Genomic DNA, 115,343 nt, shown 5'->3' with positions numbered 1-115,343 from the left:
TAAGCGCTTCAAAAAGACTGCTTCTGGCGGTTACAAGCGTAAACAGTCGCATCTTCGTCACATTCTGACTAAGAAATCTTCAAAGCGTAAATTACACCTTCGTGCTAAGTCTATGGTTCATAAGAATGACCTAGGCCTAATCGATCGTATGTTACCATTCGCTTAATAGAGGATATCAGAAATGGCAAGAGTTAAACGCGGCGTAGTTGCACGTGCACGTCACAAAAAAGTATTAAAGCAAGCTAAAGGTTACTATGGAGCGCGTTCACGCGTTTACCGCGTAGCTTTCCAAGCGGTAACTAAAGCTGGTCAATATGCTTACCGTGACCGTCGTGCTAAGAAACGTACTTTCCGTCAACTATGGATTGCTCGTATCAACGCAGCTGCACGTCAAAATGGTCTTTCTTACAGCCGTTTCATCAATGGCCTTAAAAAGTCATCGATTGAAATTGATCGTAAGATCCTAGCTGATATCGCAGTATACGACCAAGTAGCTTTCGCAGCACTAGTTGCTAAAGCAAAAGATGGTCTAGCTGCTTAATAAGCAGAACTAGAATTAGTCTTAGGACTAAACCTGGTATTGAAAAGGAGCCTTTGGCTCCTTTTTTAGTTTTATATTCGTTATAAACTCTAACGTTAGCGGTTTTTTATTAAGATTTTATCCAGCATCTTACTGCTCAATATTCGTTTTAAGTATCCCATCAAATAGGTCGGAAACGTGACGTAATATCTTGGCTTTGCAGTCTTAGCACTCAGCGCGTGTTGCAGCACTTTATAAACAGCTTCTGGCCCCAAAGTGAATTTTTGCGGAGCTTCTTCTGAGCTTAATCGGTTAAGCTGTGCCTGATATGCATCGTGATGTACGCTATTTTCGTGATCGATATTCGCTAAAAAGGCGTGTTTCGCGTTTTCTCTAAATTTAGACAAAATTGGACCTGGCTCTATTAGGCTAACTTGAATATTGCTACCTGAGAGCTCCATGCGTAGGGTATCGGTAAGTCCTTCAAGTGCAAATTTGCTCGCGTTATAGGCGCCGCGATATGGCAGTGCGACTAATCCAAGCACGGATGAGTTATGAACAATGCGGCCTGCGCCTTGCTTACGCATTTGCTCAACTGCGAGACAGGTGAGCGTATGCCAGCCAAAAAAATTAACTTCAAATTGTTGCCGTAACACGTCTGTAGGCAAGTCTTCTACCGCACCAGGTTGGCCGTAGGCTCCGTTATTGAATAAGGCGTCTAGCTGACCATTTGCGATTGTCAAAGCTTGGTTAAAGCCATCGTTTATACTTTGCTCACATGCTAAATCTAGCAGAATACATTGAATGTTTGTGCCTTCAAATTTATTCAAGTCTTTTGCATTTCTAACCGAAGCAATAACTTGATATCCTGCTTTTGACAATTGCACAGCGCAGTAATAACCAATCCCGCTAGAACAACCTGTGATTAAAATTGATTTTTGTACGCTCATTTGATCCCTAAAGTTATGGTTATCTGCGATTAACTGCAAATTTTTGTTGAATCACCGCACATTGTAAGCCGATATCTAAAATATTGATATAATTGGCAGATAAAAGCAGAGGAATAGAGAAATATGATGAGTTCCAGCATTATTATGCTTACTGCAATGCTAGGTATGAACGGTCATTTACCACCCTTGATGGAGTGGCAGGGCAAAAGCGAACAACTATTACAACAACAGGGCCCATTAACGACTGATTTTGAACTAAGCGGTGCGATAGATTCTCCTAATTACGCAGATACGATGGCATTTGTTGACCGCCTAGTGGCTGCCAATCCGACCCAATTTAAGCTAGAGACCATTGGGTTTAGCAATAGTAATCGCGCAATTAAGATGATTGTTGCAACGGAGCAGGGCGGTGATAAATCAAATGTTATTAATAATGGCAAGCCAACCATTTTAGTACAAGCTGGTATTCATGCCGGAGAAATTGACGGCAAAGATGCCATGTTTATGTTGTTTCGCGATGTTGCAACAGGTAAGCGCCGTGATATTTTGACGAAAGTGAATTTACTCTTTATCCCTATTCTCAACGTCGATGGGCATGAAAGACGCAGTGAGTTTAACCGTATAAATCAACGCGGCCCGACTGTTATGGGCTTTAGGACCAATGCCAATAACTTAAATCTGAATCGTGATTACACTAAATTGGACACGCCAGGAGTCAAGGCGGTCATGCAGGTAATTAACGAATACAATCCGGATCTGTACATTGATGTTCATGTAACGGATGGCGCAGACTACCAATACGATGTCACTTATGGTTTTAACCCGACTTTTGCAAGTGAGTCACCGGCAATAGCTGAGGTGTTAGAGAATCAGATTTCGCCACAAATTAATGCAGCGCTTGCTGCTCAAGGACATATTCCTGGTCCACTTGTGTTTGTGATGGATAAACGAGACTTTAAAAAAGGGCTGGCTGGATGGGTGGCAACGCCGCGATTTTCAAATGGTTGGGGAGATTTAAAGGGACTGCCGACTATACTGGTAGAAAATCACTCATTAAAACCCTATAAGCAGCGTGTACTGGGCACCTATGTGTTTATGGATGGCGTTATCAGTGGCCTCTCAAGCAATATTCAGGCATTACGAGAAGCGGTTCAAAAAGAGGCCGAATTCACACCTAAACAATTGGTAGTTGAACGCAGCTATGCAAAAGAGCCCGACTACATTCAATTTAAAGGCATCCAATACAAGCAGTTTGAAAGTGCATTGTCTGGTCATTTGGAAGCTAAGTACTTAGGCGAGCCACAAAACTATGAGAAGCTGCCAATTTATTGGCAGAAGGAAGTAAAAACAGCGGTGAATGTACCTGAGCAGTTTTACATTCCACCCGCATACCCTGAAGTGGTCGAAAAATTAAAACTGCATGGAATAACCGTTTCTACATTACCAGATGGAACGGTAGTGGAAAAAGTAAGTCAAGCTACAGTAAAAGACTACAAGTTCGATACTGCTCCTTTTGAAGGGCGCTTTAGAGTGAATGCGACTTTCGACATTAAGGAGCTCTCAGATAAGGTCGATCTCAGTGGGTGGTATAAAGTGGCAACGGCGCAAAAATCTGGAGAGCTGGTGACTCACTTACTACATCCAGAAGCGCCTGACTCATTTTTTGCTTGGGGGGAGTTCAATACTATCTTCCAACGTACAGAATATGTTGAAAATTATGCACTTGAACCTTTTGCACGAAAAATGCTAAAACAAAATCCAGCTATGGCATTAGCCTTTGATAAAAAAATACGTGAAGACAAGCAGTTTGCAAACGATCCAAAAGCGCGGATGGAGTGGCTTTATGCAAGAACGCCGTTTTATGATAAAGCGTATCTTAAATATCCTGTTTTGATGTCGTTTGGAGCAAACTAACCATGCAAGTGTTTACCATTCCAGTTACACCATTTATGCAAAATTGTCGTGTCATTGTGTGTCCAGAAACACAAGCCGCTGTAATTGTAGACCCAGGTGGTGAAGCGGAAAAAATTATTGCGCAGTTGAACACACAAGGGGTAGCGCCAAGCATGATTTTGCTTACCCACGCGCACCTTGATCATGTGGGAGCAAGTACAGTATTAAGTGAGCATTTTAATATCGAGATTATCGGGCCTCATCAGAGCGACCAATTTTGGCTGGAAGCCTTGCCAATGCAATCACAGATGTTTGGTTTTCCTAATCATGAAGCTTTTTTACCATCTAAGTGGTTAAATGATGGGGATAAGGTTAAAGTGGGGAACCTCGCACTCGAAGTCAGACATTGTCCAGGGCATACTCCGGGGCATGTGGTTTTTTATGAACCAAGCTCAAAACAGGTCTTAGTAGGAGATGTGTTGTTTAAAGGCTCTGTTGGTCGTACTGACTTTCCAAAAGGCGATGCAGCCCAACTAAAACAGTCTATACAAGATAAGCTGTTTACTTTGCCTGATGAGGTCGTGGTGCATTCTGGCCATGGTGAAAATACCTCAATTGGCTTCGAAAAGGCGACAAATCCTTTTATGAGTGGCCGATTTGGTTAGATATAGTGGAAGTGGCATAGTAGTGATGTGCATTTTTTAATTTGCTATGCTTCAGGGAATAACAATCAGCATCGGTTAATAGACTGGTGTGCTAATTAAACTAGAATAGATATGTCATTAAACCAAGTAGATCGCCAGATACTGGCATTGTTACAGCAAGACGCAAGTCTTTCTACCGCTGAAATCGCTGATAAAGTAGGGCTATCTCAGTCACCTTGTTGGCGTCGCATCGCTAAATTAGAGCAAGACGGCTACATCAAAGGCAAAGTTGCATTGCTGGATGAGAAGAAACTCGGATTTGATATGTTGGTTTATGCGCATGTTAGGCTTTCAAACCATGGCCGCAACAACCTTGCCGAGTTTGAAAAATTGATCTTAAGTTATGACGAAGTGACAGAGTGCTACTCTATGGCAGGCACCATGGACTTTATGTTGCGTATCATTTCGAAAGGCATTGAAGGTTATGAGCAATTTGTTCGTGATAACTTACTTAATTTAGAGTTCGTCCAAGAAGTACATTCAAATGTTACAATGACTTGCGTTAAGCGCAGCACTTCCTTACCACTTTAATGCAATTTGTTGCCCTGCTTCGTTGGGTAGGGCTTCCCGTCATCTTTTCACCATTGTTCTATACTACAATACAGACCGCTTTATTAAGTTATGTATTGCAAGCGAGTTTGTGATACAGGCTTGTATCTTATTTGTTAAAGGCGCTGCTTTTTGCTAAAATCCGCCGCCTTTGTGTTCATAGTCAATTCACACCAGAGGATATTGATGTTTAATCTTATCAGCAAAGCGCCTAGCTCTGCTAAAAACGATGTACTGTCTGGGCTTACGGTCGCTTTGGCACTTGTGCCTGAGGCTGTGGCTTTCGCTTTTGTTGCACAAGTAGACCCATTAGTCGGTTTATATGCAGCATTTATTGTCGGTCTTGTGACTTCAATCTTTGGTGGTAGGCCGGGTATGATCTCGGGTGCAACAGGGGCTCTTGCCGTGGTAATGGTGAGTCTCGTTATTGATCATGGTGTCGAGTATCTTTTTGCAACTGTATTACTCATGGGGCTCTTACAAATACTCGCAGGTATATTTAAGCTTGGCAAGTTTATACGTATGGTACCGCACCCTGTGATGCTAGGCTTTGTGAATGGTTTAGCCATCGTTATCTTTCTTGCGCAACTTGGTCAGTTCAAAGTACTTAATAGTGAAGGTGAGCTGACTTGGATGCAAGGGGAAACCCTTTATGTGATGGTGGGCTTGGTAGCATTGACTATGGCCATCATTCACTTTCTACCAAAGCTAACAACTGCAGTTCCGTCTAGCCTAGCGGCAATTTTAGTGGTAACTGGTATTGTTATTGGTTTAGATTTAGACGCTCGTAATGTGCTTGATTATCTGAAAGATATGTCAGGTAACGTAGATGCAACGATTGCCGGTGGTTTTCCTGCTTTCCATATTCCAGAAGTTCCTTGGACATTTGAAACATTTAAAATTATCTTCCCATACGCGCTTATCCTAGCGGCGATTGGTTTGATTGAATCTTTATTAACGCTCACGCTAATCGACGAAATCACCGAAACACGTGGTCACAGTAACCGCGAATGTATCGGCCAAGGTGCGGCTAATGTTACTTGTGGTGTGTTTGGTGCGATGGGTGGTTGTGCGATGATTGGGCAATCAATGATCAATATTAATTCTGGTGGCCGTAGCCGTTTGTCAGGTATCACAGCAGCATTATTACTACTTGTATTTATTCTGTTTGCAGCAAGCCTTATTGAGATGATCCCGCTAGCGGCGTTAGTTGGTGTAATGTTTATGGTGGTATTGGGGACTTTTGAATGGTCAAGTTTTAGATTAATTAGAAAGATCCCTAAATCAGATGCATTTGTAATCGTCTTGGTGTCGGGGGTTACAGTGATTACAGATTTGGCCATCGCAGTTTGCGTTGGTGTCATTGTTTCGGCACTGGTATTTGCGTGGGAGCATGCGAAACATATTTACACCAATAATTATATTGATGAGCAAGGCTCAAAAGTGTACGAATTACACGGACCTCTATTTTTTGGGTCGGTGAAAAACTTTGCAGAGCTGTTTGACGTTAATAATGATCCAGACGACATCATTGTAGAATTTAAACATAGTCGTGTTGCCGATCATAGTGCAATTGAAGCAATAGATACGCTAGCTGAACGTTATAAAAAGGCTGGTAAGACGCTTCATCTTCGCCACTTGAGCCAAGACTGTAAAGTACTGCTAAGTAAGGCTAAAGATCTCGTTGAGTTAGACGGCCAAGCAGATCCTACCTATAAAGTGGCATCTGACAAGCTTGCTTAAGAGCGACAGTTTGAATAGATGAAGATAAATTAACTGGTTAATTTATTTCAAAAAAAGGCACTGAGGTGCCTTTTTTATTTGCGGCAGGGCGTGTAAAAACTGAGACCACCAGCAGTGAATAGAGACGACATGCTGAGATATAATCCAGTTAAGATAGAAGAGGTATAATCATTTTGAAGTGGCAATCACTGGTTGATAACAGGCAGAGATTTTTCTGGGTATTACAAATAGCTGGTTGGCTGGGCTACGCGCTAGTTAACTATATTGGCTCAAAAGTCTTTGAAATGCGGGATATTTATGTATTTGTCATCGCTTTAAATGCCTACGCAGGTTGTTTGATGACCGTACCGCTACGATACCTCTATCGTAAAATTTGGAATGCAACACCGTTGGTGCTGATATTCGTTGTGTTTACGGCGTCATATGTAACTGGAACACTATGGGCGGTCGTTCAGAAGTTTAATCATTGGGAAATTTATCGTCACGGGTATCGACCTGATGAATGGTTTTATTACTTACAGCAGGGACTAGACTCTGTCTATATCATACTCTGTTGGAGTGGACTGTATTTTGGTATTAAGTATTACCAGTTGTTACAAAGTGAGCGTCAAAAGGCGTTGAAAGCCAATACTATGGCCCATGAAGCGCAATTGAAAATGTTGCGTTATCAACTGAATCCGCATTTTCTATTCAATACCCTTAATGCAATTTCGACGCTTATATTGGTTGAAGAAAATAAAGATGCGAATCAAATGGTCTCAAGGCTCAGTGATTTCTTGCGCCATACATTAAATACAGATCCGATAAAAAAGGTACCGCTTGAGCAAGAGTTACATGCGTTGAGACTGTACTTAGAAATTGAAAAGGTCCGTTTTGATGAGCGCTTATCTATTGAGCTTGATGTGACAGAAGAGGCTGAACAGGCGTTGGTACCTAGCTTGATCCTACAACCACTCATTGAAAACAGCATTAAATACGCAATTGCCCATATGGAGCATGGCGGCAAAATTGAAATAAAAGCGCAGGTGTTTGCCAATGAACTACTCTTGGAAGTAGGAGACAATGGTCCTGGCGCAGAATTGGAAGATGGGCAACTGAAAAGTGCACAGGGAGTGGGTTTAGCGAATACCAAAGACCGTTTAAAAACCTTGTACGAAAACAACTATTCATTTGTGCTCTCGGATAATGAGCCAACTGGTTTGAAGGTAAACATTCGCGTTCCATATGAAAGGGCGAAGAAGTAATGAGCAAAATTAGAACACTAATCGTAGATGATGAACCGTTAGCGAGAAAAGGGCTAGCGGTAAGGTTAAGAGATTTTTCTGAAATTGAAGTTGTAGAATTGTGTGGCAGTGGTCAACAAGCAATCGATCTATGCAAATCTGAGGACATAGATCTGGTCTTTCTCGATATTCAAATGCCGAACATGAATGGCTTTGAAGTAGCGAGAGCGCTGAGTGAAAGTGTTAAACCATTGCCTGCTATCGTATTTGTAACCGCGTTCGACCAATATGCTGTAAAGGCATTTGAGATCCATGCGCTGGATTACATCTTAAAACCCGTTGATGACAACAGATTAAAACAGGCGGTGGAGAAAGTGCAAAGCTATTTAAAAACACAACAAGACAATGCGCATAAGAAAAAGCTAGCCAGCTTTGTTGCAGGGATCACTGGTAATAACTGTGAAGAAATCCTTAAAAAACTTGCAACAGGAGATACAATTGAAGATAAAAAATTCCCGGAGTCGCTCGCGGTAAAAGAGCAGGGTGAAATCATTCGAGTATCTACATCGTCAATTCAGTGGATTGATGCAGCCGGTGACTACATGTGCTTACACTGTAGCGATGGTCAGACTCATATTTTACGTAAAACAATGAAAGATCTAGAACAAGAGTTAGATCCAACGTTATTTGTGCGCGTACATCGCTCTGCAATTGTTAATACTAAGCAGATCAGTAAACTAGTCACACAAAGCAGTGGCGAGTATTTATTGGTACTTGAGAATGGTCAAGAGCTTAAAGTCAGCCGTAGTTACCGTGACAAAGTAAAGGCCGCACTCGCAAGCTAATAAAAGCGCGAGCTAAAGTGATTTGCGCCGTGTTTAGCCTACGGTGACGTAGTGTATTTTATGTGCTTGTACACTTTAGAGTATTCTAAGGAAAGATGAACTAGGCAGCAAGGCTACCTAGTTCAACGCTTTTACACTGTGACGATTTTCAGCGTGTTACTGGCGCCGATAGTTTCCATCTTATCACCGTGTGTGATGATCACTGTGTCGCCTTTTTCCAATGAGCCAGCAGCAACTAGCGTATCAAGCGCTTCGCGAACAGTTGAATCATCTGAGCATTGCGTCGAGTCAAATCTTACCGGATATACACCACGATAGAGTGATGCCTGCCCAAGTGTTGATTGATGGCGAGACAGTGCGTAAATAGGCAATCCAGAACTGATACGAGACATTAATTTTGCGGTATTACCCGATTCAGTTAGTGCGACAATCGCCTTTACTGAATCTAAATGGTTCGCAGCGTACATTGCCGACAGCGCGATAGTTTCACAGGTATCAGCAAAACGGCTGTCTAAACGATGTTTAGAGATATGGATCTGCGGTTGAGATTCAGCACCTAAACACACACGTGCCATTGCCGCGACCGTTTGCTCAGGATAATCACCAGCAGCGGTTTCTGCTGAAAGCATTACCGCATCTGTGCCATCAAGCACTGCGTTTGCAACATCCATAACTTCAGCACGTGTTGGCATTGGGTTGTCAATCATTGACTCCATCATTTGGGTGGCAGTGATCACAGTACGGTTTAGTGAGCGGGCACGGCTGATAATTTGCTTCTGTTTACCAACAAGAGCGGCATCGCCAATTTCTACACCTAAATCACCACGGGCAACCATCACCGCATCAGAAGCCAATACGATATCGTCAATCGCTTCTACGGTTTCAACCGCTTCTGCACGTTCGATTTTTGCAAGTAACTGTGCATTAGAACCTGCTTTCTCCGCCAACCCTCTAACGTAACGCATGTCGTCACCACTGCGAGGGAACGAAACCGCAATATAATCCACACCAATTTCAGCTGCTGTGATCAAATCTTCTTTGTCTTTGTCAGTAAATGCAGGTGCTGTTAAGCCGCCGCCTAAACGGTTGATCCCTTTATTGTTCGACAATACGCCGCCAACTTTAACACTAGTGTGAACCAAGTGACCTTGTACTTCTTCAACAACAAGCTGAATAAGTCCATCGTTTAATAACAGCAAATCACCTTGTTTTACGTCATTCGGTAATTCTTTATAGTCGATACCCACGGCTTCAACGTGACCTTGGCCAGGCTCCATTTTTGCATCGAGCGTGAATTTTACACCCACTTCTAAGAACACTTTGCCTTCTTTAAATGTTGAAACGCGGATTTTAGGACCTTGCAAATCTGCAAGGATCGCTACATTTACACCTAAGCGTTTAGCAATTTCGCGAACGGCTTCGGCTCTATTTTTGTGATCTTGAGCTACACCGTGTGAAAAGTTTAGTCTGACTACGTTGGTGCCGGCACGAATGATTTTTTCTAAGTTGTTATCTCTATCCGTCGCTGGCCCCAGTGTTGCGACGATTTTTGTGCGTCTAAGCATCAGATTCTCCTGTTAGCTTATCAAGGTAAGCAAAAACTTATGAATGTGTTAAAAGTAAATCAAAATTGCTGTTTTTTTACACATGCCACATTGTAAAATCACGATTTAACTAATTAGAGCATAAAGAATTATGCAAAACCCTTTTTAACACTCGAATTAAGTTATATGATCTATATGTCATCATTATGACACCGGTGTCAGTGGCCGTCAATCTCGAATATTCTACCTTACAGCTTAGGGGGACCATTTGAGATTTATCACAAAATTGGTGAATTCGTGCTGCTGTCACTATATTGCTATACAGTGAATTGTGTTAGCTGTCATATTTTGGGGACCGGTATGATACCAGTGAATTGTGTGTCTCGCTGGTCAATCATGGTCGCTCAGGTATAATGCACATACACGAACGCATAAAGTTTTGATGTTACCGAGGAGGAAACTAAATGCAGGTTGCATTAGTTGGTTTGGGTGTGATGGGTAAAAACCTCGCGCTAAATCTAATTGAGAAGGGGATGACCTTAGTCGCTTATGACAAGAACCCCGAAGTAGGTGCGGAATTATTGAGTTGCGCACAGTCGTTAGGTATGGCGGAGCGCTTACACATAGTGTCTGATCTCGGTGATATGATCAGAAGATTAGAGACTCCTCGCTCGATTTTATTACTCGTTCCAGCAGGTGAACTAGTAGATAAAGTTTGTAGCGATTTGGTTGAAGCTGGAGTTGAGAAAGACGATATCATCGTTGACTGTGGTAACAGTAATTACAAAGATGGTATTGCACGTAAATTGAAATATCAGAATAAATTTGAGTTTGCCACTATGGGGATTTCTGGCGGTGCCGAAGGTGCACGCCATGGTCCTGCAATGATGGCAAGTGGTTCAGAAGGTGGCTGGGAGCGTATCGAGCCTTGGTTCGAAAAAGTTGCTGCGAGCTACAACAACGAATCATGTTTCGCGCGTGTAGGGCAATCGGCCAGCGGTCACTTTGTTAAAATGGTGCACAATGGTATTGAGTATGCGTTGATGCAGCTTATTGCCGAGCTTTATCAATTGCTACGCTTGGGGACCGGTCGCTCTCCTAAAGAAGTTGCTGAGATTTTTGAATCTTGGTCTGAAGGTAAATTAAATAGTTATCTACTTGCAATTTCTAGCCACATTTTAAGTCTAGAAACAGATCAGGGCGAGTCTTTAGTCGACCTTATCGACAATAAGGTAGGAGCTAAGGGCACTGGCCTTTGGACGGCGCAAAACGCACTGGAGCTTGGTATTGCCGTACCTTCGCTTGTGGCTGCGGTACAAGCTCGCCATCTCACCAATACTATTGATACTCCAGCTGCAAAAGAAATGACGTATGCGAATAAATCAACGCAAACAATTGAGGTTGATTTAGACGAGTTAAAAGATGCGTTTTATTTTGCCAGTTTGCTATGCTACCGCCAAGGTCTTGCACTGATTAAGGGCGCGTCTCGTGCACACCAATGGAAAGTAGATCTCAATAAAACGCTACAAACCTGGCGTGCGGGCTGTATTATCCGAGCTGATTACTTAGACGATATTGCTGAAGGTGTTGAATTTATCGATTCACTTGAGAAGCCTGCACTTGCACTACGTAGTGTTACAGGTAAAGCGGTGGCGACTGGTTTGTCTTTCCCAGTGCTTGCTGCGACGCAAACTTATATTGCAACACTGAGCACGCCAAGCAACGGACACTTGGTGCAAGCACAGCGTGATTACTTTGGTGAGCACGGTGTAAAGACACACAGTGGTGAAACTTGTCACCTTACTGATCTTGTCGATATCGAAGCAAAAGTTAGATAATAATCGACGTTCGGAGTAGTTCGAGCTGATTTAAAAGCCGTGGTGAAGATATCACGGCTTTTTTGTTGCGATACTTTTCGCTTTATTGATATCGATTACTATCGAGTTAGCTCGCCGCGCAGATTGTCTTGCATCAAATGGCGGATCGTTTCTAGCTCAAGCTGCTGGCTAAATAAATAGTGTAGCTTTGTTAAGCACGCTTCTAGTGTCATATCGTAGCCACTGATCACACCACAGTTTAATAACGCATTTCCTGTCGCGTAGCCGCCCATATTCACTTTTCCTTGAATACATTGGGTGAGGTTGATAATTACCACTCCGCGATCGCTGATTGCTTTAAGCTCAGTTAAAAAATGCTCGTCTTGTGGCGCGTTACCAACACCAAAGCTCAATAAGATTAATGCTTTCATCTCACCACGCATTAGGTTCTTAAGGATTTCTGTTGAGATCCCAGGATACAAATGCATTACCGCGATAGGTTGAGGTGAAATCTTGGTGACTTGCAAGCTTTGCTCAACGTAAGGGCTTAGCTTCCCTTCGATCAGCTGAATATTGATCCCAGCTTGTGCCAGCGGCGAAAGGTTTGGAGAGGCGAATGCATCGAAGCCATCAGCATGAGCTTTGATTGCTCTATTACCGCGGTAAAGTTTATTGTTGAAAAACAAACTCACTTCGGCGATAGGGTAGTTAGCAGCCAAATACATCGCGTTTAACAGATTCACTTGACCATCAGAGCGCAGTTGTGACAACGGAATTTGAGAGCCGGTCACTATCACAGGTTTAGTTAAGTTCTCAAACATAAAGGATAGCGCAGAGGCAGTATAGGCCATGGTATCTGTGCCATGGAGCACCACAAAACCATCGTAGTCGTGATATTTTGATTGAATGTCATCCGCGATAAGCTGCCAGTGATGCGGTGACATATCTGACGAATCAATTAACGGGCAATATTCATGAATATCAAAAAGCGGCATTTCATCGCGAGTAAACTCAGCGTTATTTTTTACCGTATCTGTTAGATATCCCGCAACCGGAACGTAACCGCGACTGGATTGCTTCATACCAATGGTACCACCGGTATAGGCGATATATATTTTTTTTCTTTTCATAAAAAAGCCCAGAATAAAATCTGGGCTCAGTATAACAATTACAGCACCACAATTGCAGTGCTTAATCGATTTTACTCAGGTGAAACGTTACACACTAAGCAAAGCGTATAGACATGGTTAGGGTCGTTAAGCTGGCCTAACATTTGAGTTTGTAGTGCTATTGTATTGCTAACGCTGTCTAGGGCATTTAATGCAGTTTTTGCGAATATTGATTGCTCAGGTACAAGGGCACTAATGGCACTTTGCACCATAGACGCACCAAATAATTGCTGCATCAGCTTTTCTTGCTCGGTGAGTGTTTGTTCAATAGTGATAACATCATACATCTCTAAATTAGCAAGACTTGCAGCCGCTTCAATGGCATCATTTTTGTTACCTAACTTATCGACTAGGCCAAAATCAAGCGCCTGAGTTGCTAGCCATACTCGTCCTTGCGCAACCTCATTAACCGCTGACTTATCAAGGTTTCGTTCGGTTGCAACCATGGAAATAAATTTATCATAGGCATCTTCAACGCCCATTTGGATTAGATTTTTATAGCCACCATCTATCCCTCTGAATGGAGATTGGCCTTTTAGTTCGGTTGTCGCGACACCATCAGAGTATATTCCTAATGAGTTTGCTGCATTTTCAAAGGTCATTATCATGCCAAATACACCAATAGAACCCGTGATAGTGCTTGGCGATGCCCAAATTTCATTAGCTGATGCCGCAATCCAATAACCGCCGGAAGCTGCAACTGAACCCATTGATGCTATCACGGGTTTTCCTGCGGCCTTTAGTGCAATAACTTCATTACGAATGGTTTCAGAAGCAAACATGCTACCACCGCCAGAGTCAATTCTTAATACAACGGCTTTCACTTTGTCGTTAAGGCGAGCCTTCTTAAGTAGTGCTGCTGTTGAATCGCCACCAATAGCTCCCGCTTTACGCTTGCCATCAGAGATTTGACCTTTAGCAACAACCACAGCGACTTTCTCGGTAAATGGATTTTCTGCAAACTCTTTAGGCGGTAACGTCGATAGATATTGACTGAACGAGACCTGTTTAAAAGATTTTCCCTTTGCATCAAGACCAACTTCATCGATCAGTTTCTGAGCAAATGCTTGATTGGTGGTTAATGCATCGACCCATTGGTTGTCGATAGCATATTTGGCGGAATCGCCTTGTGCAGCTTCCATTTTGTCTGTTAATGCTGCGAAGGTTTCATCAAAATTAGCCACATCAAAACCGCGGTTTTCGGCTACTTCTGTTTTATATTGTGTCCAAAGCGGGGTGATCCATCCAAGATTTGATTCTTTTGCTTCTGGTGACATATCGCTGCGAATATAAGGTTCAACGGCCGACTTGTATGTACCAACGCGGAAAATATGCTGCGTAACTTTAAGCTTATCAAGCGCCTCTTTGAAATACAGCGGGTACATGCCAAAACCGGTGATGTTAACCCCACCGTAAGGATGTAGAGAAATTTCATCGGCTACTGAGGCGAGATAATATTGAGCTTGAGTGTAATAAGCGCCGTGAGCATAGATTTTTTTGCCCGCAGCTTTGAATTGCGCGAGCGCGTCTTTGATATCTCGTAATTTGTCGAGATGGGCGCTATGAAGACGTTGTAAATCAAGATACATCACTGTAATGCGGTCATCTTGAGCTGCTTTATTGATAACATCAATGACATCATCTAACAAAATTTCACTTGGCTCTTCTGAATCGGCGAAAGCATCACTCATGGCCGCCTCAACTGGGTCAACATAGGTCAATTGTTCGACTATGATACCGTTTAGGTTTAAACGTAATACGCTTTTACTTTCGACCTCAACCTGATCCTCACCAGATACAATGCTTATCACTATGGCGATAAGAATGAATAAAAACAGCAGATTTAGAATTAATCGCCTAGAAAAGTTCAGTGTGGCCCAAATGCCCTTAAAAATATTCGCTATCAGTTTCAAAATGATCCCTTATGCTTAACTTCAATACAACTCTATACATTTATCATATATCAGAGCGAGTTTCATGAATAATAGAAAAACGTAACGAAGTATTTTCATGATTGAAATATCGCCAATGCTGCCAAATTCGTTAATTTCTTTCTTCTTAAGACTTGCCAAATAATAAAAAAACGTTAATGTTCACAGGTAAGACCAGTTTTGTGGGGCGGCAAATGTTAGAACAAGAACTACAACTTAAACATACCAGTTTGCGAAATCGCTTGGTAATGGGATCAATGCATACCGGGCTTGAAGAAGGGTGGCACAACCGAAAGCGGCTCGCTGCATTTTATGAAGAACGAGCAAGAGGTGGAGTGGGCCTGATCGTAACTGGTGGTTACAGTCCAAACCTACGTGGTAAGTTGACACCAATTTCTTCTTCTTTTAACTCGTTATACGATGTAATTAAACACAAAGCATACACCGAGGTAGTACATAAACACGGCGGCAAAATTTGTCTACAGTTACTACATGCTGGGCGCTATGCTTATCATCCATTCAACACTGCACCTAGTGCGATCAAAGCACCGATTAATCCATATAAACCAAAAGCAATGAGCTTAAGTGCCATCAAAGGTACGATTAAAGACTTTGCTCACTCAGCTAAGTTGGCCGAAAAAGCAGGCTACGATGGTGTGGAGATCATGGGTTCAGAGGGCTATTTAATCAATGAGTTTATGGCGGGTCATACCAATAAGCGCACTGATGACTATGGTGGTAGCTTAGAAAACAGAATGCGATTGGCAACAGATATTGTAAAAGCGGTTAGAGCGAAAGTGAGCGATAAGTTCATTATCGTTTTTCGCCTGTCGGTCATGGACTTAATCCCAAATGGCTCAACTCCAGAAGAAGTTGTGCTTCAAGCCAAAGCTTTGGTCGCGGCAGGTGTGGATATTCTTAACACCGGTATTGGTTGGCATGAGGCGCGCGTTCCAACAATTGCATCAATGGTGCCTCCTGGTGCCTACCGTGAAGCGTCACATAGGCTAAAACAGGCTGTCGATATACCCGTTGTAGCAGTAAATAGGATTAACACGCCAGATCTTGCTAATGACATTTTAGCCAAAGGTGATGCCGACCTTATTTCTATGGCGCGTCCATTGCTGGCTGATCCTGAATTCTTTAACAAATATCAAGAGCAGCGCTCGGAACAAATCAATATTTGCATCGGCTGTAATCAGGGTTGTTTAGACCACGTATTTAAAGGTAAACGAGCAACATGTTTGGTAAATCCACAAGCCGGATTTGAATTGGATTATCCACTTCAGAGTGCCCAAAGGAAAAAACAAGTACTCGTTGTTGGGGCAGGACCTGCTGGGTTGTCTGTAAGTTACTATCTCGCTAAAAAAGGCCACCAAGTTAAGTTGATTGATAAAGGTAGCGAGCTTGGTGGTCAGTTTAATTTAGCGATGCGAATACCAGGTAAAGAAGATTTCCAACATACGCTTAAATACTATGTCAGCGAAATAAATCGCTTGGGCGTTGAGCTTTGCTTAAATACACCATACGAAGAAACAATGGCAAACGCGTTTGATGATGTGGTATTTGCAACGGGAGTAAGCCCACGTATGTCGAAAATAGAATGCGCAGATGGGAAACGTGTGTTTGCCTATGACGAAGTGATTAAAGGTGAAGTAGAATTAGGTAATAAAATTGCTATTTTAGGTGCCGGTGGTATTGGCTTTGACATGGTAGCGTTTTTAACTGAACAGCGAGAACAAACGATCCCTGATTTTAAATCTCAATGGGGAATAGAATGCGAAGCGCAGCCTTCACAAGAGCAAAGGCCGATTTATATGTTAAAACGCTCTGAAGGACGTTTTGGTAAAGACTTAGGTAAGACCACCGGTTGGATCCACAGAGCCGTTGCAAAACACCACAATGTTCAGCAAATTGCAGAATGCGAATATATCAGCTTTGATAATCAAGGTTTGACCGTAAGAGTTGCGGGTGAAGAGCAACTGTTAGATGTCGATACGGTCATTGCTTGTATTGGACAAGTTTCTAACGATAGCTTGTTCGATAAAGAGGTGCTACCTGAAAATCAGCACGTTATCGGTGGGGCTAAACTGGCGGCAGCGATTGATGCTAAGCGAGCGATTGCAGAAGCCCTTCAGGTAGCAAGAAAGATCTAACGAAATAACCCAACCCAATCTGCGGTCTATACTGATAATTCAAACATCAACTATGGATCGCATATGCTTGCCAACCTACTAAAGCCGTATCGGCAACTACAACATTTATCTCAACATTTTTCTGGTATCGCGCCATTACTCATGCGCCTTATTCTCGCGCCAGTTATGATCATTGCAGGTTACAATAAATTAAATTTGGCTAATCCGGACGCGACATTTTTACAACGCCTCCTCGCCGATCCCGATATTGTCGCATGGTTTGGCAATAGTGAATGGGGCTTAGGTTTACCTTTTCCTGACTTACTTGCCTTTCTTGCCGCTTGGACAGAGTTTTTAGGTGGTTGGTTGATTTTGCTTGGCTTGCTTACGCGTTTAGTGTCTATACCGCTCATGGTGACTATGGTCGTTGCTGCAACGACGGTGCATTTGGAGCATGGCTGGTTTTCGGTAACGCCAACAAACCCAGACACCAGCGCCGCTAAAGTATTAGACTGGCTTGGCTTTGACGAAGCTAAAGTGAGCTTAGAAAATAGCGTAGCAGCGAAGCAACGTTTGGATTCAATTAAAGAGATAGTCGAAGAAAATGGCAGACCAAATTATCTCTATGAAAAAGGCAATATTGTTATTTTAAACAATGGAATTGAATTTGCGGCAACTTACTTTGTATTACTACTTTCACTATTTTTTACCGGTGGTGGACGTTATGTCAGTGCTGACTATTGGTTGAGGCTACTTATTGATAGGAAACAACGCAATTTACTTCCAGAGTAAAACGAAATATTGCAAGGATGCTATCCAGAAATCCGTGATGTCACGTGGTCGAATTTAAGGGAAAATGATAGACTACAAGCCACGTAATACCAATTTGCTTAAGTATTTGGTCTATTTCGAGACACGTATTAAGTCAAATTGGTATAATTCACGGCCATTTTGAAGGCACAACACGGGATGAGTTAATGGACGCCATAGAATTACTCTTAACACGCCAGTCAGATAGCAATCTGTCTTTTCCTGGACCTAATCCAGCTCAGTTAGAAATCATTAAAAAAGCAGCACTAAAAGTGCCAGATCATGGTGGCTTAACACCGTTTAGATTTATTACAGTTGAAGAAAAAGGCCGCGAAAAGCTAGGTGAAATCTATTATCAAGCGGCGGTGAAAGAGCTGCAAGAGCAGCGGGTGATAGATAGAGCGAGAGAGCTACCAGAGCGCGCGCCTATGTTGATCATCGCAGTATCTCCTTATCAAGAACATCCAAAAGTGCCTCGTATTGAGCAAATTCAAAGTGCCGGTTGTAGTGTACTTGCTATGCAGCAAGCCGCTTTTGCACAGGGGTTGTCTGGTGTGTGGCGAACGGGTTACTTTGCCCAGAGTCCAGAAGTGAAAAAGCAACTTGGTCTCGATGAAAAAGATGAGATCGTTGGCTATCTTTATTTAGGTACGCCTACGGTGCAGTGTACAAAGCCAGTAAGGCATAAACCAGAAGATTTCTTTAGCAGTTTATAAGGATACGCAGCCATGGCACTACATGTAATTGATCACCCATTAGTTCAGCATAAACTTGGACTCTTGCGAGAGCAGGGGATATCAACCAAAAACTTTCGCGAAATTGTCTCAGAAGTTGGCAACTTACTCACTTACGAAGCAACAAAAGATTTGACGTTGAGCGATCAGGTCATCTCTGCTTGGGACGGTAACGAATTAACAGTTAAAAGGCTGACAGGCAAAAAGATCACCTTGGTGCCAATTTTAAGAGCCGGTTTGGGAATGCTAGATGGCATACTGCAATTGATCCCAGCAGCTAAAGTAAGTGTTGTGGGTTTACAGCGTAACGAAGAAACACTTGAGCCAGTGCCTTATTTTGAGAAGTTGGTGGGCAATATCGATGCTAGACTCGCTTTGGTTATTGATCCAATGCTGGCAACGGGTGGCTCACTGATTGCTACTATCGACATGCTAAAAAAAGCAGGTTCAAAAGAGATCAGAGCGATTGTGCTGGTAGCTGCGCCTGAGGGAGTAAAGTTAGTGGAAGAAGCGCATCCTGACGTTGAAATATACACGGCAGCATTAGATAGCCACTTAAATGAGAAAGGATATATAGTCCCTGGGCTTGGTGATGCCGGTGACAAAATCTTTGGTACGAGAACCTAGCAGGTTTAGTGATTAACAGATTTTGTTTTTTGATCTAAAACAATGATACAAAAAAATATGGTAGTAAAAACATGCCTTCCGCTCTATTTTTGTTAAAACAACAAAATAATATTAAGGATAGACGATGTATTTGCTACGTATTTTTTTGTGGCTAAGCTGCATTTCTGCTTCAGCAAGCGAGCTCCCCAGCATTGAAAAAATAGAAACATTTGCAACCAACTATCATCTCAATCTCAACATACATACACAAACAAGCAATCTATCTGGCAGCGCAACGATAACGGTTAAAAATCAAGGAACAACACCAACTAGAGTAATCCCATTAAGACTTTATCGCTTGCTTAGTGTTGTCGATATCACTTCGGAAGCGGGTAAGTCCCTCAACTATACACAAGGAGTAGTAAGTAATATAGATGACTCACTATTTCAGTCTAATTATATTAAATTATCGTTATCTGAGGCGCTCCAACCCGATCAACAAACAACTTTTACTGTTAATTATTCTGGCCATATAAAGGGGTATGTAGAAACTGGGATGGCTTATATTAAAGATGACATCACCCCTTTGTTTTCTATTATTCGTATGGACGCATATGCTTATCCGCTCATCACAGTGCCTGATGATAGGGTCAATCGCGCGTCACGCTTTTGGCAGAAGCTGTATAACTACACCGCTAGCATCGAAGTGGATAGCGGCTTAGTAGTAGCAAATGGTGGAATTTTACTAGGCGTAACAGAAACCGATCAAGGACGAAAGGTTTATTCATACAAAAACCAGAAACCCTCATGGAGAATGGACTTCATGGTCGCACCATATACCGTGACAAAAGGGCATGGCTTTAAGCTATTTACGTTACCGGGAAATAAATATGCAACTGACTATATGGAAAAGGCAAAACAAACTATAACATTGTATGAAAGTTGGTTTGGTCAACGTCAAAGCACTGGTGAGTTTAGCTTTATAGAGATCCCAAAGGGGTTTGGTGCTCAAGCTGATGTTACCGCAATTATTCAAGACAGCGAGGGGTTTGTGGAGGTAACTCGTTTGTATCACGAACTGAGTCATCTATGGGACCCACGTTCGAATGAAAGCTACTCACCACGCTGGAATGAAGGTAAGGCTACCTTTTTAGAATATTTAACGGATTCACGGCTGAATAAAAGGGTGTCTTTAAGCTCGCATATGACAAACGTACTAAAACGAGCAAAAAACCAGTTCGTTAAACAGCCTAAATATTTAACGACTGCGTTTGAAGAGTATGGAAAAGCTGGGCTTAATGCCTATTCGGTAGGGGCGCTATTTTTTGCGCTTTTGCATCATGAGCTAGGAGAGGAAAGGTTTAATCATTTACTACGTACTTTTTATGCAGCACATGTTAAAAGCGGAGCATCAACAGGCGACTTTATCCTTGCACTGCGTGATTTGAAAGATCCTAACATTGATTGGATATTATCTCGTTGGGTGAATAGCCATAGGTTCACGCTTGATATTTTAGACGCTACCAACTTTGAGAACTTCATCACGTTGAGTATAAGAAGTAGTAAAATATAAATAATCCAAATAAAAAAGCTACCCACAAGAGGTAGCTTTTTGGCTTCTATAAAAGAAAGGAATCGGTATTAAAAGTAGCCTCTGATACCAAGCTTGATATTACGACCTGGAAGAGGGGCTTGCTCTTTGATAAACGAGCTATGCACAAAGCCTAGCTCATCTGTTAGGTTATCAAGGTTAACATAACCAACCATGTCACTGCCCATAAACTCAAAGTCATAGTTAAACGACATATCCACTAACGTATAGCCCTTAGTTTCACTTTCATAGCTCGCGATGTTGTCTTGCTTGAAGTAATGTGTCACCGTGAAGTTAGCTGTTAGGTTCTCGTAACTGTGTTCGTAATCGAGACCTAGCTTGTTGCTTGGAATACGTGGTAAATATTCGTCGTTATCTAACTTCGCTGTCAGCGAGTCACCAAACACTTTGACGCGTGCAAAGTTGCTTAGTTTGTAATGGGCATCAAACTCAAGGCCGTATAGCTTGGCATCACTGCTTTCAAACTTAAACACCGGAACAGCGCCTTCATGTGCATGATCCGCCACTTCTAAACCGTGCTCTGGACTATAGATATAGTCTGTTAATGCCTGATAGTAGAAGTTTTCGATGTCGTTATAGAAGAAATTAACGGTATAGCCAAAGTTACCTGAGAACTTTCTAAAGCTAATGTCTAGGTTGTTTGATGTTTCTTGTTCGATATCTTGCGGCTCAAAGTGTAAATGATCACCTTCTAGCTCATAACCAAGCCCTAGTTCATAGGTGCTGGTTGCGATATGAATGCCATTTGAAAGCAATTCGGCGGTTAATGGTGCGCGCTCCGAGCGAGACAGCGAAACAGCGACGTTTTGGCCTTCAGCAAAGTCGTACACGCCACCAATAGACAAGCTTAGATTGGTCATTTCCAGGTCATAAGAAATAAACCCATTATCTAAGTTACCACCATGGCCGTGGTCGTGATCATGATCGTGTTCACCTTCATGGTTATGATCTTCTTCGTACGCTTCCAGTTGATTGCCTTTGCTTGATAACTGGTAGTCTTCAATACGAGCACCTAACTCAAGTGTGAAGTCTCCAAAACGACGTTCTTCAAGGATGTAAAGTGCGTGCGTTTTGGTATTGGTCGATGGCGTGAAAGCTTCTGCACCGTTTGCGGCGTAATCGCTGTCGGAGAAATGATAACCAACAGTGCCGTGCCACTCTCCTAAGCGGTGCTCTGCCGTTAAGCGTAACTCAGTTGTATCATTTTCAAATACAGTACCTATGTTTCCATCTTCAATTTCAGCGTGTTCGTAATCGGTGTAGCCGACACGTAGGCCAACAGATTCAAGCCAGTCACTGTGTACTGCATAATTTACAAGCCCTTGCCAACGGTCTTGTTTTACTCGAGCAAATACGGATTCTTCTTCGTGGTCATGCCCTTCCTCTTCATGCTCGTGATCATGGTCATGACCAATATGAGAGTGAGCAGGAATACCATAGTCCGTATCAACACGGCCATAAGAGAAACCAACGGTCAGATGATCGCCAACGTAACTTGTACCTAAGTTAAATTGCTCAGAATCGATAAAGGTATTGTCGACGCGATTGGCGTACTCTGTTTCATGCTCTTCTGCCTCGTGGGCATGATCTTCGCCTTCATGTTCATGCTCGTGTTCTTCATGTTCGTCGTGTGGAAGCGCGAAATTAGGGGTTTCATAATCACCACCTTTACGCTTAACGCCATCGAAATGGAAGTTAAATCCGTCAAAGCCGGATTCTAATAATACCGCAAAGGTATTGGTATTTGAGTTGGTATCATGGCTATAGTCGGCAGCGCCCTGAAGGCTATCGATCACGTCTGTCGGAATACGATTATCAACAACATTAACCACACCACCGATTGCACCTGAGCCGTAAAGTAGGGTTGCAGGACCTCTTAGCACTTCAATTTGCTGCGCAGCCAGCGAGTCATTAGTGTTGGCGTGATCTGGGCCAACGCGCGAGGCATCGCTACTGTCTAACCCGTTTTGCGTGATTTTAACCCGAGGACCATCTAAACCACGGATGATAGGGCTTGAACTCACCGGACCAAAGTAACTAGCATTGATCCCTGGTTGGCCTTTTAGTGTTTCACCCAGTGTTGGTTTGGCACGGTTTTTTAGCTCATCCCCACTTAATACACTGACCGGAGAGGTCATTTCCATACTATTTTTATGTAGGGCAGAAGAGTAAACAACAATGCTCTCAACAGATGTTGGTTTTAGTTCGACTCGAACAAATCCTTGGGCTTCATCTACATCTACACGTTTATCAAGATAATTAGGCTTAGTAACGTGTAATTGAGAATCAGCATCTATTGCAATGGTAAATTGGCCATTCTTATCTGATTTAACTGACTTGCTTTTGCCATGAAGATGGATGGTTACATTACTAAGTGGTTGATTGTTTGCGTCAACAACTTTACCTGTTAGTTGTGCAGCATAAGCTGGCGCTGCACCTATTATTGAAATTAATGCGCTGGCGATAAGAGACTGCTTAAACATATTTTTATTACCACGAGTTAGGTTATGTATTGAACGAGTGAGCTGTTCGACTAATAGAGTGATAATATAACACTACAAATTTTGCGGATCAATAACGTTATACTATAACTTAGTTATTGTTGAAATTAGAATTACAGCTATAGTTAAGAAACAAGCTAAAGTGAGCACAACATAATGAACAAGCCATTTGTTTTCAAGGCAAGGATTAAGGTTGCTGACTTATTTCACCATAGCCACCATGAAGAAGCGTTTACTACCGCCATGTTGTCAAAAGAAAGTAGCGAGCATTTTGCGATGAAACTGCTTGGGATATGCGCACTGTCTTTTGATAAGCCGGCAAAGTGGAGCAAGGCGGAGAAAAAACATTGGCCGGACGTATGGCTAGAAGACGACAACGACCAGGTTGAAGTCGCTTTGTTTATTGGTACCTTAGAGGTCGATGAGATACTCAAGTATGAAAAGCTTTATGCTAAGGTTGTAGTGTTGTGTGCTGACGGTGAGCAATGGTTTGAAGAGCGTCGAGCGCAATTACAGTTTATTGGATCTTTCTCTGTGTTTAGTATTCCCACGGACTTTGTAGCTGAATTGTGTGAAATGCTGACGCGAAGTTTACATTGGGACGTGATTTTTGAAAATGGGGCGATGAGTGTTACTGATAGTGAACACTACATTCGTACTCAAATTACCAAGCTGATTTAACGCACTAGTTAACCTAAACTCGGGATAACGGCTGCTAGAGAACAAGTTGTTATGTCGCGGATTTTGGTTATTTACGGCAACTCTATTTTAATATGGCTTGTGGGTCTGCTACAGCACAATAAAATTTCCCCATCTCTCACAAAAGCAAGCGGCTCGTTCGCGTACTGTGTTTGTCCTTCAATGAGCTTGGCGCGGCAGGCGCCGCAAAAACCCTCGCGGCATTGATAGGGGACTTCAATATTTGCGGCTTCAAGGGTTTCGAGTATCGAAGACGAAGAAGCCACATATTCCAGTGGCTCCTCAATATTCTCAACCTGAATTAGGAAGGATGGCTTTTCAACCATTACAGGTCGAAATCGCCAAAGTCAGAGGCATCAACTTCAGAGTCGATTTGTCCAACAAGGTATGAGCTGATCTCAGCTTCCTGTGGTGCAACTTGAACATTGTCAGAAACAAGCCAAGCATTGATCCACGGAATCGGGTTCGATTTGGTCTCAAATTGCGTTGGTAAACCAACCGCTGACATACGAATATTTGTGATGTACTCAACGTATTGACACAAAATATCTTTGTTTAGTCCAATCATTGAACCGTCTTTAAACAGATACTCAGCCCATTCTTTTTCTTGCTCAGCTGCTTCAACAAACATCTTAATCGCTTCGTCACGGCATTGTGCTGCCACGATAGACATTTCAGGGTCATCTTTGCCTTCTTGCATGATATTCAGCATGTGCTGTGTGCCAGACAAATGAAGCGCTTCATCACGAGCAATTAGCTTGATGATCTTTGCATTACCTTCCATAAGCTCTCGCTCAGCAAAAGCAAACGAGCAGGCAAAACTCACGTAGAAGCGAATAGCTTCTAAGATGTTTACTGACATGATGCAAAGGTACAGAAGCTTTTTCAGTTCAAACAAGTTTATGACGACCGTTGTGCCGTTAATTTCATGCTTGCCTTCACCGTATTGATTATAAAGGCTTACCTTTTCAATCAGTTCGTCATAATACTTGGTCACTGCATCCGCACGTTCAACAATTTTGTCATTGCCCACGATGTCATCAAAGATTAACTCAGGGTTTTGCGTTACATTACGAATAATGTGAGTATAAGAGCGACTGTGAATAGTTTCACTAAATGCCCAAGTTTCGATCCAAGTTTCAAGCTCAGGGATGGAGACGATCGGCAAAAGTGCAACGTTTGGAGAGCGACCTTGCACACTGTCTAGCAATGTTTGATATTTTAGGTTGCTCAAAAAGATATGTCTTTCGTGCTCAGGAAGTGCCTGAAAGTCCAATCTATCCTTACTTACGTCTACTTCTTCTGGACGCCAGAAAAACGATAATTGCTTTTCAATTAGCTTTTCGAAAATAGGGAACTTCTGTTGGTCGTAGCGAGATACATTAACAGTTTGTCCGAAAAACATCGGTTCTTTTAATTGGTCGTTATGATTTCTGCTAAACGTAGAATATGCCATAAATGTGTTACTCAATACCTAAAAAAGCGGGTGATGACCACCCGCATAAAAAGTTATATTTTACAAGCGCCGCCTTCACAACCATCGTCTTCTGCTTCTGGTTTCATCTCATCTTGAGCATCCGAAGCACCGTCGCGGGTGTTATGGTAATAAAGTGTTTTAACACCAAGTTTGTATGCGGTGAGTAAGTCTTTTAGCAATAGCTTCATAGGAACTTTACCTGCTTCAAACTTACTTGGATCATAATTGGTATTTGCAGAGATAGTTTGATCGATGAACTTCTGCATAATACCAACCAGCGCAAGGTAACCATCGTTAGATGGAATATCCCAAAGTAGTTCATAGTTGTTCTTGAGGCGATCGTACTCAGGTACAACTTGCTTCAAGATACCATCTTTACTTGCTTTAACACTGATATGACCACGAGGTGGTTCAATACCGTTTGTCGCGTTTGAAATTTGCGATGATGTTTCAGATGGCATCAAGGCTGACAACGTTGAGTTACGCATACCGTGTTCTTGGATACTTGCTCTTAACGCATCCCAGTCAAGGCGTAATGGCTCTTCACAGACTTTATCAAGGTCACGCTTATAGGTATCTATTGGCATGATACCTTGTGAGTAGGTCGTCTCGTTAAACTTAGGACAAGCGCCGCGTTCTTTTGCCAGTTCATTCGATGCTTTCATCAGATAGTATTGGATCGCTTCAAATGTTCTGTGTGTTAGGCCGTTAGCACTACCGTCTGAGTACTTAACACCATTCTTTGCAAGATAATAAGCAAAGTTAATCACACCGATACCCAGTGTACGGCGTCCCATCGTTGCATTGTACGCAGCAGGAACAGGATAGTCTTGATAGTCTAATAGGTTATCAAGTGCGCGAACCGCAAGCTCTGCTAACTCTTCTAGCTCATCTAAAGACTTGATAGCACCTAAGTTAAACGCTGAAAGCGTACAAAGTGCAATTTCACCTTCAGGGTCATTTACATGGCTTAACGGCTTCGTTGGTAGTGCAATTTCAAGACATAGGTTTGACTGGCGGATCGGTGCAACCTTAGAGTCAAACGGGCTGTGTGTATTACAGTGGTCAACGTTTTGTAGATAAATACGACCGGTGCTCGCACGTTCTTGCGCAAACATTGAGAATAATTCAATCGCCTTAATGCGTTTCTTACGAATAGACTCATCTTGCTCGTACTTAACATACAGTTCTTCGAATTTATCTTGATCTTCAAAGAATGCGTCGTAAAGGCCTGGCACATCTGATGGACTAAAGAGCGTGATATAGTCGTCTTTAATTAGGCGGCTATACATGGTTTTGTTGAACTGCACGCCATAATCTAAATGACGCACGCGGTTTTCTTCAACACCACGGTTATTTTTTAGTACTAATAGGTTTTCAACTTCAAGATGCCAAAGCGGGTAGAATAGGGTCGCTGCACCACCACGCACACCGCCTTGAGAACAGCTTTTAACAGCTGTTTGGAAGTGCTTATAAAACGGAATACATCCTGTGTGGTACGCTTCACCATTTCTGATTGGGCTACCTAGTGCACGAATACGACCTGCGTTAATACCGATACCAGCGCGCTGACTGACGTATTTTACAATCGCAGAAGAAGTTGCGTTGATTGAATCTAGGCTATCAGCACATTCAATCAGTACGCATGAGCTAAACTGACGTGTCGGCGTACGAACACCAGCCATAATTGGCGTTGGTAATGAAATTTTGAATGTTGAAACCGCATCGTAGAATCGCTTAATGTAATCTAGACGTGTTTCTTTCGGGTAGTTTGCAAACAGGCTTGCAGCAACAAGAACATATAAGAACTGCGCACTTTCATAGATCTCACCTGTTACGCGGTTTTGTACAAGGTACTTACCTTCCAACTGCTTAACGGCTGCATAGCTGAAGTTCATATCTCGGCTATGGTCGATGTAGCTGTTTAGCTCATCAAACTCTGCTTTTGTGTAGTCAGTGAGAAGGTGCTGATCATAGCGCTTGTCTTCAACCAGCTTTACCACATGGTCGTGTAAGTGCGGCGGCTCAAAACAGCCATAGGCTTTCTTACGCAAGTGGAAAATAGCCAAACGAGCGGCTAGATACTGATAATCTGGAGACTCTTTTGAGATCAGATCGGCTGCAGCTTTAATAATCGTTTCGTGGATATCACCAGTACGAATACCGTCATAAAACTGGATGTGTGACTTTAATTCAACCTGAGAAACTGAGACGTTATCTAGGCCTTCTGCCGCCCATGTAATGACACGATGGATCTTATCTAGATCTAACGGTTCTTTGCGACCGTTTCTTTTGCATACAGATAGCTGTTGGTTCATGTTATGTGCCTGTATTCCTTAGGAACGCGCTTTAGATATCGCACGAATATAAAATTGTTTAGCAAACCACCACTATATATGGTGCCCTAGTGGCTAGGGATCACAAGATAGTGGGGTTGACGTGAATTTGCAAGAGAACAACTCGGACAGAATTGTGGATAAGTTTGGGATAATTTATTTATGTAAGTATCCACTAACCTATGACAATCCACTTATCTGCCCACAAAGAAAAATCAACAAAAAGATGATGCTTTTCAGCAAAAATAAAAAAAAATTCTAACTGATTTTTTTCTACACAAATTCGTATCTATTATAGCAAAAACACAATATATGGTGTTTTATTTTTTTATCGACACTAAATATGCGATAACGTGTCTAATGGGTTAGTAAGATAGAGATCCGCATGCCAAGACTTAGCTTCGGATTCAGATGGAATGAATCCCCACATTGCTGCTGCACTAATCATTTTTGCGGATTTTGCAGCAATAATGTCTCGCTCAGCATCACCAACATAAATACACTGCTCAGGTGACACCCCCAATTTTGACGCCACTAACAGTAAAGGCTCGGGATGAGGTTTGGCCACCGCCAGTGTATCTCCGCATACTACTGTCTCGATCTTTGCAAGTTCAGGGATCTGTTTTAGTAGCGGAAGCGTTAAAAACTCAGGTTTGTTCGTCATGATCCCAACCTGAATCTCTTTTTCTAAAAGTGCCGCTAATAACTCACCAATTTGCGCAAAGCATTGGGAATGTACTGATAAATTCTCCAGGTAGTAGTCGAGTACACCCTGCCGTAATATTTGAATGTCGTAGTGCTTTAATGACTCACCAAATCCTACTTGCAACATCGCTGCTACGCCGTTTGAAATCGCACTGCTATAAACCTGTTTGCCGACAATAGGCATTTTATTAGCAGCTAAAACGTGGTTTAGTGCGGCTCCTAAGTCATCACTGGTATCCAGCAAGGTGCCGTCTAAATCAAATAGTACCGCCTGGATCATGCCAGCTTCTCAAAGTGTAGAATGTAGTTAACTGAAACGTCTTTAGTTAAGGTAAATGTTTTGCCGATAGGGTTGTAGTTAATCCCTGTCGCCGCCCTAACTTTGAGGTCGTATTTTTCAGCCCAATCAATTAAGGTCGAAGGGCGAATAAATTTATCATGCTCATGCGTGCCTTCAGGAACCATTTTAAGCAGTTTTTCTGCGGCGACGATAGCCAGTAAATACGCTTTTGTAGTTTTGTTTAAGGTAGAAAAAAATACATGACCGCCGGGCTTAACTAGCTGTGCGACTGAACGAATAATGGATTCTGGGTCTGGTACGTGTTCTAGCATTTCCATGCAAGTTACTACATCGAACTCACCTTGGTGCATGGCTGCGAATTCTTCCGCTGGCACTTTTTGATAGTCTACGTTAACGCCGACCTCTAATGCGTGGAGCTTTGCGACGTTAAGCGGCTCTTGCCCCATATCGATACCGGTTGCATTTGCACCCAGCTTAGCCATGCTTTCTGTTAAAATCCCGCCACCACAACCGACATCTAATACTGTTTTTGCGAATAGGCCTTCACACTTATCGTTAATAAAGTCCAACCTCAACGGGTTAATGTCGTGTAATGGTTTAAATTCTCCCTCTCGGTCCCACCAGCGCTCTGCTATTTCTTCAAATTTAGCGATTTCATTAGGGTCTACATTTTGATGTTCGGTCATAAAAAACTTCCTCGTCGAATTGAGCGCATTATAAAGGGGATTAGATAAAAATAGCACCTGTAAAACGGTAAAAAGTGTGTTAGCATACTTGACGAATTTTATAATAAACAAAGCCCCCGCTGATACTCTGAGGCAATTCGGCTATTTTTTGAAGTGCGTTTAATTGGCGCTTCAGCAGAAAAAGCAATTTGCTATTCAGATAGCATCTCAACACAAGTTGTAGTGTGACACAAAAGGGGTGGACACTGAAGGAAAGTGGAGTCAAATGTCTGATCTCGCCAATGAAATCCTGCCAGTCAATATCGAAGATGAATTAAAAAATTCATACCTAGATTATGCAATGAGTGTAATCGTAGGTCGTGCATTACCTGACGTACGTGACGGCCTAAAGCCTGTTCACCGTCGTGTATTGTTCGCGATGAATGAACTTAAAAATGACTGGAACAAACCTTATAAAAAGTCAGCTCGTGTAGTTGGTGACGTAATCGGTAAATATCACCCGCATGGTGATAGCGCGGTTTACGATACTATTGTACGTATGGCTCAGCCTTTCTCTCTACGCTATATGCTCGTAGATGGACAAGGTAACTTTGGTTCTGTCGATGGTGACTCTGCAGCTGCGATGCGTTATACCGAAGTACGTATGGCGAAAGTCGCTCACGAGTTACTTGCTGACCTTGAAAAAGAAACCGTTGATTATGTACCAAACTACGATGGTACAGAGCAAATTCCAGATGTGTTACCAACTAAAGTGCCTAACTTATTGGTGAATGGTTCATCTGGTATTGCGGTTGGTATGGCGACCAATATTCCACCTCACAACTTAACTGAGGTGATCAATGGCTGTTTGGCTGTGATCCAGAATCCAGACATCACCATTGAAGAGTTAATCGACTATATTCCGGGTCCTGATTTCCCGACTGCCGCCATCATTAGCGGTAAAAACGGCATCGAACAAGCCTATAAAACAGGCCGTGGTAAGATCTATATCCGCGCGAAAGCTGAAATCGAAGTCGATGAGAAAACAAACAAAGAAACCATCATCGTTCATGAAATTCCTTACCAAGTTAACAAAGCAAGACTAATCGAAAAAATTGCAGAGCTTGTTAAAGATAAAAAGGTTGAAGGGATCAGTGCACTACGCGACGAGTCGGACAAAGACGGTATGCGTATTGTTATTGAAATCAAACGTGGTGAAGTCGGTGAGGTTGTACTAAACAACCTATATGCTCAAACACAACTACAAACTGTGTTTGGCATCAATATGGTTGCACTAGACAACAACCAGCCTAAGTGTTTCAACCTGAAAGAAATGCTTGATGCGTTTATTATTCACCGTCGTGAAGTTGTAACGCGTCGTACTGTATTTGACCTGCGTAAGGCAAGAGACCGAGCGCACACGCTTGAAGGCCTCGCAATTGCGCTAGCTAACATTGACCCAATCATTGAGCTTATTCGTAAGTCACCAACACCAGCGGAAGCGAAAGCGGCGCTAACTGCGCGAGCTTGGGATCTTGGTAACGTTAAATCAATGCTTGAGCGCACTGGCGAAGAAAATGTTGCGCGTCCAGATTGGTTAGCGGAAGAATTAGGGATCCGTGATGGTCAGTATTATTTGTCTGAGCAACAAGCCCAAGCAATCCTAGACTTAAGACTACACAAATTAACAGGTCTTGAGCACGAGAAAATTCTAGCAGAATACAAAGAACTACTCGATCTTATCGCTGAGCTACTGTACATCCTTTCTACTCCAGAGCGTTTGATGGAAGTGATCCGCGATGAGTTAGTTGAAATCAAAGAAACGTATGGTGATGAGCGTCGCACAGAGATCACTGCTGCTGCGCACGATATCAGTTTAGAAGATTTGATCAACGAAGAAGACGTTGTCGTTACGCTTTCTCATGAAGGCTACGTGAAATATCAACCTCTTAGTGATTACGAAGCTCAGCGTCGTGGTGGTAAAGGGCGATCTGCAACTAAGATGAAAGATGAAGACTTTATCGAACGTCTACTCGTTGCAAATACTCACGATACAATTCTTTGTTTCTCCACTTCTGGCCGCTTGTATTGGTTGAAAGTTTACCAGCTGCCGCTTGCATCACGTGCTGCGCGCGGAAAGCCAATTGTTAACTTGTTACCACTCGAAGCTGATGAGCGTATTACGACAATTTTACCGGTTCGTGAATACGAAGAAGATAAGTTTATCGTCATGGCGACGGCAAGTGGTATCGTTAAGAAAACACCGCTGACTGCATACAGCCGTCAGCGTGCAAGTGGCATTATTGCTATCAACTTGAACGAAGGCGATAGCCTGATCGGTGCTAACATCACCACAGGTGAAAATGACATCATGCTATTTACTGAGCATGGTAAAGTTGTACGCTTTAACGAGAAGCAGCGAGATTCTGAAACAGGTGAAGTGAAGCGCGACCCTGAAACTGGCGAAGAAATGTTGGCTTTACGTCCGATGGGCCGTACAGCAACAGGTGTTCGTGGTATCAAGATGCCAGATGACGTGAAAGTGGTATCACTAATCGTACCACAAGGCGATGGTGCAATCTTGACCGTAACTGAAAATGGTTATGGTAAGCGTACACCGCTTGAAGAGTATCCAGCGAAGAGCCGTGCAACACAAGGTGTTGTATCAATCAAAGTAACTGAAAGAAATGGTTCTGTGGTTGGCGCGGTTCAAGTTGACGACAATGATGAAATCATGTTGATCTCAAACCGTGGTACGCTAGTTAGAACGCGTGTAAACGAAGTTTCTACGGTAGGCCGTAACACCCAAGGTGTTATTCTGATCCGTACGATGGAAGAAGAAAAGGTAGTTGGTCTTCAACGCATCGAAGAAATTGAAGTGGAAGCGTTGCCTGAAGGTGATGTTGCAGAGTTTGAAGGTGAAGCAACACCGGCTGCGGAACCTGACGCAGAGGAATAAAAAACCCTATCCAAAAAAAAGCGACTTCGGTCGCTTTTTTTCTTTCTGTCAATTTTTTCAATCTGTTCCTCTATGACAAGAGCCTGAAGCCTGATAAATTAAGGCTACCAACAATCCGACGTTTTAGTCGGGCAGCCCACTGTTCATCCAAAAAGTCATGAGAATAACGCTATTCTTTGGATGATCTAGATTATTTGGAATGAGGAAAAATATGACGGTTTATAATTTTTGCGCGGGTCCTGCGATGTTACCTGTTGAAGTTATGAAAAAAGCGCAAAAAGAATTTTTAGATTGGCAAAATCTGGGTGTTTCGGTGATGGAAGTGAGCCACCGTTCGGCACCGTATCTCGAAATGGCAAAGCAATGCGAAGCAAGCTTACGTCGTTTGATGAACATCTCTGATGAATTTGAAGTCCTGTTTATGCATGGTGGTGGCCGAGGTCACTTTGCTGCTGTACCGCTAAATCTACATGTAGATGGTGTACCTGGCGTATATATCGAGAACGGGATCTGGTCTACCGGTGCGACGAAAGAAGGTGAAAAATTCACGCAAACGCATACAATTAATATTCGTACTGACGAAAATGGTCAATTCGATATTTTACCTGTCTCCGAGTGGAAGTTACCAGAAAACGCTTCATACATTCACTTTTGTCCAAACGAAACCATCGACGGTATTGAAATATTTGACGTTCCAAAGCATGCAACCGCACCAATTGTAGCGGACATGTCTTCCAATATTTTATCTCGTGAAATTAACGTCGATGACTTTGATTTGATCTATGCTGGTGCACAAAAAAATATCGGTCCTTCGGGTCTCAGTATCGCCATTGTACGTAAGACGTTATTGAAGCGTGAAGGGTTGCCGAGACCTGCTATCCTTGATTACGCCATTGAGGCTGATCAGCAAAGCATGTACAACACACCACCGACATTTGCATGGTATCTTGCGTTTGAGGTATTCAAGTATCTTGAAAGCATTGGTGGTGTTAAAGCCATGGAAGCGCACAATCAAGAAAAAGCAGCCATTTTATACGATTACATCGATGGCTCTGATTTCTATTCAAACAAAGTTGCAAAACATTGTCGCTCATTGATGAACGTACCATTTTGGTTAAATGATGACAGCCTAAATGCCAAATTCTTGGCAGAGGCAGAACAAAGCGGTTTAATTGCACTTGAAGGCCATCGTTTCGTTGGCGGTATGCGAGCTAGTATATACAACGCCATGCCAATTGAAGGGATCAAAGCGTTAGTTGCATTTATGGATAAATTCGCACGGGAGAACAGTTGATGGAACAATTGACTCTCAAGCCTATTACTAAAGTCAGTGGCAGTGTGACGCTACCTGGCTCTAAAAGCTTATCAAATCGTATTTTGTTGCTTGCAGCGTTGTGCGAAGGCACGACAAAAGTGACGAACTTATTGGATAGCGATGACATCCGCCATATGTTAGGTGCGCTATCCCAGTTAGGCGTTGAAGTAACGTTAGAAGACGATAATACGGTGGCACTGGTCAAAGGAAATGGTGGCAACTTTAACACCCCCGTTGAGCCGCTATTTTTAGGCAATGCCGGTACAGCATATCGCCCATTAACTGCAGTGCTTGCAGCTATACCCGGTGATTATGAACTGATTGGTGAGGCACGGATGGAAGAGCGCCCAATTGGCCATCTTGTTGATGCCATGCAAACGCTTGGTGCAGATATTCAATATCTCAAAAACAAAGACTACCCGCCGTTAAAAGTTGCAGGTAAGCAACTTGCTGGTGGTGAAGTTGAGATTGACGGCAGTATCTCAAGCCAATTCTTAACTGCATTATTGATGGCAGCACCGCTTTTTAGTGGCGATACGAATATTGCGATTAAAGGTGAACTGGTTTCAAAGCCTTATATTGATATTACCATTGGCGTGATGGCGCACTTTGGGGTTCATGTCGAAAACCACGATTACAAACATTTTGTGGTGAAAGCAGGCCAGCAGTATCAATCTCCTGGAACACTTATGGTCGAAGGGGATGCCTCGTCAGCTTCTTATTTCATTGCTGCAGCTGCAATTGCAGGTGGTGAAATTGAAATAAAGGGAGTGGGTAAACAAAGTGTGCAAGGTGATATCGGTTTTGCCAAAGTGATGGAACAAGTCGGTGCAAACATTGATTGGCATGATGAGCGTATCGTTGTCCGAAAAGGTGAGTTAAATGGTGTGGATATTGACGCCAATGCTATCCCTGATGCGGCGATGACGCTTGCAACCGTAGCGCTATTTGCAAAAGGTAAAACGGCAATTCGTAATATCTACAATTGGCGTGTGAAAGAAACCGACAGGCTAGCTGCCATGGCGACTGAGCTAAAAAAAGTAGGCGCAGAAGTGGTAGAAGGGCACGACTTTATCGAAGTTACGCCACCGGCTAATTTTAATTTCACGGATGTAGACACATATAATGACCATCGTATCGCGATGTGTTTCTCGATGGTTGCTGTGGGTGGTCAAGCTATCACGATTAACGACCCTAAATGTACGGCAAAAACTTTCCCAACCTATTTTTCAGTGTTAGAAAGCATTAGTCAGTATTAATTTCATCCAAGGTGTTGAAGATCTTCAACACCTTAAAATCTTCTATAAAATAGTCAATCTTAACAAAGTCAAATACACGGGTGTTTGACTGAATTTCTTTCAATTAAAGCCAGTTCGCACCTGGCGTATAGCATTTTGCGTTGCACTAATAATTTGAGATATAACAAAAAATGACAGGTAAATAAGGATATATTCAGCAAATTGACGTATACTATGCGCCGTCAAATTCAGGTGAGCATTTTTAGGAGGTCTAAATGCAGGCAGCTATGCCAGTTATCACCGTAGACGGCCCAAGTGGTTCAGGCAAAGGAACTGTTTGTCGCTTGTTAGCTGAAACATTAAATTGGGAAGTGTTGGATAGCGGTGCGATTTATCGCGTGCTTTCGTTAGCGGCATTACACCACCAAATTGCAACTGATAACGAAGAGGGTTTAGTCCCACTCGCTGCCAATTTGGATGTACAGTTTTCTATCGATAAAGAAACTAAAAAAAGCAAAATTGTACTTGAAGGTGAAGATGTTACTAACACCATTCGCAATGAAGAAGTAGGCGCAGCTGCGTCAAAAATTGCGGCATTGCCACGAGTGAGAGAAGCATTGTTACGACGTCAGCGCGCTTTTAGAACTGAAGTTGGCCTAATTGCTGATGGACGTGATATGGGAACGGTGGTGTTCCCTGATGCTGAACTTAAAATTTATTTGACTGCAAGTGCAGAAGAGCGTGCTCGCAGGCGATTTGTTGAGTTGAATGAGAAAGGCCATGATGTTACACTAAGTGGTCTGTTAGAAGACATTAAAGCTCGCGATGATCGCGATATGAATCGCAAGGTTGCCCCATTAGTTCCTGCTAGCGATGCGATAGTTGTTGATACAACTGAGCATAATGCTGAGCAAGTGTTCAAAGAGGTTATGTCTTTTATTCAAGACGCCATTGTGGCCGGTAAACTTCCAAAAAGCTGTTTACCTAAGTAATTTATAATGACACAGGCAGGAAGCTAGTGTTTATTTAATAACCCCATGCAGCATGGTTGCTAATTGGTAATTTAACTTTATAGAGACGTATTTAGTATGTCAGAAAATTTTGCGCAGTTATTTGAAGAAAGCCTACAGGGTTTTGAAGTTGAGCAAGGCTCAATCGTTAAAGGTACAGTAATCGCTATTGAGAACAATGTTGTTCTTGTTGATGCTGGCCTTAAGTCTGAAAGTGCAATCCCTGCAGAGCAATTCAAAAATGCTGCTGGTGAACTAGAAGTTGCAGTAGGCGACGAAGTAGACGTTGCACTAGATGCAATCGAAGACGGTTTCGGTGAGACTATCCTTTCTCGTGAAAAAGCTAAGCGTCACGAAGCTTGGATCCGTCTTGAGAAAGCTTGTGAAGAGCAAGAGACTGTTACTGGTGTTATCAACGGTAAAGTTAAAGGCGGTTTCACAGTTGAAGTTGATTCAATCCGTGCATTCCTACCTGGTTCACTTGTTGATGTACGTCCAGTTCGCGACACAGCTCACCTTGAAGGTAAAGAGTTAGAGTTCAAAGTAATCAAGCTAGACCAGAAGCGCAACAACGTTGTTGTTTCACGTCGTGCTGTTATCGAGTCTGAGAACTCACAAGAGCGTGAAGAGCTGCTTCAAAACCTTGTTGAAGGCCAAGAAGTTAAGGGTATCGTTAAGAACCTTACTGACTACGGTGCATTCGTAGACTTAGGTGGTGTTGACGGTCTTCTACACATCACTGACATGGCTTGGAAGCGTGTTAAGCACCCTTCAGAGATCGTGAACGTAGGTGACGAAATCAACGTTAAAGTACTTAAGTTCGACAAAGAGAAGACTCGTGTTTCTCTAGGTCTTAAGCAACTTGGCGAAGATCCATGGGCTGCTATCGCTGGTCGTTACCCAGAAGGTGCTAAGCTTACTGGTCGTGTAACTAACCTAACTGACTACGGCTGTTTCGTTGAAATCGAAGAAGGCGTTGAAGGTCTAGTACACGTTTCAGAAATGGATTGGACTAACAAGAACATCCACCCTTCAAAAGTAGTTTCACTAGGTGATACTGTTGAAGTTATGGTTCTTGAAATCGACGAAGAGCGTCGTCGTATTTCTCTAGGTCTTAAGCAGTGTAAAGCTAACCCTTGGCAAGAATTTGCTCGTCTTAACAACAAAGGCGACCAAGTTTCTGGTAAGATCAAGTCTATCACTGACTTCGGTATCTTTATCGGTCTTGACGGCGGTATCGACGGTCTTGTACACCTATCTGACATCTCTTGGAACACTCCAGGTGAAGAAGCTGTACGTGAGTACAAGAAAGGTGACGAAATCACAGCTATCGTTCTACAAGTTGACCCAGAGCGTGAGCGTATCTCTCTAGGCGTTAAGCAAATCGACGCTGATCCATTCACTAACTACCTAGACGCCAACAAAAAAGGTGCTATTGTTAAAGGTAAAGTGACTGAAGTTGATGCTAAAGGCGCAACTGTTGAGCTAATCGAAGGCGTTGAAGGTTACATCCGTGTAGCTGACATCGCGCAAGAGCGTGTTGAAGACGCGACTGCTGCTGTTTCTGAAGGCGACGAAATCGAAGCTAAATTTGTAGGTGTTGATCGTAAGAACCGTACTATCAGCCTATCAGTTAAAGCTATCTACGAAGCTGAAGAAAAAGAAGTACTAGAGAAGCTTAAGAAAGATGAGCCTGCGTTCGAAAACGCAATGGCTGCAGCTTTCAAAAATGCTCAAAAAGACTAATTAATCAGTCTTTAAACTAGGAAGGGCGCTCAGCCCTTCCTTTTACACTAAAGGAAACATTATGACAAAGTCTGAATTGATAGAACAACTTGCACTGCAGCACGCTCACGTTCCTGTTAAAGATGTAGAGAATGCGGTAAAAGAAATCCTTGAACAAATGGCTGGCTCATTATCAGACTCGGAACGTATCGAAATCCGTGGCTTTGGTAGTTTCTCGCTTCACTTCCGTTCTCCTCGCACTGGCCGTAATCCTAAAACGGGCGAGACAGTAGAATTGGATGGTAAATACGTACCACACTTTAAGCCAGGCAAAGAGCTGCGCGATAGAGTAAACGAAAGCTTAAATAATTAAGTCTAACGGAGCTAAACTTGGTTGCAGTATTGAAAAAGGGATTAGCTGTTGTTGCCATACTGATTGCATTTTTAGTTGGAACACAAAATCCACAAGTTGTTAATGTCAATTTTGTAATTGCAAGTGCAGAGTTACCACTCGCAACCTTAATGAGTATTTGCTTAGCTCTTGGGATAATTATTGGTTTACTTGTAACAGCGTCGGTTTTATCTAAGCTTAAATGGCAAAATCATCGCCTAAAAAAAAGTAATAGTAAGCTTAGTCAAGCAGCCGAACGCTAGTTATGATCGAGCTACTGTTTTTATTACTACCTGTAGCTGCCGCTTACGGTTATGTTATGGGTAAAAATAGTGCTAAGAATCAAGCCCTAGAGCAAAGTAGACAAATTACCTCAGAATACAGTAAAGGCCTAAAATTCCTACTGGATAGGGAAGAAGATCAGGGTCTTGAACACCTCACAAAGTTACTTGAAGTCTCAGCAGACTCCGTCGACCATTATTTAACACTCGCATCGCTCTTTAGAAAGCGGGGAGAGTTAGATAGAGCGATAAAAATTCATGAGCTACTACTTAAACAACCTAATCTAGACGAAGAAGTGGTGAAGTCCTGTCGTCTAGAGCTTGCTCAAGATTACGTCTTAGCCGGTCTATTGGATAGCGCTGAAGAACACTTAGTCATTCTTGTAAAGCTTGGGTTTAAGGATGCACTCGATCCAATTTTAAACCTATACTCTCAAACTAGAGATTGGCGAAAAGGCGTTCATATGTATGAAGCGCATCCTGAGCTTTTTAAAAAGTCGTCTCATTGCGCGACTATTGCAAACTTCTATTGTGAAGCTGCAAATCAAGAAAAGAATCCAAGCTTATTCGAAAAAGCGACAGCGCTCGCGCATGAAACAGTAAGACCCTTGTATGAAATGGGCAAAGATGCATACAAACACGACGATTACGTGAAGTGTATATATTATTGGCGAAAGCTCGTGAGCCAATTTGTATTTATGGCGCCACTAGTAATAGAAGACCTTGAATCTTGTTATGTTAAATTAAATATTCATGAGCAATTCTTTGAGTTAGTCTCCGAGCTATTAGAAAAAGGAGGAGTGCTGATCAGAATTAAGTTCTGCCAAGGATTAGTCCAAAAAGGTCATATTTCTGAGGCGATAGAGTTTCTAACTGATAGTTTAAAGCGTGAACCATCAATTAGGGGCTTTAGTTATTTGCTGCAACTCATTAGTGGCAAAGATGCTAAAATAGATCACGTACTACAAGAAATAGATAAGTTGGTAAAGTCTTATATTGCAACTAAGCCGAATTATCAATGTGGTCATTGTGGGTTTACAAGTCATACAATGTACTGGTTATGTCCCTCCTGCAAACATTGGGAGTCACTTGCTCCGAGCCGTGGGTTAGACGGTTTTTAGGTTTTTAATTTGGCCAAATAGGGTAACTATGTCGACACAAGATTTAAAAAAGGTTTTGATTGCGCTTGATTATGATAATGAAGAAGCTGCATTATCATTTGTTTCTCAGCTTTCACCTGACGAATGCCGATTGAAAGTAGGTAAAGAGATGTTTACCTATTTTGGCCCTCAGTTTGTAAAAAAACTGGTAGATATGAATTTTGATGTATTTTTAGATCTAAAATTTCACGATATTCCAAACACAGTTGCAAAAGCGGTAACTGCTGCGGCTGAACTTGGCGTGTGGATGGTAAATGTTCACGCCAGCGGCGGCCATGAAATGATGTCAAAAGCAAAAGAAGCGTTGGCAGCTTACGGTGATAAAGCGCCGCTACTTATTGCTGTGACCGTATTAACTAGTATGGATCAAGGTCAGCTACTAAAGCTTGGAATTGAAAAGACACCTCAAGAGCAAGTGCTATATCTTGCAAAATTAGCGAAAGAATCAGGTCTAGATGGCGTGGTTTGTTCTGCGCAAGAAGCCGAACTTTTAAAAGCTCAACTCGGTGAGGAATTTAAGCTTGTGACACCAGGTATCCGACCAGCAGGTGCTGATGCTGGCGATCAAAAACGTATTATGACCCCTGAAAAAGCAGTGAAAGCGGGTAGTGATTATCTAGTGATAGGGCGTCCGATCACTAAAGCTGACAATCCAGCAGGAGCTCTGGAAGCAATTAACCAAAGTATTGCTTCGCTTTAAACATGAGAGGCCAACATTATTGTTGGCCTCTTTCAATTTACGAGACCAGTTTAATCGAAGCGTTAGATTTTAACTTAATCTTCATTTTCCGTAGTTTCAAAGTTCAAACTAAATTGACCACTGCGCTGCACTGAGAAAATAGCCTTTTGCCAGTTCTCTTCTTGATTTGCTGTCGCATTTTCGAACAAGCTTAGAAAAAGGACGGAAATTTCATCACTTACAGGTATGACATGTGCTTGTTTGGGAGTGCTGGTGTCATAGTAGAAAGCGGAACACCTCGGCATATTGTCGTCATGATAGTCCAATACGAGTCGCGCTTCGCTCCACGGCTCTTTAATTTGTTGATACAGATATTGACCCAATTGTTGTGGGACTTGTCGGTTTTCTTCACGCATTCCAACTCCTTGTTATGTTCAGCGATAAATGTTGATCTGATTTTACTGGCGACTTTTGGCTTTAGTATGTGCTATAAATTTGTAGATCCCAAAACCGAATAGTATAAATATGATCGCCTGATCCGCGGCTTTACTTATCATAACCGCATTTGAGAATAGGTTTGATAGTATAGACATACAGATAAAAAACGAAAGTACTGATGTTAGTAACACGATGGCTTTTATCCAAGGTTGAACTAGCTTATGTCCCTGTTTGCTAATCGATACAGCAACGATAAAACTGATCAAAGAAACTAAAAAGCCAATAAAAATATTGTTCCATCGTGATCATTGTATTTTCTTATTAATCGATGTGTAAATTATTTTATTTATTTTCTGTCGCTTTCAAGAAGCGCTGAATGTTTCCGTAAGAACAGATTCTTAATCTCTTAATTTTGCTTTCGATAAGTTCAGTAAGATCTTTCGCCACATATATGAAAACGGCTGTGGTACCTGGCTCTTCCTCTGTATTTGGTCTGTCTCTGCAACGTTAAACTCATAACTAAAAAAGTGATCTGATCCAGTAAAACAGGACACTTCATTAAGCTACTTTCAGTTATTCAAATCTTTCAGGGCTTAGATAGCCAATAACACTATGCCTTCTCTTTTTGTTGTAATCAATTTCTAGGTACTCAAGTATTTGCTGAAACATCGCTTAACGATCCATAATTGGTTCGTATTGAACCGCCTCAACTTTCAGTGAATGGAAGAGGCTCTCAACACAAGCGTTGACGCTCCCAGCAGTTACCTTTGCGGCTCATGCTCTGAGTTAATCCGTACTGCTCAATCATATTCCGATTAGCATGAGAGCAATACTGGCTGCCACGGTCACTGTGAACAATAACTCCTTGGGCTTGTCGCGTCGCCAAAGCGCCATTTTTAGAGCATCACACCAAGATTGATGTGATGCGCTTACTCATCGACCAACTAACTACTGACCGTGAATATAAATCGGTGATGAAAGCTAAATTAAATAGAGCCAACCTTCGCTCGTTATTAAATAGGTGATGTCGCCTGCCCATTTTTGATTTGGCCCATCAGCGATAAAGTCTTGCTCAAGCAAATCCGGTGCAATAGGCAATGAATGTTTACTGTACGTTGTAACTTTAAACTTGCGGGCCGCTTTGGCTACAAGCCCTTAGCGCTCCATGCTGCACATAATGGTTTTAATATCATACTTCTCACCTTGCTCTTCAAGCTCAGCTGGAATGCGTCGAGCACTGTCCCGCTCAACTCATCTTTAATTTTTGTATCGCGGGCTTGCTTGCGCTTACTCAGCTGCTGGCACGATTTTAGCCATAAATAATACCCACTTGGCGACACGGACAATATATAGGCCATCCTGTGTATTGAGAATGACCCGCAGTTGTCTTTCATAAACTCAAATCGAGTTACTTTTGGTTTTTTGCGAAGTAGGTGGCCGCCTTTTTTAAGATTTCTAATTCCTTAGCTTGCTCAGCCAACTGGCGTCTTAACTTGGCACTCTCTGCGCTCCCGACATTACGCCAAGCATAGAGCCGAGATTCATAAACAGTGAGGTCTCGTGCAGCCTGTGCAATTCCAATTTTGGTCGCCAGCTTCAAGGCTTCTTACTTAAATTCGGCTGAATAAGTTTTCTGGTTTTCTTTGGGGACGTTATTTTCACCTCTACGAGTTAGTTTACTCACTTAATGAGGTGTCCAAAAGTTTTGGATCAGATCAGTGAGTCGTTTTCTAGTGCTGTACACACTGTGATAGCGTGGGGAGAGCTTTAGTGACTCGCCACTTTATACGGTTTTGTAAATAGCCGGCTATTAAAATAAGAGGGTTGTTCAAAGATTGTACATTGATTTTTACAAAAGCTTGACTTTTTTCTGTTTGTTTAAGTGGTTCTATCCTTGGCTTTAAGGTTAATTTATAAGAATAGGTACGCTCTGAAGTCACCCTTGCACGAATTTAAAAAAGGGGCATCCGTGGAAAAAGTGATTATTTGATCTGGCTTGATTGTTTCAAAAGTTACATCATTCCCAGTCGAAAGTTTGTCATGAATATCGGAACCTGGTTCTAAAGTACTATGGAAAACAAAACTTTCATTTATATAAGTGGTTAGTTCATAACTAGTGACCTTAGCACTTTGGATTGTGTCGTGAATGACCACCTTTGTGTGCATGAAATTTAGCCTTGGTTGATTTGAAAACTCTCACAACAATCCATAAAGCTTGGTTAATGTAGTGTAAATACGTTTTTTATGTGTAATTATCTGTTATTAAATTAATTTAATATAATAATGGAGGTTATTACATGGATTTGGTGGAGTGTAAGTGTGTTTTTTGGTGGTTGATAATATTAGTTTGATATTAAGGTTGATCTGTAAAAAGCGTTTGTGTATCTTATGCGCCGTTCGAGAATGTACATCAAAAGTCCAGATGTTTAGTGTGGTTTTTGTTTTCAGGGAAGTGTCTATCTCAACAAGTTGTAAGAAAGCTTAATGCAAACTGAATTGCTCATTAAGTCTCGTGACTTCCTCCCTGAATTCCCAATAGAAAGTAAAATCTATAAAAAACAATGGTTTGAATATTTTTTAAGAAGATTTTTGAATGTTAACTTAGTATTCAGTTACAAACTGCATACTTGTGTTCTGTAATTTCTTGTTAAATAGTTAAATCAAATGTATTTTTACTATTGTACTGGAAATTAAAAAGATTAATTGTTTCCAATAATCTAATTTGGATGTCTTATAATTGAGGCGGATATGGCTAGGAATGCTTTATTTATAATGGTTTTGTTTTTGACTGGTTGTATGTCTACTTACGTTAAGTTAGACGTAACTGCTACTGATAACATAAATTTAAACCAGTTTAACGAGCCACTACCTGTGGTATTAAAAGTATATCAACTTACTGATATTCAAGCGTTTAAAAATTCTACATTTGAACAGCTTTGGAAGTCCGATAAATCAATTCTGGCTAACACCTTAGTTACGGTGGAAGAACGTACCGTAAACCCCTCAGATCGTATAAAAATCGAGTTTGAACAAGCTGAATCTGCAAAGTACGTGGCTTTTGTTGCACTATTTAGAGATAGAACGGGTGGTAACTGGCGCGCATTTTATGACTTAAATGATTGGCCTGTGCCTTTATCTACTTCTCTAGATATTGAAATTACAAGTAACTCGCTTCGCTTACCTGAAGTAGAGGAGGACAAGTAATGCAGCACAACAACGTATACAAACCTGTTTGGGCTGAAGGTTTAATGCTCAGTCAGCAGCACTTACAACTGTTCGATCAATACCAGCAATCTCAACTAGCTGGTGTACAGCAAAGTCTTAGAGACAATGCATATGGTTTAGACCGAATTGTATTCGACGAATCGGCATTAGCCAAAGGTGTAGTCAAACTGCAAAGTATTGCGGCAATCTTCAAAAGTGGTCGTCATATACATCATGTTTTTGCTGACAACGAAGCACCTATGTTTGAGCTTGAAGATAACAAAAGCGAATACATCATTAGTGTGGCGCTCGCGAACAATCATTCAGTAAGTAATATCCAAGGTTACCCGCAAACTGGGCAGCTTAGTGCTTATGACTGTGATTTTGTTGAGCTTCAAGATGCACATGATCCAAACCGAAAAGCAGAAGTGATGGTTGCTAAGCCTAAACTTATGCTGGTTGAGTTCAGCGCAAGTAACAGTTTTATCGAGCAATTGCCTTGCATAAAAGTTATACGTGGTGAACATGGGCAGTTCGAAATTGACTCAAGCTATATTCCTCCACTGTTAAACATCAAAGCCCATGGCTATTTAGCCGAGCGTGTAAATAAACTCGTCAATATGGTTGAAGCTAAGTACACCGCGATGTTTACCAATCGTGCGAGTATGGGGATCGTGGAAGATTTTGGTCCAACAGAACTCAAACACTTTTTGTTATTACAAACATTTAGCTCTGTTTTTCCTGAGATTAAGCAGTTAAGTACCACCGCCAAAACTAGTCCTGATGCACTGTTTATGGCGCTAAATAAACTGGTCTGCCAACTGATAAATTTCGAACCAGAAGCGAGTAAATTTGAGTTACCTGTTTATGACCATCAAGACTTAACGCGCAGCTTTGGTTTAATCGAATCTCATATTCAAACCCTTATTGGTTCGATAAGCGCAGCACGCTCGTCTGATCTAGTACTCAGTGCAATCTCTCAGTCAATCTTTGAGGTTAAAGACATAGAAAGCAGTACCTTGACACGGGGTGAGCTGTACATTGCGGCTTTCTATGAAAATGAATCTACGCAATGGATCGAGTTGTTTGCAGAGCAAGTTAAGCTGGCAGCGCCAAGTCAGTTAGAAATATTAATCGCTTCAGCGCTTGGTGGTGTGAAGTTAACACATTGCCAGCGCCCACCGAATAGAGTGTCAGTTAAAGGTGGGTATGAGTATTTTAAAGTGGAACCACATGGCGCTGCTTGGGAACAAGTTGTACAGGAATTAGCGTTAAGAATCTTTGTGCCATTTAGCCTTCAAGGCGTGAAACTTGAAGTGGTTTCAGTGGCGAGTAAATAGTTAGTAGGTAAAGGTCATGGAAGCGTCGAAAAATAAATCTGAACTAGTCGCCTGCATTTCACCGGTGCTTGAAGTGCTTACTTCAATTCGCCAGGGCGGGGCTGATCATCAAGGAGTTGACGGTCTACGCAGTAAAGTCATGGATGCTTTTGATGAATATGAAAAGAGCTGTTATGACGCACGGATCAGTGCGTCAGACATGCAAGAAGCCAAATTTGCACTAACTGCTTTGGTTGATGAGCAAATCATGACGGCACAGAAGCCGTATAGTATGGAATGGATGGCGCGACCTTTACAATTAGAATTATTTGGCAATATGCGTGGGGGAGAAGCTTTTTATGAAAAGCTTGAAAATATCCGCCGTGTAGCGGCTCAGCAACGTACATTACTAGAAGTCTATTTTGTTTGTTTACAACTGGGTTTCGAAGGGATCTATAAGATAAAAGGGGTCGAGCAACTCAAAGCGTTGATGTTGGATGTTAGAGCGCAATTAGAAGAGCTTGCTGGACCTGCAAAATTACAGCTTTCTGATAATGCAAAACCACAAGAAAGTATGGTTACTAAGGTGGGAAGAAATCTACCGTACTGGGTTATTTTGTCAGTAACGCTCGCCTTACTTGCCAGTATGTATGTTGGTTCAACGTATTTCATTGAGAATCGCGCGAACCAGCAAGTCGTGCAAATTGATAAGCATATTGAAGTACTAACGCAGTTAGAGAAAACAGGGAAAGCGAGGTAACATCATGTCAGGAGTGAATCGTAGTGGACTAGTGCACCTAGTCTTAGGATTTTTGTCATCTCGTGCGACGGCTCATTGGGTCGGCATATTCGCAATTTTGACACTAATTTGGTTTGCAGGCCGGTTTATTGGCCTTGAAGATCAAAATCATCGTTTAATGGTGATGGGTGCTGTATTTGGTCTGTTTTGTCTTACTTTATTAGTTCGATGGTTATGGGTGAAGCGCTCTGGTGACAAGTTAGCGAAAGAAATTGCCAACAATCATGCGGGAACAGAAGCCGAAATCGAAGAAATCAAAGCCAAAATGGAAGAAGCGCTGTCTGCATTAAAAGCTTCTCATTTGGGGGCCGGGTATCGTGGTAACGCTGCGCTGTATGCCTTGCCTTGGTATATGATCATTGGTCCGTCGGCTGCGGGTAAGAGCACATTATTTGCAAATTCAGGACTGCATTTCCCTTATTCAAAATCTAATCAACTGCATATCCAAGGTTTTGGTGGTACGCGTAATTGTGACTGGTGGTTTTCAGATCAAGCCGTTTTGATTGATACCGCAGGTCGTTATACCACTGAAGAATCAGATAACGATCAATGGTTGTCATTCTTAAAGCTGTTACGTAAATACCGTTCTAAACAACCAATCAATGGAGTGATGGTTGCTATTAGCGTTGCTGATATCTTGACTTCAGACAGCGAACAGATCCGTGACCACGTTAAACAGATCCGCGCTCGTATTGATGAGTTAATCAATCAACTTGGACTTATCTTTCCAGTATATGTGGTATTTACCAAGTGTGATTTGATCAGCGGCTTTGAGCCTTTCTTTAATGAACTAAGTGAAGATGAGCGTAAGCAACCCTGGGGCGCGTATTTACTTGAAGAAGATGGCACCAATACCGGTGAAGTGGCGAGCGAGAACTTTTCAAAGCATCTTACTGGCCTGTATGAGCGACTGTGTGATCAGCGCCTAGTTAAAATGACGCGTGAGCGTAACGCTCAACGGAAACAATTGATTTATGATTTTCCTAATCAGTTTAAAGCGGCGTCAGCTAAAGTCGAAGAGTTTATTGACACATTATTTAAAGAAAATCCGTACCAAGAAGTACCGTGGTTTGCTGGTGTGTATTTTACCTCTGGTACGCAAGAAGGTACGCCTATCGAGCGTAGCGCAACGAGCAAACTATCTACGTTTAGATCAGTATTGTTTGAGTATCGTCAAGAAAGCATTACCTCCGCATTTTTTATCAACCAAGTATTCAAAGATGTGTTGTTTAAATTGCAAGACCTCACTCGGGGTAACCGGAAAAAGCGCCGCGTACAAAAATGGCTAAAAGGCTTTGCTGTATGCTTGTGTGTGACGTCGGTATTTGCTCTAGCGGGCTTGTTGGTTAACTCTTATACCCACAATCAGCAGCTTTTAACAACCAGTGATAAATTAACGACTGCTGTTGTTAATACACGAGTTGAAAACCAGCCGTTGGCCGAGCAATTTAACTCTACCTTGTCTCTTTTTGCACACTATCAAGAGCTAATAGGCTATGAGAAAAAGCTGCCTTGGTATTTCTTACTTGGTGTTTACAGTGCTGACAACACCATAAAGCCAATAGAACAGGTATTACGTCAGCGTGTACAAGCGCTCATTGGTGAACCAAGTTCGGAGCTTGTGCAACAAGCGCTGTTTGAAAGCCATCAAAACTGGATTGCATTGCTAAGTACAGAAGAGCAGGTTGCTAAACGTATCGAGCCAAAGCTACGTGATAAGTACTATCAAGCACTTAAGCTGCAACTCATGATGAGTAATGAGTTTGAGCGTTTAAACAAAGACTATGCTAAGTCTGAGCTATTAGACTACACGGCGGACCGCTTAGAGCTAACGCTAAACGAAGACACGCAAGTATTAACAGAACAACTGTCAGGACTGATTGATTTTTACTTAGCCCAATTAGCGGTTGAGCCTGCACCGCAGCAACTTGCGATTTGGCAAAGTAATGATTTCTTAGTGAGTCAGGCTCGTTCAGACTTAATGAGTGCGCCAGAACCGACTGCGTTATATGAGCAGATCAAAGCAAAAGTAACGGTATCGAAAGCCGCACTAACGCTTGATCAAATGATGCAGCAAAACAACAAGACCTTTTTGCAGTCCAAGATCAGTATTCCATACGTTTACACCAAAGAAGCTTGGGAAAATGAAGTATACGACGCCATCAAGGTCATCGCGAGCAAAGCATTCTCTGGCGACTGGGTGATGGGCACAGACAACGCAGAAAGCCAAGGTTCTGTCGATGAAGCAAAAGCGAGCGCTTTAGTTAAATCTATCCGTGCGCTGTATTTCAGAGACTATGCCAATGTGTGGTTTGAGTTTTTAAATTCAGTAGAAATAAGCCCATTTAATACGAGCAACGCGGCAAGTTTAACGCTGGCTCAGTTGTCATCACCAGAAGGTCCGTTGGTCGATTTAATGGCGTCAATCGACGACAACGTGAATCTAATTGATTCGCCAAACAAAACGGTAGAAACAGAAAAGTTGACCGAGCAGGCAAATGCATTACTTGCAAAGTCTAAAAACAGCAAGGTTAAAGGTGCAAAGATAGAAGCCGCTGCGAGAAAACGTGTACCTGAACTGTCGAGCCGCTTTGCAGATCTTCGCCGCTATACGGCAAAAGGAGAAGAGAACGCTCGCTCTGATTACCTAGAGCAATATCTCGGTGCTTTGAGTGCATTTCATTCAGACATCAAAACGATCGCGGCGAGTAACAATGATGACTATATGGCGATGTCATTTACTCAAACGTTGTTAAACGGTGATAGCAAAAACCATGCGCTGCAAAGTGCCTGGGTGGTGGTAGAAAGCCAAGTAAGAGCGCTTGACCCAGATACTAAGCAAGCACTTGAAAAACTACTAAAAGCACCACTTTTAGCTAGTGTGCAGACAGTAATGAACGAAGCGAAAGTACAGCTTAATGAGCGTTGGTCTAATCAAGTATTCTTAACATACAAAGAAAATATCCGTGGTAAATATCCGTTCAATATCGACGGCCCAGATGCAGCGGTTGAAGATATTAGCGAACTGCTAAACCAAGAGTCAGGTGTGTTTTGGCAATTTATGGCTGAAAATCTATCTCCTTACCTTCGTTTAAAACGTGGTGAGTGGGTAGAGAAAACGTGGAATGGGATTGGTATCGGCTTTAAGCCTGGGGTACTAGACAAGCTAACTAAGGCGAGAAAGGTTACGCGTTCGCTATTTCCTCGAGACGGTTCTGAGGTGGGTATTAGCTTCCAAATGATGCCTGTGGCACAAAAGGGATTAAAAGAAACTTATATCGGCTTTAGTGACCAAAATTACCGTTATAGAAACGAACCTGAAGAGTGGCGTCGTTTTAACTGGCCTGCAAGAGCGGGCACTGAAAAAGCAGTGGTATATGGTTTAGACAGTGAAGGCCGCAGAATCGAAATCGAAAAGTCAGGACCTTGGGCATTCCTAAAAGTATTGAATGAAGCGAATGTGCAGTGGGTTCGTGGTACTGAATTTATGGCAACGTGGCAATTACAAAGAGAAGCTGAGGCTAGTGTTGAGCCAATCCAAGTTCAAGTTGCACTTAAGTCGAGCAGAAACAGTGGCATATTCAGTAAATATTTTATGACGTCATTTGCGCTGCCGGAGTCTTTGTTTGATACCAAGGTGAGTGTTGCTTCTAATGAAAACTTGGCGTTGAGGTAACGCAGGCATGTTCGGTTTTTTTAATAATAAGAAAGTCGCCAAGGTACCAACGACTCAGCCATTTGGATTTATGGGTAAGAACCCAATCCAAGCAGATTTCATTAAGTTTAACGTTGATTCAAGAGAAGCGATTACGCTTGAGCGCTGGCTTCAAGAAGGGTATGCAGACATGAGCCGACAGGCGTTGATAAAAGATGCATCTTCTCAAAAAGAGCAGTCAACGCTATTTTTTATCGCTTCAGGTCAAGACGAAAACTGTTTATTAGGCACATTACAGCCAAGCGAAGATAAAAGTGGAAGACAATATCCATTTTGTTCGTTCGTGTTATCGAGTAATGCGGACTACAAACAAAACCCTGCATTTTTATTTAGTGAATGTGGTAGTGCGTTTAAATCATTAAGCTTAAGCCATGAGCTGATCAGAAACTGCAGTAGTGTTGAGCAAATGCGTCATAGCGCGCAGGAGCTTAAGCAGGTAAGTGAGCTGGTTTCGCAACCGATTGATTTCGATAAGGCGATGTCTTCATTACGAGCTTCACCGATACAGCGTGTATGGGATGCACTTGAACTAGAAGATCTTGACCAGCGAGCACAATTAATAAGCCAAGTGATGTCTGCGCTCAAAATGATCAAAACACAAGGCTGTTTGCGTTGTCAGTTCGGGTTGAAGTTACCGATGCCACAAGTGGGTGAAGATACTCAGCTGTTAGGTGCATTTTGGCTACATCTAATTACCAATATGGTGGCCGATCATCACTGGCAGCCTTGGTGTTTTTACAACTATGGTCAATTGAGCCAGAAAGCTTCGCTGGTGGTGTATTGCAGACCTATGCCAGCCTCGTATTTTGCGTCTGTTTGGCTTGAGCACAATAGCTTGTCAACGACCATTAATCTAACAGGGACTTTGCCTCAACATCCGGTGACACCGCATATGTATGAATTGGCAAAAGCATCAAATATGAGTGTTTTCGATGCGTTAAGGAGTTGGAGTAAGTTATGAGTCAACCACATAAGTATCAGAGCTGGCAGCAGTGGCATGAAAACTTATTGGCGCCTTTAGGCGGTATGCCATGCGGTGACGATTTAAAATACGAAGAGTCATTTAAATTACTAAAAGGTTCTTCATCTGGTGTTGCCGAGCCAGACTTCAAAGCCAACTTTATTTTGGCATCAGAACTGTTAGAAAAACAAACCAAAGATATTCGCATTGCGTCGTATCTAGCGTTGGCCGCTACCAATGAGTTTGGGCTTGAGGGTTTGATCCACTCGCTAGATTTGTTCAATCAGCTTTTGCAACAGTATCAGGCGCAGATCCACCCTGTGAAAGAACGTGCGAGAGCATCGGTTCATACTTGGTTCTTACAACAACAACAGCGCTTACTTGGTGTTGCTACAGCGCACAGCGCGACAATGCCGGAGCAGTGGCCAGAATTAAAGCGTGTACTTGAACAGTATGCAACAGATTCGGTGGCGATACTTGATGCAGACTCAGGGCCGCTTGCCGATTTAAAACACTGGTGTGAGCAAGGTTTGGTTTCGCAACCAGTTCCTGTACAACCTGTTGCGACGGTACGAGAACCTGTTGAAAACCCTGAAGTGGCAACCGCTGAACAGTCTCAAGTACAGCAATCTGTAGCGGCGACTTCACAGCCTACAGCTGTTGCTTCAAAGCCAGTTTCTACACCTGCTATTGCCGTGGAAGCACCGCAGTCAGACTCGGCCTATACAGAGCAAGTTCGCAAACTATTGGCGTATGACAAAGAAAGCCAAAATTGGATGCGAGCGATTCGCTTGGCACGTGCAGTGAGGTGGGGGGCGCTTGCATTACCACCACATGATGGTGAGCTGAAAACGCGCCTACCAGCTCCCAGGCAAGCGGCATTTGTGCCTATTGAAAACGCCTTAGCCGCACAAAACTTTGCTCAGGCGTTAGAAAAGGCAGAAGCCTTATTTATGGAAGGGGCGATGCATTTTAACCTTAATTTACAAAGGCTAACCATCGCTGCACTTGAAGGGCTCAAGCTATTTAAAGAAGCACAGTGGATAGAATTAGAGTTAGCGGCAATTGCTGATCAGTATCCAACACTGTTAAGTCTTAAATATGAAGATGGAAGTGAATTCTGCTCCGCGGCGAATCGTGAGCGAATTGGTGAGCATAAACTATTAAGCCAAGGTGACGGTGCGAGCACAGACGGTAATCAGAAGATTTGGTTAGATAAATTTAAAGAAGCGCAGGCGCTTGTTGACCAAAATAAGCTTGCGCAAGCACTGCAGCTAATGGAAGGGTTTGCCCAAGACAAGTTCGATTTTGCAAAGCAAAAATTATATCAAGCGCGTTTATTGATGCGCAGTGAACGCGCTGATCTTGCCTATCCAATGTTTGAGCAGCTGCTTAAAGACATTGAACAGTACCGACTGGATCTATGGCATGAGTCGTTTGCTCTAGAGGTTTGGCGTTATGCCAAGCAATGTAATGAAGCAATATCCTTGGAGCAAGGGGATGAATTTGACCTACGAGCAACCGCGATAAAGCAGCAGATGCTCGTAACCAAAGTAAGCTCAGCGATTGACTGGGTTTGATTGTTAACCGCTGGGCTTGTAACGGCAGGCGCAACGACTGATTAAATAAGGAAAGACTATGTCTGATACGTTTCAAAAAGAGATCCCAAGAGCGCGGATTAATATAGCGCTTGAGCTGGAAACCGAAGGTGCAACGCAAAAGAGTGAACTACCGATGAAAGTTTTGGTTGTGGGTGATTATTCCAACGGCCAAAACGACTGTGACCTCGCTGAGCGAGAGCGCATTGCTATTAATAAAAATAATTTAGAGCAAGTGCTTAAAGACATGTCACCAAAGGCAAAGTTTCAAGTATCGAACAAAATCGCAGGTGACGGTGAAATCGGTATCAACCTGACGTTTGATGATTTTAAGTCATTCGACCCAGAGCAGGTTGCAGCGCAAGTGCCAGAGCTTAACAAGATGATGTCGATGCGTAACTTGTTACGTGATCTGAAATCTAACTTGCTTGATAACTCAACACTGAGAAAAGAACTGGAGCGTATTTTACAAAACAAACCAGAGCTAGATGAGTTAAAAGCACGCCTTAATGAGCTGGCGCCGCTTTTATCTGAGCAAGAAAAACAACCGCAAGAGTAAGGATACGACCGATGAATATGCAAGAAACGTTAAACGTTGAAGCGCGTAAAGAAGAGACTTTGACTGCTTCAGCTTACGAAACAATCTGTAATCTTGTGTCTATTGAGCCGGTTTCAAGCGAAATCAGCATTGATAACTTCCGTGATGCTAATAATCTTGCGGAAACAGACACCAATGAGCGCTTAACTGCTGCTATCAATGTCTTTTTAGACATGGCCACTAATGACAGCAAAGAAGTGTCGCGTATCGACAAGTTATTACTTGATGACTACATCGCTAAAGTCGACAAAATTATTTCTGAACAGCTGGACGAAATTTTACATCATCCACAGTTTCAAAAAGTAGAGTCAGCGTGGCGTTCATTGCGTTATTTGGTGAATCGTTGTCCAAATAACTCAAACGTAAAGCTTGAACTACTTGATGTTGATAAAGAAACGCTACGTGACGACTTCGAAGAAGCACCAGATACCACGCAATCTGCGCTTTATAAGCAAGTGTATACGGCTGAGTATGACACGCCAGGGGGCGAGCCAATTTCGACTATGGTGTCAAACTTTGAATTTGATTGTTCAGCGCCTGATATATCGTTATTGCAAGAAATTTCAAGGGTTTCTGCAGCAGCCCATTGTCCCTTCTTAGGTAGTGTTGGTGCCAAGTTCTTCTTAAAAGATTCGCTTGAAGAAGTGTCAAAAATTCAGGATTTGGGCTCTTACATGGAGCGTGCGGAGTTTTTACGTTGGAAGAACTTCCGTGAATCAGAAGATGCACGTTATATTGGCTTAGCGTTCCCACGCTTCTTACTGCGCTTACCATACGGCGACTTAAACCCAATTCGTCACTTTAACTATCAAGAAGACGTTAGTAGTGAGCATCACGAACGTTATCTATGGGGTAACGCGACATTTGCGTTCGCCGCAAATATCGTCCGTAGCTTCCACCAAAATGGTTGGGCGGTAAATATTCGTGGTCCACAATCTGGTGGTCGCGTTGAAAATCTACCTCTGCATTCTTTTGAGGCAGGTCGTGGTCAAGAAACTAAGATCCCAACGGAAGTACTTATTTCTGAAACCAAAGAGCTTGAGTTTGCAAACCAAGGGTTTATCCCGCTGAGCTACTACAAAAACAGTGACTTTGCGTGTTTCTTCTCTGCAAACAGTGCGCAAAAGCCACAAATTTTTGAGACGCCGGAAGCCACCTCTAACTCGCGGATCAATGCAAGATTACCTTACATCTACTTGGTATCACGTATTGCGCACTATATGAAGGTGATCCAACGTGAAAATATCGGTTCAAGCAAGCCTCGTCACGAGCTAGAACAGCAACTTAATGATTGGTTAGGTGCATTAGTTACTAAGATGAATAATCCAGACGAGTCTCTAATTGCTACGCACCCGTTAAAAGATGCCAACGTGACTGTGTCTGAGATCCCGGGTAATCCTGGTTATTACCGTGTGAATACGTATGTGGTTCCACACTTCCAAGTGGAAGGTATCGACGTACGCCTCGCACTCGTTGGACAAATGCCTGGCGAAAAATGAAGGCCACCTGAAGAACCAATGAAGCGTATTTAGGGCAGTGAATGCTGCCCATTATTAAGCATGACATTGAACCTTCATTGTAGAGTTTCGGAAGTAGCGGCAAGCGCTTTTGAGATGTTAGTTGAGCTTGCGTCTAAAAGTGCAAAAAGAAGAAGTTGTTAAACCCGGTTAGGTTGATAAGCACAATTATGGAAAACGGTTATCAATAAAAAGACCAAGTTTAATATGGTTGCTGGTATTAAAAGGTATATTTATGAATATAGAAGCAGACCATATTATTTGGAAATTTATATTTTTAATGCAATGTTCTTTAACTGTGTTTTCAATATACGACAATCAGCTTTTAACCTCGTCTGAGATTAGCGTCGCGTTTGTAGACATTGTTATCTTTGTCTTAGATAGCTTGGTTTTGGTAGCAAATTTATTGCTCATATTACAAGTTCGTGTGTTAAGTCAAAGAACATGGGGTTTGGTAGTTTGGGTGTGGTGGTTTGTAAATATATACTCGTTGTTAAACGAATTTTATTTGGGCGGTTATAGCTCGTCTGAAATGTTGTTTTTTGGGAATATAATCTGGATTTTAATTTTATTTTCCTTGCCTGTAGTTAAGTACAGAAGCTTTATAGGAGAACCAGTTAAGCCATGCATAAACTTAAAATAATAAATGCTTACTCGTTGTACTCCAAAACAAGTGTTGTGCGATAGAAGACTGAAATATCTGAGAGAAAGAAATTATGAGGCAATGGATTGTCATGTTTAAACGAAAAGTATGTAGCTGGTTGATAGTACTAAGTACAGCCTTGGTGACTAACTTGTCATATAGCCAGGAGATGACACCAGAGCTCTTCTTTGCAAAAAAGAAATTGCAAAAAGCAGCTATAGCTTACACCGCGGCGATGGAAACGTGTTTTGAGCATACTCCACGCGTTCGCCCAAGCGAGCTAGAGACAGACAAACTAGAGATAGAATTAGTCGTAGAGGCAGTAAATTACCTGCATTACGTGGTGCTTAATGATTGTATGCAAGACCATGATGTAAATTTTTTAAAAGCAGTTGAGCACTACAATCAGACGGCGCCAAAGGATGAGTTAATCACGGTAGACAGTTTTGTGACGCTTAGATGGAATGAAGAGCTTAGAGCTGAATTCGAATTTAAACAGTTACCCGAAGCAGTTCAGCAGCACTTTTTGCAGCTGGATATACTAAAAACGCCATTTGATGCGGCGACGTTAGTGATGGAATTACGTGGTGACTTATAACATGTAGTGAAAGATTGCCCCAAGTTGGCTGCCACCAACTTGGGACATGTTCCCAAATTGGCATAAAGCGTGGCGCTTTGTTTGGGGATCAAACGTGAAAAACACGCGTTTGATCAATGCCTTTAATAATTAGGAAACATCTTATCTTAAAAGGAGAAATTAAAAATGGCAATTCCAGCGTATATGTGGTTAAAGGACGACCAAGGTAACGACGTTAAAGGTTCAGTAACTGTAGCTGAGCGTGAAGGTTCAATTGAGATTTTGCATTTCGATCACGAATTGCGTATCCCAACTGATAACGACACGGGCGAGCTAACAGGTACTCGTAAGCACGAGCCTTTTGTTATCACAAAAGCTGTGGATGCTGCTACTCCGTACATGTACAAAGCGTGTTCAAACGGTCAAACATTAAAGCAACTTGAGCTTAAATGGTACCGTATTGATGACACTGGTACTGAGCGTGAGTACTTCCGCCATACGCTTGAAGACGTGAAAATCACTTCAATCACGCCAACAATGCACAACGTTAAAGATTTGGATAAAGAGCGTTATCCTCACCTTGAAACAGTGCACATGCGTTACAAGCGCATCACTTGGACGTACCTAGACGGTAACATTGAGTTCTCTGACTCATGGACTGAAGGTCGTTAATTTCGAGTGTTGGAGGCCTATTGGCCTCCTTTTCAAGCTTACACTAGTTCGCGCAATGAATAGAGAGCGTATTTTTCTATGGCCTTATTTGATTTGCTAGCTCAGCCATCACGCCAAGCCTATAGCGATAACAATTTATCGCATCTAAGCGACAGCGTATGTAAACACCTAACGCAACTATTGAATGCGCGTAGGGGAGTGCTTGAGCACTTAGGTGATTACGGTTTACCGGATGTGGAAGATCTATATGAAGGGCTACCTTATTCGCAGCAAACACTTGCCAATGAAGTAAAAAGAACCATAGAAAAGTACGAACCAAGAATTACTAACCTCATCGTTCGACCCATCGACATAAAAGAGGAAAACTGTGTGATTCGATTTGAGATAAGAGCGCAATTAAAAACCGGCGAGATAATCAGATTGAATACTAAGTTTGCATCAGGTGGTAAAGCAAACGTCAATGCAGGAGGAGCAGACTAATGGATATGCAGCAATATTTTGATGCGCAAATGAGGCTGTTAACACAAGCAGGTAAACAATTTGCTCAGCAGTATCCTGAACATGCCGGCTTTTTAAATATTGACGCTTTAAAGGATAGAGATCCTCATGTTGAGCGCTTGCTCGAAGGAGTCGCTTACTTAACGGCATTTACGCAAAAGCGATTGGACGAAACGCTACCCGAAGTGTCTGAGCAGGTACTCAGACAGATTTGCCCAATATTATTAAATTATTATCCGTCTACGACGGTGCTAGAGTTTGCGCCAAAACTCACTATGCAAGGACTGGTGAGTGTGCCAAAAGGCGCGAAAATCTCTTCCCATAAAAGTGACAACGCCCCTGTGGCTTGTCACTTTACTACCACCGCAGAAACGAAAGTGCTGCCGTTTGAGATTTACTCTGTGGACTATCATGAGATCCACACTGGTGCAACGTTAAACTTGCACCTCAAGCGGTTAGGCCAAGGCAGTTTAGATGATTACGATCTCTCTAAATTGCGGGTGTATTTACGTGGAGACACGCCGCTTTGTGCCAGTCTTTATCAAATGATGAAGAATCCAAATGCAGCGATAGAGGTTGAGACAGGAAAGCTTGGCAGTACGACGCAATATACCTTGAACAAGTCAAAAATTGATGCGGCTTTTCATAAAGACAGCACCGGAATGCTGCCGAATAGCGAACAGAGTCATCCCGCATATGCGTTGCTGCTTGATTACTTTAACTCTCGTGAAAAGTTCTATTTTGTTGAACTAACGGGACTGGATACGCTAAATATTGATCCAGACACTAATACTATCAGCATCAAAATAGCCAGTGATATTAAATTGCCGCCCGGTAACAAAGTAAACGCGGATAATATCCTGCTTAACTGTGTACCTGCGGTAAATATCTATCCTGTAGATGCCGAGCCTATCCGAGTCAGTGAAAACCAAACAGAGTACCAATTGCATCCAGTGCAAAATAAACTTGGAGAGAGTTTTTGTTATAGCGTGAAGTCGGTACAAGGCGCAAGCAGTAGCACTGGAGAAGCCATCGACTTTGTTTCTCGGTATAGCACGGTATATGAAGATAACGCCCATTTGTATTCACTGATAAGCCGTGATATTGGCGGGGTATCGCCACAGACGTACATTCAGCTTTCAATGCAAGAAGTGGGTGATATTACTACTTTATCGACTGATCTGTTGGCACATAACGCGGCGTGGCCAAGGCAAACACTGCAAGAAGGCGATATCAATGCGCAAAGCGCTGATGTGCCGTCGGTACTTAGCGTTAAAAATGTCGTAAGGCCGAGCAAGTTGCTTAATTCTCCTGATCAGGCATTACATTGGCAGCTCATTAGCTTGTTGAATATGCGTTTCTCTCAGCTCGCGGAGCCAACCCAGCTGAAAAAGCTATTGGCGCTGTTTGATTGGTCGGAGCGCTCTGAAAATCGAAATCGTATCGAGAGCATCCAAGGCGCTGAGTCTAAACCTATCTCATTGCTACAAAAGGGCGTGTTTGTTAAAGGAATAGAGATACACTTAACCCTAAACGAAAAGAGCTTTGTTTGTACAGCCGACGCTTACCATTTTTGCGATGTGTTGCATCAGTTCTTTAAACTATATGCACCAATCAACGAGTGCTTAAAAACCCGAGTGACGCTGCTGCCAAGTTACCACGAGTGGGAGTGGGATGTGACTGCAGGCGATAGTTATCAGGTGTAAATGATGGAGCAGCAAAACCAACCTATTTGGGCAAAACTGCCAGAGCCAATCGCTAAATTGATGGCAACACCTTGGCGTTTTAGTTTGTACAAGGCGCTAACGCTTATTGAACAGCACTGGGCTAGCAATAACGAGTTACAAAGTGGCCACAGTCATCGCGTTGAAATTGCACCGTATAAAGAACTTGGGTTTCCAGCGTCAGACGTTAGACGCTGTGAATTGCAAGTAAGGCAACGAGGTAAACTGAGGCTCGAAACATCATTTCTCGGTTTATATGGCGTTGACGCTGCGATGCCGCACTACTTGTTAGAACAAGCCGCAGGAGACGAGGAGATAGGTGCTAGAACGCGTGCATTTTTAGATCTCTTTAATCATGTATTGTATTGCCAGCTATTTCAAAGTTGGAAGAAATCTCAGATAAACCTAGCGGGCATAGGTGCGCAGCAATTTGATCAAATAGTTGCTGCAGTATTTGAAAATAACCAGTCAGATAAGAGCAAATTAAACCTAATTAGTGCCAAACAAACCAGCGCAGCTGGGCTTGAGCAAGTATTAAAGCAAGCGCTACAAGACGAAAGCTTAACGATTAAAGATAATATCGTTGAGTGGGAAGGAATTACCGAAGCGGGTAAGTTAGGGTCAAAACAAAGCGGCTTTTCGTTGGGCGGCAATGGCATATTGGGCAAACGTGTATTGGTGACGGGCAATCGTATTTGCATTGAGCTTGGTCCAATGGACGAGGCTGAGGCGCAGCTATATGAGCCCGGTGGTGTAAAAGCCAAACGTTTATCACAATTATTAAATTGGCACACCTCAACCAAAATGAATTGGCAACTGGTAGTGCAGATCAATCGCCAAGCACGCGAGGGAACTCGGTTAGGAGCTGGCAAGCTTGGGATAAGTTGTGCGATAGGTAAAGTTAACGCACGCGTAGAGAAGAAAATATATTCACAATCACAGTTTTAATGCGAACGGGAATAGCAAGGATTAAAAGATGGACGCAACAGGCATAAAGAATCTCATAGACAAACTCAATCATCACAGCGCGACAGCGTTAGAAGCCGCGGCTGGATTCGCAGCGAGTCGAAAGCATTTTGAAGTGCTACCAGAGCATTACCTATTAAAGTTAATGGAAGAGCACAATGACGGCGATGTTGCGAAGATCTTACCTTTCTTCGAAGTTGATCAAGACGCATTGTGGAATAGTGCGCTCGAATTTATCAATCAACAAGATGCTGGTAACCCGAGCAAGCCGGTTTTCTCCCGTCGCCTCTATGAGTGGTTAGAAAAAGCATGGCTCAGCGCAAACATGCGCCATCAAAATGATTGGATCACAGGAGCTGCGCTGATTGACTCGTTCAAAGACATGGCGATATATAGCCCTGCATTTGGACTGGCACGCGAGTTCGACAAGATTGATACGCATTTCTTAAAGCAGAATTTAAATAAGATCTGTAAAGGTTCGACTGAGCGTCAAGTATTCAGTAAGCCAAATGCTGACAACACGGTGTCGAATAGTCGCTCACAAGGTGAAAGCGCGCTAGAAGCATTTTGTGAAGACCTCACTGAAAAAGCACGTTCTGGTGCAATTGACCCAGTCCTTGGGCGCAACGAGGAGATCCGCCTCGCTATTGATGTGTTGTGTCGTCGCCGTAAAAATAATCCAATCTTTGTCGGTGAACCTGGGGTTGGTAAAACGGCAGTGGTAGAAGGACTTGCTCAGCGCGTAGTTGAAGGGCAAGTTCCGCCAGAACTTAAAGAAGTTAAGATCTGCGTACTAGATATGGGTCTGCTACAAGCTGGAGCAGGTGTAAAAGGTGAATTTGAGCGTCGTCTTAAACAAGTCATTGATGAAGTAAAGCGTTCAGCGACCCCCGTTATCTTATTTATTGACGAAGCGCATACCTTGATTGGTGCTGGTGGCGACGCTGGCATGGGAGATGCCGCAAACCTACTAAAACCTGCGCTTGCACGTGGAGAAGTAAGAACACTTGCTGCAACGACATGGAGCGAATATAAAAAATATTTTGAGCGCGATGCTGCGCTTGAGCGCCGTTTTCAATTAATTAAAGTCGATGAACCAACCGAGCAAGCTGCGAAGCTCATGCTCACGGGGCTGAAAGATAAATACGAAAAGCACCACCAAATTCAAATCACAGACAGTGCAATTGAAGCCGCGGTTACTTTATCTGCACGATATATCACAGGTAGACAATTACCTGATAAAGCCATTGATGTACTAGATACCGCCGCTGCTATGGTCAGAATGGGACCGGCAACATCGCCTGTGGTGATTGATAAAGCCAAAGAGCAGATCCGTTACTATCAAAGCAGAATTGAACGTTTGGCAATCGAGTCAAAGCTTGGGATTGCAGATCAAACTTGTATTCAAAGCCTCACCGATGCGCTTACACAAGCCCAAGAGCAGCTTGCTGAGCTTGAGCAAAGTCGTGAGCTGCAAATTGATACTTATAATGCCTTACACGGTGCAAGTGACGAAGAGAAACCTGCGATTAGACAAGCGCTTGCTGCGTTAAATCAAGATGATAATGCAATTTTCTCTGAAGTGACCAGCGATACGGTAGCGCAAGTGATCGCAAGTTGGACTGGGATCCCTGTCGGTAACATGGTGAAAGACGAGCTGGAGAGCTTACTTAAGCTTGAGCAATCACTGGCACAAAGCGTTGTGGGTCAAAATGCTGGATTGACTGCGATTGCACAAACCTTACGGGTTGCAAAAGCGGGTGTATCGGCGTCGTCTGGCCCACTGGGCGTATTCTTATTAGCGGGTCCTTCAGGGGTTGGTAAAACCGAAACCGCAAAACACATAGCCGAACTACTATTTGGTGGTGAAAAATTCTTAACCACGATAAACATGAGTGAATATCAAGAAGCACATACGGTATCACAACTCAAAGGCTCGCCACCGGGTTATGTAGGCTATGGTGAAGGCGGGGTGTTGACCGAAGCGGTGCGCCAACGTCCATATTCTGTGGTGTTACTTGACGAAGTGGAAAAAGCCCACGCAGATGTCATGAATATGTTTTACCAAGTGTTTGAAATGGGTGTAATGCGTGATGGTGAAGGGCGTGAAATCGATTTTAGAAACACGGTTATTATCATGACTTCTAATTTAGGGGCTGAGCAAATCATCAATGCTTGTACACCAGAAACCGAGCAGCAGGCCATGCAAAAAATGGTGGATGGGATCATTCAGCAAGGCGTACCTGAAGATGAAGAAGCACAAGACAACAACGAGGAAGAAACACCGTTTGAGAGACCGAGCTTTCAGCAGCTAGTCAGCTTAATTAAGCCAAACTTGCTCGCGCATTTTGCACCTGCGCTTTTAGCACGTATGCAGGTTGTGCCTTTCTTCCCGCTTGATACCGATGTGTTAAAACATATTGTGGCACTAAAGCTTGAAAAGGTCGCAGCACGACTTCGTGACAATCACGCAATACAACTGCGCGTAGATCAAACAGCGCTAGATTATCTAGCCGATAAATGCGCTATGTCTGATAGCGGCGCACGATTGGTTAACGCAACAATTGAACAACAAATTTTACCTGGGATCGCTCGCTCAATTTTGGGCTTTATGAGCGAAGAAGATATGCCAGATCTGCTGACGCTGACACCGGATGAAAATGGTGAAATTGAAGCCGTATTCGCCGACTTAAGTTAACGGTAGATACGAGTAAGGAGACAAAAATGGAAATGTTCGCATCACTTGCCGATAAACTACCTAAGGCAAACGAGAGTCACTTTGCAATCGAAATTGCGGGGTTGTCTGGGAGTTTATTTAAAGTATTGAGTTTTGAATCACAGAATGACAGCTTATGCAGCGACTACCGCTTCGATATTGAGGTGTTAAGTGAAGAGCTAATTGAGCCTGATCTAGTGATTGGTAAAGATGTTACATTTTCCATTACATGGGCTATGTCTGACAGAACGGTTTCGGGGATTATTACCGAATATATCTGCCATGGTCGCAGTCATCAAGGCTACGTGTATACCTTATCCTTTCAATCACTTTTGGTGTTGCTCAAGCATCAACGATCTAATCGCGTTTTTACCGACATGTCTGCGGATGCCATCGTTAAAAGTGTGTTAGACAAGGCTGGGTTCCCGTCAGGAAAATTGCAACTAAAGGCATCATCACCTTCCCTTGCTATGACAGTACAGTATGATGAAAGTGATTTTGACTTTGTAACGCGTCTAATGCGCCGCTACGGTTTTGTTTACGGCAGCACAGAGTCAACGGGTAGCCAAGCCAACCTATCGGTATTTGCCAGCAGCAGTGATTTTTCTTCAGAGATGGAAGAGATCACTTTGCCTTATGCGTCACCCACCGGACAGGTAAGACCGAGCGAGTCTGTCTTTGCCTTTTCTAAAAAAGCGAGTTTACTAAATAGCGGCTTTAGGCTGTATGACGAAGACTATGAAAAAGGCTGCGCACTGTCTGTAAATAGCAATAATCAAACAGAGGTTGGCGGCTTTGGTGAAGACAGTATATTCGCTGAAAACTTCATGACTGAAGGAGATGGCGATGCACTTACCAAAGTGCACCAGCAAAGTATTGATTGTCAGCGAAATCTTTTTGTAATCGATACTGACTGTCGAGCGCTTCGTCCAGGTGTCGCTTTAACCATAACCGATCACCCTAATTACAGCGGTCGTTACTTAGTGGTGTCTGTTGCTCATAAAGGCTGTCAAGGTGGCAGCGTTGAATATGGCTCCAAGGTAAAAGGCTTAACCTATAAAAACCAAGCGACGATCATCCCAATTGATGTGCAGTTTAAAGCGCCTGTGGTTAAGCGTAAAAAGGTCTTTGCATCGTTTAATGCCACGATTGAGCAAGAAGTGGATGACAAAGGGCGCTATAAAGTCAAGCTGCCATTTAACCAAGATGGTGAAGGGGAAGAGAGTAAACCGACTCGACTTATGCAGCACTATGGTGGACCTGGCGGGCACGGCATACACTTTCCTCTAAACAAAGGAACTGAGGTTATGGTGGCGGGCGAAAATGGTGACTTAGACAGGCCAGTTATTCTCGGTGCACTATTTAACGATGAAGCGCTAAGCCCGGTAACTGCAGAGAATGCCACTGAAAATAAATTGGTGACAAAGGCAGAAAACACCTTGTTGATGGATGACAAACAAGGCGAAGAGAAAATTCAATTGTTCACCAAATCGCAAGAAAATATACTCGAATTTAATGCCACTGAAGGTAGCGAATTTATCAAGCTTGAAACCAAAAAAGGTTACATCGATATTAAATCGAAAGAAGCGATGACGCTGCAATCACAAGCGAATATTGTGGCACAAGCCGACAAAGAAATAAGCATTCGCGCAGAAGATGCTGTTTATATCCAAAGTATTGAGTCCAATATTGAGATCAATGCCAAAGAGGCTATTCAACTCACCGCAGATACCGACATTAAAATTCAGTCTGCTGATAGCAATATTCAATTCGAAGCGCAGCAATCCATTAATCTAGAGGCCGCGCAAGACATCAGTTACTTCAGTGTTGACGGTAACGTCGAGCTTGCGGCGCAAAATGGTAACTTGACCATCAATGCCGATAGAAACATTTCTATCGTTGGCCAAGGTAGCGGCTCAATTCAGCTTTCTCAAGGCGGCGGTAAAATAGAAATTGATGCGGCAGGTAATATTACCATTGATGCGAACAACTTGAACTTAAGCGCCAGCAACATTTCAGTGTCTGGCTCTGCAATTAGCCATAACTAAGCAGGGAGCAAAGTCTATGAAAACCAATGTCGTACAATTTCCACCATCGTTGAGTAACATCGTATGGCGTGTATCTGCCATTGATAAATTAGGCAAAGTGTTACGAGTGAAGTGTGACGGATCTAATGTAGAAATGAAGGTTAAAGGTCAATTAGACAGTGTGACACGCGTAAGTATTGACGATGAAGTGTTGCTACATAGCGTGGCAATGCCTATCGTTATTGGTCGCTTAGCTGCACCGCAAGACTTTCCGGCGGCGTCGGTGACAAATAACAACGGCACCGTGGTGTTAAATGGCGAGCAAGAAGTCTGTGTCAAAACCAAAAATGGCAGCATTGCGATCAACGGCAATGGTGAGATACAGCTTGAAGGTAAACTGTTAAACGCCGATATTGAGCAAGATCTCAGCCTCCAAGGCTGGCCAATTCGATTAAATTAAGCTGATACGGTGTGACTATGTTTTTAGCTGCAACCAAATTGGCCGTTCACCGTCAGCAACTCAAGTCGCTTTGGCGTCATTATCAAAAGTTTAATGCACGCCAAGTAGTTGAGACTGGGCGTTTACATGCTCTTGAAAAACAACTATTAAATCATGTGTATACCTTAGCTGCGACGGACGAAGAACACTGGATAAATCGCTCCCAACTAGATTGTATCGCGCATGGGTCGATTGATGATGTATTTACGTTAACCCAAGAGATTGACTCACCTCAGCTGTTGTTACTTATTAACCATCTTTTTGGGACAAGAGCGCTTGAAGCCCAAGCTAGTGAAATCATCACGGCGATTAACAGCGAGCCTGCGCTTGCTGAGCTGCTCATTCATAACTTGTCAGCATGGCGCATTGATTTTGGTGATGCACTCAGACAGCGAATTTTATCAACAGATGAAAATTGGCCTACGAGCCTTATCTATTTAGCATTTAGTACGGCTAACTTGTCGCGCCACCAACTCATGGCCGCACTTGAACATAGCAACCCTGAAATTGCCTACACGGCATTGGTGAATATGTGGCTGTGTAATACAGAGCAACTTTCAGAGCACTTAGTGAAGCGGTTTGCGATGACCGATGATGCCGCGCTAAAAGCAAAACTATTGCAGCTGGCAGGTTTACTCGATGAGCCAAAATGGGATGAACCATGCTTACTTTATTGTCAGCATAATCCAAGCTACATTGCAGAAGTATTTCCGTACTTTTCTCATACCCGTTCGTTACAAAATCTAGTTAAGTTACTCGAAGCCCCCAGTACCGCTCGTCCGGCTTACGAGGCGTGGAAACAAATCACCGATCTCGACTTGCCTGAAGAATTCGCAATAAGTGATGCGCAAACTGGCATTAAATCTCAAAAATCGCAAAAATTACCCAGTTTTAAGCAAGCAGAATACGAACGCCAAGCCCTAATTACAGCAAATACCCAACATCAACTCGCAGGGCGTAAAGTCTCTGAGCCAGCGGCTTGGTTACAACAGGGATTGGCTGGCCTTGCTATACAGCGCAAGCTTTCCAAAATTTCCTCGCATGCACTTGGCGCTGCGCTTTTTTACATGCCGATGGCTTATCTTCAATGGCAATCAGTAAAGCAGGAGTTGAACCATGCTAGTGAATGAATCCGAGTGGCAAAGTAGCACGGTTGAGGCTTGGGATGAGGAAAAAGATCCCATCGTAGTCATCGCTGTGAAGCAAAACTTTGAATACGACGTAAATGGTAATGTGTATCCCGATCCAACTGGAGCGCCTGTTGTACTTGCTGATGACTTCGACGGTGAAGGGCTTGAAGCCTGCCTAACCGCCGTTAGCGAAGTTCAGCCCTATAAAACCGGTTTTGAAGTATACGGCGAATTGACCTGTTTTCCACCAACCGACAAGCAAGCGCGAGTGATTGAAGTTGGACTAAAACTCGGCTGTAACGACAGGGTATTTGTTGATAAATTACTTCGAGTTACTGGTGAGCGTGTGTGGAAGCGATCGCTATTCGGGCCCGTGGCGAGCGATCCACAAGTATTATCGTCCTGTGTATTAAATTATCAACTTGCCTATGGCGGCACAAGTCCGTCGGATGAAGAACAAGTTTCTACCCAAAATCCCCTCGGTCGTGGTTATAAGCTCAAAAATAAAGAAGCGAAAGGCCAGCCATTGCCACAAGTGGAGTATGCTAATCAGGTATTAAAAAAGCCGAGCCACGACACTGCGGTTGCAAGCTTTGCAGCGATCCCACCATTTTGGTCGCCAAGGGTGGATAAACTTCCTGAGGTTGACGAATCCCAAGCTTTAGCGGGCAAGTTCCCATTTAAAGCAGCAGTCCCTGCTGCGCATTATCAAGTCGCACCGCAAGACCAACAAACTTCAAACCCATTTAGTGATGGCTGGTGGATTGACATGATGGGCTTGACGCCAGATTTACCTTATGGACAAAGCCTAAAGCTAACGTTGCCCAGAATCGTACCTCGCTGTCGTTTGGTTAATGGCCCAGACGCCACGCCTATTGATATGCAGTGTGATACGCTGGTAATTGACTCGCAAACACAGCAGTTTTCATTAATATGGCGAGGAAGGGTAAAAAAGAGCCAAACAGGCAGTAACAGCGTGTTCTTAGTCGAAGTGGCACAAACGCAAGGAGTGGCACATGCAGTTTGAATTAATCGCGCTAGAAACCCCAGCCGGTAACCATCCTAGTGCTTTATATACCGCGGTCGCAAATAACATGCGCTTTTGCTCGCCAAGCAAAGCCATTGTTAGGTACGATATAAGCCTCGACGCGCCATACTTGCGCGCACAAATCGAAGAGATCTCGGTCACGTTACGTAAAGACCGCTGTTTAACCATTCTAGAATCTTTATTAAGCCAGACTAAGCAACGGCTTGATGGCAGTGCCAACGCGTGGGACGGCACCATTAATCTAATTACTGGCTACGCAAAATCAGAAGAGCCATATATCGAAGTGTCTGATGTTAGGACGCTTTGTGACCATATTGAGCTGAACGTTGATGATATTCAGTTGCATAAAACGCTTGATATTGATTCGCTCTCGCCAAATAGTCTCTATGTATTTGTAGATAGTTGCGTTGGTTATGATGAAGCGTCAAAACCAAACTGGGTAGGCAAGCTACAAGTTGTTGGCGGCCCTGAAGGTATTGTATTAAGTGAAGGCGGTTGCGTACTGCTTGGTACAAGCGCTAGTAAGACTTCATGCCAAACCAAAGCATATCAGGGCGGCTTAGGTGAGCTATTAAAAGAGCTGCACGCGGAGATAAACGAGCCTTATATTTCGACCCGCTTACTCAGTGAGCAGTGGCAAAGAGAATGGCTCAATGCCAGCCGCGCCTTGTACCAAGAGTATGACGCGTTAATAGAGCTAAACAACACTGCAAATACCATTGGGTATATTGGCGCTGGCCATAATGCAATGGGACTTGCGGTTGCCAGTAGTTATCTACATAACCCGTTAAATAGCCATATTGACAGAGTGTGGCTGATCACAGAGCAAGAAAAACCACAATTAATCTCAGTAACAAGGAGTGTGTTATGAGCTTTATCGCGGCAGTAAAAGGAAAAGAGCCAGATTCGATTCAGTACGATCAAGATGCCATGTCTGCGACGCTTCGAGTAGGCGGGAGTGTGTCGTGGCGACATAATAATCCTGCATTGTTAAAGCTTACTATCGCAGCGAAAAATAATGGCGCCATTGGCTGTGTAAATGGGATAGCCGTATTTCCTGACAAAGCCAGCGGTGAAAACGCATTTATAGATGAGATTGCGCGCGCTAAATATGGCGATATGATGCTGGGTGAAATGATAACCGAGTTTGCCAGTGACTATATTGTCCCACCGCCTAAGTGGAACGATGAAAAAAACGAGCCAATTCTACCTCATCAAGAGCCAGAGACTGGCATGGATATGCACATGCCCATTGACAACGCTCGGGCATTTTTAGATTTGGTTGAGCGCAAAATAGGATGGCAAGCTGGCACTGAGGAACAAATCGAAAAAGACACAGATAGCGAAGCACAGCAAGTCGGTATCGTGAGCGGCCAAAACGTATTAATTAATGGTCGCACCGCAGTTCATAAAGACAGTGGTGGCATGCTAAATACCATAGATGTGTGCTGGACTAAGATTGGTAAAGTTGTTGTGCCAATCCCTTATAGCAATCTCGCCAAATCAGGTGATGCAGCGAGCACCGCAAGCTCAGTAAAAATCAATGGCAATCCCGCAGCAAATATCAAAAGTAACTTTTCAAAAAGCACCGGTGATCAACCCGGTAAAAAGAAAGGCATTGCCAGTGGCACAATCAAAGGCAAAGCAGAGTTTATTACCAGCTCTTTTGATGTGTATATCGAAGGAAAACCCGCCGTGTGCCAAGGAGATCTTATGATCTCTAACAGTAAAAACACGCCACCTTCTCCCTTGAATCAACCGGGCGGTGCGACCCCTAGCTCACTGTCAGTGGCGAAAAGAGATGCAACCCCCGATAAATCAGGAAGTAAAAAGTTAAAAGTAAGCGTATCAGGTAAAGAGTATTACAAGGATGGAGTGAAACTAGGATGAGTGATTTTACAGTACCAGACTTAACGAATCTTGAAACTGCTCACAGAGAGCTGGTTTTTGAAGGGCTAGCAAACGACCAAGAGAAAGTGTCTTTGATGGTTGCTGATACTAACCCAGATCTTGGCACCTCGGGATACTACAAAATACCACTTGGTACTTCTTCGGCGAATGACACTGCACAAGATGCAGAAGTGGAGTTGGTCCATATTTATCCGTTGAGAATGGGGATAGACGGAGAAGATCAGCTAAGAGAAGGATTTATCTATATTTACGTTGACGGACACTTATGGCGAGAGCTGGAAGTACTTCCAAGGGAAAATGGTGAAGGTGTCGCGTTTAAAGATGTCAATTTAGCCTTTCAAAAGGGTCATAAAGTTATTCGTGTTGCTGAATATTCTTATAAAAAAGATAACTATGGCAAAGAGTGTAGTGTAGACAATACAGAATTAGCACTTGAGATGGTTGACAAAGGTGAGCGAAAAGCCACTACAGAAGAGCTCAGTACCATCATCGTCCCAAACAAGTTGTATGGTCAACAGTGTAGTGTTGAAATTGCTTATTCAGAAACGCAATGGAGCTGGAAGCAAATTGAAGCATTTGGCGGTATGGCTGAAACGGATCCGCGTTTAAATTATGGACCAAGTGTAAAGCCCGGTCTTAACGGAGACCAAGCGACCAACAGACGTGCCAACAGAATGCAAAAACTCGATAAACTGGCAAGTTTTAAGCAGGGTTACGATAATTCGACATTACCCGATCACCTAGTTTTACCTGTTCCAGATATGTCAGGTGTGTATGTACCGGTACTAGCCGACAGTATAGGGTTAGCCCGTGACACCAGTGCCAGAGTTGCGATATATCGCAAGGAGTTGTTAAGCCTTCCGGTAACGTCAATACAACAAGATCCTGAATTTAAATCAGAGTCAAACACAGAACGTTTTGAACCTAGTCCAAACCAATTGGCAAAGCATTCGTTAGCAACTGCAATTCAGAGCACTTTCTTTCACTATCCAAAAGGAATAGAAAAGAAGAAGGCGCTCGGAGTGGAAGTTGATGAAGACGCTGAGGATCTTGCACAGCAGTATCGGGAGTATATAGAAGATAGCTTCAGCACCACTGAATTTAGAAAATATCTTCACACTGACCGCGCCTTTGAACTCGGTCTGCAAATTAATCAATCAAAAGCGAAGCTCTTTGAGATTATGAGCGACGAGCAAAAAAACAATTCTTTTTATTACTCCATTGAAGACTATGCCTACTACGATGATATACGCCGGTGCTTACTATACGCAGTATGCTCCGATGTACTCGGCCCAATAAAGGACTTAACCATTACCCTGATCAGTCATTTTGCGGTGTCAGACGATGATTTCAAAAAGTTAGATGAATTGGATGCGAATGACGTAGGGCAAGAGTGTTGGCTAAAAGTGATGGGGACGCATCCGACTGAAAGGCTAAGATTAATTGAGCTGCTCTATCCTAAAAAGATAAAGGATGAGATGACAGCGTATGAGTGCCGTCTTAAAGGTTCAAACGACGAGTTTGACACGCGCTTTGATCTTACGCTTATGCAAGATAACTTGCAGCCCTTACATGACCAAGACGCATCATATACAGATGCGGTAATACAAGTACTTCGAAGAGCCTCACAGGCGATGTGGGGATTCTTGGTGATTGGTCTCGAGGTGCCAACTGGATTAAATGCAGCGCAAGGGCAGGATATTAAATCGGTATACGGAGACCGTAAAGCTAAAGCAGAAACGCTAGCGCTTGATACAAATGCACTAAAAGATGAAAAAGTGGCACTAGAGCGCTCTATTGAAGCTAAACAAGCGGAAATTAATGCTTACATTAAAGCGCGTAACCAAATTTTAAATGCGGCTGTTGCAGGAGGGATGAATCCTGACTCAGTAGTGGCACAGCTAGACTTACAAATAAAACGCCAAGAGCAAGCATTACGTGATATCAAAAAAACTGCCTCCAATGTGCAATACCAACTAACGAATGCAAAGAGAGAGCTTAGTGCATTGTCAAGCTCTATAGAGTATGCAAAATCAGCTAGATTTGAAAACAGTGTCAGAGGGGATCTCTTTGGTCGATTTAAGCAATTAGTAGATGTTTCGACAAATGGTTTGATAAAAGAGATCAACCTATCAATTGCAGACTATTTAGATGGCAATTTACCTGAGGGATTTTTACCTCTGGATTTTCAGTCAAAAGCTGAACGAGCATCTAAGCGCCTCAGTGAGCTGGAAAAAGCGGCAGAGGCGTTTGCTGATAGTCATCAGAAGACCCCTGTAGCACACCCTTATGTCAGAACTGAGTTAGGTGGAGGACAGGTTGTTCAGCAACAGTTAGATCATATTTTGTCTCTGGATGGTACCTTGGGTGAAATTGAAAAAACACTGGAGCGACAAAAAATAAAAGCCGAATTTGCACAAAAACGCTTACAGCAAAAAGTATTGGTGTTGGATGCGAGTAGGATTGAAAAACTTGATTTCCAAGTTGAAGAAATGATAAGTGAGTTTTCGGAACTTGACAGTAAGATTGATGGAAAAAACTGGGAACTGGATAGTATTAAAAAAGAAGTGGATGCTTTGGAGAGACTATCAAAATTTAAAGTTCCCCCAAAAGTGTTTGAAACTATGCTACATGGCACTTTAGGGACTGTTGCAGTACTTGAAGTGTATAACTGTTTTAGCACGCTAGTTAAGGTTGAGGCTAGTGGGTTATCAAAAGCATCAGCAGTGTTAGATCTTGCCGATATAATTTTTAATATTGGCTTAAATATTGTGGAAAAAAAACATGGTCTGCCAACGGCACTTCAAATTAACTCAATTACCAGTCAAAAGGCTGCTGGGGTGGGTGCGAAAATAGTTTCTCGCGCTTGGTTAGTTGTCGCGGGTACCTTTCTTACCTTAATTGCAAGCTCAGTAAGTGCATATGTCGCTTTTACTGATGCACTATCAGAAAAGGAAAGCGGTGATAAAGAACTATATTTTGCCAATGTCACGTTAATGATGGGTTTTATTTCACTTGCAGCGTCTTCTTCTATAATTCTAGCCTCCTTTTTAACTCTCGGCATGGCTGCGAGTACAATTGCAACTCTTGGAGCGATCGCGAGTGTATTAGGGTTATTGGGTCTACTAATAATTTTAATCGGTGCTGGTTTACTGCTTATTTTTCATGAATCTGAAATTGAGGCTTGGCTAAATGCCTGTCCTTGGAGTAAAAAGCGCCAACAAAAATATAAAGACGATAGCAATAAGTCTTCTGCTGTAAGGGCATCAACATGGCAACAAAAAATGGAAAATGCGTTAACCGATTTTTATAGTATGTTGTACTCGCCTGCGATAAATATTCAAAGATTTTTAAGTGTGTTTAAGGTGCAGGTAAGCGCGCCACTAACCAATGAATTAGAAGGCTTTTCTGCTCGTTTCTATTGGTCAAAAGAAGGTGATGATAAAATACAGGAGATAAATCATCATCAGTTGGCCAAGCTTAGCAGTGGTTGGAAGCTATATCCTAATCGAACCGGTTATTACTTCGAGTTCACTGAAGGTAAGCTCTGTGAACTGTTAAACCTAGAAGTTGGTAGCTCTATTGAGTTGATCATAGAAGTAGAAAGTTATCCCAATGGCAAAGGTAAAAAAGTGATCGAGAGCGCTACTGAGTTGTACTCCTTGCCAACGGTGGTGACCAAAAAAGACGATGGTTATTTGATTACGAAAGGGGTTAGATACATCAAAGAACTATCCAGATTAAATCAAAAGTTCAGATTTCCTGAAAGGCCGCCAATAAGATAGAAGGAACCGAAGAATGAAAAAGATTGAAGATATGACTCAGGAAGAGTTAGATAGCTATTTGGCAAATAAAGCAAAGGAGAGAGAGCGATATTACCGAGAGGAAGCAACTGAAGAAGAAAAAGAAAGGAAAGCACAAAGAGATGCATACTTGGCTAGAGAGACAAGTTATCGTCGTAGTGGTATTTTTTATGAAGAACAAACAAAAGACCATCTCCATAACCTAAGCTATAAGGAACGACTTGCCAAGGCGGAAGAATTAAACGGTTGTAAGTTTAAAGACGCAAAACCCTGTAAAGACGCATTTGCGCCGAGAGACGATTTTGATGGCCCTAAACGCCTCTTTGGTGCTTGGAATTGTGACGGTGAAAAAGTTGCGGTAATTCGTCACCCAAGCCTAATACTTTTTAGAATGGTAATCACCATATTGTCCGCAATTGCTGGGTTTATGTTGATTGTACTGACACTGGTTGATGTATTTCCAGTAGACTATTTATACTTGAGTTTGGCTGGTCTTTTCATCACGCCTTTCTTGTTGTTTAAATTTTCTGACGCTTTACGGTTTCTTGATAACATTGAGTTTAATCGTCATACCGGGTTGGTGAGAACACCTTACACCCTGTTTAGAAAACCATTTTATATCCCAATAGAAGACCTTGAATATGTGGTGGGCGTTGAGGTGAAAAGCGCAAGAGGTGGCGGCTCGTTCCAAACGGGTTATCTAAGTTGCAGAAAATATCCTGAAAAGTTTTGGTTTGGTCACGCGATTGGACTTGGTGATGGTGGAAACCTAAACGATTGGGCTCAGATAAATCGGTTTATGGACACTACCCAACCGATAGATAGGTACTACTACGAAATTATGGAGTATCACTATAAGCTCGATAAGAACGCTCATTTTAACGGCCCATTTCCAGAGGTGATGAAAAAGTACTTTGATGCCGATGACGGCCAAGTAAACCGCTGGAAAGTGTGGTAGAGGGTTCGTATTACAAGTGCTTTAAGTAGTTAATCAAAAGGAGTTAATGGTGAAAGAGATAAAGGACATGACTCAGGAAGAGCGGAATATTTATTTAATTGAGAGGGCTAAAGAAAGAAACAGAAAGTACCGTGAAGAAGCTACCGAAGAAGAAAAAGAAGACTTCGCAAAAATTGATGTGTATATAGATAGAGAAACAGGTTATCGCCGAAGTGGTGTTTTTTATGAAGAACTACCAAAAGACTACCTCCATAACTTAAGCTATAAGGAACGCTTAGCCAAGGCTGAAGAACTAAACGGCTGTAAGTTTAAAGAAGCAAAACCCTGTAAAGACGCATTTGCACCGAGAGACGACTTTAGTGGCGTAAGTTACCCTAGCCAATGCGATGGTCGGGTTGTTTCCGTACCGCGCTCACCGGGATTATGGTCTATTAGGCTGCATGGGTTGGTATTAGGCCCTATTATTGGGATTTGTCTGTTAGGGGTAAGTATGACAGACGACAGTATGCCAGCTTGGCATTCATGGTTGGGGCTGTTTTTACTGACTGCATTCCCTTTAATAATGTACAAAATAGGGAATGCAATTCGTATTGTGGATGCAATCGAGTTTAACCGGCATACCGGATTGGTAAGAACGCCGTACACCTTATTCAGAAAGCCATTTTATATCCCCATAGAAGACCTAGAGTATGTTGTTGGTCCAGAAGTAAAAAATATGCGAGGCAGCGCATCGATGCAAACGGGTTACTTAAGTTGTAGAAAATACCCCGAGCACTATTGGTTTGGAAATCGTATAGGTATTGCAGGAGGTGGCGATGCTCACGATTGGTCACAAATGAATAGGTTTATGGATATTACTCAACCAATTGACGAGTACTATCACAGTGCTATGGAGTATACGTTTAAAAAGAATAGAAATGCTCACGGTAACGGCCCATTTCCAGAGGTAATGAAAAAGTACTTTGATGCCGACGACTGCCAAGTAAATCGCATGGAAGTGTGGTAGGGCGTTAATCATTACAAGTGCTTTCTAGTGGTTGGCTAAAAGGAATTGGTGATGAAAAAGATTGAAGAGATGACTCAAGAAGAACTTGAAGAAATCATCAAAGAAGGCGACAAAAGAAGAGAGAGATATTATCAAGAAGAAGCTAGTGAAGCTGAGAAAAAAGAATTGGAGGAAATGCAAAGGTACTCAGAACGAAGGTTAAAATATATTAGAGAGGGAAATTTTTATGATGCGTTATCAAAAGACTACCTCCATAACTTAAGCTATAAGGAACGCTTAGCCAAGGCTGAAGAACTAAACGGCTGTAAGTTTAAAGAAGCAAAACCCTGCAAAGACAGATTTGCGCCGAGAGACGACTTTAGTGGTGTAAGTTACCCTAGCCAATGCGATGGTCGGGTTGTTTCCGTACCGCGCTCACCGGGATTATGGTCTATTAGGCTGCATGGGTTGGTATTAGGCCCTATTATTGGGATTTGTCTGTTAGGGGTAAGTATGACAGACGACAGTATGCCAGCTTGGCATTCATGGTTGGGGCTGTTTTTACTGACTGCATTCCCTTTAATAATGTACAAAATAGGGAATGCAATTCGTATTGTGGATGCAATCGAGTTTAACCGGCATACCGGATTGGTAAGAACGCCGTACACCTTATTCAGAAAGCCATTTTATATCCCCATAGAAGACCTAGAGTATGTTGTTGGTCCAGAAGTAAAAAATATGCGAGGCAGCGCATCGATGCAAACGGGTTACTTAAGTTGTAGAAAATACCCCGAGCACTATTGGTTTGGAAATCGTATAGGTATTGCAGGAGGTGGCGATGCTCACGATTGGTCACAAATGAATAGGTTTATGGATATTACTCAACCAATTGACGAGTACTATCACAGTGCTATGGAGTATACGTTTAAAAAGAATAAGAATGCTCACGGCAATGGCCCATTTCCCGAGGTGATGAAAAAGTACTTTGATGCCGATGACTGCCAAGTAAATCGCATGGAAGTGTGGTAACGACGAAAAGTCAAAGTAGGTACAAGCAAGGCGTTAGTAAAGCGCGCATTCATTTTCGGCCGTCTAGAGTGCATGTTAAGTTTTTGTGGCTAGCAGCTGCATGTACTAAATGAGCCAAAATTTAGGAGATTATATAATGGATAAAAAATGGTTGTTACCATCGTTATTGGCATCGAGTAGCCTTTTGGTTGCTTGTGGGGGCGGAAGTGGAAGTGATACCGATCCGCAACCTGGTGATAACACAGGAACTAAAGGTTCAATAAAAGTCATTGTACAAGGCTTACCTGCTGGTGCAGATGCGGGCTTAACGCTCACAGGCCCTTCTAGCTATAGCGAAGACATTACAAGCACGACTACTCTAAATGCCTTAGCAAACGGGGAGTATAAATTAACGGCTACTTCTCGTTCTGTGGATCAAGCACTCTATCAGCCAAATGAAAACTCGGTTACTGTCGATTTGAGTGGTAATGAAGAAGAAACAATCACCATTACCTACCGTACATCAGTAAGTGCACAGGGAACGGTAACTGGGTTTGGCAGTGTATACGTAAACGGTGTGCGTTATGAGACGACGCCAGATCAACAAGCAAATCTTAAAGTGGGCATGCTGATAAATCTGCAAGGTAAGCAAGGCGCAGATGGCAATTTTGCAGTAGCTGACTCTATTATCTATGACGCAACTGCTAAAGGTGTGGTGACGGCAGTCGACTACGCCAAACAAACAATCACTGTGTTGGGTCAAGAATTTAGTGTTGATAAACGTACGAAATTAGAGGTAGCTTTCACAGAAATAACGACAGGTGATTTCGTAGAGATCAGTGCGTTGCGTCAAGGGCAGGGTCAGTATGTTGCTACCCGCATTGATGTGGAAGAGCAAAATGGCGAATTTGAAATTGAAGGTAAGGTTGCTGAGCTAGATCTTGATGCGAAAACATTCAAATTAGGCATGTTGACTATAGACTATAACCAAGCAACAGAAGTTGAAGGGACGCTTGAAAACAATGCAATAGTGGAGGTGGAAGCATCAAGTTTACCTATTGACGGTGTATTACTTGCAGACAGTGTAGAGGTTGATAGCAACGAGCCAGTATCAACAGGTGCGGTCGCCAAATTTGAAGGTATTGTAACTCAAGTCAGTGACGACACCTTCGCAATCGGCGGGCACAGCTTCACATTAAATGACGACACTGATTTCAAAAAAGGGGATGATGATGACCTGCAAATCGGTATGCGCGTATTTGTGCTTGCAGTTGCAACCGAAGAAGGTTTAATCGCAAAAAAAGTACGCTTTGATAAGCACTCTGAAATCGAATTAACTGGCGTAGTAGAAGATATTGACCTTGAAGCACAGACACTAACAGTATTTGGTAGCACCTATTTTGTGGATAGCTATACCCAGTTTGAAGATGACTCGGATGCAGAAGACATCGAACTTAAACTTGAGAAGCTTAGTGTAGGTGATGTCGTAGAAATTGAGGCATTTGGTTTTGAAGGTGCCTACGTTGTGAGAGATTTAGAGCGTATCTCTGCAAGCGATTTTGACGACCAGCAAGAACATGAGGTTGAGGGAAAAATCACGGCTGTTAATGCTGGCGAGCAAACAATCACAGTAGGCAAACTTGTCTTTGCCATCAATGGTGCGACAGAGCTGGAACTTGAAGATGATGTAAACCTCACGACATTTTTTGAACAAGTGGCAGCAGGTGATATCGCGGAAGTTGATTATGTGATCCAAGGAGACTCATTGATCGCAACTAAAGTTGAAGTTGATGACAAAGACGATGACTTCGATGACCGTAGATTTGAGCTAGAAGGTAAAGTGGTTAGTTTTAATCCGGTCGACGCAACTTTTAGTGTTGATGGTAAGACAGTATTTTTTGATGGAAATACTGAGTTTAAAAACGGCTTATTTGTGATTGGCGATGAAGTTGAAGTTACCGCTATTCAGCGTGTTGATGGTTCAATCTTGGCACTCAAAATTGAAATCGAGTCTGATGATGGTATTGAACTTGAAGTCGAAGGCAAAATCACAAACTTTGTCTCAGCGTCTGAGTTCATGGTGAATGGTGTCTCTATTGCAACTGATGGCAACACGGAATTTAAAGATGGCAGTAGCAGTAACCTTGGAAACGGTGTAACGGTTGAAGTAGAAGGCGTGTTAACTGACGACAATGTATTGTTGGCTAAAAAGGTCGAGTTTGAGGAAGATGACGTTGATGAAGTCGAAATTGCAGGCTTAATTGAGGACCTAGTCAAAAACTCTGCGTTTGATTACGAGTTCAACCTTGGTGCGCAGCGCGTTCAAATTACGGCAGATACAAAGCTTAAGAATGGTAATTTTGAAAAGTTTTCAAATGGCTTGGCAGTTGAGGTTGAAGGTTACACAACCGACGGTGTCACTGTTATTGCTAAAGAGCTCAAATTTGAAGCCGTAAAATATGTGGAGGTTGAAGGTCCAATCACACAAGTTGAGACAGATGAGGCGTTTTACGTCCTTGGCCAAAAAGTCAAAGTATCTGAGCAAACTCAGTTTAAAGGTGGCAGTCAATCTGATATTGCAACAGGCAAAAACGTTGAAGTTGAAGGCTATTTAGTAACTAAAAATGGTGAAACTTATATTCAAGCTGAAAAGGTAGAGTTCGAAGACTACGCCTATTTTGAGCTCGAAGGTAAAGTTGCAAACTTGTCTGGCGACCAATTTACATTATTTGGAATGACGGTTCATGTAACCAATGACACCGTATTCAAAGATGGCCAAAAAAGTGACCTTAGCAATGATGTTAAGGTTGAAGTTACCGCTCAAATGGTCGAAGGCACGATCATCGCGCTAGAAGTCGATTTTGAAGATTAACTATTGGTAAATGTAAAAGTCACAATTAAAGCCTCCAATGTGGAGGCTTTAATTGTGTATATTTCACTTTAAAATTAATTCACTCCTCCTGACTTAGTAACGTCATATTTATCCCACTGAACTGCCATAAAAGCTTAGCTTTCCTGACTTTTTTCCCTCGTATAGTGACACCCGCCACGCAAAACGCAACGGTTTATACTGACTCGCTGTGCTTCTAGGTTCAGCTTCTATGAAGTGGAGTAAGAAGAGACGTGACTTGGTATTGCTGAAATAACTAAAAGCATGCACACGGGTATGCAAACAAAGTAAAGAAAGGACTTATGAAAACAAAACTACTTCCAATCGCACTATTGTGCGGTGCCACAAGCATTATTACTGGTTGCTCAGATTCAGATAACAATGTTGATATAAACGTGCCGAAAGGACCTGATATTCCAAAAGAGGGCACTGCGGTGTCTTTGCGTTTACTAGAAACCACAGATTTGCATGCAAATGTATTGAACTACAACTACTTTTCAGACAAGCAAGACGACAAAGTGGGTCTAGTGAAAACCGCGGCGTTAATCCATCAAGCGAGAAGCAAAGTTAAAAATTCCATGCTAGTAGATAACGGCGACTTGATCCAAGGTAGTCCGCTTGGCGACTATATGGCGAAAATCAAAAACCTCAAAGAGGGAGAAGTTCACCCGGTTTATAAGGCCATGAACACACTAGAGTACGATGTCGCAAATATTGGTAATCATGAGTTTAACTTTGGCTTGGCGTTTTTAGACGAAGCAATCGACGATGCGAATTTTCCCTACGTCAGTGCAAACGTATTTAAGGTTGATGGCGACGAAGATGAAACAAATGATGTGCCGTTATTTAAGCCTTACCTAATTCAAGAAAAGCAATTCTTTGACGAGAATGACAAACTTCAGGTGATTAAAGTCGGCTTTATCGGGTTTGTTCCACCGCAAATCATGCAATGGGATAAGGCCAATCTTGAAGGCAAAGTGATAGCCAAAGACATCGTAAAAATGGCAAAACACTATGTACCTAAAATGAAAGCTGAAGGCGCGGATATTGTCGTTGCTATTCCGCACTCAGGTCTTGATGTATCTGCCGATAAGCCAATGGCTGAAAACGCATCTTATGCCTTATCTAAGGTGGATGATATAGACGCCATTATGTTTGGTCATGCGCATGCAAACTTCCCAGGTTCGGGCTATGCAGACTTAGCGGCACATGGTGTTGATAACGATAAAGGCACAATCAATGGCGTTGCGGCTGTAATGCCTGGTTTTTGGGGAAATCACCTTGGTGTAATTGACTTAGATATCCAGTTTAAGTCAGGTAAATGGACGGTGGTTGACTCACAGTCAACGCTTAAACCAATCTATGAAACGGATGAAAATCGAAACACGATATCATTGGTTGAAAGCGATGCAGCAATTGAAGCGGTAGTGCATAGTGAGCATGCTGAAACGCGCGCATGGGTGAATGAGCCTTTTGCTAAAATCACCAACACTGTGAACAGCTATTTTGCGTTAGTGAATGACGACCCCTCAATCCAAATCGTGACTGACGCACAAGCATGGTATACAGCAAAAATAGTGCAAGGTACCGAGCTTGATGGATTACCTATTCTGTCTGCGGGTGCACCCTTTAGAGCTGGGCGTGGCGGGCCAGATGACTTTACCGCAATTCCTGCAGGTGATATCGCCTATCGTAACGTTGCAGATATGTACATTTATCCTAACGTACTTAAGGTGTTGAAGCTCAAGGGCAGCGAAGTGCGCGAATGGCTTGAAATGTCTGCAGGCCAGTTCAATCAAATCACACCGAATACTGAAGGCGTTCAAGCGCTGATCAATCCAGACTTTCCTTCATATAACTATGATGTGCTAGATGGTGTGACGTATCAAATTGATGTCACTGAGCCTGCACGCTACGCGGCAAACGGTGAAAAGGTGTCAAACGGTAACCGCATTAAGGCATTGAAGTATCAAGGTGAGTTGGTGAAGGACGACCAAGTATTCTTGGTTGCAACGAATAACTATCGTGCATCTGGTGGCGGTAATTTCCCAAATATTAAGGGAGATAAAATCGTTGTCGACTCGCCAAATGAGAACCGTCAGGTCGTTGCTGACTATATTACTTTTGTTAGCGACCAAAATGGTGCCGCAGGACTTGATCCATCGGCAGATATGAACTGGTCATTTGCACCTGTAGTTGGCGCTAATATTGAGTTCTTTAGTTCAACTAGTGCGGATGCTGAAACCTACAGTCAGCAATTTAATCATATTCTACCTACTGGCAAAACAGACGAACGAGGTTTTGCACTTTATCAGCTGGATTTAACACAACCGCTGAACTAATACACTATGCCGCCATATTTTGGCGGCTTTTTTGTTGCTTCTTTTTATAATTTTCAACGGGATTTGACGAATGAAACAAGTAAACTTCAAGCTTAGCAGCGTAGTTTTGGCTGCGGCTATATCCACATCTGTGTTTGCGGCACAGCCGTATGACTGGAATAACCATATTCCAGTTAAAACACCAACCACAAACAGCAATGGTAAGACAGTATTATTTGATGTGTCACACGGTGGCGTGGAGGGAAATGCCGATTGGGTTATTGACGGTGCGTTTTCAGACTTTGCGGATGCATTGGTTAATGAAGGATATACCGTAAAAGAATATCGCGGTGTTGATTTAAACAATGACGGCAAGATTAGATTCTTTGACGACCGTACCTCTCAAAGCAATCAAAATGAAGCGGTTATCAGCTACGATGCGATTAAAGATGCAGATGTCTTTGTATTGGCAGAAACTAACCGTCCTTTCACTCAATCAGAGCAAGCAGCGTTATTGCAGTTTGTAGCGGATGGAAAAGGGATATTTTTTATCGCAGATCATTATGACGCGGATCGTAATCTAAATACGTGGGATGCCACTGAAGTCTTTAACGGCTACAACCGCTCAGATCTGGCCAAGTATAATCTAGGTGGTGAGTACGGTGACTGGCGTAATCCAAAATCAGCAGACATGGGATGGCTTGCAGAAAATTTTGGGATCCGCTTTCGCTTTAATGCCGCTGACTACAAGCAAGGCGTAAGTGGTATTGAGTCTGCGAGCAAAACAGAAGGGATCACACTCGGAGTTACTCCTGTATTGATGGCCGCGGGCGCGACGCTTGCGATTGTAGATGAACAAAAAGCGAAGGGCTTGGTTTATTTTTCACCTTCAGATACACCAGCTAAGTGGCGTCATGCTAAAGATGATGGGCTTTACTTTGGTGGTAGAAATGAAGGCCCGTATGTCGCTATCTCAAAAGCCGGATTAGGTAAAGCTGCGTTTATTGGTGATTCTTCTCCAATTGAAGACGCTACACCTAAATACAAGCGTCAGGATAATGGCAATAGTAAAAAGACGTACCCCGGCTGGACGGACAGAGGTAATGCAGCTGTACTTTCGGTCAACATCATCAATTGGCTAGCAACGCCCGAGTCGTATCAGTACTTTGATGGTACTAACGGTCATGCAAGCGGCGAAGTAACACCTGTGCCAATGGCGCTGCAAGAAATGTCTGATCCAAACAATGGTCAGCCATGGGGGACGCCTGCATCGGGTTTTGATGCGTGGAATACAGATAGCTATAAAAATAACTCTTTCAATGCGCCTTATGGTTCAGGGCAAACCAATCCAGATCCTAATCCCGATCCAGAGCCAACTCCTGATGGCACGATTTCTGTAGCACAGGCACTTGCTGCTTCAGCTGGGTCTAAATTTGCAGTGTTAGGTAAAGTGACAGCCGAAGTAAACGGTATCTATGGCCTATTACTCACAGATACTGCCAACGCATCGCTAAGTATCAACGTAAAGCTTGAATCTGCTCAGCGCAGTGACTTTAACCCGCAACTCAATCCAGAGATCCTTGGTCAATCAGTTATAGTGACTGGTACTCGAGACAGCTATATGGGTGAGGCTGGTATTCGTTATGTAAGCGATATTCAGATTGCACCAGTGGCATTGTCGGTTGAGCAGGCGCTTGCAACCGCCGAGGGCAATGAAATTGAGCTTGTTGGGCGTGTTAAATCTGCACTTAATGATATCTATGCTTTAGTACTTGAGGACAGCCAAAATCCTACTCATACGATAAATGTTAAACTTGAAAGTCACCAGCGTGCTGCATTTAGTCCGCAGCTTAATCCATCCATTCTTGATTCTACTTTAGTTATCAAAGGTGTTCGCTCATCGTATATGAGTGCACCGGGGATACGAGAAGTCAGTGAAATACAAACCGTTGGTACAACGACAGAGCCATCTAGTGATATGAGTGTTGCTGACGTATTAGCGCTAAATAATGGCTCAGCAGTGGTAGTCAGTGGCAAAATCACAGCTGCTGTAAACGATATCTATGCGCTTGAATTAAGCGACGCAACTGTCGTTGGCAACAAGCTATATATTAAGTTGGAAGCAGCTCAGCGTGATGCATTTAGTCCCAAGCTTAACCCGAGTTTGATTGGTAAATCACTGAGAGTTGAAGGAATTAAAAATGATTATATGAGTCATCCTGATTCCAAGCGTCATTTCTGTATGTTCTTTGTTCATTCATTATTTCACAAACTACACTTTTGAGGTCATTCATCCTGTTTAGATAGTAATGATTTTTATTTGTGTTAGTGTGTCGCGTTATAGTGATATAAACTCGCCAGCTGCAATGCTCAGTCGAGATCAGTAGGTACTTTTGCCAAGTGCTTACGAAAAGGAATAGTGCTTTTAACTTTGGAACAAACTACATGAAATGCGTTTGCTTAATATTCTCTCTTTTATCCTTTAACCTTTATGCTGCAGCGGTCAACGTTGTGGTCACTGATGTAAAGCAACAACAGCTTGAACGAACACTGTCTTTAACGGGCTCAATTAGTGCAGCACAACACGCACAAGTGTCAAGTTTAACCGATGGTGTAATCACTAAGGTCTCAGCTGAAGCCGGAGATATTGTTGAAGAAAATGCTGTACTGCTGAGTCTCGATGCCGCTTTAGTAAAAGCTGAGCTGAAAAGCGTAGAAGCAGCACTTGAGCGTGCCAAGGTCGATCGCAACAATGCGATAAGGTTGGTAAAAGAAGCACAGTCTCTGTCGCAGCAAAAATTATTTGCGCAAACTGAGCTTGCTGACAGACAGGCTAAGTTACAAGCATCAGAAGCCTCTCTTTTAGAAGCACAAGCTAAGATAGCTTATCAGCGAGAGCTCGTTAACCGCCATCAATTAAAAGCGCCTTTTACGGGGGTGATAGCAAGGCGCACGGTTAATTTAGGTGAGTGGGTGACGCGCGGACAAACGGTGTTTGAGCTAGTAAGTAGCGATATTCTGTGGCTCGATTTGCAAGTGCCACAAGAGTACTTTCAGCTTATTAACCTTGGCCGCGTCGTTAATTTTAGTGTTGCAAGCGCGCCAAGCGTGCAGCATCAAGCTCATGTATTGGCAAAACTTCCTGTCGTTGACAAAACCAGTCGCTCGTTTCTATTAAGATTGGCAATCCCAACAGATGCGCAGTTGCGTGTCGGCGCATCGGCTACGGCAAAACTGCCGCTAATTCGAGCACAAGACCACAGCGTGATTATTCCTAGCGATGCGATTTTGCGTCATCCCGACGGTGGGTTCAGTGTCTTTGTGGCCGTTGACGGTCAAGCAAAGCGGTTAAACGTTCAAATTGGTGAGCGAATTAATGGTCATATTGAAGTTTTATCAGGCTTAGAGATAGGGCAACAAGTGGTGGTTGAAGGCAATGAGTTATTGCAAGAAGGCCAAGCATTAAACATTGTACCGGGTTTATAGGAGCGGGTGATGTTAAGAGCCAGTGTAAATCACGCCATTTTAGTTGCTGTCACGGTATTGATCTGTTCGATATTGGGTATTGTTGCGGCGTTTAAAATTCCGGTGCAAATGATCCCAGATCTTGAAGTAAGAACCATCACTGTGGTGACCAATTGGCCCGGTGCCACGCCACAGGATGTTGAAAAAGAAATACTTATAGAGCAAGAAAGGTATCTTCGCTCACTTGCGAATCTAACTCGCATGTCCAGTTATGCAAATACCGGTGAGGCAGAGATAGAGCTTGAGTTTCCATTTGGTGTCGACGTCAACGAAGCGCTCATAAACGTGAGTAATGCGTTATCTCAAGTGCCAAATTATCCTGAAAACGTTGACCAGCCGGTGTTATACAGCAGCGCGTTTTCGAGCAATGCCTTTATGTTTTTTAATCTAAAGCCACAACCGGGAAATCCACTCAATCTTGATATCGATATGCTTCGTGATTATGCCGAAGACTTTATTCGCCCAGAAATGGAAAGAGTCAGTGGAGTATCTCAGGTTGGTGTGCGTGGTGGTGCACTCTATCAAGTACAAATTTTGGTAGATCAAGAACAATTGGCGAGCCGTGGAATTAGCTTAGTTGACGTTAGAAATGCAATACGCAGCCGTAACCAAGATGCCTCAGCAGGCGATATAGACAGTGGTAAACGTCGTTATTTGCTGCGTATGGTCGGCCGCTTTGAGTCAGCTAAAGCGCTAGAAGAGCTGGTAGTCAGTCACCGTGCGGGCACCACAATTAAGCTCAAAGACATCGCTCAGGTAAAGCTTGATCATTATGAAGTGCGCGATATTGCCTATAACAATGGCGAGCGAACCTTAATGCTCTCGGTGAGACGGGAAAGTGGTTCTAACGTGATGGCGATTAAAGAAGAAATGATGGAGGTAGTGGCTCGCATCAACCGTGACATGCTTGCAAGTAATGGACTACAACTGACGCTATTGAGCGATGATGTTCGTTACGTTAAAGGATCTGTTGAAAATGTTTGGACTAATTTAGCGCTAGGTGCGGTGCTTGCGACTCTGGTGATGTTTTGGTTTTTAAAGAGCCCACGCTCGACCTTTATTGGTGTGATGGGCGTTCCAATTTGTACCATCGCGGCATTTTTGGGCCTGTTGCTATTTGACAGAACGATCAACGTGATTTCCCTCGCCGGCGTTGCATTCGCCATTGGCATGACGGTTGATAACACCATTGTTGTACTTGAAAACATAGAGCAAGCCAGACGCCGAGGTCTCGACAAACTTCAAGCAGCCATTACCGGTGTTCAAGAGGTATGGCCTGCGGTGCTTGCTTCAACCCTGACCACAGTGTTGGTATTCGCACCTATTTTATTTATTCAGCAAGAAGCCGGACAGCTTTATTCCGATGTAGCAATAGCTATTTCTGCCGCAATCATCGCTTCTATGTTGGTCGCCTTGTTTGTGGTGCCTGCTGCTAATGCAAATTTTGCCTGTAAGGAAATCTCCAGTGGCATGTTGTCTACGCCTAAACTACCAACGTTTATTCCGGCGATGTTATCAAGTCCACGTGCTCGCATAGTGTGTATTGTATTCGGTAGTGTGTTGTTACTCGGTGGGGCGTGGTTATTTATGCCTAAAGCCGAATATTTGCCAGAGGGAGAGGAGCCAAAAGCGTTCTCTATGATGATAGCGCCTCCGGGCTATAACCTCAGCCATATGCAAAAAATTGCTGATGAACTACTTCCTTATTTAAATAAGCATTTGGAAAACGATGACAGCGATTTTGTATCAGGTAAAACGTCGTTGCCACCTTTAAAATATTATTCGATGTCCGTTGGTGTTGGTAGCATTTGGCTATTGAGTGAACCATACAACCGTGAATACATCGATGAAATGATGGAGGCAATCACGACCAAGTTTAGAAGCTACCCAGGAATGCGTGCATTTTCTTCACGAGGCTCGATTATCTCAAGTAATGATGGCGGTTCAAGAGCGGTCGCTTTGGATATTAGCGGTACAGATCAAACGGCGCTCTACCGGGCGGCAGATGCAGTGTACCGGTTAGCGGGGGAGGTCTTTGATAATCCACAAGTGGATTCTGCACCATCTTCTCTGACACTCGACCAACCGTTAATAGAGATTCAACCAAGATGGCAACGGCTGGCTGAAGTGGGTATGAGTGCTGACGAACTCGGCTATACGGTCGCAGCCTTGAGTGACGGCGCTTATGTTGATGAGTTGATTTTAGACGATGACAAAGTCGACGTCTTTTTATTTTCTGAGTCGGGTAATCAGCAAAGTCTTTCGCAATTAGCGCAATCTCCAGTTGTAACCAAAGCTGGACTGATCCCGTTGAGCGCTTTGGCCGATCTACGAGAAAAAGCAGACAGTGATAGTTTGCGCCGAGTTGATGGTCGTAGAACCGTGACTGTATATATTATTCCGCCAAGAAATGTTGCCCTAGAGGAAGCGCAGGAATTAGTAAGAACGGAATTACTACCGCAGCTTCAGATGCAGGGCGATCTGCTTCCTAGTGTCAATGTGAGTATAGGTGGTGCTGCCGATCAACTAGACAAAACCAAAGAAGCGCTGGGCAGTAATTTTATCGTTGCATTAGCGCTGTGTTACTTATTACTTGTCGCTATCTTCAAGCATTGGGGCTACCCGCTATTTATCATGGCAACAGTGCCGCTTGGCATGGCAGGGGGCTTACTTGGACTAATTACTATTAATGGCATTGGTAGCATAACAGGCACCTTCCACCAGCCTTTTGACATGATCACCATGCTTGGCTTTTTAATCTTGTTAGGGACTGTGGTTAATAACCCTATTTTGATTGTGGATCAAAGCCGCAGAAACCTTGAGAGTACCGCGATGAGTGTTTACGAGGCGGTGATCTCAGCACTACAAACGCGATTAAAACCGATTGTGATGTCAACGATGACAACCCTATGCGGTCTTGCGCCATTGGTGTTCATTCCAGGAGAAGGATCTGAACTTTATCGAGGCGTTGGCATGATAGTGCTTTGTGGTATTGCTATGGCAACTATCGTCACACTCACCATTTTACCCGCGCTATTAGTCAGCTTTTTAAAACGGCCGGTAGAGAGTTCTGTAAGCAAACTCTAACCACATATTAATCACACTGTGGATATTATGAATGCCTTGCTTGAACAACGCTGTTCTGCAGGGCATTTTTATTGCAAAGTGGTATGAAAGCTTGAATTTCGAGGTTTTTGCCCACAGTAAAATAAGATGCGTACAGGTTTATATAATAAAAAGAGCACAACATGACAACTAACATACGCTCTGCAATTATCGCTGAGGGCGGAGGTCAAAAAGGCATTTTTACAGCGGGCGTGCTAGATGCTTTTCTTGAGAAAAAATTTACGCCTTTTGATTTAAAAGTGGGTGTCTCAGCGGGTGCACAAAACCTCGCAGCCTATTGTGCTCGCGCAAGTCAATATGCGCAAACTGCTATCGAATCTCTGACGACGGAGCAGCAGTTTTTCCGTCCCGCGCGATTTTTTACCGGTGGTAATGTCATTGACTTGGATTGGTATTTTCAACAAGTAGAGCACAGCGGCAAAGTACGGTTTCCAACTGAGCCTAACCATCTCACGCCGGAAAGTAACTTTTATGCGGTTGCAAGTCACTTAGACTCGCTTGAGCCACATTATTTGCATACGTGGCACGATAACATGTTTACCCATTTAAAGGCTTCTAGTGCGATCCCTTTTTTATATCGTCCAGGCGTTAAAGTTGCGGGTCACGGAATGATGGATGGAGGCGTGGCCGATCCTTTACCCGTGCGCTGGGCACACAGTCAAGGGGCAAAGACGATTTGGGTGATCAGAACCATTGAGGCACATGACGATGGTAAAATGCCAGTGCTTGAGCGCTTGAAGCCAATTATGCGGCGCGTTAATCAATCTCCTCGAATGTTTGAAATGTATCATCACTATCAAAGTCGCTATGCCGATGCGGTGAACTTTATGAATTCACCACCAGAAGATGTTAACATCATTCAAATAGCGCCCAATAGACCACTGGAATCTATGATTTTAGGCTCAAGCCCTGAGACCTTAAAGTGTGATTATAAATTGGGGTTTGAGCTGGGATTAAAAGCGGTAGATAAATGGCGTGATATGCTTGAAGTCAGTGTAATGTAACAAGCAAGTCTCAGGTTGAGACTTGCTTGTTATTTGCTTGTACTTAAGACTTTAAGACTTGCGAATTGAAATAGAATTCGCTTCGATATCAATTCGGCCATCTTTGAATAAACCACCGATGGCTTTTTTAAAGTTAGCTTTAGAGGTAGAGAAAGTACGCTTGATGGCGTCAGGATCTGATTTATCGCCTAGCGGTAAATAGCCGCCGCTTTCTTCGAGTTTGCTATAAATGATTTCCGCAAGGTCTTTAACCTTGCCTATACCTGGCTTTTCTAACACGATATCAATCTTATCTTCGTCATGAACCGCTTTTACAAAGCCCTTCATGCGCTGACCGATATACATGCGCTTAAACACATCATTGAAAAAGACCAATCCAAAGTGTTTTTCATTGACGATCACTTTATAGCCAAGATCGGTTTTTGCCGCAACGATTAGGTCTACTTCTTCGAATTTTTCGTATTCGGCTTTTGATTTACTCAAAAATTTACCCAGCGCACTAGACGCACAAATACGCTTACTCGCGTTGTCTAGGTAAAGCCTAACCAAATAGCTATAGCCGTCGCGCATTTTCGGTTTTTGTTCATTGAAAGGCGCTAACACGTCTTTTTCAATACCCAAATCCATAAAAGCACCAACCTTATTGATCTCTTTTACGCGCAGCAGAGCAAACTCACCGACTTGTGCAAGTGGCTTTTTGGTTGTTGCCGTTGCGTGTCCCAAGTTATCTAAATAGATAAATACTTCAACAGAGTCACCTTCTTCGGTGTGCTTTGGCACCTCTGCTCGAGGAAGAAACACGTCACCAAGCTCACCACCGTTTAAATAAGCCCCTTCAGCGGTAAGCTCTTCAATGGTTAACATTTTGATTTGACCTAACATGATTATTCCTCGTCAGTTTGTGGTTTTGGTTTGCGACGCATCGGCATAGTACCGTCAATATCAATCGGTGGCGGGACCACTTTTCTCGGTTGTGACTTTTTCACCGGCTTTTTCTTAGGTTTACTTGTTTGCTTTGGCGCAGACTCTGCAGGGCGATTTTTACTCTGCTGTGGTTTTTGCTTAAGTCCTTTGAATTTACCAACAAGACCAGAGACTTCTTCAAAACGTAGTGGCTCATCAAGATAGTTTTTGATTGCCACATAGCTATCCCAATCTTTGGGGCCAACAAATGAAATCGCAGTGCCTTTAAATCCGGCACGTCCTGTACGACCGATACGGTGGACATATTCTTCTGCCTGCTTAGGCAAGTCAAAATTCATAACATGGGTAACGGAGAGCAAATCGAGACCACGAGAGGCAACGTCTGTGGTAACCAGCACTTTATAAATCCCACGGCTGAAGCTTTCCATAATGTCTAACCGCTTATTTTGCGGCATATCGCCCGACAACGATACCGCTTTAATCGACATCTCATTTAACAGTTTGCTTAATCGGTCTGTGTCGCCACGAGTTGCGGTAAAGATAATGCACTGTCCTACGTCATCTTGTGTGATGAAGTGCTTAAGCAGCACTTCTTTATGATCTAAATGATCGGCAAAGTAGAGTGCTTGCTTAATGTCTTCATGCTGCTGGTGGGCATTGCTTAACATAATGCGCTTTGGCGATTTAAGTAATTGACGTGACGATGCTTCAACTTGGGTATGGTCTAGCGTGGCTGAAAATAGCAGCGTTTGTCTTTGGCGGTGATCCGCAGAATCATTAATGACGTCCAACTGTTTTTCAAAGCCGAGGTCAAACATACGATCTGCTTCATCAAAAATAAGCAGTTCAAGACCGCCTAAAAATAATGAACGATTTTCAACGTGATCGGCAATACGACCAGGAGTACCCACCACAAAATGCGGGTCGCGGCGTAGCGCTTTTACCTGATCATTGTAGTTTTCACCACCCAAAATCTTACAGACTTGAATATTAGTGCCAGCACACAGTGCACGACACTCAGAGAATACTTGAGTCGCGAGTTCACGAGTTGGGGCTACGATAACAACGCGAGGATCGCGTTTGCTCAGCGCTTTTTGTTTCATTACACGCTGTACGGCAGGCAGCAAGAAAGCTAGGGTTTTGCCAGAGCCTGTTTTAGACTGCGCAAAAACATCGTGGCCAGCTAGAGCCGTTGGGATGGCATGCGCTTGGATCTCGGTCGGTTCCGTGATCCCTTGGTGAGCCAGTTGTTGTTCTAGGCGCGTATCTATCCCAAGTTCAGTGAATCTCAAGTCAATTTCTCCAAGTCTTGAATTTTAAAAACACGAGATTATACCAAAGCATAGACGCTATCGGATATAGAATTTGTGTTTTTTGCATTTTAATCAAAAATCCGTAAAATACGCGCCTCAGCGCCGGGTTTGCGACTCGGTTTTCGTGCTTTACACATAGTCATGCTTAATGTGTAAGCTAATCAAAGCTTAAATCTAGGAAAATACAATGTCAGAACAATACGTTGTTTGTGCTATGTACAAGTTTGTCTCTTTACCTAACTATCAAGAGATAAGACAGCCACTTCACGATGTGATGGAAGCGAATGAAGTTCGCGGTACGTTATTACTTGCCGAAGAAGGCATTAACGGTACCGTTGCCGGTAAACGTGAAGGCATTGATGCGCTACTTACATGGTTAGACAAACAACCGGGCCTTGATAACATCGTTTATAAAGAGTCGTTCGATGAAACTTGCCCTTTCTACCGCACTAAAGTAAAGCTTAAGAAAGAAATCGTGACCATGGGTGTACAAGGTATAGACCCTAAAGAAGTGGTTGGTACGTACGTAAAACCACAAGATTGGAACGCATTGATTTCAGATCCTGACGTTGTGCTAGTTGATACGCGTAACGACTATGAAATCGAGATCGGTACGTTTAAAAATGCCATCGATCCTAAAACCAAGACTTTCCGTGAGTTCCCTGAGTGGGCGCAAAATAACTTAAACCCAGAAAAACACAAAAAAGTGGCGATGTTCTGTACTGGCGGGATCCGCTGTGAAAAATCGACAGCGTATATGAAAGAGCAAGGCTTCGAAGAGGTTTATCACTTGGAAGGCGGCATTCTAAAATACTTAGAAGACGTGCCAAAAGAAGAAACCATGTGGGAAGGCGAGTGTTTTGTGTTTGATAACCGTGTTGCTGTCGATCATGATTTAAACAAAGGGTCTTATGATCAATGCCATGCTTGTCGTATGCCAATCACGGAAGCAGAGAAACAACTCGAAGAATATATGGAAGGGGTGTCTTGTCACCACTGCCACAAAGACATAACAGAAGAGCAAGTTGCACGATTTGCTGAGCGCCAAAAGCAAATTGAACTGGCGAAGCTACGCGGCGAAGGTCATATCGGTCATGAAGCACAGGATGCTATTCGTAAGCGTAAGGAAGAAAAGCTAGCGCAAAAAGAAGCGCAACGTCAAAAGCGCTAAAGGTGCATTGTACTAAGAATACATAACAAGGGGACTGGATGGTCCCTTTTCTCAGCTAAACTTTCATTGCAAGCTATTTGCGCAAGCGCCATTCGCTCTGCAAACTTTTCATATTAGGTGTGTAGCCTTTTCTAATTCACGTATTCAAATTCTTTTAAATCTAATTCTGAAATTAAATTAATTCATAATAATCAATGGGATATTCATTATTCTCAGATTGGTGCCTTCCTTGCTTATTCAAAGGCTATCGCTGTAAATCTAAAAATTGATTTACGCCGTTAAATTTTTGAAGGAGCTTTATGATGTCAAATACGGTAACCACAATTAATCCTGCGACAGAGCAACCCGTTAACGAATACACTTTAATGAGCTTGGACGAGGCGCAAAAGTCGGTGGACTTAGCCAATGACTGTTATTCATTTTGGAAGAAAACCACATTTACGCAAAGAGCACAAAAGCTAAACAGGCTTGCTGACTTAATTGAGCAAAATAAATCCAAGTTAGTCTCACTAATGACCGAGGAAATGGGCAAAGTGACGGAGCAGGGTGAACAGGAAGTTTCCTTGTGTGCTGAAATTTGCCGATATACCGCTGAGCATGGCGAAAAAGAATTACAGGACGAGCATCGGGTATTTGAGCAGGGACATGCCATTATCACTTATCAACCAATAGGCGTGATCTTAGGAATACAACCTTGGAACTTTCCGCTTTATCAGGTTATCAGATACAGTGTTTCGAACGTGATGGCGGGTAATACCACGGTAATGAAACATGCCTCAAATGTATTTGGTATGGCTAAATTAATTGAAGAGCTGTATTTAGAAGCCGGTTTTCCAAAAGGTTGCTATCAATCACTGTTAATTGATGGTGAGACAGCAAGCGAGTTGATAAAGAATCCATATATTCGTGGTGTTACGTTTACCGGAAGCGATAAAGTAGGTAAACAAGTTGCCAAACAAGCTGCTGAGCTTTCTAAAAAAACCGTCCTAGAGCTAGGTAGTAACGATGCCTTTGTGGTGCTGGCAGACGCTGATATTAATAAAGCAGTGTCCGCGTGTATTCAAGGTCGTATTGTCAACAACGGTGAAACCTGCGTTGCAGCGAAGCGCTTTATTATCGTTGATGAAATTTATGATCAGTTTAGAGAGGCTTTTGTGGCTGGTTTTAAGCAGCTTAAGGTGGGAGACCCAACCGCAGCAGACACCGACTTAGGTCCTATGGCGCGTAAAGATTTACGTGATGAATTACACCAACAAGTTGAAGCGTCCGTTAAGGCGGGAGCAACTTGTCCACTTGGTGGAGAAATTCCAAAGCAACAGGGGTTTTATTATCCAGTCACCATTTTGGAAGACGTTAAACCCGGTATGCCGGCTTATGATGATGAACTATTTGGCCCTGTGGCGTCGCTAATTCGTGTGCATGATGAGGCTGAGGCGATGATGGTAGCCAATGATTCACGCTATGGTTTAGGTGGCGGCATTTTTTCTGAAGACACCCAACGTGCCACAGGACTTGCTATTAAGGAGTTTGACACTGGCATGGTGAATATCAACGGTTATTCGCTGGCACAACCAAATTTGCCGTTTGGAGGTGTTAAAGACAGTGGCTATGGTAGAGAGCATGGTGGCTTTGGGATCAAAGAGTTTGTTAACGTGAAAACCGTAATGGTCGCAAGCGCTGAATAACGCAAACCGTTCTTGATGTTAGTTTTTACGCTGGAGCCAGTAATACTGGCTCTTTGCATTTTAAATTGGTTATAATTCGCGTCCATTTTTTACACTGAGAAAGACACGTGGGCGAAGCAAGCTTAACAACCTTACATTTATTGGCAACCGATCCAAGCGCAGTGGCGCAAGCGGCTGAACTTGCACGTGATGGTCACCTTGTTGCGGTTCCAACAGAAACCGTTTACGGCTTAGCAGCAAATGCAAGGCAACCTGATGCGGTTAAAAAAATCTTTGCAGCAAAAGGGCGCCCAGCTGATCACCCGCTAATCGTACATCTCGCTGACAAGTCTTTGGTCACTGAGTGGGTGGAAACATTACCAGACTATTTTGACGCTTTAGCTGATGCGTTTTGGCCGGGGCCACTGACGATCGTTGCCAAAAAGCAAGCACATGTGAGCGATGTAGTCACAGGTGGCCACTCAACCGTGGGTATACGTGTGCCAAATCATCCTGCATTGCTAGCATTATTGCAGCACATTAACTCCGGACTTGCTGCGCCCTCTGCCAATCCTTACAAAAAAATTAGTCCAACCACCGCCGAGCAAGTGTTGTTTGGATTGTCTGGCAAGATAGCGGCTGTGTTAGACGGCGGTTCATGTGAAGTAGGACTTGAGTCAACGATCCTCGATGTATCTTCAGACACACCGAGGATCTTGCGAGCAGGCCCTATTACTAAAGCTGCACTTGAAGCGGTGCTCAATATTGAAGTGGATGAGCCTGATGTGCACACTGTAGCCGTCCCTGGTAACGTAAAAGCCCATTATCAACCAAGCAAACCGCTTACCCTGTTGTCAACGGAAGAGTTAGTTGCTCGCCTAAGCGGCCAGTGCGAAGCGAATACCGGTGTGTTGCATTATTCATCACAAATAGAGCGAATGATCTCTGAGAATTCAGCAAACAACGAGCTGGTGGATCTGAAACTTGGTGCTGACAAAGCTAAGTATGCGCAGGGCCTTTATCACGGGTTACATCAATTGGACCAATCAAGTGCAACCGAGATTTTGTTGGAAGCACCACCAACGGCGCCCGAGTGGCGTGATGTTAACGATAGACTGATGCGCGCGGCCGCACAATAGTCATGATTTGGCGCGGTAGTCTATTGCGCCTCACTCTCCCTCACTCTCCCTCAATCTTTACATAACTTTACCTTACTTTACATGGGCTTATCTTGCCTTTGAAACGCTGCAAGGCATACTGCATCTTATCGCACTTATCCTGTGTGTTATCGAATAGTTTATCTTGATGTGAGTGATTAACTGTTACACTCAAATATAGCTAAGAACAATGGAAATTATTAAGGTTAATATGTGTAAAGTAACGCGCTTGGTGGTTTTTACGGCCACTATGCTGATAACTAATGCCGCTTTGGCCAAACCTTCGCAAGTGATTGCAGAGCCTATTCAATTCGAAAGCAGTAGCCAGCAAATTCAAGCAGTAGGTAATGCTGAAGCTATTCAATCGGTTATTTTATATCCCGCAATTGGTGATAGGGTGACTGCGGTACATTTTAAACCGGGCGATCAGGTTAAAGCGGGTACTTTGCTATTGGAGCTAGATTCACGCCGCCAAAAAGCGGCGCTTGAAGAAGCTAAAATTCGTCTTGCAGATGCGCAGCGCACCGTCGACCGTCTAACCGATAGCCAAAAGCGCGGCGCTGTTCCAATTAATGAATTAGATAAAGCGGTAACGGACAGAGACTTAGCAAAGGTCGCCTTGATCCAAGCTAAGAATGAATTAGAAGACCGCCAAGTGATCGCCCCTTTTTCTGGCGTAATGGGACTCACCGACGTTGAGGTTGGAGATCGCATTACCACCCAAACCGCGATTGCGAGTATCGATAACTTTGATAAGTTGTATGTTCAATTTGCGGCACCGGAATCGGCGTATGGCATGCTTAAATCGACCGATAGCGTGCTGCTGACACCTTGGAATGATAATTCAACACGGATCGACGCAAAGATAGCGCAAATGGACTCTAGAATAGACCCAACAGCCCGCACACTAAAAATCAAAGCCATCTTTGAAAACCGCAATGACCGTTTTTTGCCTGGAATGAGCTTTAGAGTATCGCTAACGGTATTGGGTGAAGAGTTTGCCGTTATTCCTGAAGCCGCACTGCTTTGGGGCGCAACAGGTCCTTATGTATGGAAAGAAGTAGATGGCAAAGCTAAGCGTATAGATGTCAAAATCCAACAGCGGTTGCCGGGTAAATTGCTGGTATCAGGCGATTTGGCTGCAAGAGAGTTATTAGTTGTAGAAGGGGTGCAACGTCTTCGTCCTGGGCAAGAAATTGCGGTGACGAATGCACTGGCGAAGGAATAAATCGTGACTAAACCGGAGTTACCACAGTTACAAGATTTGCCGTCGATGGCCATTCGCCGTCCGGTGTTAATCGTTGTATTAAATTTATTGATTATTATTGCAGGTATTGCTGCTCTTGCCGGCGTTGAAGTTCGTGAATTGCCTGATGTAGATAGGCCGCGTTTAACGGTGTCCGCATCGTTTCCTGGGGGCTCGCCTGAGACCGTCGACACCGAAGTCACGAGTAAGTTAGAAGGCGCAGTCGCGCGTGTCAGTGGTGTAAAAAGCATTCGTGCACAAAGTGAAGAGAATAATGCACGGATTGTTGTTGAATTTCGTCCGGGCATTAACCTAGACGATGCAGCAAACGAAACACGCGAATCCGTTTCTCGAGTACAAAGAGAGCTACCTGAAGAAGTTGAGCGGGTGTCCATTATTAAAGCGGATAATGATGCAGAAGCCGTGGTGTCTTTAACTGTAAGTAGTGCCTCTTTAACACTTGAAGGATTGACCGAGCGAGTAGAAAAAGACTTAGCACCGCAGTTTTTAACTATTCCAGGCGTTGCCGATGTGCGCCTGAACGGCGATAGAGAGCGAGTGCTGCGCGTAAGACTTGATCCGTTAAAACTGACAAGCTTTAATTTAACCGTTCCGGATGTTGCTGCGGCGCTTAGACAAGCCCCGTTTGATGTACCCGCAGGCAGTTTAAAGTCGGACGATCAACAGCTGATTGTCCGTGCCGATGCCACCTCAGTAACCGCTGAGCAGGTGAGTGATATCATCATTCGTGGTGAGACTCGGGTGGGGGATATTGCCTCTGTGTATTTTGGGCCGGCTGATCCTCGCTCTATGGTGAGGCTTGACGGAGAGCCTGTAATTGGGCTTGAGATCATTCGCCAAGCACAGTCCAATACCATTGAAATCTCAGATGAAGTACTACAGCTCGTCGATAAGATAAAAGTACGCTTTCCAGATCTGGAGCTATTCGTCACCTCCGATGATGCGCAGTTTATTCGCTCATCCGTAGACGAAGTCTTGAGCTCGTTAGTGATAACCATATTGCTGGTGGTATTCACGCTTTGGGTATTTATTGGCTCGTGGCGTGCGACGCTTATTCCTGCTTTTGCAATCCCGGTTGCGCTTATCGGCTCTTTGGCGCTGATCTGGGCGCTTGGCTTCTCTGTTAATATTTTAACCTTGCTAGCACTTGTGTTGGCCACTGGACTTATCGTCGATGATGCGATTGTTGTTAGTGAGAATATTCAGCGTCGTCGTGGCGAAGGGATAGGTCGTCGCGCCGCGGCGGTACTTGGGACAAGAGAAGTCTTCTTTGCTGTAGTCGCGACAACCGCAGTACTTGCTGCGGTATTCGTACCGATTGCTTTTTTACCCTCAACCGCGGGCCGGCTGTTCAGGGAGTTTGGTGGCGTGTTAGCTGGTGCCGTGATTATTTCTTCATTTGTAGCACTGTCATTGGTGCCAGCATTAACATCTAAGTTAAAAGTAAAGCAAGATAGCAAAAAGCATCTATTTTCGAGTATTGGTGTGAAACTAGCAAAAATGTATCGGGGTACGATCCACTGGGTACTTGACCATGCATGGCTAACCTTTGGTGTATTTGTGGTTATTGCGAGCTTATCTGGCGCGCTCTATTCGCAATTGGATAATGAGCTTTTGCCATCTGAAGACAGAGGTAAGATCAGGATTTTCGCAAGAGGGCCTGACGGTGTTGGCCTTAACTTTATGGACCGACAAGCCAAACAAATGGAGGACATTTTATTACCTTTTGTGGAAAGTGGAGAAATAGAGTCTATCTATACGGTTGTTGGTCAGTGGGATCCCAATATCGTGTTCATTACTGTGCCGCTAAAGCATTGGGATGAACGTCATTTCTCGCAACAGGAAATTATCGATAAGATCAGAGGACCGCTTGGTAATATACCCGGTGCACCTGCTCGTGCCTTTGGTGCAAATAGCTTAAATCTAAGAGGCCAAGGTGGTGGTATCGAGCTTGCGCTACTTGGTAACGACTATTTAGAGATCTTTAAAGCAGCGCAACAATTTGCGGCTTTGGTTGAAAAAGAAATGCCAGACGTGGCGCCGGTGCAAATCTCTTATCAACCCTCGCAACCCCAGCTGCGCGTAAACATTGACCGTCGAAGAGCAGAAGAGCTAGGCGTTAGTTTGAGTGACATATCAACGACACTTAGGGCGGCCATTAATGGTGATGATGTTGCTGATTTGAATGTTGGCGACCAATCCATACCAATTATGCTGCAGGCTCAAAACCATACTATCAGAGACCCAAGTGATTTGGCTAACCTTTATGTTGGCAGCCGCTCTGGTGCATTGGTTCCGCTAAGTAGCCTTGCCGTTATTGTAGAAGAGGGCGTAGCTGCCGAGCTTGAACGCCATGCGCAGCGTCGTAGTATCGAGCTGGATATGAAACAGCCAGAAGACATGCCTATGGCAGAAGTGGTTGAAAAATTACGAACGCTAGCAGATCAGAGTTTACCCGACAGCGTGACGCTGGCGTTTAAAGGGGAAGCGTTAACGTTTGAAGAAACGGCCAACGAAGTGTTACTTACCTACGTGCTGGCATTCTTAATTGTATTGCTCGTACTTGCTGCACAATTTGAAAGCGTGAATAGTGCCGTTGTAGTTATGATCACAGTTCCGTTTGGGATCACTTCCGCCATATTGGCGCTGTATCTTACTGGTACTTCGCTAAACATATATTCGCAAATCGGCTTAGTGATGTTGATTGGTTTAATTGCTAAAAATGCCATCTTGTTAGTTGAGTTCGCTGATCAGTTACGTGACAAAGGACGGTCAGTAAGACAAGCCGTTGAAGAAGCAGCAGTGATCCGTTTGCGTCCTATCATGATGACTTTGGTGTCCACATTGCTTGGTGCTTTACCATTGATTTTATCGGTAGGCGCAGGTGCTGAGTCGAGAAATGCAATCGGCTGGGTCGTATTTGGCGGATTAGGCTTAGCGGTTTTCTTTACGCTTTACCTCACACCTGTCGTTTATCTCGGTTTAGCGAGATTTACAAAACCGAGGGCGGATGAAACCAAATTATTAGTGGATGAACTTGATAAAGCTGAAAGTTAAATTCCACGGGTAAAAATAAAGTAAGGTGAGCGCAGCAATAGCTGCGCTTTTTTTATACAGTGATTAATGTTGTGGTAACACATTCTTTGATACTTTTTGTTGAACTTTTCATTATTTAAACTGTCACAACCGATGTGGTTGTTTTATAGCCAGTATGTTTGCTACTCTAAGACAGTAAATCCTGTTTTCTATAACAATAATAAAAATAACAAGCTAATTGAAAGAAGATGTGTCATGGGTAATTTATTTTTAAAAGAACGGGAAAATTGGACCGCCTGGATTATTTGGAGCTTGATAGGATGCACGGCAACGGTTGCATTATCGAGTTATACCAGTGAGATATGGATGGGGCTATTAGCGCCTATTTTGGTATTAGGATTACTAACAACATGGATGAGTTACACTAAGCGATTTGATTTTTCCAGAGCATTCAAAGTGCTCAGTACCGTTGTGTTGTTTTCATCTATTCCGGTTATCATTGAAAAAGTGCTGCCTGCAAAAAACGCAGTCATTGGTATGATTGACTCGGGGATTATCGTGATTGCAATGGTTATCGCCAGTTGTATTTTTGCTTACATTGCCAAAAGGCCAAAGCAATATTATTGATTATTCGGCTATTATTTGCGCTTTTGAATGCAAAAATCGAAATAGTGCTTTACAACCGATGGATAACTCCATAAAATGCGCGCCAACAACGGAGAGATGGCTGAGTGGTTGAAAGCACCGGTCTTGAAAACCGGCATACGTTAATAGCGTATCTAGGGTTCAAATCCCTATCTCTCCGCCACCTCATTCCCAAAACCGCCTCCAAATGGCGGTTTTTTTCGTTTGGAGGCGTGTATGTCTGCGGCTAGTAACATGGCAATAATAAAACATAGTTCTATTTGGATTGTATTTAGTTATTTTTATCTTAGCGGCCTAAACATGGCGCTAACGTTGTCGATTGATTCGCAACAAGACCCTGATATTACGATGACGCTGCTGCATGTTTTTTTATTCAATTGCCTTGTTGGTCATCTGATCACTAAATATGAAAAATCCTGGCCAGAAATCGCCAGTGTAGTTATTGCATTATTTGGTGTGGTTGGATTTGGACACTACTTTGTTGGTAGCTTGGGAGAGTACAGTGATGAGCTTAATATTGGTCTTGTATTATTGCTGCCATTTGCAACCTTTGTAATGAAAAAACTCAAACAATATGCCGAAGAGAAAGCCGCTAGTTAGCGGTTTTTTTGTGTCCGACGAATAGCTCGACTGCTTGATAATCAAGCAGCTCCGGTATCTTGCCTATTTTGGCTGTGATACAATCTAAGGTTCTTGTTAATAAAAAATATGGAAAGACTATGTCTCAATTCAACACAGACGCAGATAAAGCGAGCTACGGTATTGGTTTACAAATGGGTGAGCAACTTAAAGCAAACCCTTTTGAAGGTCTAAACCTTAACTCTGTATTCGAAGGTATGAAAGACGCTTATGCTGGTGACAGCTTCCGCGTTGAGATCCCTGAAATTCAAGCAGCATTTGAGAAGATCAATGCTGAAATCCAACAGCGTCGTGAAGAAGAAGCGAAAGTATTAGCAGCTGAAGGTGTTGCATTTCTAGAAGAAAATGCAAAGCGTGCTGAAGTAACAGTAACTGAGTCTGGTCTTCAGTATGAAGTAGTTGAAACTGGCGAAGGCGATAAGCCTGTTGAAGATTCAAAAGTACGTGTTCATTACCACGGTACTCTAATCAACGGTACTACATTTGACAGCTCTTACGAGCGCGGTCAACCAGCTGAATTCCCAGTAAATGGCGTGATAAAAGGTTGGACTGAAGCACTTCAAATGATGCCAGCAGGTTCTAAATGGCGTCTATACGTACCGCATGAGCTTGCGTACGGTGAGCGTGGTGCGGGTGCTGCAATCGCGCCTTTCTCAACGTTGATCTTTGACGTTGAGCTACTAGACGTACTTTAAGTCTATGCTTTGAGTGGATCTGTTGGATCCACTCTATTATTCCATTTAGCTTTAATATTCCCTCAAATTGAGCAACTAAAATAACAAAAACTTTTACCTTGCTGACACAGACGTCACTACCTTGCCCACAGCTGTGCTATCGACAAGATTTTATCGCCTCAAAATGGGTCACTGAGCTATGCTAGCTGTTATTACTTTTTCGACATATTTTCTTTAACCCGCCTCATTGCTTCCATTCAATACTAAATACACATTCTCCCAAAGCTTGGCTAATGCAATTAGGTAGTCAGATGTTTGAAAATGGGGACAGACGCTGTCGCCATAGATCACGGCTTTAAGTTGTTCAAGTACGGCTAAGTTGGCTTTATCGCGCAATGTCATTATTTCATTCACCGTAAACGCATGTTGCTCCAGCAGGTAGTGGCTTCGCCACTCTTTACTAGACATAGTGATAGGTGATGGTAACCAAGTTAATGGACCATAAGTATCGCTTAGCAGTAATGTGCCATGGTTAAATATGGCTGAGACTCTATGATTGATAAATGTTGCTGAGCCATCATCAAACTCAGACGCAAAGTTTTGACAAAGCAGCGAAATGGACATTGTCCCGCGTTGTAGCAAAATACTAGCAAACGCACTCGGAGTAGCCTTGGGTTGAATGGCAACTGTCACATCAACTTCGTCGGTAAATAGACGACAAATTAAATCCAGTCCCGAATATAGTGTCCTGAGGTTGACGGCGAGGTCTAGATGCATACATTGGCCATGTGCTGCGGCACTGAAGTAGTTGTCATAGAAAGAGCGAATAGGGTACAGATCAGCGAAATGGGCGTTCACCCAGAATCTAACACCATTAGCTTTGGCAGCTGCTAGTGCCTGTGCCATCGAGGTCGGCCCAATTGGATGTTCACAAATTACATGGATATGTTTTTCTAATAGTGCGATAGTAATCTCAATACCGGCATCGCCAGCGATAGCCACACAAGCAATATCCACTTGTTTGTCTGTTATCTGCTCTGCATTGGTGTAATGTGGTACGGCAAAGGACTGAGCGTACTGTGTTGAGCGAAGACTACCAGTTGACAATATGCCACTGAGCATCAATCCCGTATTTTGAAATTGTAATGCCCGAATATAAGTAGCACCGTAATTGGTTCCGCATACTAAAACTTTCATAGCGAGTCCTTATGCAATGGGGTGTGGATACAAGTTAACCGCGCGGCCAGCCAAGAGTTTATGCAATCTTGGGTTGTCAATGCGCTTGAATTGTTCGCCAAAGTGAATGGGCTGCATATTAACACCAACAGCTCGAGCCACTCTAAATGGACTTAATGCAACGTCTGAAGCAGTGACATCCACAATGGCAATATCAACCCCCGCTTTGGTAATGCGCTGTCTTAGATCTGCGGCTCCCTCAAGAGTAGGATAAGGCCAGCATGATAGCGGTTTAGCTTCAGATTTAGGCTGTCTCATAAAGTTAAAGGTGGATAAGTGCGCGTTAGAGAAATAAAACGCGGCATGATCTTCTAACGTCCTGACCTGTTCTACGGTTTGTGGAGCTTTATGCCCACTCTGCATTAGGCTGCAAAGATAGGGCATAACATGACCTTGCTCTAATAATGCTTTGGTGACAGCCACATTGATGTTGTCATGGGTTGCTAGTGAAACTGATACCGCAGGCGTGGTGATGCCATCGCCTAGACCAAGGCAAACCACCGTTGGGATATGGATGCCGACGTCAAGAAGGTATAACTCTAGCGCTATGCCTTGCTGTGTTATCGATTCGACCATGAGCTTCAACTTGCCAGTTAGCAAAGAGTCGGCATCTAATCTAGTACAAGGGAGTTGGGCGTACCAGGTAAGCATCATCGCATCTCTTTCAATGAGTTCGAAGCAGGCTCTGATAGCGGCATCTTCGTTATCTTTACCTGCCGCTAAGCCATTGGAAGAAACTTGACTGAATTGCTCTTCATAAGGGCAACTAAAATTAAAGTAGCTCACTAATGCGGGTACCCAAGTAGCGCGGTTTGTACCAATCCAATTGCCTTCAACCCAATGAATTTTTTGTTTACTTCGCCATTTGCTAAAGGGAAATCCAGGTGTTGCATACTGCTCGGGAGAATAGAGGACTAGATCTGCTGGGTTTACGTAGTCTCCTTGAAGTTGATTTACCGTGGCATAACGACAGTTACGAATATCGTATCTCGCTGCTGAATAACGTTCAAGTGCTTCACCCACGGCACTAATATGAGCTGAAAGCGAGTCTAATCCTTTGCCTGAACCAACTTGGCCTTGTGTTCTCGGATCAAACTGACCACTTGTAAAACTACTTAGGCTAGCAGATGCGGTGACTGGGAGTTCAGGTAAGTGGGGGGCATGGCCCGTTAGTTGTTTTATCACGCCAAATTCTGGGTCAACCCAACCTCGCATCATTGTTTTAAATTGCTCAACTGTCTTTAATTCAGAAATGGCTGGTAACGCCTTATTGTTGGCAGCGATATCTTGTTCGCTAGGGCCAGAGCATACTGCGCATTCGGGGACTGGAATAATAGGGTGAAGCGAGCTTTCTCCACTAACCAAATTGGTTGTTCTGGTAGTATTTTGCAGCACAGATTGCGTGTACTGTAACAAAATGGTTTGTATATCAGTTGCAGCCTGCATTGCGATTGATGCTGACATACTACTTAAAATTGAATGGGCTCGAGCGCCGGAATGTGCTTTATTCGTGATCTCATCAATCTTGTGTGCAGTTTGCGGGTTTATTGCAGTGCCAAGTTTTCGCAGTCGTAAACAGTTCCAGCATCCACCGCCTTGATTGGTAACATATGGACCTACATGCCCGGTTAGTCCATCAATTGAGACGTAAAAAGTAGGTAGTGCAAGCTTAGCTAAATGCGTGGCGATGTTGGTATGCGCACTGAGCGAGTCCGATGGCAGAGAAATAACAACCAGATCCCAGTTTTGAAGAATAACTTCATCTAATGGGGAGTTCAGTTCGGCAGTTTGTGCAATAACTTCTGAGTGAACAAAGCGTTGCTTTAGGTAGTCTGTGAAGGCATCGACCGTTGTAGTATTACTTGGCAGGTGATTAACTGCATGATGATAATAGCCACTTTGGTTAGTACAATTAGCATCATCAAGAATATGAATATACCCCACGCCAGCATTTAACAGCTCTTCTAGCATAGGCATCGCCCAAGGCGTTAACCCTATACACAGAATACGGTTATTCTGGAGTGTTCGTGGATCACGCTTTGCCTCATTTTGCCACGCGTTAATAAAGCGGTATTGTTCAGGCCAAGGAGCTGAGGTTGAGTTGATAACAACGCGTTCAATGAGACCTTTTTGCTCCAATAAGCGCAATAATTGCTCAACACTAGCGCTAGAGTATAGCGTTATCTGTGATGCGATCTCATCGAGGCCAAAGTCACCATTTAATAAAGGAATAATGTCGTCAACAAAAGCACTTATGTCTTTTCCATGGAGTTGAAAATCTCCAAGATCAGAGCGTAGCAATACTCCCTCATCGTTAGGTAAGATACTTGCGGCAGGTGATAGCCTTATTTTATCTTTATTCATATGCATCCTCTGTAAGTTATGAAAGCCCCGATAGAGAGGCTTCACTAATGTCTTTATCCTTGAACTGCACTCAACATACAGCAATAAATTGGACCTGGTGTACAGGTATAACATTGGTATGTTGGGTTACTTCCGGCACACAATTGTGCACCTTGAAAGTGATTAACAGAGGGTTGACACAACACACACTGTGTCGGCTGGCAAGGAACGCACTGCGGTTGACATAAAACACATTGTGTTGGTTGGCAAGTAACACACTGCGGCTGACATAAAACACATTGTGTTGGCTGGCAAGTAACACACTGCGGCTGACATAAAACACATTGTGTTGGCTGGCAAGTAACACACTGCGGTTGACATAAAACACATTGTGTTGGTTGACAAGTAACGCACTGCGGTTGACATAAAACACATTGTGTTGGCTGGCAAGTAACACACTGCGCAGGCTGACAGGTTACACAGAACGAAATGATACAAGGAACACACTGTATGCTTTGTGCGCATTGAACGCTAGCGCCCCCTGAAGGTTGACACTGTAGACATTGCAGTGATGCAGATTCTGGCGTAGCAGTAGGCTGACAGTGAAGGCAGCAGTTACAGAAATTGACAACACAAGGGAGGCAGTTTGTACAAGGCGAGCATGGAGTGCAAGGAGTACATAAATAGCAAGGACTGCACGTAAGGGCGCAAGCGTCGCATTTACGTACTCCCTCTGCTTGCTGCTCAAAATATTGCTTTTCTAATTCTTTAACTTTTGAACTTAGCTCTGTGAGCTGAACCTGAAGATCTTTAACGTCATTACTCATTTTCAAATCCTTTATGACCAAAGTCATGGCTTTAGATTGATGTTTGGTGCCGGGCGATAGACACCGCTAAATTCGCCATGGCAAATAACAACAAGGTTGAGACCTGACTAACTACACTGTAGATATCAACTTATATTTTGAACCTAAGCGAAATCCTAGTATCGCTATCCCACCTTAAACAGGGTGTTTGCAGTAATGTGGGGAAACATTAGTTTGCTGTTTTTGGTGTTGTTAAACTGTAGCGAAATATTCTGTGTGTATTGCAGTTGCAACGCGCCACTGGATAACCTTTCTATCCAGTAAGTGGTAGAAAAGTTTGGAACGTCTACATGGTTTTTACAAAATGGGATACTTGAAACTAATCCATCATTGTCACTGTTAACGGTCAAAATATCCGTTTTAGTGATAGGGTTATATGCTTGGTTAACTAGCAATTGTTGTTCTAACACGATATTCGGATTGATATTTGGATTACTCGGTGAGTTTTCTCCATACAAACCCGCAATGGCAGTACCTGCCTTAGTTTCTGGTTGCGGCAGCGTGTTGGCAATGGGAATTTCTGGACGACCATCGACAAAGTGATGATTTCCAAGTGCTAAAATTGAGTTACCGTGTGGAATTGAAACCTGTTTGACTATCGCATGCTCTGGATTTTGTATTGGCACGTTTGCTCCACCTGAAGGAGCGGGGATATAAGGAGGGCGGTTGTACTTACCTGAACCTTGATTGGTGGTGGCTAAATTGAGCCAAGTGCCATTTTCAGCATGCACAAGTTGGTCTTTCTTGTCACCGTCGGCAAAAAATACACGTTGCTCATAAAAGATCGTATAACTATTTTGTTGATAATCGCCACCTCGATTTACTACTTTTCCTTGTGTGGCGCTAAAGGTGATCACCTCGTAGTAAGGGAAATTAAATAGTATAACCCCTTCTGGAGCAGTTTCTTGCGGCAGCGGCATGACGTTAAATCCCGCAAAACGAGCGCTTGCCCAAGTGCCGATGAGATCTGCCAATGGCCCAAGTGCGCTGAGGGTTTCTGGCTGGCTATTTCCTCCTCCTGTTGCGAGTAAAGGTATATTGTAATCTGGGACAAAACCTTGCTTGTTAGGTTGCAGTGCAGCTTGTAGGTGATCTGCTGTGGCTTTTGCTTGCTGATTGGTGACAGTATTAAACATAAAAAACTCCCTTTAAAAGGTTTGTTAATAAAGTGTTTTCGGTGTTTAATTTAAGTATGGTTATGCAAATTAATCGATTACATCACATTACATTAAGGGCTGTGTTGTGCATTCGAATGCTTAGGCGTTTGAATTGGTAGGGTTCTTTGAACTCGGGTGAGCGCTATGTTGGTACAACTATAGTAAAGTGCTGACGTTATCATGAGAGCTCTCTAAACGCACAATGCAAAACGCTCCCATAAAAGGGAGCGTTTTTAGCAAAGCTGAGTTTGTGACGTTTTAGTAAGTCGCGCTGCCTTTAGTACGAGGGAAGGCAATAACGTCACGTACGTTGCCCATGCCAGTAACATAAGCAACCAAGCGCTCAAAGCCAAGACCAAAGCCTGAGTGAGGCACTGTTCCATACTTACGTAGGTCGCGGTACCAGCTGTAATCTTCTTTGTTTAAGCCCATCTCTTCAAGACGCGCATCTAGCACATCTAAACGCTCTTCACGCTGTGAGCCACCAATGATTTCACCAATACCAGGCGCAACGACGTCCATAGCGGCAACGGTTTTACCGTCTTCGTTTTGGCGCATGTAGAATGCTTTGATATCACGAGGGTAGTTTTTGATAACTACAGGTGCGTTAAAGTGTACTTCAGCAAGGTAACGTTCGTGTTCTGATTGTAAGTCGACGCCCCACTCAACAGGGAATTCAAACTCTTTATCACATGCTTTTAGAATTTCGATAGCATCTGTGTAATCTACCTGAGCAAAGTCTTTATCGATGAATGATTCTAGGCGAGTAATGGCATCTTTTTCGATGCGCTGTGCGAAAAATTCCATATCATCACGACGTTCATCAAGTACTGCTTTAAACACATACTTCAACATGTCCTCAGCGAGCGCCGCGATGTCGTTAAGGTCGGCGAATGCCACTTCAGGCTCAACCATCCAAAACTCTGCTAAGTGACGAGAAGTGTTTGAGTTTTCAGCACGGAATGTTGGACCAAAAGTATAGATTTTTGAAAGGGCACTCGCGTATGTTTCACCGTTAAGCTGACCAGATACGGTCAAGAATGCTTCTTTACCAAAAAAGTCTTCTGAATAGTCTACATCGCCTTTGTCTGTGCGTGGTAGGTTGTTCATATCAAGTGTAGATACACGGAACATCTCGCCTGCGCCTTCACAGTCACTTGCGGTAATGATAGGCGTGCTGATCCACTGGTAGCCACGCTCATGATAAAAACGGTGAATAGCTTGTGCAAGACAGTTACGTACACGCGTAACCGCGCCCATAACATTAGTGCGAGGGCGAAGGTGCGCATGTTCGCGTAAGTATTCAATACTGTGGCGTTTTGCAGCCATTGGGTATGAATCTGGATTCTCAACCCAGCCTAATACCTCAACGCTGTTCGCTTGGATCTCAAAAGATTGACCTTGACCTTGTGATTGTACAAGCACACCAGTCACCGCTACTGAACACCCAGCAGTAAGACGAGTCACTTCGTCATAATTATTCAGCGAATTAGGGACTACGGCTTGAATAGGGTCAAAACAAGAACCGTCATGAACGGCTAGAAATGAAATACCTGCTTTTGAATCACGTCGTGTACGGATCCAGCCTTTTACTGTTACTTGGCTGTCAACCGCAACGGTGCCTGCTAGTAGCTCCGTTATCGCTGTGTGGCTCATCTTTACTCCAAATGATTTATTTTTTATTTGTAAATTAAAAGACAGAGTGTCTTATCGTCATGTAAGCCGTATCTTACCTGCGATGGACAAATAAAAAAACACTGAAATGCAAAAAACTGGGCTGAAAAGAATGAGTAAAAGCCATGAAAAAACAGTCGGACTGTGGCATTATGAATGTTCGATGATAAAAATAGCTTTATTAATACTAACAGTGACGTTCAAAACTCGATGAAACAAGTTTTTATTTTGAGGGGTCTACCTGGCTCTGGAAAATCGCATTATGCGCAAACGCTAGCCGACGACCTAGTCTCCGGCGATGAAACACAGTATTTTATCTGTTCAACCGATGATTATTTTCTTAATGAAAACGGCGAGTATCATTTTGAAAAACAACGCCTTTCAGAATATCACAACTTAAACTTAGCCCGGTTTATTAATGCCTTAGCTGAAGGTATCCCTTTGGTCGTTGTTGATAACACCAATATCAAGAAATGGGAGTTTGTTGCTTATGCGTCAGCTGCTGTGGCAATGGGTTATCAAGTGAAAGAAGTCATTGTCGGTGAAATTAAAGATAAATCCCTACAGCACTTATATGCCAAACGTAATAGCCATGGCATTGGTTTGAAAACAATTTCAAAAATGGCCCACCTTTTCGAATGGTGACCAAGCATAGGGTAGAGTAACCCTAACAACGCTCGCGCATGTAAAACAGGGTAGTATCATATCCGATCTTACAGTTAAAAAGAGTGGGTTTAGACTTCACCTTAGAGCAAACAAGAGACGGTCGTCAATGTTAGCCTTATTTTACATAGCGGCCGGTTAGTTAACTCATTCTTGCTCCACAATGAGTTAACGTAAATGCTCTAAGGGTCTGCGTTGAGCGAAAAGCTGGCGTTCATCCTTCCACCTAAACTACTGGATATACATCCATACCTATTAAATTTCTTCCATAGTCAGGAAAACGACCCTGTGAGTCGTTTTTGTCGTGTTCACATTTAGGCCAATGTAACGTAACTTCAATGCTGGTAAGTACTTCCTAAATTTGCTATCAATAGTCATAGGACAAAAATGAGACAGCTTGCTGTAGAAAAACGACCCAATCGCTCGATATTAAATTGGTAGCTAAGGTATCTTCCATGACAAGAAACATCGAAAAATATAAAAACGACATTGAAGGATTGCTGGAACGCGGCAACTACTTACTCGTTGCATTACAGTATGACTGTTATCCAGACCGTATTGAGAAAGCATACGGTGAAGATTTCAAGAAGATTAAGAAAAATCTTCCATCCTTCAAAAGGAAATATCAATCTTGGTATTCGGAATCGAAGGCGTTAGTCAGACAACTTTTACCAGATCGGTTAGCCGATTTTGCGAAACATTATGAAAAGCCTAAGCCGAGAAAAGATATTAGCTTCGAAAATTACCGGATAGAGGATGCCCTACAAGGGTTGCGGGTAACTAGAAATCACGGCAGTGAAGTTGTCGTGGATAATGATGCTGCGATTCCTCACTTAGAGCAACAAATCGCAATTGTCGAGTCAATTATGGCAAGATTCGAAAGTAGTTTATTCGACATTCGACAATTAGTGCAGGCAGATATATTCGATTCAGGAGTTCAAGAGTCCCGTGAGTTGCTAAAGCGAGGATTCATCCGTGCTGCAGGTGCTGTAGCTGGAGTTGTACTAGAAAAACATTTAGGCCAAGTCACGCTAAATCATTCGATAAAAGCTACGAAAAAAAATCCTACAATTAGCGATTATAACGACCTACTTAAGAAGGAAGATGTTTTAGATGTTACGAATTGGCGTCAAATACAGCGATTGGGGGACATAAGAAATTTGTGCGATCATCATAAAGATCGGGAACCAACCAAGGATGAAGTGGATGAGCTTATAAACGGAGTAGAAAAGTTCCTTAAAACGTTGTTCTGATAGCTAACAAACGGCTCCATGCAGACACCCAAACCTCCGTGCTTTTTTTGGTTTTCGCTGCGCTCAATTTACCACAAAAAACTCTCTGGTTTGGGCGCTGGTGAGCCGGGCGTTAAGTGCCAAGTGCGCATATAAACTTTGAAATCTCAATATTACTGTGTTTATATACAGTTAGTGGGTTAAGGTGGAGATTAGGTATGCATTGTTCAAACTGCGGATTGGAACATAGTGAAGAAAGTAATTTTTGTTCCGGATGTGGAACGAAATTAAGAAATGATGATGGAATCAATATCAGCACGGGTAATAGCTCCGTTAATGTCGGACTAAACAGTTCCATAGACAACAGTACGATTAATGTCTATTCGCCTCCAGAAGTGGATCCAAGAGAAGTCGCTTACATTGAGCGAAAGAGTGTCAAACCTTTAAGTATCTTTGGGCTTCACTTAAAAACGACGTGGCTAATATATAGCGGAGCAATTTCTTTAGTCGGAAGCTTCGCAAGTATTTTTAGTTTTTGGGGGATAGGCAGTCATTGGATGATGTTGTTGATGCCCCTGGGAGGCTTTGCTTTTATTATGGGTATCATGTTAAGTCAGCAGAAATTTGCCCATTTTTGGTCATTTTTAAATATAGAGTCGGGCGCTGACAAACGAATTTATAGAACTGTAGTTGAAGGTGATTGCCCAAAATGTACAGGGAAATTGAAACTTCGTAGTATTGGTCCAGAAAACAACAAGACTACAGTTGTCCGCTGCACTAGAAATCCTGACCATGTTTGGAGCTTTGATCCCACCGTTTTAGACGACCTATAAGGCACTTAACAAATCGCTGACATCCATCACAATTAGCAACCAAGCTGAGGTAGTGTTATCACTGATGACCCCCACCGTTATTTGTATCTAAGCTGGCAAAGTGAGATTAAAACGTGCGAAAACACTTAAAGAATATGGACAAAAAGCGTTCTTAGATAGGGTGACCTTTGGCGGGTAAGCGTATCGCTACACTAAAACTGGGTTATCGCGCACGACAACGCGCTGTAACTACAACAGTAAGAAATTCGAGAATTAAGAATGTGAGTTTTGCTAAGCCAGCAAGCGCTCGCAGTTTGTTAGATTTGTCCATCGTCGTTTTTGCAGTGTTTCACAGTAAGCGGTTATTGTTCGCTCTCGACCAACTGCACCGTGGAATACACGTGAAAACTGCGTTGTGAGTTTTATCCAGTTCTCAGGTTCTATATTTAGTCGAGTGAGTATGGGTTGAGACTCAAAGATATAGCCTCGCTTGTCTGCTCGAATACACTGGCCTGTAAGTTCAACTAATTCAATATAGGATTTGAGTTCAAAAGGCAGGCCTTTTGGCATATGTTTTCGTGGGTTGCCAGCAAAGCGTTGTAGGCTTTTTGGTTGTTTGCCCAGCTTAGCGTGGTCGATTCTTTTTTTGATGCTGGTGTAGTCTGAGGTTTCAGGCGTTGCTGCGATGTTGGCTCTAATGGGGTTTAAGTCTACGTAAGCGAGGCAAGCTGCCAATGCTGCCTCATCCAGTAATGCTTGAGATTTAAACCGTCCTTCCCAGAATCGGCCTGTACAGTTATCCTCTTTGTTTGCTCGGCGGGCGATGTCTTCGTTAAGCACGCGCATAAACCAGCTAATATCTGCGAGCCTTTCTCTGTACTTATCAACCAGCTCATCGAATATCAACTGCTCCGACTCACTGAGTGGCTCATCTTCAATAAACTTTTGGCTTATCCAATTACCTTTGAACAACTTGTGCCATCGTATCACAATCGCTTTATCCGGCAGGCGCTTAGCTTTTTTATCATCAACATATAAAACAATGTGAGTGTGATTACTCATCACCGCATAAGCGCAAATATCAATACAAAACACAGACCCCAACATCAATAACTTTTCTTCAACCCAATCCCGGCGGTGCTCGTATGATTTTCCAGTAAATTTATCTTCACCGCACAGAAAGGCGCGCCTCACGCAACGGGAGATACAGTGGTAGTATTTGGTGTCGGTTAAACTGATTTGTCTTTTACGGGCAGTAGCCATAGTTTAGTTTCCTCAATCCTTTGAGTGCAGAGTTAAAGCTTAGGAAGGTGCAAATTAGTGGTGGGTGTCAGCGATTTGAGCGCAAAGCTTTACTTCTCCAATATAACGTCCACGGGGAGTTGCTGATGGGTAAAGAGCCTGATTTACATGCCAATCTTCGCTGTTCTTATGCTGATAAGTGACTTTACCACGCACCCGCCCGAGCCAGAACCAGCCTTTTTTATCGACCTGTCGAAACCAGGTATTTCGATAGCCAGCATCTGTCACGATGAGTGGAATACATTTATCAGGCAGGATGCTGGCAAGTTCATCCAGGAACAGCTGATGGGACTTAGGTGAGTTGTATTGAGCAAACGTGAAGGTGCGCTCATACACTATCATTGAGCGTCCCTGAATGCTGACGGAAGCACGCAAAGTCATCAACTGCAGTTGCTCGCGCACATCGGCCCAGTCGACCAGCAAGATAGGCATAGGATTAGCGCCACACGTCAGGCGAGCATGAAAGCGGTAAATAGCAAGTCGGTCGTTATGCATGGCAGTGTTGCCAAGCAGTCGGTCCATACGTTTAATGTTGTGTTTTTCAGCGACAGGGCCCTTCATATTCCGACCCAGCTCTGTAAGTGAGAGTTGATTGCTATCGAGCAAAGTCTCAGTTGCTAGCATTAATGAATCAAGGCGCCGCGCGTGAATTTGGGGGCAGTTTTTTCTGAGCATATCGTGTAGGATAGTGATATCACGCATGGTGTTGTTATCTATTTGGTTTTTGGCGAAATAAATTAGATCAAACAATGCCGTGCGTGTCCATCACATTGATTTTAAATATGATTATCTGAGGATTCCTCAGATTAAGGCGTTAGATGACTAAGGATCCGTCGTTGATATGAATCAAAATTATATGAATAGCATTTGCTATATTATTTTAGTCAAAAACGAAGAATTGACGGAATTCAACAAATATAACGTCAATATGTTAGACAAGATAAGTGTTTTAGAAAAGATATGCACACTACCTAAAGACTTATCTGAGTTATTTTATGATAAAGAACATTTGATAAGTAACCGTATTAGTGGGATTTTTAACGGATATAATTTGAAGTGTTTACCATCCAGTGAATTTGTTAATGAGTCACCGTTTAATGTTAATGTAGTTTTTATATCGTCAATATCAGAGGTTGAGGCTATAAGTCGCGATGTGATTTTTCTGTCAGGAACCATACCAACGAACAAAAAATATAAAATATATAATGTTAATGAAATTAATAAATGCAAGCTATTAGAGCTTGTTAATGATTTAGTTTTGGGCTTAGATACAACTAAGAAAAAGTATTTTGAAGAGCTAAAATCGACAACGTGTTATGAAGAAAAATCAGAGTTTATAGATTTAGATGATACTTACGTAAAGAGTATATATACAAGATCAAACTTGTCGGTGTTAAATTCAATTAAAATAAAATATTGCTTTGAAAAGTATGACTTTGATTTTGAATCCGAGCATCAGGTAGAGGTGATTGAGCGTATTTTATGGTTAAGAAACCACATTTTTAAAACTTTATACCCTCCTGCTATGTTGCCTAATATTGGTTTCTTAGTCAGCGATATGTCTAGTAATCTCGAGTTTTTAATTAACAAGAGTGAATATAGTGTGAGTGCGCTAGTTAATGAATTTGGAAGTGCTGGGAAAACACTCGCCGAGGCAATTAAGTTAATAAATCAAAATAAAATACCGAGTAAGTTTTCAGATAATAAGTACTTAGATATTTACTATCAAGAGAGATTGCTGATTGAGTCTCTAATAGCCCTTTACTCCTCGGGTAATGTAGCTATAAATATCAAACTTCCACTCTCAAACAGTTCTATTTACAGTAAATTGAAAGATATAGGTGTAGTTGATAGAGGAGTAAATAAAAATAAAATTAACAAGTTAATGTTAAAGCTTGTTAACACATTTAAGGATAATTCCGATGTTTTTTTGACTATTTGGACGAAAAATATTCATCTAATATTAAATTAGTGTCTGACCTTCCTATTGAGTGGTCTCATCATGAAGGACTCCCCTTAATGGTTAGGCATGAGGTTAGTCGTATCCCCATCTCTCCTGGAAATGTGTCTACGTCATTATTACTAAATTCAGAGCAAATTATATTAAATGTTGATAGTTTCAAAAAGGTAAGGATTATTAGTTCTTTCGCTGATGATGATCCAATTAAGGGCGATTTAAAAGCTGCAGTAGATTTTCTTATAAATCAGTTAACAATTTCTAAATCAGATATTACATCTTTATTAGATGGTAATGACAAGACTAAGGGAAAGGAAATTGATCCAAAAAATCAAGAGGAATTAGATATTTCAATAGAGTGGAATAATGTTACGACTCAGGAAGAACTGATGAAAAGCCTAAGGGAAAATGATTCTGCTATCACTATATTTGATCTTCATGGTGGTCATAGTGAAAACGGGAGTGGAGTTATAAAGCTTAAAGATGAATTTGTTTCTGTTTATGATCTTATTGGTAAGGTAAAGATCTCACCAATTGTGATTTTAAGTTCTTGCGACACAAGTCCTATAGATCGAAACCATAATTCAACAGCAAATGCGTTTTTTTTGGCTGGAGCCAAAACTGTTTTAGCAAGTGCGTTGCCTATATTAAGCCGTGAGGCATCTATATTTATTGCTCGATTGTTGCTCAGAGTTAAGCATTATCTACCTCAACGCTTAAAAGGTGATTCTGGTATCAGCATTAGATGGTCAAGTTTTGTAACTGGGATGATTCGTAGAACATTTTATAGTGAACTGTTAGCTTTACTCGAAAAAAAGTCACTCATAAAAAATGAAGACAAAATGCATCTGCTATTCCATGTTGGATTATATCTAGACCCATTAGATTCAGACTGGCATGAAAAGATATTGACAGAAATTAGTGCGAAAGTAGGTTTTTCATGTGTTGACTTAAAAAATCTGATTGAGAAAGAATTTATGATGCCAGAATGTCTGAAATACATACAATTGGGAAATCCAGAATCGATAATTATAGCTACAGAAGAACATATTCCATTAGTAGCGAGCTAGAAGTCATCTAATCGGGTAGCCGAGGGTATCTAGCCCTCAGCCCCCACAACACCCTGCATGCGGGTCCGCACAGGGCGTTTCATCTAACAGATTACCCGTTTGGGTAATGTACTTTTATCCATCCGTCTCTGAGT

The 115,343-nt window shown here is 42.9% G+C and carries 86 protein-coding genes, 1 tRNA gene and 2 pseudogenes (1 of these 89 running past the window's edge); 68 read left to right on the top strand and 21 right to left on the bottom strand.

The features are described from left to right. Together rpmI and rplT are read left to right on the top strand one after the other, a co-directional pair. Nucleotides 1–166, top strand: partial view of a 50S ribosomal protein L35 gene (gene rpmI / locus ABMY45_RS18185; protein ID WP_010604868.1) — the 3' portion only. The gene continues 35 nt to the left of window position 1, outside the view; the window shows 166 of its 201 coding nt (coding positions 36–201); its start codon lies beyond the left edge, outside the window; the stop codon is at nt 164–166. Nucleotides 167–181: 15 nt separating this feature from the next. After that, on the top strand, nt 182–541 hold the full coding sequence (gene rplT, locus ABMY45_RS18180) for a 50S ribosomal protein L20 (protein ID WP_010376973.1): 360 nt from the start codon (nt 182–184) through the stop codon (nt 539–541). 95 nt (nt 542–636) lie between these two features. On the opposite strand, the gene ABMY45_RS18175 is transcribed toward rplT, so the two are convergent. Beyond that, nucleotides 637–1,470 (bottom strand): SDR family oxidoreductase, encoded by an 834-nt coding sequence (locus ABMY45_RS18175; protein WP_102056873.1) that lies wholly within the window; start codon nt 1,468–1,470, stop codon nt 637–639. A gap of 126 nt (nt 1,471–1,596) precedes the next feature. On the opposite strand from ABMY45_RS18175, the gene ABMY45_RS18170 reads away from it, so the two are divergent. The 6 genes from ABMY45_RS18170 to ABMY45_RS18145 all read left to right on the top strand — a co-directional run bounded on the left by ABMY45_RS18170 (nt 1,597) and on the right by ABMY45_RS18145 (nt 8,427). Then, complete coding sequence (locus tag ABMY45_RS18170) at nt 1,597–3,384, top strand: M14 family metallopeptidase (RefSeq protein WP_239422489.1); 1,788 nt, start codon at nt 1,597–1,599, stop codon at nt 3,382–3,384. A 2-nt stretch (nt 3,385–3,386) separates the two neighbouring features. Next, nucleotides 3,387–4,028, top strand: coding sequence for an MBL fold metallo-hydrolase (locus tag ABMY45_RS18165; RefSeq protein WP_349289301.1), 642 nt, complete (start codon nt 3,387–3,389; stop codon nt 4,026–4,028). A gap of 111 nt (nt 4,029–4,139) precedes the next feature. Beyond that, complete coding sequence (locus ABMY45_RS18160; RefSeq protein WP_010376979.1) at nt 4,140–4,598, top strand: Lrp/AsnC family transcriptional regulator; 459 nt, start codon at nt 4,140–4,142, stop codon at nt 4,596–4,598. Nucleotides 4,599–4,802: 204 nt separating this feature from the next. Continuing rightward, nucleotides 4,803–6,359 (top strand): SulP family inorganic anion transporter, encoded by a 1,557-nt coding sequence (locus ABMY45_RS18155; protein ID WP_102056870.1) that lies wholly within the window; start codon nt 4,803–4,805, stop codon nt 6,357–6,359. A gap of 173 nt (nt 6,360–6,532) precedes the next feature. After that, entirely contained in the window at nt 6,533–7,603 is a 1,071-nt protein-coding gene (locus ABMY45_RS18150; RefSeq protein WP_010604863.1) for a histidine kinase, read from the top strand. Then, nucleotides 7,603–8,427, top strand: a complete 825-nt coding sequence (locus ABMY45_RS18145; RefSeq protein WP_010376983.1) for a LytTR family DNA-binding domain-containing protein — start codon at nt 7,603–7,605, stop codon at nt 8,425–8,427. Before ABMY45_RS18150 ends, ABMY45_RS18145 begins: the two co-directional genes overlap by 1 nt. Before the next feature lie 131 nt (nt 8,428–8,558). Here ABMY45_RS18145 and pyk read toward each other — a convergent pair whose 3' ends face one another. Further along, nucleotides 8,559–9,992 (bottom strand): pyruvate kinase, encoded by a 1,434-nt coding sequence (gene pyk / locus ABMY45_RS18140; RefSeq protein ID WP_102056869.1) that lies wholly within the window; start codon nt 9,990–9,992, stop codon nt 8,559–8,561. Nucleotides 9,993–10,435: 443 nt separating this feature from the next. Between pyk and gndA the strand changes: the two genes are divergently transcribed. Then, nucleotides 10,436–11,809 carry an NADP-dependent phosphogluconate dehydrogenase gene (gndA, locus tag ABMY45_RS18135; protein WP_174168812.1) on the top strand — a complete coding sequence of 458 codons (1,374 nt, stop codon included), beginning with the start codon at nt 10,436–10,438 and terminating at the stop codon, nt 11,807–11,809. A 98-nt stretch (nt 11,810–11,907) separates the two neighbouring features. On the opposite strand, the gene ansA is transcribed toward gndA, so the two are convergent. Beyond that, nucleotides 11,908–12,918 carry an asparaginase gene (gene ansA / locus ABMY45_RS18130; protein ID WP_010376991.1) on the bottom strand — a complete coding sequence of 337 codons (1,011 nt, stop codon included), beginning with the start codon at nt 12,916–12,918 and terminating at the stop codon, nt 11,908–11,910. Between the two features lie 71 nt (nt 12,919–12,989). Then, nucleotides 12,990–14,870, bottom strand: a complete 1,881-nt coding sequence (gene sppA / locus ABMY45_RS18125) for a signal peptide peptidase SppA (protein ID WP_174168813.1) — start codon at nt 14,868–14,870, stop codon at nt 12,990–12,992. A gap of 212 nt (nt 14,871–15,082) precedes the next feature. Between sppA and ABMY45_RS18120 the strand changes: the two genes are divergently transcribed. From ABMY45_RS18120 to ABMY45_RS18100, 5 genes are all read left to right on the top strand, one after another. Next, on the top strand, nt 15,083–17,044 hold the full coding sequence (locus ABMY45_RS18120) for an NADPH-dependent 2,4-dienoyl-CoA reductase (protein WP_174168814.1): 1,962 nt from the start codon (nt 15,083–15,085) through the stop codon (nt 17,042–17,044). A 63-nt stretch (nt 17,045–17,107) separates the two neighbouring features. Then, entirely contained in the window at nt 17,108–17,815 is a 708-nt protein-coding gene (locus ABMY45_RS18115) for a DoxX family protein (RefSeq protein ID WP_102056865.1), read from the top strand. A 185-nt stretch (nt 17,816–18,000) separates the two neighbouring features. Further along, nucleotides 18,001–18,549: an NAD(P)H nitroreductase gene (locus ABMY45_RS18110; protein ID WP_010604857.1), complete on the top strand. Its 549-nt coding sequence runs from the start codon at nt 18,001–18,003 to the stop codon at nt 18,547–18,549. Nucleotides 18,550–18,561: 12 nt separating this feature from the next. Beyond that, nucleotides 18,562–19,194 (top strand): uracil phosphoribosyltransferase, encoded by a 633-nt coding sequence (gene upp / locus ABMY45_RS18105; protein WP_010604856.1) that lies wholly within the window; start codon nt 18,562–18,564, stop codon nt 19,192–19,194. 124 nt (nt 19,195–19,318) lie between these two features. After that, nucleotides 19,319–20,746 carry a M1 family aminopeptidase gene (locus ABMY45_RS18100; RefSeq protein ID WP_235368123.1) on the top strand — a complete coding sequence of 476 codons (1,428 nt, stop codon included), beginning with the start codon at nt 19,319–19,321 and terminating at the stop codon, nt 20,744–20,746. 68 nt (nt 20,747–20,814) lie between these two features. Here the strand turns inward: ABMY45_RS18100 and ABMY45_RS18095 are convergent, their stop codons facing one another. After that, complete coding sequence (locus ABMY45_RS18095; protein WP_349289300.1) at nt 20,815–23,268, bottom strand: TonB-dependent receptor; 2,454 nt, start codon at nt 23,266–23,268, stop codon at nt 20,815–20,817. Between the two features lie 174 nt (nt 23,269–23,442). On the opposite strand from ABMY45_RS18095, the gene ABMY45_RS18090 reads away from it, so the two are divergent. Next, nucleotides 23,443–23,967: a YaeQ family protein gene (locus ABMY45_RS18090; RefSeq protein WP_039495785.1), complete on the top strand. Its 525-nt coding sequence runs from the start codon at nt 23,443–23,445 to the stop codon at nt 23,965–23,967. 71 nt (nt 23,968–24,038) lie between these two features. Here ABMY45_RS18090 and yfaE read toward each other — a convergent pair whose 3' ends face one another. The 5 genes from yfaE to ubiG form a co-directional block, all read right to left on the bottom strand. Further along, nucleotides 24,039–24,311 (bottom strand): class I ribonucleotide reductase maintenance protein YfaE, encoded by a 273-nt coding sequence (yfaE, locus tag ABMY45_RS18085; RefSeq protein ID WP_010604851.1) that lies wholly within the window; start codon nt 24,309–24,311, stop codon nt 24,039–24,041. After that, a complete protein-coding gene (nrdB, locus tag ABMY45_RS18080) occupies nt 24,311–25,441 on the bottom strand; it encodes a class Ia ribonucleoside-diphosphate reductase subunit beta (RefSeq protein WP_010604850.1) in 1,131 nt (376 codons plus the stop codon). The genes yfaE and nrdB overlap by 1 nt, the downstream gene beginning before the upstream one ends. Before the next feature lie 53 nt (nt 25,442–25,494). Continuing rightward, on the bottom strand, nt 25,495–27,780 hold the full coding sequence (nrdA, locus tag ABMY45_RS18075) for a class 1a ribonucleoside-diphosphate reductase subunit alpha (RefSeq protein WP_174168816.1): 2,286 nt from the start codon (nt 27,778–27,780) through the stop codon (nt 25,495–25,497). A gap of 355 nt (nt 27,781–28,135) precedes the next feature. Next, complete coding sequence (locus ABMY45_RS18070) at nt 28,136–28,783, bottom strand: HAD-IA family hydrolase (protein ID WP_102056859.1); 648 nt, start codon at nt 28,781–28,783, stop codon at nt 28,136–28,138. After that, nucleotides 28,780–29,490: a bifunctional 2-polyprenyl-6-hydroxyphenol methylase/3-demethylubiquinol 3-O-methyltransferase UbiG gene (gene ubiG, locus ABMY45_RS18065; protein ID WP_010604847.1), complete on the bottom strand. Its 711-nt coding sequence runs from the start codon at nt 29,488–29,490 to the stop codon at nt 28,780–28,782. The genes ABMY45_RS18070 and ubiG overlap by 4 nt, the downstream gene beginning before the upstream one ends. 265 nt (nt 29,491–29,755) lie before the next feature. On the opposite strand from ubiG, the gene gyrA reads away from it, so the two are divergent. The 9 genes from gyrA (at nt 29,756) to pyrF (ending at nt 40,248) form a co-directional block, all read left to right on the top strand. After that, nucleotides 29,756–32,428 (top strand): DNA gyrase subunit A, encoded by a 2,673-nt coding sequence (gene gyrA, locus ABMY45_RS18060; RefSeq protein ID WP_235368119.1) that lies wholly within the window; start codon nt 29,756–29,758, stop codon nt 32,426–32,428. 211 nt (nt 32,429–32,639) lie between these two features. Continuing rightward, complete coding sequence (gene serC, locus ABMY45_RS18055) at nt 32,640–33,722, top strand: 3-phosphoserine/phosphohydroxythreonine transaminase (RefSeq protein WP_349289299.1); 1,083 nt, start codon at nt 32,640–32,642, stop codon at nt 33,720–33,722. Further along, entirely contained in the window at nt 33,722–35,002 is a 1,281-nt protein-coding gene (aroA, locus tag ABMY45_RS18050; RefSeq protein ID WP_349289298.1) for a 3-phosphoshikimate 1-carboxyvinyltransferase, read from the top strand. The genes serC and aroA overlap by 1 nt, the downstream gene beginning before the upstream one ends. Nucleotides 35,003–35,256: 254 nt before the next feature. Next, complete coding sequence (gene cmk / locus ABMY45_RS18045) at nt 35,257–35,973, top strand: (d)CMP kinase (protein ID WP_174168821.1); 717 nt, start codon at nt 35,257–35,259, stop codon at nt 35,971–35,973. Between the two features lie 96 nt (nt 35,974–36,069). Then, on the top strand, nt 36,070–37,737 hold the full coding sequence (gene rpsA, locus ABMY45_RS18040; RefSeq protein ID WP_010604841.1) for a 30S ribosomal protein S1: 1,668 nt from the start codon (nt 36,070–36,072) through the stop codon (nt 37,735–37,737). 61 nt (nt 37,738–37,798) lie between these two features. Then, on the top strand, nt 37,799–38,089 hold the full coding sequence (gene ihfB / locus ABMY45_RS18035) for an integration host factor subunit beta (RefSeq protein WP_010377033.1): 291 nt from the start codon (nt 37,799–37,801) through the stop codon (nt 38,087–38,089). Between the two features lie 17 nt (nt 38,090–38,106). Beyond that, a complete protein-coding gene (locus ABMY45_RS18030; protein WP_010377035.1) occupies nt 38,107–38,370 on the top strand; it encodes a LapA family protein in 264 nt (87 codons plus the stop codon). Nucleotides 38,371–38,372: 2 nt separating this feature from the next. Then, on the top strand, nt 38,373–39,509 hold the full coding sequence (locus ABMY45_RS18025) for a lipopolysaccharide assembly protein LapB (protein WP_010604840.1): 1,137 nt from the start codon (nt 38,373–38,375) through the stop codon (nt 39,507–39,509). 28 nt (nt 39,510–39,537) lie between these two features. Next, nucleotides 39,538–40,248, top strand: coding sequence for an orotidine-5'-phosphate decarboxylase (gene pyrF / locus ABMY45_RS18020; protein WP_010604839.1), 711 nt, complete (start codon nt 39,538–39,540; stop codon nt 40,246–40,248). 74 nt (nt 40,249–40,322) lie between these two features. Here pyrF and ABMY45_RS18015 read toward each other — a convergent pair whose 3' ends face one another. Both ABMY45_RS18015 and ABMY45_RS18010 read right to left on the bottom strand, forming a co-directional pair. After that, nucleotides 40,323–40,643, bottom strand: coding sequence for a hypothetical protein (locus ABMY45_RS18015; RefSeq protein ID WP_010604838.1), 321 nt, complete (start codon nt 40,641–40,643; stop codon nt 40,323–40,325). A gap of 595 nt (nt 40,644–41,238) precedes the next feature. Then, nucleotides 41,239–42,265, bottom strand: a pseudogene (locus ABMY45_RS18010) (IS3 family transposase). Nucleotides 42,266–43,413: 1,148 nt separating this feature from the next. Between ABMY45_RS18010 and tssJ the strand changes: the two are divergent. The 30 genes from tssJ (at nt 43,414) to ABMY45_RS17860 (ending at nt 88,407) form a co-directional block, all read left to right on the top strand. Next, nucleotides 43,414–43,869 (top strand): type VI secretion system lipoprotein TssJ, encoded by a 456-nt coding sequence (gene tssJ, locus ABMY45_RS18005; RefSeq protein WP_096040868.1) that lies wholly within the window; start codon nt 43,414–43,416, stop codon nt 43,867–43,869. Next, nucleotides 43,869–45,209: a type VI secretion system baseplate subunit TssK gene (gene tssK, locus ABMY45_RS18000; protein ID WP_206473201.1), complete on the top strand. Its 1,341-nt coding sequence runs from the start codon at nt 43,869–43,871 to the stop codon at nt 45,207–45,209. Before tssJ ends, tssK begins: the two co-directional genes overlap by 1 nt. Nucleotides 45,210–45,225: 16 nt before the next feature. Next, nucleotides 45,226–45,948 (top strand): type IVB secretion system protein IcmH/DotU, encoded by a 723-nt coding sequence (gene icmH / locus ABMY45_RS17995; RefSeq protein WP_206473207.1) that lies wholly within the window; start codon nt 45,226–45,228, stop codon nt 45,946–45,948. A gap of 4 nt (nt 45,949–45,952) precedes the next feature. Next, entirely contained in the window at nt 45,953–49,663 is a 3,711-nt protein-coding gene (gene tssM / locus ABMY45_RS17990; protein ID WP_349289297.1) for a type VI secretion system membrane subunit TssM, read from the top strand. Between the two features lie 7 nt (nt 49,664–49,670). Beyond that, complete coding sequence (gene tagF, locus ABMY45_RS17985; RefSeq protein WP_010604829.1) at nt 49,671–50,663, top strand: type VI secretion system-associated protein TagF; 993 nt, start codon at nt 49,671–49,673, stop codon at nt 50,661–50,663. Continuing rightward, nucleotides 50,660–52,243: a TssA family type VI secretion system protein gene (locus ABMY45_RS17980; protein WP_349289296.1), complete on the top strand. Its 1,584-nt coding sequence runs from the start codon at nt 50,660–50,662 to the stop codon at nt 52,241–52,243. The genes tagF and ABMY45_RS17980 overlap by 4 nt, the downstream gene beginning before the upstream one ends. Before the next feature lie 58 nt (nt 52,244–52,301). Then, the gene (gene tssB, locus ABMY45_RS17975) at nt 52,302–52,820 is read left to right on the top strand and encodes a type VI secretion system contractile sheath small subunit (RefSeq protein WP_174168825.1); all 519 of its coding nucleotides are present in this window, start codon (nt 52,302–52,304) and stop codon (nt 52,818–52,820) included. An 11-nt stretch (nt 52,821–52,831) separates the two neighbouring features. Then, nucleotides 52,832–54,358 carry a type VI secretion system contractile sheath large subunit gene (gene tssC, locus ABMY45_RS17970; protein ID WP_174168826.1) on the top strand — a complete coding sequence of 509 codons (1,527 nt, stop codon included), beginning with the start codon at nt 52,832–52,834 and terminating at the stop codon, nt 54,356–54,358. A gap of 752 nt (nt 54,359–55,110) precedes the next feature. Continuing rightward, a complete protein-coding gene (locus tag ABMY45_RS17965; RefSeq protein WP_227387104.1) occupies nt 55,111–55,617 on the top strand; it encodes a hypothetical protein in 507 nt (168 codons plus the stop codon). A 165-nt stretch (nt 55,618–55,782) separates the two neighbouring features. Further along, nucleotides 55,783–56,268 carry an Hcp family type VI secretion system effector gene (locus ABMY45_RS17960; RefSeq protein ID WP_010377064.1) on the top strand — a complete coding sequence of 162 codons (486 nt, stop codon included), beginning with the start codon at nt 55,783–55,785 and terminating at the stop codon, nt 56,266–56,268. 78 nt (nt 56,269–56,346) lie between these two features. Next, complete coding sequence (gene tssE / locus ABMY45_RS17955) at nt 56,347–56,748, top strand: type VI secretion system baseplate subunit TssE (RefSeq protein WP_039495807.1); 402 nt, start codon at nt 56,347–56,349, stop codon at nt 56,746–56,748. Continuing rightward, the gene (gene tssF / locus ABMY45_RS17950) at nt 56,748–58,472 is read left to right on the top strand and encodes a type VI secretion system baseplate subunit TssF (protein WP_039495808.1); all 1,725 of its coding nucleotides are present in this window, start codon (nt 56,748–56,750) and stop codon (nt 58,470–58,472) included. Before tssE ends, tssF begins: the two co-directional genes overlap by 1 nt. Then, nucleotides 58,473–59,438 (top strand): type VI secretion system baseplate subunit TssG, encoded by a 966-nt coding sequence (gene tssG, locus ABMY45_RS17945; protein WP_227387105.1) that lies wholly within the window; start codon nt 58,473–58,475, stop codon nt 59,436–59,438. 28 nt (nt 59,439–59,466) lie between these two features. Next, nucleotides 59,467–62,154 (top strand): type VI secretion system ATPase TssH, encoded by a 2,688-nt coding sequence (tssH, locus tag ABMY45_RS17940; RefSeq protein WP_349289295.1) that lies wholly within the window; start codon nt 59,467–59,469, stop codon nt 62,152–62,154. A gap of 26 nt (nt 62,155–62,180) precedes the next feature. Further along, entirely contained in the window at nt 62,181–64,220 is a 2,040-nt protein-coding gene (gene tssI / locus ABMY45_RS17935; protein ID WP_174168831.1) for a type VI secretion system tip protein TssI/VgrG, read from the top strand. A 16-nt stretch (nt 64,221–64,236) separates the two neighbouring features. Then, complete coding sequence (locus ABMY45_RS17930; RefSeq protein ID WP_174168832.1) at nt 64,237–64,659, top strand: hypothetical protein; 423 nt, start codon at nt 64,237–64,239, stop codon at nt 64,657–64,659. Nucleotides 64,660–64,676: 17 nt separating this feature from the next. Next, nucleotides 64,677–65,828 (top strand): hypothetical protein, encoded by a 1,152-nt coding sequence (locus ABMY45_RS17925; protein WP_174168833.1) that lies wholly within the window; start codon nt 64,677–64,679, stop codon nt 65,826–65,828. After that, on the top strand, nt 65,815–66,855 hold the full coding sequence (locus ABMY45_RS17920; RefSeq protein WP_211200958.1) for a DUF2169 domain-containing protein: 1,041 nt from the start codon (nt 65,815–65,817) through the stop codon (nt 66,853–66,855). The genes ABMY45_RS17925 and ABMY45_RS17920 overlap by 14 nt, the downstream gene beginning before the upstream one ends. After that, on the top strand, nt 66,845–67,747 hold the full coding sequence (locus ABMY45_RS17915) for a hypothetical protein (protein WP_206473215.1): 903 nt from the start codon (nt 66,845–66,847) through the stop codon (nt 67,745–67,747). Before ABMY45_RS17920 ends, ABMY45_RS17915 begins: the two co-directional genes overlap by 11 nt. Then, nucleotides 67,744–68,766: a DUF4150 domain-containing protein gene (locus tag ABMY45_RS17910; RefSeq protein ID WP_349289294.1), complete on the top strand. Its 1,023-nt coding sequence runs from the start codon at nt 67,744–67,746 to the stop codon at nt 68,764–68,766. The genes ABMY45_RS17915 and ABMY45_RS17910 overlap by 4 nt, the downstream gene beginning before the upstream one ends. Continuing rightward, nucleotides 68,763–72,572 (top strand): toxin VasX, encoded by a 3,810-nt coding sequence (locus tag ABMY45_RS17905; RefSeq protein ID WP_174168836.1) that lies wholly within the window; start codon nt 68,763–68,765, stop codon nt 72,570–72,572. Before ABMY45_RS17910 ends, ABMY45_RS17905 begins: the two co-directional genes overlap by 4 nt. Before the next feature lie 13 nt (nt 72,573–72,585). Further along, on the top strand, nt 72,586–73,548 hold the full coding sequence (locus ABMY45_RS17900) for a hypothetical protein (RefSeq protein ID WP_174168837.1): 963 nt from the start codon (nt 72,586–72,588) through the stop codon (nt 73,546–73,548). A 49-nt stretch (nt 73,549–73,597) separates the two neighbouring features. Next, nucleotides 73,598–74,554, top strand: coding sequence for a hypothetical protein (locus ABMY45_RS17895; RefSeq protein ID WP_349289322.1), 957 nt, complete (start codon nt 73,598–73,600; stop codon nt 74,552–74,554). A gap of 51 nt (nt 74,555–74,605) precedes the next feature. Further along, entirely contained in the window at nt 74,606–75,562 is a 957-nt protein-coding gene (locus ABMY45_RS17890) for a hypothetical protein (protein ID WP_349289293.1), read from the top strand. A 136-nt stretch (nt 75,563–75,698) separates the two neighbouring features. Continuing rightward, a complete protein-coding gene (locus ABMY45_RS17885; protein WP_349289292.1) occupies nt 75,699–78,413 on the top strand; it encodes a DUF5666 domain-containing protein in 2,715 nt (904 codons plus the stop codon). A gap of 320 nt (nt 78,414–78,733) precedes the next feature. After that, nucleotides 78,734–80,773 carry a bifunctional 2',3'-cyclic-nucleotide 2'-phosphodiesterase/3'-nucleotidase gene (locus ABMY45_RS17880; RefSeq protein ID WP_349289291.1) on the top strand — a complete coding sequence of 680 codons (2,040 nt, stop codon included), beginning with the start codon at nt 78,734–78,736 and terminating at the stop codon, nt 80,771–80,773. A gap of 70 nt (nt 80,774–80,843) precedes the next feature. Then, nucleotides 80,844–83,036 (top strand): DUF6359 domain-containing protein, encoded by a 2,193-nt coding sequence (locus ABMY45_RS17875; RefSeq protein ID WP_349289290.1) that lies wholly within the window; start codon nt 80,844–80,846, stop codon nt 83,034–83,036. Nucleotides 83,037–83,197: 161 nt separating this feature from the next. Next, nucleotides 83,198–84,238: an efflux RND transporter periplasmic adaptor subunit gene (locus ABMY45_RS17870; protein ID WP_349289289.1), complete on the top strand. Its 1,041-nt coding sequence runs from the start codon at nt 83,198–83,200 to the stop codon at nt 84,236–84,238. 9 nt (nt 84,239–84,247) lie between these two features. Then, the gene (locus ABMY45_RS17865; protein ID WP_211866089.1) at nt 84,248–87,364 is read left to right on the top strand and encodes an efflux RND transporter permease subunit; all 3,117 of its coding nucleotides are present in this window, start codon (nt 84,248–84,250) and stop codon (nt 87,362–87,364) included. Nucleotides 87,365–87,525: 161 nt separating this feature from the next. Beyond that, complete coding sequence (locus tag ABMY45_RS17860; protein WP_349289288.1) at nt 87,526–88,407, top strand: patatin family protein; 882 nt, start codon at nt 87,526–87,528, stop codon at nt 88,405–88,407. Between the two features lie 51 nt (nt 88,408–88,458). On the opposite strand, the gene ABMY45_RS17855 is transcribed toward ABMY45_RS17860, so the two are convergent. Both ABMY45_RS17855 and ABMY45_RS17850 read right to left on the bottom strand, forming a co-directional pair. Further along, on the bottom strand, nt 88,459–89,289 hold the full coding sequence (locus ABMY45_RS17855; RefSeq protein ID WP_010604803.1) for a S1-like domain-containing RNA-binding protein: 831 nt from the start codon (nt 89,287–89,289) through the stop codon (nt 88,459–88,461). A gap of 2 nt (nt 89,290–89,291) precedes the next feature. Beyond that, the gene (locus ABMY45_RS17850) at nt 89,292–90,623 is read right to left on the bottom strand and encodes a DEAD/DEAH box helicase (RefSeq protein ID WP_349289287.1); all 1,332 of its coding nucleotides are present in this window, start codon (nt 90,621–90,623) and stop codon (nt 89,292–89,294) included. Nucleotides 90,624–90,831: 208 nt separating this feature from the next. Between ABMY45_RS17850 and ABMY45_RS17845 the strand changes: the two genes are divergently transcribed. The 9 genes from ABMY45_RS17845 (at nt 90,832) to ABMY45_RS17805 (ending at nt 100,918) form a co-directional block, all read left to right on the top strand. Further along, the gene (locus tag ABMY45_RS17845; protein WP_349289286.1) at nt 90,832–91,815 is read left to right on the top strand and encodes a rhodanese-related sulfurtransferase; all 984 of its coding nucleotides are present in this window, start codon (nt 90,832–90,834) and stop codon (nt 91,813–91,815) included. 302 nt (nt 91,816–92,117) lie between these two features. Beyond that, nucleotides 92,118–93,500 (top strand): NAD-dependent succinate-semialdehyde dehydrogenase, encoded by a 1,383-nt coding sequence (locus ABMY45_RS17840; RefSeq protein ID WP_211869027.1) that lies wholly within the window; start codon nt 92,118–92,120, stop codon nt 93,498–93,500. 107 nt (nt 93,501–93,607) lie between these two features. Further along, complete coding sequence (locus ABMY45_RS17835) at nt 93,608–94,618, top strand: L-threonylcarbamoyladenylate synthase (protein ID WP_349289285.1); 1,011 nt, start codon at nt 93,608–93,610, stop codon at nt 94,616–94,618. 208 nt (nt 94,619–94,826) lie between these two features. After that, on the top strand, nt 94,827–95,864 hold the full coding sequence (locus ABMY45_RS17830) for an efflux RND transporter periplasmic adaptor subunit (RefSeq protein WP_010604799.1): 1,038 nt from the start codon (nt 94,827–94,829) through the stop codon (nt 95,862–95,864). Between the two features lie 45 nt (nt 95,865–95,909). Then, on the top strand, nt 95,910–98,960 hold the full coding sequence (locus tag ABMY45_RS17825; protein ID WP_227387672.1) for an efflux RND transporter permease subunit: 3,051 nt from the start codon (nt 95,910–95,912) through the stop codon (nt 98,958–98,960). 234 nt (nt 98,961–99,194) lie between these two features. Further along, on the top strand, nt 99,195–99,566 hold the full coding sequence (locus ABMY45_RS17820; protein WP_010379077.1) for a hypothetical protein: 372 nt from the start codon (nt 99,195–99,197) through the stop codon (nt 99,564–99,566). 90 nt (nt 99,567–99,656) lie between these two features. Then, nucleotides 99,657–99,747 (top strand) — tRNA-Ser (locus ABMY45_RS17815). Between the two features lie 53 nt (nt 99,748–99,800). Further along, entirely contained in the window at nt 99,801–100,184 is a 384-nt protein-coding gene (locus tag ABMY45_RS17810) for a hypothetical protein (protein ID WP_010604797.1), read from the top strand. A gap of 119 nt (nt 100,185–100,303) precedes the next feature. Beyond that, entirely contained in the window at nt 100,304–100,918 is a 615-nt protein-coding gene (locus ABMY45_RS17805) for an FKBP-type peptidyl-prolyl cis-trans isomerase (RefSeq protein WP_010604796.1), read from the top strand. Between the two features lie 213 nt (nt 100,919–101,131). Here ABMY45_RS17805 and ABMY45_RS17800 read toward each other — a convergent pair whose 3' ends face one another. The 5 genes from ABMY45_RS17800 to asnS form a co-directional block, all read right to left on the bottom strand. Beyond that, nucleotides 101,132–102,094: a Gfo/Idh/MocA family oxidoreductase gene (locus ABMY45_RS17800; RefSeq protein WP_349289284.1), complete on the bottom strand. Its 963-nt coding sequence runs from the start codon at nt 102,092–102,094 to the stop codon at nt 101,132–101,134. Between the two features lie 9 nt (nt 102,095–102,103). Next, complete coding sequence (locus tag ABMY45_RS17795; RefSeq protein WP_349289283.1) at nt 102,104–104,497, bottom strand: TOMM precursor leader peptide-binding protein; 2,394 nt, start codon at nt 104,495–104,497, stop codon at nt 102,104–102,106. A gap of 70 nt (nt 104,498–104,567) precedes the next feature. Further along, the gene (locus ABMY45_RS17790) at nt 104,568–104,933 is read right to left on the bottom strand and encodes a hypothetical protein (RefSeq protein WP_349289282.1); all 366 of its coding nucleotides are present in this window, start codon (nt 104,931–104,933) and stop codon (nt 104,568–104,570) included. 534 nt (nt 104,934–105,467) lie between these two features. Further along, nucleotides 105,468–106,478: a heme-binding protein gene (locus ABMY45_RS17785; RefSeq protein WP_237116034.1), complete on the bottom strand. Its 1,011-nt coding sequence runs from the start codon at nt 106,476–106,478 to the stop codon at nt 105,468–105,470. 279 nt (nt 106,479–106,757) lie between these two features. Continuing rightward, on the bottom strand, nt 106,758–108,155 hold the full coding sequence (asnS, locus tag ABMY45_RS17780; RefSeq protein WP_010379069.1) for an asparagine--tRNA ligase: 1,398 nt from the start codon (nt 108,153–108,155) through the stop codon (nt 106,758–106,760). A gap of 228 nt (nt 108,156–108,383) precedes the next feature. On the opposite strand from asnS, the gene ABMY45_RS17775 reads away from it, so the two are divergent. The 3 genes from ABMY45_RS17775 (at nt 108,384) to ABMY45_RS17765 (ending at nt 110,901) form a co-directional block, all read left to right on the top strand. Next, the gene (locus ABMY45_RS17775) at nt 108,384–108,818 is read left to right on the top strand and encodes an AAA family ATPase (protein WP_026000942.1); all 435 of its coding nucleotides are present in this window, start codon (nt 108,384–108,386) and stop codon (nt 108,816–108,818) included. A 473-nt stretch (nt 108,819–109,291) separates the two neighbouring features. Then, nucleotides 109,292–110,089, top strand: coding sequence for a hypothetical protein (locus ABMY45_RS17770; protein WP_349289281.1), 798 nt, complete (start codon nt 109,292–109,294; stop codon nt 110,087–110,089). A 197-nt stretch (nt 110,090–110,286) separates the two neighbouring features. Continuing rightward, nucleotides 110,287–110,901 (top strand): zinc ribbon domain-containing protein, encoded by a 615-nt coding sequence (locus ABMY45_RS17765; RefSeq protein WP_349289280.1) that lies wholly within the window; start codon nt 110,287–110,289, stop codon nt 110,899–110,901. A gap of 270 nt (nt 110,902–111,171) precedes the next feature. Here the strand turns inward: ABMY45_RS17765 and ABMY45_RS17760 are convergent, their stop codons facing one another. Together ABMY45_RS17760 and ABMY45_RS17755 are read right to left on the bottom strand one after the other, a co-directional pair. Continuing rightward, on the bottom strand, nt 111,172–112,143 hold the full coding sequence (locus tag ABMY45_RS17760; RefSeq protein ID WP_349289279.1) for a transposase: 972 nt from the start codon (nt 112,141–112,143) through the stop codon (nt 111,172–111,174). 84 nt (nt 112,144–112,227) lie between these two features. Further along, nucleotides 112,228–112,884 (bottom strand): annotated as a pseudogene (locus ABMY45_RS17755) (IS4 family transposase); the annotation flags it as partial. A gap of 139 nt (nt 112,885–113,023) precedes the next feature. Between ABMY45_RS17755 and ABMY45_RS17750 the strand changes: the two are divergent. Both ABMY45_RS17750 and ABMY45_RS17745 read left to right on the top strand, forming a co-directional pair. Next, the gene (locus ABMY45_RS17750; protein ID WP_349289278.1) at nt 113,024–114,154 is read left to right on the top strand and encodes a hypothetical protein; all 1,131 of its coding nucleotides are present in this window, start codon (nt 113,024–113,026) and stop codon (nt 114,152–114,154) included. Nucleotides 114,155–114,201: 47 nt separating this feature from the next. Beyond that, a complete protein-coding gene (locus tag ABMY45_RS17745; RefSeq protein ID WP_349289277.1) occupies nt 114,202–115,209 on the top strand; it encodes a CHAT domain-containing protein in 1,008 nt (335 codons plus the stop codon). Nucleotides 115,210–115,343 lie beyond the last annotated feature (134 nt).

This window comes from Pseudoalteromonas sp. XMcav11-Q (assembly GCF_040104525.1).
GTDB lineage: Bacteria > Pseudomonadota > Gammaproteobacteria > Enterobacterales > Alteromonadaceae > Pseudoalteromonas.
This window is presented reverse-complemented; position numbering and strand designations above follow the sequence as displayed.

Bases quoted from the DNA above. Each gene is read 5' to 3' on its own strand.
- rplT (WP_010376973.1), top strand. From the start codon at position 182: ATGGCAAGAGTTAAACGCGGCGTAGTTGCACGTGCACGTCACAAAAAA.
- ABMY45_RS18175 (WP_102056873.1), bottom strand. From the start codon at position 1,470: ATGAGCGTACAAAAATCAATTTTAATCACAGGTTGTTCTAGCGGGATT.
- ABMY45_RS18170 (WP_239422489.1), top strand. From the start codon at position 1,597: ATGAGTTCCAGCATTATTATGCTTACTGCAATGCTAGGTATGAACGGT.
- ABMY45_RS18165 (WP_349289301.1), top strand. From the start codon at position 3,387: ATGCAAGTGTTTACCATTCCAGTTACACCATTTATGCAAAATTGTCGT.
- ABMY45_RS18160 (WP_010376979.1), top strand. From the start codon at position 4,140: ATGTCATTAAACCAAGTAGATCGCCAGATACTGGCATTGTTACAGCAA.
- ABMY45_RS18155 (WP_102056870.1), top strand. From the start codon at position 4,803: ATGTTTAATCTTATCAGCAAAGCGCCTAGCTCTGCTAAAAACGATGTA.
- ABMY45_RS18145 (WP_010376983.1), top strand. From the start codon at position 7,603: ATGAGCAAAATTAGAACACTAATCGTAGATGATGAACCGTTAGCGAGA.
- pyk (WP_102056869.1), bottom strand. From the start codon at position 9,992: ATGCTTAGACGCACAAAAATCGTCGCAACACTGGGGCCAGCGACGGAT.
- gndA (WP_174168812.1), top strand. From the start codon at position 10,436: ATGCAGGTTGCATTAGTTGGTTTGGGTGTGATGGGTAAAAACCTCGCG.
- ansA (WP_010376991.1), bottom strand. From the start codon at position 12,918: ATGAAAAGAAAAAAAATATATATCGCCTATACCGGTGGTACCATTGGT.
- ABMY45_RS18120 (WP_174168814.1), top strand. From the start codon at position 15,083: ATGTTAGAACAAGAACTACAACTTAAACATACCAGTTTGCGAAATCGC.
- ABMY45_RS18115 (WP_102056865.1), top strand. From the start codon at position 17,108: ATGCTTGCCAACCTACTAAAGCCGTATCGGCAACTACAACATTTATCT.
- ABMY45_RS18110 (WP_010604857.1), top strand. From the start codon at position 18,001: ATGGACGCCATAGAATTACTCTTAACACGCCAGTCAGATAGCAATCTG.
- upp (WP_010604856.1), top strand. From the start codon at position 18,562: ATGGCACTACATGTAATTGATCACCCATTAGTTCAGCATAAACTTGGA.
- ABMY45_RS18100 (WP_235368123.1), top strand. From the start codon at position 19,319: ATGTATTTGCTACGTATTTTTTTGTGGCTAAGCTGCATTTCTGCTTCA.
- ABMY45_RS18095 (WP_349289300.1), bottom strand. From the start codon at position 23,268: ATGTTTAAGCAGTCTCTTATCGCCAGCGCATTAATTTCAATAATAGGT.
- ABMY45_RS18090 (WP_039495785.1), top strand. From the start codon at position 23,443: ATGAACAAGCCATTTGTTTTCAAGGCAAGGATTAAGGTTGCTGACTTA.
- yfaE (WP_010604851.1), bottom strand. From the start codon at position 24,311: ATGGTTGAAAAGCCATCCTTCCTAATTCAGGTTGAGAATATTGAGGAG.
- nrdB (WP_010604850.1), bottom strand. From the start codon at position 25,441: ATGGCATATTCTACGTTTAGCAGAAATCATAACGACCAATTAAAAGAA.
- nrdA (WP_174168816.1), bottom strand. From the start codon at position 27,780: ATGAACCAACAGCTATCTGTATGCAAAAGAAACGGTCGCAAAGAACCG.
- ABMY45_RS18070 (WP_102056859.1), bottom strand. From the start codon at position 28,783: ATGATCCAGGCGGTACTATTTGATTTAGACGGCACCTTGCTGGATACC.
- ubiG (WP_010604847.1), bottom strand. From the start codon at position 29,490: ATGACCGAACATCAAAATGTAGACCCTAATGAAATCGCTAAATTTGAA.
- gyrA (WP_235368119.1), top strand. From the start codon at position 29,756: ATGTCTGATCTCGCCAATGAAATCCTGCCAGTCAATATCGAAGATGAA.
- serC (WP_349289299.1), top strand. From the start codon at position 32,640: ATGACGGTTTATAATTTTTGCGCGGGTCCTGCGATGTTACCTGTTGAA.
- aroA (WP_349289298.1), top strand. From the start codon at position 33,722: ATGGAACAATTGACTCTCAAGCCTATTACTAAAGTCAGTGGCAGTGTG.
- cmk (WP_174168821.1), top strand. From the start codon at position 35,257: ATGCAGGCAGCTATGCCAGTTATCACCGTAGACGGCCCAAGTGGTTCA.
- rpsA (WP_010604841.1), top strand. From the start codon at position 36,070: ATGTCAGAAAATTTTGCGCAGTTATTTGAAGAAAGCCTACAGGGTTTT.
- ihfB (WP_010377033.1), top strand. From the start codon at position 37,799: ATGACAAAGTCTGAATTGATAGAACAACTTGCACTGCAGCACGCTCAC.
- ABMY45_RS18025 (WP_010604840.1), top strand. From the start codon at position 38,373: ATGATCGAGCTACTGTTTTTATTACTACCTGTAGCTGCCGCTTACGGT.
- pyrF (WP_010604839.1), top strand. From the start codon at position 39,538: ATGTCGACACAAGATTTAAAAAAGGTTTTGATTGCGCTTGATTATGAT.
- ABMY45_RS18015 (WP_010604838.1), bottom strand. From the start codon at position 40,643: ATGCGTGAAGAAAACCGACAAGTCCCACAACAATTGGGTCAATATCTG.
- tssJ (WP_096040868.1), top strand. From the start codon at position 43,414: ATGGCTAGGAATGCTTTATTTATAATGGTTTTGTTTTTGACTGGTTGT.
- tssK (WP_206473201.1), top strand. From the start codon at position 43,869: ATGCAGCACAACAACGTATACAAACCTGTTTGGGCTGAAGGTTTAATG.
- icmH (WP_206473207.1), top strand. From the start codon at position 45,226: ATGGAAGCGTCGAAAAATAAATCTGAACTAGTCGCCTGCATTTCACCG.
- tssM (WP_349289297.1), top strand. From the start codon at position 45,953: ATGTCAGGAGTGAATCGTAGTGGACTAGTGCACCTAGTCTTAGGATTT.
- tagF (WP_010604829.1), top strand. From the start codon at position 49,671: ATGTTCGGTTTTTTTAATAATAAGAAAGTCGCCAAGGTACCAACGACT.
- ABMY45_RS17980 (WP_349289296.1), top strand. From the start codon at position 50,660: ATGAGTCAACCACATAAGTATCAGAGCTGGCAGCAGTGGCATGAAAAC.
- tssB (WP_174168825.1), top strand. From the start codon at position 52,302: ATGTCTGATACGTTTCAAAAAGAGATCCCAAGAGCGCGGATTAATATA.
- tssC (WP_174168826.1), top strand. From the start codon at position 52,832: ATGAATATGCAAGAAACGTTAAACGTTGAAGCGCGTAAAGAAGAGACT.
- ABMY45_RS17965 (WP_227387104.1), top strand. From the start codon at position 55,111: ATGTTTAAACGAAAAGTATGTAGCTGGTTGATAGTACTAAGTACAGCC.
- ABMY45_RS17960 (WP_010377064.1), top strand. From the start codon at position 55,783: ATGGCAATTCCAGCGTATATGTGGTTAAAGGACGACCAAGGTAACGAC.
- tssE (WP_039495807.1), top strand. From the start codon at position 56,347: ATGGCCTTATTTGATTTGCTAGCTCAGCCATCACGCCAAGCCTATAGC.
- tssF (WP_039495808.1), top strand. From the start codon at position 56,748: ATGGATATGCAGCAATATTTTGATGCGCAAATGAGGCTGTTAACACAA.
- tssG (WP_227387105.1), top strand. From the start codon at position 58,473: ATGATGGAGCAGCAAAACCAACCTATTTGGGCAAAACTGCCAGAGCCA.
- tssH (WP_349289295.1), top strand. From the start codon at position 59,467: ATGGACGCAACAGGCATAAAGAATCTCATAGACAAACTCAATCATCAC.
- tssI (WP_174168831.1), top strand. From the start codon at position 62,181: ATGGAAATGTTCGCATCACTTGCCGATAAACTACCTAAGGCAAACGAG.
- ABMY45_RS17930 (WP_174168832.1), top strand. From the start codon at position 64,237: ATGAAAACCAATGTCGTACAATTTCCACCATCGTTGAGTAACATCGTA.
- ABMY45_RS17925 (WP_174168833.1), top strand. From the start codon at position 64,677: ATGTTTTTAGCTGCAACCAAATTGGCCGTTCACCGTCAGCAACTCAAG.
- ABMY45_RS17920 (WP_211200958.1), top strand. From the start codon at position 65,815: ATGCTAGTGAATGAATCCGAGTGGCAAAGTAGCACGGTTGAGGCTTGG.
- ABMY45_RS17915 (WP_206473215.1), top strand. From the start codon at position 66,845: ATGCAGTTTGAATTAATCGCGCTAGAAACCCCAGCCGGTAACCATCCT.
- ABMY45_RS17910 (WP_349289294.1), top strand. From the start codon at position 67,744: ATGAGCTTTATCGCGGCAGTAAAAGGAAAAGAGCCAGATTCGATTCAG.
- ABMY45_RS17905 (WP_174168836.1), top strand. From the start codon at position 68,763: ATGAGTGATTTTACAGTACCAGACTTAACGAATCTTGAAACTGCTCAC.
- ABMY45_RS17900 (WP_174168837.1), top strand. From the start codon at position 72,586: ATGAAAAAGATTGAAGATATGACTCAGGAAGAGTTAGATAGCTATTTG.
- ABMY45_RS17890 (WP_349289293.1), top strand. From the start codon at position 74,606: ATGAAAAAGATTGAAGAGATGACTCAAGAAGAACTTGAAGAAATCATC.
- ABMY45_RS17885 (WP_349289292.1), top strand. From the start codon at position 75,699: ATGGATAAAAAATGGTTGTTACCATCGTTATTGGCATCGAGTAGCCTT.
- ABMY45_RS17880 (WP_349289291.1), top strand. From the start codon at position 78,734: ATGAAAACAAAACTACTTCCAATCGCACTATTGTGCGGTGCCACAAGC.
- ABMY45_RS17875 (WP_349289290.1), top strand. From the start codon at position 80,844: ATGAAACAAGTAAACTTCAAGCTTAGCAGCGTAGTTTTGGCTGCGGCT.
- ABMY45_RS17870 (WP_349289289.1), top strand. From the start codon at position 83,198: ATGAAATGCGTTTGCTTAATATTCTCTCTTTTATCCTTTAACCTTTAT.
- ABMY45_RS17865 (WP_211866089.1), top strand. From the start codon at position 84,248: ATGTTAAGAGCCAGTGTAAATCACGCCATTTTAGTTGCTGTCACGGTA.
- ABMY45_RS17860 (WP_349289288.1), top strand. From the start codon at position 87,526: ATGACAACTAACATACGCTCTGCAATTATCGCTGAGGGCGGAGGTCAA.
- ABMY45_RS17855 (WP_010604803.1), bottom strand. From the start codon at position 89,289: ATGTTAGGTCAAATCAAAATGTTAACCATTGAAGAGCTTACCGCTGAA.
- ABMY45_RS17845 (WP_349289286.1), top strand. From the start codon at position 90,832: ATGTCAGAACAATACGTTGTTTGTGCTATGTACAAGTTTGTCTCTTTA.
- ABMY45_RS17840 (WP_211869027.1), top strand. From the start codon at position 92,118: ATGTCAAATACGGTAACCACAATTAATCCTGCGACAGAGCAACCCGTT.
- ABMY45_RS17830 (WP_010604799.1), top strand. From the start codon at position 94,827: ATGGAAATTATTAAGGTTAATATGTGTAAAGTAACGCGCTTGGTGGTT.
- ABMY45_RS17825 (WP_227387672.1), top strand. From the start codon at position 95,910: ATGGCCATTCGCCGTCCGGTGTTAATCGTTGTATTAAATTTATTGATT.
- ABMY45_RS17820 (WP_010379077.1), top strand. From the start codon at position 99,195: ATGGGTAATTTATTTTTAAAAGAACGGGAAAATTGGACCGCCTGGATT.
- ABMY45_RS17810 (WP_010604797.1), top strand. From the start codon at position 99,801: ATGTCTGCGGCTAGTAACATGGCAATAATAAAACATAGTTCTATTTGG.
- ABMY45_RS17805 (WP_010604796.1), top strand. From the start codon at position 100,304: ATGTCTCAATTCAACACAGACGCAGATAAAGCGAGCTACGGTATTGGT.
- ABMY45_RS17800 (WP_349289284.1), bottom strand. From the start codon at position 102,094: ATGAAAGTTTTAGTATGCGGAACCAATTACGGTGCTACTTATATTCGG.
- ABMY45_RS17795 (WP_349289283.1), bottom strand. From the start codon at position 104,497: ATGAATAAAGATAAAATAAGGCTATCACCTGCCGCAAGTATCTTACCT.
- ABMY45_RS17785 (WP_237116034.1), bottom strand. From the start codon at position 106,478: ATGTTTAATACTGTCACCAATCAGCAAGCAAAAGCCACAGCAGATCAC.
- asnS (WP_010379069.1), bottom strand. From the start codon at position 108,155: ATGAGCCACACAGCGATAACGGAGCTACTAGCAGGCACCGTTGCGGTT.
- ABMY45_RS17775 (WP_026000942.1), top strand. From the start codon at position 108,384: ATGAAACAAGTTTTTATTTTGAGGGGTCTACCTGGCTCTGGAAAATCG.
- ABMY45_RS17770 (WP_349289281.1), top strand. From the start codon at position 109,292: ATGACAAGAAACATCGAAAAATATAAAAACGACATTGAAGGATTGCTG.
- ABMY45_RS17765 (WP_349289280.1), top strand. From the start codon at position 110,287: ATGCATTGTTCAAACTGCGGATTGGAACATAGTGAAGAAAGTAATTTT.
- ABMY45_RS17760 (WP_349289279.1), bottom strand. From the start codon at position 112,143: ATGGCTACTGCCCGTAAAAGACAAATCAGTTTAACCGACACCAAATAC.
- ABMY45_RS17750 (WP_349289278.1), top strand. From the start codon at position 113,024: ATGAATCAAAATTATATGAATAGCATTTGCTATATTATTTTAGTCAAA.
- ABMY45_RS17745 (WP_349289277.1), top strand. From the start codon at position 114,202: ATGGTTAGGCATGAGGTTAGTCGTATCCCCATCTCTCCTGGAAATGTG.